The organism is Pseudomonas sp. JS425 (assembly GCF_018223845.1).
Classification (GTDB): domain Bacteria; phylum Pseudomonadota; class Gammaproteobacteria; order Pseudomonadales; family Pseudomonadaceae; genus Aquipseudomonas; species Aquipseudomonas asiatica.
On sequence record NZ_CP073661.1, the window covers coordinates 2,278,215 to 2,390,828 of the forward strand.

The following is a 112,614-nucleotide window of genomic DNA, read 5'->3' on the forward strand; positions in this document are numbered from 1 at the left end:
ATGCGCTGATGATCGAGCTGACCGACAAGTCCTGGGTGCTGTTCCGTGCCACCAACCGTAGCTGGGGCCTGGACGAACTGCCGCGCAACCTGATCATCCTCGGGCTGATGCTGGTTTCCAGCCTTGTCGTCGCGCTGCTGGCCACCCGCTACCTGGCCAAGCCGCTGGAGCGCTTTGCCGAAGGTGCGCGGCGTTTTGGCAAGGACTTCAACGCCCCGCCCATTCCGGTGGTTGGCCCGCACGACCTGCGTCAGACCATTCTTGCGTTCAATGCCACCCAGGCGCAGCTCAAGCATTTTCTCAACGACCGCACCCAGATGCTCGCGGCCATCTCCCATGACCTGCGTGCACCGCTGACCCGCATGCGCTTGCGCGCCGAGTTCATCGACGATGCCCAGCTACAGGCCAAGTTGTTCAAGGACGTCGACGAGATGCAGGCGATGGTCGATGCGGCGTTGGGGTTCTTCCGTGATGACGCGCGGCTGGAACAGACGACCGTATTCGACCTCGGCGAATTGCTGCTGACCGTGGTGGACGACTTCAAGGATGCGGGGGTCGAGGTCGGCCTCAGCGGGCCGCGTCGCTGTGTGTATACGGGGCGGCCGGTGGGTATCAAGCGGGTGCTGGTCAACTTGATCGACAATGCAGCGAAATACGGCTGCGAGCCCACGGTGGTGTTGGCGGTAAATACCAGGCAGATCGAGATTACCGTGCAGGATCGCGGGCCGGGCATCGCGCCGGAGCTGCACGAGCAGGTATTCGCGCCGTTCTACCGTATCGAAGGTTCACGCAACCGCAATACCGGTGGCGTGGGGCTGGGCCTGCCCGCAGCACGTGCCATCGTGCTGGAGCAGGGGGGCAGCATGTCCCTGGGCAACCGCCCGGGTGGCGGGCTGGAAGTCAGGATCATGCTGCCGCAGGGCTGATCAGAGCCCCAGTTCGCTGAGCCCGGGGTGATCATCCGGGCGCCGGCCCAGCGGCCAGTGGAACTTGCGCTCGGCTTCACTGATAGGGTGCTCGTTGATGCTCGAATGGCGGTTCTGCATCAACCCGTCCTCGGCAAACTCCCAGTTCTCATTGCCATAGGCGCGGTACCACTGGCCACTGTCGTCGTGGTACTCGTAGGCATAGCGCACGGCAATGCGGTTGCCGGTGAAGGCCCAAAGCTCCTTGATCAGGCGGTACTCCAGTTCATGGTTCCATTTACGCGTCAGGAACGCCTCGACCTCGGCACGACCGCGCGGGAACTCGGCGCGGTTGCGCCACACGGTGTCGATGGTATAGGCAAGCGCGACCTTGGCCGGGTCGCGGCTGTTCCAGCCATCCTCGGCCAGGCGGACCTTTTCGATGGCGCTTTCGCGGGTGAAGGGCGGCAGGGGTGGGCGGGACATCGCGATACTCCTCAGTTCGATTGGCTGGTAGGAGAGTAGTAGCCGCTGGCCGAATAGAGAATGGGTGTGCCTGGCACATCATAATTGCAGTGCGTGGAACAATGAAGACCGCCGGAGATGGGGCAAGGGGGCTCTATCAGGCTGTGTCGGCTGGTACTCCACCGGCCGGTCACCACTGGCCACGCCCAGCAGCAGGCGGTTACCACTGAGGCACTGCACGCTGTTGGCCGATTTCAGGGTCAGCAGCGGTTCGCGAATCGGCAGCACCACGGCGGCCGTGCCAAGCAGGATGTCGCGGGTTACCCCGGCCAGGTAGCCGAGGTAGGCAAACACCTCGAACACCTGGGCGGCATCGCCGAACGACGGATCGTACAGCGGCACATCGCGGACCCACAGGGCGCGGTAGCCCAGGCGATCGGCCAGTTGTGCCAGTTCTGCGTGGCGGGCCAGGTCCGGCTCGCCGAACTGGCGGCCATCGCGGCGCCGCGCCTGGTCGCCGGCGGGCGTCCAGTCGTGGTCCAGCGGCGCTTCCAGGCCGATGCTGAAGCCGCCAGCGGTCAGGCGTTCGAGGGGCGTGGTCATGGCATCAATCCCAGATTGGCGCCAGTCCGTCAGGGCTGACTTCACGGCCGTTGCGCTCGAGCTTGGCGATGCGTGCCATGTCGTCAGCGTCCAGCTTCAGGTCACGTGCGAGCAGGTTGCTGGCCAGGTTTTCCCGCTTGGTCGACGACGGGATCACCGCGTAGCCCAGCTGCAGGGCCCAGGCCAGGGCAACCTGGGCCACGGTGGCCTTGTGCTTGGCGGCGATGTCGGCCAGTACCGGGTCTTTCAGCACCTTGCCGTAGGCCAGGGTCATGTACGAGGTGACGGTGACGCCTTGTTCCTTGAGGAACGCGGTCAGCTTGCTGTTCTGCAGGTACGGGCTGAGTTCGATCTGGTTGGTGGCGATTTCGCCTTCGCCAACCACTTCGATGGCCTGGCGGGTCAGTTCGATGTTGAAGTTGGACACACCGATCTGGCGGGCCAGGCCCAGCTTCTTGGCTTCGGCCAGGGCGGCCATGTACTCGGGCAGCGCAACGCCGTTGCCTGGGGCCGGCCAGTGGATCAGCAGCAGGTCGACGTAGTCGGTACGCAGTTTTTGCAGGCTGTCGCGCAGGCTGGGGACCAGCTTGTCGGCGGCGTAGTTTTCGACCCAGATCTTGGTGGTGATGAACAGCTCGCCGCGCTTGACGCCGCTTTCGGCGATGGCCTGGCCGACGTCGGCTTCGTTCTTGTAGATCTGCGCGGTGTCGATGACGCGGTAGCCAAGTTCCAGGGCCGACTTGACCGAATCGATGACGGCTTGGCCGGTTAGGCGAAAGGTGCCGAGGCCGAAGGATGGAACGCTCATGGATCTGCTCCTGGTGAGTGAGGGGGTGAGCCGAATCGAGCCTGGTCGCTCGGGTTCGATCGCTCTTCGTGTGGGGAGCAGTGTGCGGCTTTGAGGGGGATTGATTAAGGTGGGGCGGGGCCAAGGTCATTTGACTGGGAGGCAAGAATAGGTCGCTGTGCCGTGACTGTTGCTGGGGGAATGCAGGGTAAACCTGTACCGGCCTCTTCGCGGGTTCACCCGCGAAGAGGCCGGTACAGGAAAACGAAACGGCCCGCCATATAGGCGGGCCGTCTGGCATTGCAAGGTGACGATCAGCGGCGGCGGAACAGCGGCAGCGGCTCGTCGGTGGCGGCCTGGTAGGTCACCGAGAAGTCCTTCAGGCTTTGCAGCGCGTCTTCCGGGTCCTTGTCGGCGCGGATGGCGAACGCGTCAAAGCCGCAACGGGCCATGAAGAACAGTTGGTCGCGCAGCACGTCGCCGATGGCGCGCAGTTCGCCCTTGAACTTGTAGCGGTCACGCAGCAGGCGCGCATTGGAGTAGTTGCGCCCGTCGGTGAACGCCGGGAAGTTCAGTGCGATGACCTGGAAGTGCTGCACGTCTTCGCCGATTTCTTCGGCTTCTTCGTCACTGTCCAGCCATATGCCCAGCCCACCGTCACGGGCTTTGAGCGCATGGGCATGGTCGCGCCACATCTGCAGCGGGACGATGTAGTCGTCGCAGTTGGTCAGCTCGTCAAAGGACGTTTCCTTGGGCAGCAGATGCCAGGTTTCGTCGACGATCTGGTTGTTCTTAATGATTCGCTGCATAGACGCGTTCCTTGAAGGGGTCGATGCCGATACGCTGGTAGGTGTCGATGAAACGCTCTTCCTCGGTACGTTGCTCGACGTACACGGCGATCAGCTTCTCGATCACATCGGCCATGTCATCCTGGGCAAAGGACGGGCCGAGAATCTTGCCAAGGCTCGCGCCACGCGCGGCATTGCCGCCCAGCGACACCTGGTAGAACTCCTCACCCTTCTTGTCCACGCCGAGGATGCCGATGTGGCCCACGTGGTGGTGGCCGCAGGCGTTCATGCAGCCGGAGATGTTCAGGTCGATCTCGCCGATGTCGAACAGGTAGTCCAGGTCGTCGAAGCGGCGCTGGATGGATTCGGCAATCGGGATCGACTTGGCGTTGGCCAGCGAGCAGTAGTCACCGCCCGGGCAGCAGATGATGTCGGTCAGCAGGCCGATGTTCGGGGTAGCGAAGCCGTTTTCGCGCAGCTCCAGCCACAGGGCATGCAGCTGACGCTGCTCGACGTCGGCAAGAATGATGTTCTGCTCGTGCGACGTGCGCAGGAAACCGAAGCTGTAGCGCTCTGCCAGGTCGGCCACGGCGTCGAGCTGCTTGTCGGTCACATCGCCCGGGGCAACGCCGGTGGGCTTCAGCGACAGGGTCACGGCCACGTAGCCAGGGCGCTTGTGGGCGCGGGTGTTGCGCGAGCGCCAGCGGGCGAAGCCTGGGTACTCGGCGTCCTGCGCGGCGTAGTCGACGTTGTCCAGGGCCAGGTAGGCCGGGTCGACGAAGTGGCGCGATACACGCTGCACTTCGGCTTCGGTCAGGGTGGTGCTGCCGCCGCGCAGGTGGACCATTTCGGCCTCGACCTTCTCGGCGAACACTTCCGGGGTAAGGGCCTTGACCAGGATCTTGATCCGCGCCTTGTACTTGTTGTCACGGCGACCGTAACGGTTGTACACGCGCAGGATGGCGTCAAGGTAGCTGATCAGGTCCTGCCACGGCAGGAACTCGTTGATGAACGAGCCCACCACCGGGGTACGGCCCAGGCCGCCACCGACCAGCACACGGAAGCCCAGCTCGCCAGCGGCATTGCGCACCGGCTCCAGGCCGATGTCGTGCACTTCGATGGCGGCGCGGTCTTCCTGCGAGCCGTTGATGGCAATCTTGAACTTGCGCGGCAGGTAGGCGAATTCCGGGTGGAAGGTGGTCCACTGACGGACGATTTCGCACCACGGGCGCGGATCGACGATTTCGTCTGCGGCCACACCGGCGAACTGGTCGGTGGTGGTGTTGCGCAGGCAGTTGCCGCTGGTCTGGATCGCGTGCATCTGCACGGTGGCCAGTTCGGCGAGGATGTCCGGGATGTCCTCCAGGGCCGGCCAGTTGAACTGCACGTTCTGGCGGGTGGAGATGTGGGCGTAGCCCTTGTCGTAGTCGCGGGCGATCCTGGCCAGGGTGCGGACCTGGGTGGCGTTCAGCTGGCCGTACGGCACGGCGACGCGCAGCATCGGCGCGAAACGTTGGATGTAAAGGCCGTTCTGCAGGCGCAGAGGGCGGAATTCTTCTTCGCTCAGCTCACCGGCCAGATAGCGGCGGGTCTGATCACGGAACTGCTTGACGCGGTCCTCGATGATCCGCTGATCGTACTCGTCGTATACGTACATAAAAGTCCTGTCTCAGGCATGCAGCTATTCGCGCGCACGGCCGCGCACTCCGCTTCGGAGCCGGGGAACGATAGCAGGTTGCGTTTATGCGCTAAAGTGATGTTTTTGCATATGAAAAGAACCAAATGGACTATGTGAGACTGACTGCCATTTGTGCGCTGGGCGTGGCTTGGCGTTTATAATCCGGCGTTTGCTTCGCAGGGATGTCAGCCCATGCTCAAGGCGTTGTGCCAAAGCTTGTGTCTTGCCTTGCCGCTGGCGGCAAGTGCGCAACCGGCTTCGGTGGTTTTCCTCAACCCGGGGCTGTCCACCGAGACGTTCTGGACCAGTTATACCCGCTTCATGCAGGCCGCCGCGGATGAGCTGGGCATGACCCTGCGCGTGGAGTACAGCGAACGCCGCGCCGACCTGGCGCTGACCCAGGCCAGGGCGATTCTGGGCGGACCGCAGCGGCCGGATTACCTGGTCCTGGTCAATGAGCGGTACGTGGCGCCGGAGATCATCCGGCTGTCGCGTGGCACCGGCGTCAAACTGTTCCTGGTCAACAACGGCCTGACTGCCAGCCAGGCCCGTAGCATCGAGGCCCAGCCGGGCAAGTATGCCGAGCTGCTGGGCACCTTGACGGCCAACGACGAGCAAGCGGGTTTTGAGATGTTGCACCAGATGGTCGCGCAATTGCCCCGCGACAGTGGGCCGGTGGACCTGCTGGCGTTTGCCGGGGTCAAGACCACCCCGGCCTCGCAGCTGCGCGAGGAGGGCATGCGCCGCGCCCTGGCCGACTTCCCCCAGGTGCGTCTGCGCCAGGTGGTATATGGTGGTTGGAGCCGCCAGCGCGCCTACGAGCAGGCGCAGCAACTGGTGGAGCGCTACCCGGCCACCCGCCTGGTATGGTCGGCCAACGACGAAATGGCCTTTGGTGCCATGCAGGCGTTCGAAGAGGCAGGGCGAAAGCCGGGGCGCGATGTGCTGTTCAGCGCCATCAACAGCTCGGCCGAGGCCCTGCGTGCACGTATCGACGGGCGTCTTAGCGTGCTGATGGGCGGGCATTTTACCCTCGGCGGCTGGGCCATGGTGATGCTGCACGATGATGCCCAGGGGCTGGCGGTGAACCGCGACGGCCTGCGCGAGCATCGCATCCCGGTGTTGCAGTCGATTGACCAGGCCAAGGCAACCCGTTGGCTGAAACTACTGGAACGGCCCGACTACGGTATCGATTTCCAGCATTACAGTGCCGAAGGGCGGCCGCCCGACTATAAGTACCCATTTCTGACATCACCGATCAATTATTGAAAGACCCTGCTTGAGGGAAGGGCATTGCTCGTCTTAACTGCTGGTGGTGAAGTGCATTCCCATAACCACTACAAGAGGCAATGCAATGGGAAACTCAACAAAGGTCCGCAAAGCTGACAGCAGCGTCGATGCCTGGGCGATCCTCTGCCTGATCGTTCTGGTGGTGGTCACTGCCGTGTATTGGGTCAGCCACCAGTAGACTTGTATTCAAGACCGTGATGCAGCCAGAGCGCCTGCGGGAGGGAGTCCCGCAGGCGTTTTTGCTAGCGCGCAAGGTGCAGGGCCAATTGCACCAGGCCGATCAGTATGGCAATGAACACCAGGGTGAACAGCGTCCCCAGCGCAATGAAATGGCTGGCCTTGCCGTGGGTGAAGTCGCGGGCGCGGTTCTTGCCGCTTTGCACGCCGAAGGCGGCAGCGAGGATGCTGTGCAGCATCTGCCAGAAGGTAGGGGGCTTGCCCTGGCTGGAATCGTCCATGGTGGCTCCTGAGGAAATCAGAGGCAATCAGGGACAGTGTAGGTGGCTATTGGGGCTGCTGTGCAGCCCATTGCGACACAAGGCCGCTCCTACAAAGGATTGCATTCTCCTGTAGGAGCGGCCTTGTGTCGCGATGGGCCGCAAAGCGGCCCCAAGGGTCTTAGCTGTCGTAACCCAGGTTAGGCGCCAACCAGCGCTCGCTGACGCTCACATCCTGGCCCTTGCGCGCGCTGTAGCGCTCGATCTGGTCCTTGTCGACCTTGCCCACCGCAAAGTACTGCGCCTGCGGGTGGGCAAAGTACCAGCCGCTGACCGCCGCCGCCGGGAACATCGCAAAGTGGTCGGTGAGGAACACGCCGCTCGGCCCGGTCTCACCGATGGCAGTGCCATCAAGCAGGCGGAACAGGGTTTCCTTCTCGGTGTGGTCCGGGCAGGCCGGGTAGCCGGGGGCCGGGCGAATACCGCGGTACTGCTCCTTGATCAGCGCCTCGTTGTCGAGGTGTTCGTCGCGGGCATAACCCCAGTGCTCTTTACGCACCTGCTCGTGCAGCCATTCGGCACAGGCCTCGGCCAGGCGGTCGGCCAGGGCCTTGACCATGATCGAACTGTAGTCGTCGCCCTTGTCCTGGTAGGCCTTGGCCACTTCCTCGGCACCGATGCCGGCGGTAGTGATGAAACCGCCCACGTAGTCGGTAACGCCACTGGCCTTCGGCGCGACGAAGTCGGCCAGCGACCAGTTGGGCTTGCCGTCCGGCTTGATGGTCTGCTGGCGCAGGTGGTGCAGGGTAGCCAGGGCCTGGCCGTCCTCGCCGTACACTTCGATATCGTCATCGGCTACCTGGTTGGCCGGCCAGAAGCCGAACACTGCGCGGGCGCTGATGAGTTTTTCGTCGATCAGTTTGTCGAGCATCTCGCGGGCATCTTTGTAAAGCGCCGTCGCCGCTTCGCCGACCACTTCGTCGGTGAGGATGCGCGGGAACTTGCCGGCCAGGTCCCAGGAGATGAAGAACGGGGTCCAGTCGATGTACTCGGCCAGCGTGCGCAGGTCGATGTCTTCCAGCACCTTGACGCCGGTGAAGGAGGGCACCGCTGGCTGGTAGCCAGCCCAGTCGTACTGCGGCTTGGCGGCGATAGCCTGGGCGTAGCTCAGGCGCTCGGTGCGGGCACTGCGGTTGGCGGTGCGCTCGCGTACTTCTTCGTATTCCTGGCGGGTCTTCTCGACGAAGCCGGCTTTCAGCTCCTTGGACAGCAACTGGGTGGCAACACCTACCGCGCGCGAGGCGTCGGTGACATAGACCACGGCGTCGTTGCTGTACTTGGGCTCGATCTTGACTGCGGTGTGCGCCTTGGAGGTGGTGGCGCCGCCGATCATCAGCGGCAACTGGAAGCCCTGGCGCTGCATTTCGCGGGCCACGTGGACCATCTCGTCCAGCGACGGCGTGATCAGGCCGGACAGGCCGATGATGTCGCACTTCTCGTCGCGGGCGGTTTGCAGGATCTTCTCGGCCGGCACCATCACGCCGAGGTCGACGATGTCGTAGCCGTTGCAGCCCAGCACCACGCCGACGATGTTCTTGCCGATGTCGTGCACGTCGCCTTTTACTGTGGCCATCAGGATCTTGCCCTTGGCTTCCGGCTTGTCGCCTTTCTCGGCTTCGATGAACGGAATCAGGTGCGCTACCGCCTGTTTCATCACGCGGGCCGACTTGACCACCTGGGGCAGGAACATCTTGCCCGCGCCGAACAGGTCGCCGACCACGTTCATGCCATTCATCAGCGGGCCTTCGATCACTTCGATCGGGCGGGCGCACTGCTGGCGGCATTCCTCGGTGTCTTCGACGATGAACGCGGTAATGCCCTTGACCAGCGCGTGCTCCAGGCGTTTTTCCACCGGCAGCGAGCGCCACTCTTCGTTTTCCACTTCCCTGGTTGCGCCGCCGCCCTTGTAGTCGTCGGCAATGGCCAGCAGTGCGTCGGTGCCATGCGGGGTGCGGTTGAGCACCACGTCCTCGACCTTTTCACGCAGTGCAGGCGGGATCTCGTCGTAGATCTCCAGCTGGCCGGCGTTGACGATACCCATGGTCAGGCCGTTCTGGATCGCGTGGTACAGGAACACCGAGTGGATGGCTTCCCGCACCGGGTTGTTGCCACGGAACGAGAACGACACGTTGGACACACCGCCCGAGCTCAGGGCGTGCGGCAGGTGGTCGCGGATGTAGGCGCAGGCCTCGATGAAATCGACGGCGTAGTTGTTGTGCTCTTCGATGCCGGTGGCGACGGCGAAAATGTTCGGGTCGAAGATGATGTCTTCCGGCGGGAAGCCCACTTCATTGACCAGGATGTCGTAACTGCGTTGGCAGATCTCTTTCTTGCGCGCGGCCGTGTCGGCCTGGCCGACCTCGTCAAAGGCCATCACCACCACGGCAGCGCCATAACGCTTGCACAGGCGGGCGTGGTGCTTGAACTGCTCGACGCCTTCCTTCATGGAAATGGAGTTGACGATGCCCTTGCCCTGAATGCACTTGAGGCCCGCTTCGATCACTTCCCACTTGGACGAGTCGATCATGATCGGCACGCGCGAGATGTCCGGCTCGCCGGCGATCAGGTTGAGGAAGCGGACCATGGCAGCCTGGGAATCGAGCATCCCTTCGTCCATGTTGATGTCGATCACCTGGGCGCCGGCCTCGACCTGTTGCAGGGCGACTTCCAGGGCTTCGGTGTAGTTCTCTTCACGGATCAGCCGGGCGAACTTGGCAGAGCCCGTGATGTTGGTGCGCTCGCCGACGTTGACGAACAGCGACTGGCGATCGATGGTGAACGGCTCCAGGCCCGACAGGCGGCAGGCCTTGGCGATTTCCGGAATCTCGCGCGGCTTGTACTTGGCGACGGCCTCGGCAATGGCCTGGATGTGGCCCGGCGTGGTGCCGCAGCAGCCGCCGATGATGTTGAGGAAGCCGCTGGCGGCGAATTCCTCGACCACCACGGCCATTTCGGCCGGGGTTTCGTCGTATTCACCAAAGGCGTTTGGCAGGCCGGCGTTGGGGTGGGCCGAGACATGGGTGTCGGCCTTGGTCGCCAGCTCTTCCAGGTACGGGCGCAGGTCCTTGGCGCCGAGGGCGCAGTTCAGGCCCACGGAAATCGGCTTGGCGTGGCGTACCGAGTTCCAGAACGCTTCGGTAGTCTGGCCCGACAGGGTACGGCCCGAGGCGTCGGTGATGGTGCCGGAGATCATGATCGGCAGTTCGATGCCGTCTTCCTCGAACACCTGCTGCACGGCGAAGATCGCCGCCTTGGCGTTGAGGGTGTCGAAGATGGTCTCGATCAGCAGCAGGTCGGCGCCGCCCTCGATCAGGCCGCGGGTGGCCTCGATGTAGTTCGTTACCAGCTCATCGAAAGTGACGTTGCGGTAGCCTGGGTCGTTGACGTCCGGGGAAATCGAGCAGGTGCGGCTGGTAGGGCCGAGCACGCCAGCGACGAAGCGCGGCTTGTGCGGGGTTTCCAGGGTCTTGGCATCGGCCACCTGGCGGGCGATGCGCGCGCCCTCGACGTTCAGCTCGTAGACCAGCGATTCCATGCCGTAGTCGGCCTGGGAAATCTGCGTGGCGTTGAAGGTGTTGGTTTCGAGGATATCGGCGCCGGCATCCAGGTAGGCCTTTTCGATGGCGGCGATCACATCCGGGCGGCTGAGCAGCAACAGGTCGTTGTTACCTTTGACATCGCTTGGCCAATCGGCGAAACGCGTGCCACGATAGTCGTGTTCCTCGAGCCGGTAGCTTTGGATCATAGTACCCATGCCGCCGTCGAGGATCAGGATGCGCTCCTTGAGTGCGTTCTGGAGTGCTTGGAGACGAGCGCTGCGGTCGGACATAGGAACTACCTGGTCGGGCGAATTTCAGAAGGTGCAGAATCATAACAAAGCTGCGCGGTTTTTAGGCGCATCGCCCATTTGCATGAAAATGGCTCATGTTGGGTGGGCGTCGGCAAAGCAGGGCACCCAAGGACGACCAGGCAACAAATCGTGATGGCTTTCAATACCCAGGACTTTCCGCACATGGTGCATCGTATTCTTGCCGGCGTTTTCGCCCTGCTCATCTGCAGTGTGGCGTTCGGGCAAGCCCCCCAGTCGAGCCCGGCTATTTCCTACACCCGGGACATTCAACCGATCTTCACCGAGAAATGCGTGGCCTGCCACGCCTGCAACGACGCAGCCTGCCAGCTGAAGCTGGAAAGCCCCGAAGGCGCGGTGCGCGGCGCCACCAAGGTGCCGGTGTATCAGGGCGAGCGCAGCAAGGCAGTGCCCACCACGCGGCTGTTCTACGACGCCCACAGCGAGGGCGAGTGGCGCAAGAAGGGCTTTTACTCGGTGCTCGACAACCAGGGCAGCCAGGCCGCGCTGATGGCGCGCATGCTCGAGCTGGGGCACAAGACCCCGCTCACGCCCAATGCCAAGCTGCCCGAGGAAATCGTCCTGGGCCTGAATCGCAACAACATGTGCCCGTTGCCGCAAGAGTTCGATGCCTATGCCGGCGCCCACCCCAAGGAAGGCATGCCACTGGCGGTAACCGGCCTGACCGACAAGGAATACGACACCATGCGCCGCTGGCTGGCCGCCGGTGCGCCGGTCGAGTACCAGCCGATCAAGCCAAGCGCGGCCGAAGCCAAGCAGATTGCCGACTGGGAAGAGCTGCTCAACCGCCCGGGTTCCACCGAGGCGCTGGTCGGCCGCTGGCTGTACGAGCATCTGTTCCTGGCGCACATCTACTTCGTCGGTGGCGAGCAGGGCCACTTCTTCCAATGGGTACGTTCGCGTACACCGAGCGGTCAGCCGGTCGACCTGATCGCCACGCGCCGCCCCAATGACCCGCCGGGCACCGATTTCTACTACCGGTTGATCCCGGTGCAGGGCGTGATCGTGCACAAGACGCACATCACCTACCCGATGGGGCCGCAGAAGCTCAAGCGGGTCAAGCAACTGTTCTATGCCGGCGACTGGCATGCCGCCGCACTGCCAGGCTATGGCCCGCGCCACCGGGCCAACCCGTTCGAAACCTTCGAAGCGATCCCGGCAGTGGCGCGCTACCAGTTCATGCTGGATAACGTCGAATACTTCGTGCGCACCTTCATCCGCGGCCCGGTATGCCGTGGGCAGATTGCCACCGACGTGATCCGCGACAACTTCTGGGCGTTGTTCCAGGAGCCGGCCCACGACCGCTACATCACCGATGCCAAGTACCGTGGGGAGGCCACGCCGCTGCTGGCCATGCCTGGGCAGATCGATGACGTGGGCAGCGTGCTGAGCCTGTGGCACGCCTACCGTGACAAGCGCAACGAGTACGAAAAACTGCGCCGCGAAGCCTATGCCGACATGCCGGCCCCGGGCTGGGCGACGCTATGGGCCGGTAACGACAACGCGTTGCTGAGCATTTTCCGCCACTTCGACAGCGCCTCGGTGACCAAGGGTCTGATCGGTGATGTGCCGCTGACCGTGTGGCTGTTCGACTACCCATTGTTCGAGCGCACCTATTACCAGCTGGCGGTCAACTTCGATGTGTTCGGCAACGTCTCGCACCAGTTGCAGACGCGCCTGTACTTCGACCTTATCCGCAACGGCGCCGAGGTCAACTTCCTGCGCCTGATGCCGGCCGACCAGCGCAAGGCGATCCTCGGCGACTGGTACCAGAACAGCGGCAAGGTAAAGATGTGGATGGATTATGAAGAAATCGACACCGACACCCCGAGCGGCATCCAGCTCGACCCGCGCAACCCCAAGCGCGACTTCGGCCTGAAGCTTCTGCAGCGTACCGGCAGCCTGAATGCCGCGCCCGACCCCATCAACCGCTGCCAGGGCGCGTTCTGTTCACGGCCGCAGGTCAGCGAAGAGTTCCGCAATGCCGAGCAGTCGCTCAGCCGCCTGGTGTCGCGCCCGGCTGCCGGGTTGAAGGTGATCAACCAGCTGCCCGAGGCAACCATGCTGCGCATCGAAGGGCAGGGCGGCCAGCGCCAGGTGTACAGCCTGCTGCGCAACCGCGCGCACAGCAACGTGGCGTTCCTGCTGGGCGAGGCGTACCGCTACCAGCCGGGGCTGGATACCTTGACCCTGTACCCGGGCGTGCTCAGCAGCTACCCCAACTTCATCTTCAACATCCCGACCAAGGATGTGCCCGAGTTCGTCGAGGACATGGAGTATGCGAAAGATGACCCGGCCAGGTTCGAGCGCATCGTCATGCGCTGGGGTGTGCGTCGCAGCCACCCAGAGTTCTGGCGCTACTTCCATGACCTGAACAGCTTCATCAAGGAGACCGAACCGGTCGAGGCGGGCGTGCTGGACATGAACCGCTACGAAAACCTCTGATCGGTTGGGCTGACCTTTCCGATTACCCTGCGGTCGGACTTGCTGGGTGGTCCTGATCGATTGCAAGGGGGCTGCTTTGCAGCCCTTCGCGGGTAAACCCGCTCCCACAGGTATGGCACCGCTCTCGAGGTCAGCGCTAACCCTGTGGGAGCGGGTTCACCCGCGAACGAGCGCGTAGCGCTCGCCCCTGCATTCGAGCCTGGGCCTCAATGCACCGGCAATTGCAGGGTTCTCCATGCTGTATTCGCTTCAGGCACTGCGGGCGTTCGCCGCCTGGGTGGTGGTCTGCCACCATTTCATGCAGATCTTCTTCGACTTCCAAGCCTCCGGCCCCATCGGCCAACTGCTCACCGACCGCGGCGCCGCAGGCGTCGACATCTTCTTCGTCATAAGCGGGCTGGTCATCTACCTGTCGACCCGCGACAAGGCCATCGAGCCCCGCCAGTTCCTGCTCAACCGGGCGCTGCGTATCGTTCCGGCCTACTGGTTCTACACGGCGCTGATGGCAACCCTGCTGTTGGCCTTCAGCCAATGGATGCCGCACCAGGCATTCACCTGGCACCACCTGCTGCTGTCGCTGCTGTTCATCCCGGCGGAAAACCCCGGTGGCTATGGCTTGTACCCGACCCTGAACGTGGGCTGGACGCTGAACTTCGAGATGTTCTTCTACCTGCTGTTCGGCCTGGCCTTTCTGGTGCGCCAGCGTCATCACCAGCTGCTGGTCACCGCCGCGCTGCTGCTGGCCAGCGAGATACTGGGCGGGCTGGGCGTGCTCAGCCGCTTCTACAGCAACGACATCATCTACGAATTCCTGCTAGGCATCGGCCTGGGCGTGCTGCACCGTCGCGGGCTGATTCACCAGGGCCGCTGGATGCCGTTGGCGTTGCTGGCGGTGGCAGGCCTTGCCATCTACCACCTGGACGCTTCCCGGCGCTTGCTGCACTGGGGCGTGCCGAGCGCAATGATCGTGCTGGCCTTCGTCGCCCTGGAGCCGGTGTTCCGCGGCAACCGGCTGCTCAAGGCGCTGGGCGACTGTTCGTATTCGGTGTACCTGGTCCATGTGCTGGTGCTGTACGCCGGCTGGTTCGCCAGCCAGCGCCTGCAGTTGAACCCGTACCTGGTGTTCGCCCTGTGCGTGCCGTCCATTGGACTAATGTCGTGGTTCAGCTACCAGTGGCTGGAGCGCGGCCTGTACCGGCGCATGCAGGCCTGGCTGGCGGCGCCACGGGGGCGGGCCCCTGAATATGCGCTTTCCCGAGTCAAATACTAGGACTTTGTTCGAAGGCCGGGTTGGCGTACACTTGGCCGCAAGTCTGTGAGGAACCTACATGAGCGCTATAACCATTACCGACGCCGCCCATGACTACCTGGCCGATCTGCTCTCCAAGCAGAACACGCCTGGCATCGGCATTCGCATTTTCATCACCCAGCCGGGCACCCAGTACGCCGAAACCTGCATCGCCTACTGCAAGCCGGGAGAAGAGAAGCCTGACGACACCGCCGTGGGTCTGAAGAGCTTCACCGCTTACCTGGACGCGGTCAGCGTGCCGTTCCTGGAAGACGCACTGGTCGACTATGCCACCGACCGCATGGGTGGCCAGCTGACCATCAAGGCGCCGAATGCCAAGGTGCCGATGGTCAACGAAGACAGCCCGATCAACGAGCGCATCAACTATTACCTGCAGACCGAGATCAACCCCGGCCTGGCCAGCCACGGCGGCCAGGTGAGCCTGGTGGATGTGGTCGACGACGGTATTGCCGTGCTGCAGTTCGGTGGTGGTTGCCAAGGCTGTGGCCAGGCCGACGTGACCCTGAAGGAAGGCATCGAGCGCACCCTGCTCGAGCGTATTCCCGAACTCAAGGGCGTGCGTGACGTGACTGACCACAGTCAGAAAGAGAACGCCTACTACTGAGGATGACGCGCTCCTACAGGGATCGCGTTGAACACACTCCCTTAGCAACAAAGTGTTACTGTTTCAACCCCTGCGACAACAGGCCGCAGCCCGTATTCAAAGGGCTGCAGCCGATCCTTGCCTTCGTCGGGTAGAACCCCTCGGGGTGTCGTGCCAGAATGCCCCGGTTTTTCGACCGGCCCGTCCCGAGGGCCGGCACCTTCCCTGTAAAGGATGGTTTCATGAATGATCTATATACCCGGCGCGCAGTTGTCGCCGGGATGGGCGTTCTCGGGCTTGGCCTGCTCGCAGGCTGCAGCCCGGCCCGGGGGCTCGAGTTCAAGTACGGCAAGAACATGAGCAACGAAATCCTTGGGCGCAAGTTCAGCCTCAAGGACACCCAAGGCAATGTGCGCACCCTGTCGAGTTTCTACGGCAGCATGCCGATGATCTTCTTCGGCTTCACCCAGTGCCCGGCCGTGTGCCCGACCACCCTGGCGCGCGCGGCGCAAATCCGCAAGCTGCTGCGCGGCCGCGATCGCGACCTGTTCCAGGTGGTGTTGATTACCTTGGACCCGGAACGTGACACCCCCGAAGTGCTCGATGCCTACGTGAAGGCGTTCGACCCGTCGTTCACCGCGCTGACCGGCACCCCCGAGGAAATCGCCGCGGTGGCCAAGGAATTCAAGGTGTTCTACGAGAAAGTCCCGGCCGGTGATACCTATACCGTCTCTCACTCGTCCACCAGCTACGTCTACGATACGCGTGGCACCCTGCGCCTGAGCCTGGGCCATTCCCTGACCGCCCAGGAATGCGCCGAAGACCTGGTCACTCTGATGGAGATCTGCTGAATGTCGATGCAACCGATCAAGCACGGCCTGGCTGCCCTGGTCCTGATGGGCCTGGCGCTGCCGGCCCTGGCCCAGACCACCGTAAGTGACGCCTGGGTGCGTGCGACCGTGCCGCACCAGCAGTCCACCGGTGCCTTCATGACCCTGACCGCCAGCAGCGACAGCAAGCTGGTGGGTGTGGCTTCTCCTGTGGCCAAGACTGTGCAGGTGCACGAGATGACCATGAACGGTGATGTGATGGGCATGCGTGAGGTCAAGGCGGTCGAGTTGCCGGCCGGCAAGGCGGTGACCCTCGACCCGAACAGCCTGCATGTGATGCTGATGGGCCTGAACAACCAGGTGAAGGAAGGCGAGAAAGTGCCGCTGACCCTGACCATCGAAGATGCCAAGGGGGCCAAGGAAACCCTGGACGTGCAGGCCGAAGTGCGTGCGCTAAACGCCGAGGCGGGCGGTGGGCATGATCACATGCACATGAAGCACTGATCAGGCTGAACCCTTTGGGGGCGCTTTGCGCCCCATCGCGACACAAGGCCGCTCCCACAGGAGAACGCGTATCCCCTGTGGGAGCGGCCTTGTGTCGCGATGGGCTGCCAGGCAGCCCCCGGTTCAATCAGCTGCGAAACCTGGGCAGCGGTCTGTCCAGGGTCAGCGAGGTCAGGGTCTTGCGGACCTGGGCCTCATCAGCCTCCAGAGCCTTGAGGCTTGCGCGGATCTTGCCGGCGGCGGGCACGTCGCCCTGCCGGTCGATCCAGTCGGCTATCTCCTTGCAGGCACTGCTCAGGCAGGCCTGGCGCTGGTTCATCAGCGACAGGAGGGTGGTGAGCTCTCTTTCGGACATGGCAGGATCCTCCATTCAGCCTTGTCAGTGTAGCAGAGGGTTAGCGCCGCACTGCTGCCTTTGCAGCAGGCGCAGATGCAGCGGCAAATGGCGGCTTCTGAGGCGCTGCAACAACTCGTTACTTATAAGCAATGTGTTTAAAGCCGGTGTCGTTGCGATCTGTGCGGTATGCCAGTCGTAATTTTGAAGCGATGTACTGAAGTGCTCTGTTTCGCAGGGTTGCCCATTCGGCAATGTCCCGCCTCCATGAAGTGTATTTGTAGGAATGTTCCTGGGTCTTGGTTCGAGCCACTCACAGGCTGTGGCGCTGTTACAACTTGGATGTTGAGTGTGATACTGGATTAGCCTTAGGTTTTAGTTGCCCAAGCGATGCAAGGGTAATTCCAAAAACCTGAAAGGAGTTCACACATGAAATCTGCAATCGAGCTGTTCAAGACCGATGTGACCGGTGTCACCACCAAAGGTGTGTGCATGTGGTGAGCAAGGGGGCGGCTTTGTGCCACCCCTTTATTTTCCTTGAGCAGGAGCACGCTTTATGGATGATCGTGGCTACCACACCATTTGGGATATCACGGGTGCTAGTGCAAAGTTGCTGAGCAATGATAGAAAATTGCATCGCTTTTTTCTGACCGCGTTGCAGGCGTCAGGGTTTAACATCATAAGCGATATGATTCACAAATTTTCCTCAGGGGGCGAGGGTGTCACCGGGATTTTTCTGTTATCGGAGTCTCACCTCTCTTACCATACTTATCCTGAACGCGAATACATCAGTATCGATGTATACACGTGTGGAAAAAATAATGATTTGATCAATGATCGGATTTTGGGGTTTTTTGGTGCGGACGTACAGGTCAACAAAAGAACCTTGCTGCGCGGCAGTGCAGTAGCTGACCGGCTGGGAGGGGAACATGCAGTTGCTCGATAGAGGGGTGTTGAAGTTTGATTATCAGTTTCCGCTGTACAATTTTTTCTTTCCGACGCAAGCATGCAATGTCTACCAGCCGGCCCCGTATCAATTCGCTGAGATGATGTCCGCAGCCAATCAGGCTTCGCGTTCACGCGCCTTGTACTTTCACATCCCTTTTTGTGAGGCCATTTGTTCGTTCTGCCCGTTTACCCGGGGTCTGTACAAGAGTGCCAGTGACATAGACCGCTATACACAGGCACTGATTAGCGAAATCGAGTACAAGGCGCAAGCAATGGACTTTAGGGCGGTCCCGGTCAGGGCCATATTTTTTGGCGGTGGGACACCGTCACTGCTGTCGCCGCGAAACATCCACGATATTGGCGAGGTGCTGCATCGTCATTTTGATATGTGCGATGTGCAGGAGTTTTCATTCGAGTTCAGTGTTACAAGTGTCACCGAGGAGCGCGCTCGTGCACTGGCTGCCATTGGTGTGACCCATGCGCGATTTGGCTTGCAAACGACGGATCGCGAATGGCGACAGCTGTTCAACCTTGACCCGGACATAGGCAAAATCGAACGCACGGCCGAGCTGTTGAATAGCCAATTTGAGCATGTGCTTTGTGACATCCTTTATGGCATGAACGGCAGTAACGAGCAGCAGACGCTTGCCGACATTGACAAGGCAGTGGCGATAGGAGTCAGCAATATCGACATCTATCCCATCAACAACGCTGCAACATCCGTCAAATTGCACAGGCAGATCAAATCCCGCTTTGCAGACGTAATGCCAGCCATGCGCAAGCTCAATATGAAGTTCATGCTCGATGAGCACCTGCGCCAATATGGCTATATTCCCTACAACGGTCACGGCTATGTGCGCAGGCCCAGGGCTGGCAGTGCGCTGTTTGCCGAAGATTACTCCTTCATCTATCACGAGCATGTCTACGGCTATGCCGATCATGACCTGCTGGGCTTCGGTGTGGGGGCTATCTCGTCGGTGGCGGAGCATGTCATTACCAATATTTCATCTCGCGAAAAATACACCCGAGGCATGGCGCAAGGGGAGCACTTGTGCCAAGTGAGCAGGCATGACCCGATGCTGGATGTGGTTAAGCCGCTGGTAGTTCGCCTGGCGTATCACGGTTCAGTCGACAAACGCCTGGTTGAACTGGGCCGCATGCCCGAAGCGCTGATGCGGCGGCTTGATGAATTGATACAGGCAGGCCTGGTGCTTGAGGACTCACGGTTCTATCGGCTGACGCGGCTCGGTTGGCTCTGGTACAGCAACATCATGTTCTACCTGATGCCAGCAAGTGAGCAGGACATTCTCAGGAAGCTGGTTTTCGAGCGGCTTGATGTGCCTGGGCGAGACATCACCGAGCACGAGTTGATCTATACCGCTGGCTGAGGAAAACATAAGGTATGCACGCGCTGAATCTTAACTACGGAACGCGATCGCTGGCGTTTGGCTATGGATTTTCCAAATGTGGTGAGTTTGCTTTCGAAGCCGCGTTTGCCGTGGCCATTGTGTCCCTCACCGATGCTGATCTGCTGTTGATAGGCATCGCCTATTTTTTTCGTTACTTGCCAAGCGTTGTATTTTCCCCATTGGGTGGCTGGTTGGCAGATAACGCCGAAAAAAAGAAAACACTGTTGGCAGTCGAGGTTGCCAAAGGCCTTTTTGCGCTTGCCTTCTTTGCCTTGTTCGGCCTGTTCACCCCGGTATTACCTGTATTGGTTGGTCTTGCAATGGTCATGACGGCGCTCGAGTGCCTCTATGTGCCGACATTTCGCGCGTATTTTCCGGACATTGTCGCAACGGACCAGTTGGCCTCGGTCAACAGCGGTGTCCAGGTGATCGAGGATGCTGCCTCGATTATCGGCCCGCTGGTTTTTTCGGTCTGCGTAATAGTGCTTTCTCGCGAAGCAACGTTCTTGTTTTTTGCGACATGTCTGGTGCTGTCGGCTATCTCCATCGCCACATTGGGGCCAGGTGGGCAAAGTGCCAGGCAAGCCTTCGATGGGCGTGCCATCGTCCGCGATGCTGCACGCAGTGTATGTCAGCTAAGGGGCAACAATGCACCGTTGTTTGCCGTTATTGGTTGCACCACGCTCTGCGCGATGTTTGCCACGTCGGTCATTCGCTTCATCCTTCCGGCTTCGGTGCTGGAGCATTTCGCTTCCGAGGCAGCGGTAGGTTACGTACTTTCATTGCTTGCAGCGGGTACTGTTCTGGGGGGCGTGCTCTACACACGTTTCAATCCGCGCACAACCGCACGATTGGTGTTGCGTTATTGGCTGCTATACGGCGCATTGTTTTTGGCTGCAGCAGTGGCGCTGCAGATCAACAGCTGGCTGTTTCTGTCGGTCTTGTTCCTGGTCGGCTTGATCGGTGCGTTTGTCGATATCGCTATCGTGACCAACATCCAGTGCTTGTCGAATGAGCATGAGGTGGGCAGGAATTTTTCCCTTTATTACTTCACGGCCGTCATTGGTGATGCCGTTTCAGGCCTGGTTGCCAGTTTGGTGTTTGTGCTTGCGGGGCCGGCAACCTTCATCTGGATGACGCTGATGCTGTTCATCGCGCCTGTGCACTGGAACCTGAAAGGAAATGCCGATGACCCCGACAATCGTATATAGCGTGGCGCTCGATGTTGACGCATGGGACGGTGTGCTGACTGCGCCCTTTCATACGTCAGCTAATCTCGCACTCGCTTCTGCCTTGTTCTTGACGCCGGAGGATGCGCTGCAAGCGATTGTACTTGAGGCGGTTACGCGCTGGCGTTTACCACTTTTCATTGCCTCGGAAGGTGTGAATGGCCTGGCAGACGGCGATGAGCGAAGGCTGAGCGTGCCGCTGTCGGAGCCTGACAGGGCCCGGCTAATGGCGGCTGCACTCACCTTTGAACACCAGGTACTGCCTCCCTTCACACGTGCGGTTGCGTCTTTTGTCGACATGCGTCGGCCAACCTTTGCCTGCCCAGGTCACCAGGGAGGAGCCTGTTTGCAGCAGCATCCCGCTGGAGCCCGTTTCAGGCAGTTGCTGGGGCCTGAAGTGTTCCACGTGGATGTACCCCATGCAGCGCCTGAACTGGGTGATGTATTAGGCCACGAAGGCCCGGTCCAAGAGGCCGAGCAATTGGCTGCAAGGGTTTTTGGTGCTGACGATACCTGGTTCGTGCTCAATGGCACGTCCACTGCCAACAAGGTCGTTGCCAGTGCGCTGTTGGCAGCTGGCGACCTGGTGCTGATGGATCGCAACAACCACAAGTCGGTGTTTCTCGGTGCCTTGGTCCAGTGCGGCGCTTTGCCGGTGTACCTGGATAATGTGCGAGATGAGCGGGGGCTGCTGGGTGGCTACCGAGTAGGTGCCCTGGATGAGGGCCACTTGCGCAGCCGGGTGGGGCAGATCTGTGAGCGCCGGGCGGGAGAACCCAGGCCCTTTCGTCTGGCGGTAATCCAGCAGGCGACTTGTGATGGGGTGGTGGTCGATGCTGCGGCAATATTGGCGCGAATTGGGCATCTATGTGAATACGTACTGTTCGATGGCGCCTGGGCTGGGTATGAACCTTTCGTTCCCGCACTGGCCGATTTATCGCCGCTGGGCGTGCAATTGACTGACAGCTCTCCCGGCATTGTTGTGACGCAATCGGTGCACAAGCAGATGTCAGGGCTTTCCCAGACTTCACAGATTCACAAGAAAGACCAGCATATCAGCCACCTGCGCCGTTATTGCACACGGCCAATGTTCAACGCAGCATTCATGCAGCACGCTTCGACCAGCCCGTCGTATCCCTTGTTCATGTCGCTGGAAGTGAATGCAGCCATACTCGCCGACGGTGAGGGCGAGCGCCACTGGCGGCAAGCGCTGGCCACTGCGCAGGCGTTGCGCGATCAGGTCGTACACCGTTGTCGGTTGATCCGGCCACTGATGCCGCCTGTATTGCAGACTTCGCTTGAATACCAGGCGCAGGGTGTGTTGGCCATAGAGCCTGGCTTGCACTATGTCGACCCATGCAAAGCCATCTTCACCACCCGAGGGCAGTCAGAGATTCCGGCATGCATTGTTGCCCAGTATCTGCGAGATTGCGGTTTTACTCCGGAGAAAACAGACTTCTTCACGTTTACCCTGCTGATGACACCGTCCAGCGACAGTGCCACCTTGAACAGGTTGGTGGGCGCTTTGGAGGATTTCGAAGCGCATTGGCTCAATGGCACTGCGGTGCTGCAACTGCTGCCTTCGCTACGTGCGGCTTCGGCACCCTATCAGGGCCTGTCCATCGCTGAGCTAGGGGAGCGCATCAGAGCGCTCTATCGCATACATCAGGTTGAGCTGCGGCAGAGTGAGATTTTCAGTGCCATGGGCGCTGCGCAGGAAAATTGCTCCCCTTACCAGGCCAACCAACGGTTCGTGCGTGGAGAGGCCAGCTTGCAGAGGATCTCGGAGGTTGCAGGCAGGGTTGCGGCCGAAGGCGTTATTCCCTACCCACCCGGGATCATGTGCATCACTCCCGGTGAGTGCTGGACAGCTACGTTGGTTGGCTATCTGCAAGCAGTGGAGGATTTGTCTGCGCAGTACCCCGAATTCGCGCCGCACATTCAGGGTGTGCACAGGATTGGCGATGCCGATGGTTCGGTCTTGTTCGGAGTGTTCGTGCTTGACTCAACGCTCTCAACCGCTGGGTGGCGCACTCACGCAACCGCAAGGTCAAGGACGTAAGTTCATTCACGTCGACATGGACTCCTACTTCGTCGCCGTCGAACTGCTGGATGCCCCATGGCTGCGTGGGCGGCCGGTCGCTGTCGGTGGCAAGGCGATAGACAGGGGAGTGATCAGTACATCCAACTATGTTGCCAGGCGGTTTGGTGTCAGAAGCGGAATGGCAACTGCCACTGCGCAACGTCTATGTCCGGATTTGGTGCTATTGCCTGTGCGCTTCGAGCGGTATGAGGCAGTGACTCGCAGGCTGGAGGACATTTTTCGGCGCTATACCCCAGGCGTCGAGTTTTTCTCGCTGGATGAGGCCACGCTGGATGTGACAGGGCAGATGCACTGCAACGGTTCGGCAACGCATATGGCAAGCCGCATCCGGGCTACGATCGAGCAGGAACTGCAGTTGACAGCCTCCGCGGGTGTCGCGCCTTTGAAGTATCTGGCGAAAATGGCCTCGGAAGTGAACAAACCCAATGGCCAGTTCGTCATTGCACCCGATCAGGTGCAGGCTTTTCTCGCCAATGTGGATATTCGCAAGATCCCTGGGGTGGGGCCCAGGACATGGGGCGTGTTGCAGGCTTTAGGATGTCTGAAATGTACTGATGTTACTGACGACATGATACCGGCTCTGTTGCGGCACCTTGGTGCGCACGGTTTCTATGTGTGGGAGCGTTGCCGAGGCTTGGAGGGCTATGAAGGGAAGCCCGGAGGTGTCCAGTCCTTGGGAGTCGAACATACGTTGCCCAGCGACTGTGATGACTTTGCCAGTTGTGCCAGAGAGCTGGATGGATTGCTGGCGGCCTTAACCATCCGCCTGGAAGCGCTTGGCCCTACGCCGCCCATTGTCAGGAATCTGGTCAAACTCAAGTTCTCCGATTTCTCCATTGCCAGTGCCGAGGCGCCCGCCCTGACTTTACAGCCGCAGGTCATACAGGGGCTATGTCGCATGCTTTGGGATACCAAACGGCAAGGGCGAGCGGTGCGTCTGGTAGGTGTTGCCGTCAGGATTCGAAGGAGTCTGCCGGACCCCTTGCAGCTCGAGCTGGCGTTTTGAGTCGCTTGGTTGGCACGATCGAATGAACACATGCTTGCCGATAGGCCCCCGGCGACACACCGTAAGCCTGCTTGAACTGCCGGCTCAAATGGCTCTGGTCGGCAAAGCCCAGGTCGAACGCCACGTCCGAGGCAGCCCAGCCAAGCTTGAGCATTTCCCGCGCACGGGCCAGGCGCCGCTGTTTCAACCAGGCATGTGGCGGCAGGCCGGTGGCCTGGCGGAACACCCGGGCGAAGTGGAACGGTGACAGGTTGACAGCCGCCGCCAGAGCTTCGAGCGAGGGTGGGTCGGCCAGTTGGCTTTCCAGCAGCTCACGGGCGCGGGCCACTGCCAGCGGTTCGTGGCCAGGGGCGGCAGGTTCGGCGCATTGCCCGTGCCGTTGCACCAGGGCCAGCACCGCCTGGCGCCAGGCGGTCTGCTGCTGCAGGGCACTGGCGCCGGCTTCGGACAGCTGGTGCAACTGGCTGAAGGCAAGCGCCAGAGCCGAGTCGTGGATCACGCTGTCCTTGAAGCTGGGCATGCCGTGGCGGCCCAGTTCCAGTTCGTCGAGCACCCCAGTTACCCGTTCATGTTCCGGGTAGAACCCTCGGTAGCGCCAGCCCGCTTCGTGGGCGGTGGCCCCGGTGTGCAGCTCGTCGGGGTTGATCAGCACCATGCTGCCGACCGGCGCCAGGTGCTCGCTGCCGCGATGCCAGAAGCGCTGGGCGCCCGACTCGATCACGGTGAACACATAGCCTTCATGCACATGCGGGGCGAAGCGCTGCTGGAAATAGCGCGCGTGCAGCATCTCGACGTCGCCCAGTGCCGGCGCCTGCCAGAGGTGTGTCTGTTCGCGCAGGGGCGTGCTCATGCCAGCCAGCTGCGCAAGAGGAAGAAGATCAACATGCTCACCAGCATGCTCAGCAACACGCTGCGGGTCAACAGCACCAGGGCGATGGCCACCAGCGAACCCAGCAGGTAAGGGTTGAGCAGGCTCAGGTCCAGCTGGTGCTCGGGCATGAAGATGATCGGGCCGCATATCGCGGTGAGCATGCCTGGCACGGCAAAGCCGAGGAACTGCCTGGCGTTGGAGCTCAGGCGCAAGGGCAGGCGCGGCTCCAGGAACGCATAGCGGTTGAGGAACACGATGGCGCCCATGGCAAAAATCAGGACCCAGGTCATGCGCGGGCTCCGGCGAATTTCTGGCAGACGAAACCGGCGCTCATGCCCAGCAGGCCTGCGGCCACCAAGGCGGTTTCCCAGTGCCAGTAGCTGAACAGCACCGAACAGAACAGCGACACTGCCACGCATACAAGTGTGGCCAGGTTGCGCACCAGTGGCGCGATCAGAGCGACGAAAGTGGCGACGATGGAAAAGTCCAGGCCGAGCTGGTCCAGGTGCGGAATATTCTGCCCCAGCAGGATGCCGGCCAGGGTGAACAGGTTCCAGGCGACGTAGAAGGTCAGGCCCACGCCCAGGGCGTACCAGCGGTTGAACTGCTGCTGGTCGTACTGGCTGGTCAGGGCGAAGAACTCGTCGGTGAGCAGGAAGCCCAGGCCCAGGCGCCAGCGCAGCGGCTGGCTGGACAGCACCGGGCGCATCGTCAGGCCATACAGCAGGTGCTGCGAGGTCAGCAGCAGGGTAGTCAACAGGATCGACGCCAGGTTGGCGCCGCCCTTGAGCATGCCGATCGCCACCAGTTGCGCGGCACCGGCGAAGACGATGGCCGAAAGCCCTTGCCCCTCCCAGGCGCTGAGGTTGGCCTCGATGGCCATGGAGCCAGCCAGCAGGCCCCAGGGGGCAACGGCCAGGGACAACGGGAGAATGGCGATGGCGCCGTGGAGAAAGGCTTGGCGGGCGATGTGGGGCATGGTGGCTGCAGTGCGTGTACTTGGCAGGCCAGCATGCCAGACGGGGCGGGGGATGGCTTGAACGATCTTGCTGGTCTCGACCTTGTGGGAGCGGCCTTGTGTCGCGAAAGGGCCGCAGAGCGGCCCCGGCAATATTTGCAGCGAAGCTGAAATCGTGGGGCCGCTGCGCGCCCCTTTCGCGACACAAGGCCGCTCCCACAGAGGTTCGCGACTGCTGATGGTCAGGGATGGCTGGTCAGGTGCTGCTGCGCCGTCACGCAGCCGTTGGTATCCACAGCCTTCTGCAGCAGGCTCTGGCGGTGCTGCGGGTCCAGGTCGCCGAGCAGGCGGTATACCTCGGCCTGGTAGTCGCGCTGGCGCCCCCACTGCATTTCCAGGCCTTGTGGCCGGTTGCGGTTGCAGGCCAGGTGCGTGGCCGGTTGCGGGTAGTAGGGCGCATACACGGTGGCCATGTTGGGGATGGCCTCCAGCGCAGTACGGTACTCGCTGCTGGCGTTGTAGGGAGGGCACCAGGTGGCGATGGCCGGCGCCGGTGCGGCAAAGCCCTGCCTGAGGCTGGCTTCGAGCAACGGGCAGGCGGCATCCGGGATTTGCGCGGCGGGCAGGTAGGTCATGTAGTACAGCGCCAGGCGGTACTGTGCGACCGGGTGGCCCAGCTCCACGGACTTTTTCAGCAAGGCGACCGCGGTCGGCAGGGTGTGGGCCATGGCCTGGCCCTGGCGGCTGAGCTCCGGGTCGCCGCCGACGGTCGTACGCAGCGTGCTGGCGCCGTCGTCCTGGTTGTCGGCCTGCTCCAGCAGGGGCAAGGCCTGGCGGTAGAGCAGGTCGGCATGAGGGTCGATGCGTACTTCCAGCGAGTGCGCAGCCAGTGGCATCAGGGCGATCAACAGTGGGGGCAAGCGAAGCATGCGGCTCACAGGCAAGCCCCAAGGGGTGCCAGGTACTGATGGATGGCTTCGATGTTCATGGCGGTCAAGCGTGCGCCTCGGGCAGATCGGAACGACGGCCTATTCTAGCCACCCAAAGGGCCTGGCCGGAAGACCACCCGGCAACTGTCAGACGAGCTTGATCGGTGTGACCTTGCGCTGGGCATGTTTTTCTTGGGCCAGGCCAAGCTTGGCGGTAATGACCTTGGCCAGGGCATTGTTGCCCAGATCGTTCAGATGCAGGCGATCGATGAACAGGTCGGCGCCGAACACCGGCGAGCTGCTGAGCATGCAATTCATGTCGTAGCAAGGCACCGGGTCGGCCTGGCTCTTGATGCGGCGGAAGAAGGCCGAGTGCAACTGGCTGTCGAATGCGCCGTCCAGCAGCCGGTCGAAATTCGCCGGTTGCCGCTGCAGCGCATTCAGCATTGCCTCCTCGCCAGCGGGCAGGCTATCCCGGCACCAGGGCAGCAACGGCTGCAGGATGAAGGTGAGGGTGGAATGGCTGTCTGCCAGCAGCCGGTCCCATTGGCGCAAGGTCCGGCCAATGTTGTCGGCGGCCCGGGTGAGGCGTTTTTCCGGAGGCGACAGCGACCAGGTGGCAGGTGTCACGGCCGGGGGCGTGGCCAACGCCTGACCGATGCGCCGCCACAGCGATTGCCGGCGTGGCGTTGTCGTGGGCTGCATGCCTTCGCTGAAACTGTTGAGAAAGTCCTGATAGGCCTTGGCTTGCCGCGGGTCGTTCAGGCTGGCGAGGACTTCGCAGAGGGCTTCGTGGGCCAGGGTGTTGAGGCCGCTTAGCACCACCACATGGCCAAGCTGGCCAAGGCGGTGCTGGTGGGTCAGGAACATCAGCAGCTCCTGGCTCGCATTGAGCCCGCAGCCGGCCAGGCTCAGCCAGACTTCGCCAGTAAGCATCGACAGGTGCGAGGCCACCGTGTGTTCGTCTGAGCTGGCTCCGATGCCCAGCGCGGCGGAACCGCCGACCAGCAGGTTGATACGTGATGCACCACCGCGTTCGGCTACCGAAAAACGCTTGCCGGCGCAATGGCTGTAACGCAGGCCCAGGGCATCGGTGTTGATGGTGCCGGAGCGGTAGCCGGTTTCGTGCACATGCACGGTGTGCGGGGCACGCCGGCTGCCCAGCAGCAGAAAGCGCTGGTAGTCCTGTTGCAACGGCGAAGGTGAAGGGCTCGTGTCAATCGCAGTCATGGGTTCTCCTTCTCTCGCAGCGGGCACCGTGCATCACATTCAGGCCGCCAGCTCCCTGACGTTGTACAGCAGGCCGCCGGCGGCAATCAGCAGCAGGGCGACCCCCGAGGCCAGGCTGATCAGGCGGTTGCTGCGTTGCGAGGCGATCTTGCCGATGGCGAAGATGTAAAGGCTGAGCACGGCAAAATCGATGGCCACCCACAGCAACGACAGCACCACCATGCTCTTGCCGAATGACTCGGTAATCTGGATGAACTGCGGGAAGAAGGCGATGAAGAAGATGATGTCCTTCGGGTTGGAGATGCCCACCATGAAACCTTGCAGCAGCCCGCCGCGGCCAGGCTTGGCGAGGTCGCTTGGCGCCTCGGCTGCAGGCGCCTGCAGGGCTTCCCGCAACGTGCCGACGGCGATGTAGCCGATGAACAGGCAACCCAGCAGGCTCATGGCACTGAGCCAGGCCTTGTCGATGGCGGCGCTGGTGAGAATGATCCAGGCCGCTGCGCCGATCAGCACCAGTGATGCCCAGTTGGTGCCGACAGCGGTGAACATGGCCTTGCGTGAGCCGGAGGAGGCCGCGGTGTTGACGATCAGTGCCACCACCGGGCCGGGGGTGGCGATCAGTAGCAGGACAGTAAGGGCATAGGTAGCGGTGAGTGCGGTATTCACGGTCAGGTCTCGATCAGTATGTCGGGTGTTGCCGGCTGTACGGCATGGGCGTGGAACGGGCAGCGGGACGGGTTGAGCGACCCTGCCTCCTGCAGTTGGTACTGCTTCCACTCGTAGTTGTCGGCATCGCCGAAGAAGCCAAGGGTGTCGGGCATGACGCCGTCGTTGTAGTGGTGCACGCGCTCGCGGATGCGTTCGCGGATACGATGGCCGCTTTCGGTGTTGACGTTGGCCACTTCGTCGAAGTTCGCCCGCGGGTTGATGACGAAGGTGATGTGTGGCCCCAGGTTGCGGCTTTTCATCTGCTGGTGGCCGGGGAAGTTCATGTTGATGAACAGCGGCATGCCGGCAAAGCAGAACGACCAGGCATTGTCGTCGGGGTCGGTCGGGATGCCCTGCGGCCAGGGATGCGGGTCGCGCGCGTGCACGCCACGCAACACCTTCCAGGCCAGCGCCTGTTGCTCGGCCAGGGTGTAGTCGGCGGCAGTTTCGAGAAACACCACCAGTGGGCTGCCGATACGCTGCTTGGGTGGGATAGGTGCGACGGTGCGCACGTAGTCGGCCAGGCCCATGGCGATGTCATCGGCCAGCTGCCCGGCGCGGGCGAAGAGGATGTGGCAGGTTGCGCCGTTTACCGCCTTGCGGCCGAACAGGCAGGGGAACTCGGGGTTGGCGAGGACACTGCGAAAATGTTCTACGGCTTTGTAGGTCCAATGTCGCGCGTTGCGCACATGGTCAGCGGCCAGCTCTAGCGCATCCAGGCGATAGCAAGTTCCATAACCCGTCGACATGATTTCCCCAGGCGTAAATTTGATGAACGTTCAAGTCACATGCAGGCAGGATCTTGGTTATGTTTATTATTTACCCGCATTTTCCGAGACGTCCTTGGCGTTGTAAAACGCGTGGAACTATGACCTACTATTAGTCTTACTCATGCTCGGGGCGTCGCCATGTCGGAACGGATTCAGGCTTTGCACGCGCTGCGTGCCTTCGAGGTGGCCTCTCGCTATGGCTCATTTACCCGTGCAGCGGAAGAGCTGGCCCTGACCCAGGGCGCCGTCAGCCACCACATCAAGACCCTCGAAGCCATGTTCGGCTGCGACCTGTTCGAACGCCGCGGGCCGAAGCTGGCCCTGACCGAGCACGGCCGCCTGCTGGCGCAGGAACTCAAGGTTGGCTTCAAGATCATCGAAAATGCCTGCGCCCTGCTGCGTCAGGACCGCTACGGCCTGCGCCTGAAGGCGCCGTCCACGCTCACCGTGCGCTGGCTGCTGCGGGCGCTGGATGCGTTCAAGAAGACCGAGGACAACTGCAGCGTGCAGCTGTCCAGCGTGTGGATGGACATCGACAGCGTGGACTTCTATTCCGAGCCCTACGACTGTGCGATCCTCCTGGCCAACGGGCGTTTTCCCGCCGATATCGAGAGTTTCAAGCTGTTCGATGAATGGCTGATCCCGGTGTGCCACCCGGATTACATGGCCCAGGCACAACCGGACCTTGCCGACCTGGCCCAGTGCGAATTCCTGCACCCGTCCCCTGACCGACGAGACTGGCGGCGCTGGCTGGCTCGCATGGATGCGCTGGACATCAGCATCGATCACGGGCAAGTGTTCGATACCCTCGACCAGGGCATCTCGGCCGCACAGCAAGGCCTGGGTATATCGGTGGTCGACCTGGTGCTGGCCAGCGCCGACCTGTTGGCCGGGCGCCTGGTCACGCCGTTCAAGCACGCGGTGGCCACCGGCGACGGCTATTACATGACCTGGCTCAAGGCCAGCCCCAAGGCGCGGCAGATGCACAAGCTGCGCGAGTTCCTGCTTGGCCAGGTGCCACCGCTGGCCTGCAAGGACATCAATTACCTGTACGGTTGAATACGCGTTCGAGCAAACGCCCGGCGGTGGAGCGCCTTAGGGAATTGCAAGTAACTGATTGATTTAGCAGGGTCTCTGTGGGAGCGGGCGTGCCCGCGAACACCGGCGCAGCCGGTGCCATCCATCGAGTCGCATTCTTCGCGGGCATGCCCGCTCCCACAGGGGCCGCATCGCGTTTGCCAATTGGTGTTACCTGCGCGCCAGCGCACCCAAAAGGCTGGACGTTCTCTCATATAACTGCACATAACTGATTGATTTAGCAGGGTCTCTGTGGGAGCGGGCGTGCCCGCGAACACCGGCGCAGCCGGTGCCATCCATCGAGTCGCATTCTTCGCGGGCATGCCCGCTCCCACAGTGGCCGCGTCGCGTTTGCCAATTGGTGTTACCTGCGCGCCAGCGCACCCCCATGGGTTGGACGTTCTCCTACAAAAATGCGCTGCGACGGTGCGTCAGCGGTAGAATCGCCGCAATCAGCTCAACAAACGATTCAGAGGTCGACGCGGTGGAGTTGCAGCAGGGCTTTGTCCTGACCCGACATTGGCATGACACGCCCGAAGGCACCTGCGTGGAATTCTGGCTGGCCACCGACCAGGGGCCACGGCAGCTGCGCCTGGCGCCGCAGGTATCGGTGGCATTCATCTCCCAGGCGCAGGAGGCACACGCGCGGGTGCTGCTGGCCAACGAAGCCGGTGTCGAGTTGCGGCCGCTGCAGCTGAAGGACTTTGACCAGCGCCCGGTGCTGGGCCTGTACTGCCGCCAGCACCGGCAACTGATGCAGCTGGAGCAACGCCTGCGCACGGCCGGTATCGAGGTGTTCGAAGCCGATATTCGCCCGCCCGAGCGCTACCTGATGGAGCGCTTCATCACCGCCCCGGTGCAGTTCACCGGCCAACCGGATGCCCAAGGCGTGCTCTGCGATGCCCAGCTCAAGCCCCTGCCGGGTTATCGCCCGCCGCTGCGCCTGGTGTCGCTGGACATCGAGACCAGCGAGCGGGGCGAGCTGTACAGCATTGCCCTGGAAGGCTGTGGCCAGCGCCAGGTGTACATGCTCGGGCCGGCCAACGGCACGGCTGATGGCCTGGACTTCGACCTGCACTACTGCGCCGACCGCGCCGACATCCTGGCCTGCCTCAACCAGTGGATGGCCGAGCACGACCCGGATGCAATCATCGGCTGGAACCTGATCCAGTTCGACCTGCGCCTGCTGCACGAGCACGCCAAGCTGCTGCAGGTACCGCTGGCACTGGGGCGCAATGGCGCGCCGATGACCTTGCGCAGCCATGCCGGTGGTGGCCACGTGTTCGCCGATGCCCCGGGGCGGCTGCTGATCGACGGCATCGAGGCGCTGCGCTCGGCGACCTGGAGCTTCCCGTCGTTCAGCCTCGAAAGTGTCGCCCAGACCTTGCTCGGAGAAGGCAAGGCCATCGACACGCCGTACCAGCGCATGGATGAAATCAACCGCCGCTTTGCCGAGGACAAGCCGGCGTTGGCGCGCTACAACCTCAAGGATTGCGAGCTGGTGACGCGCATCTTTGCCCACACCCGCCTGCTCGAATTCCTGCTGGAGCGGTCTTCGGTCACCGGCCTTGCGGTGGACCGCAGCGGTGGTTCGGTGGCCGCGTTCTGCCACTTGTACATCCCGCAGATGCACCGCCTGGGCTTCGTCGCCCCCAACCTCGGCAGCCGCCCCGACGAAGCCAGCCCCGGTGGCTTCGTCATGGATTCGCGCCCGGGCCTGTACGACTCGGTGTTGGTGCTGGACTACAAGAGCCTGTACCCGTCGATCATACGTACCTTCCTGATCGACCCGGTGGGGCTGGTCGAAGGCTTGCGCCTGCCCGACGATGAACACTCAGTGGAAGGCTTCCGCGGTGGGCGTTTTTCCCGTAGCGAGCATTGCCTGCCGGCCATCGTCGAGCGGGTATGGCAGGGCCGGGAAGCAGCCAAGCGCGAGGGCAATGCGCCGCTGTCGCAGGCGCTGAAGATCATCATGAATGCCTTCTACGGGGTGCTGGGTTCGAGCGGCTGCCGCTTCTTCGACCCGCGCCTGGCTTCGTCGATCACCATGCGCGGCCACCAGATCATGCGCCAGACCCGCGCGCTGATCGAGGCCAGGGGCTACGAGGTGATCTATGGCGATACCGACTCCACCTTCGTCTGGCTCAAGGGCGCCCACGGCGAGGAGGCTGCAGCGCGCATCGGCCGTGAGCTGGTGGCCGAGGTCAACCTGTGGTGGTGCGAACACCTGCGCGAGCAGATGAACCTGGAAAGTGCGCTGGAGCTGCAGTTCGAGGTGCATTACCGGCGCTTCCTGATGCCCACCATCCGCGGCACGGACGAAGGCAGCAAGAAGCGCTACGCCGGGCTGGCGCAGCGGGCCGATGGCAGCGAGCAGATGGTCTACAAGGGCCTGGAGTCGGTGCGTACCGACTGGTCGCCGCTGGCCCGGGAGTTCCAGCAGGAGCTTTATGGCCGGATATTCCGCGGGGAGCCTTACCAGGCGTATGTGCGCGATTATGTACGGCGCACCCTGGCGGGCGAGCTCAATGAGCTGATGGTGTACCGCAAGCGTTTGCGCCGGCCGCTAGCCGATTACCAGCGCAATGTGCCGCCGCACGTGCGTGCGGCCCGGCTGGCCGATGACTACAACCGCCGCCTTGGCCGCCCGTTGCAATACCAGCGCGGCGGCTGGATCAGCTATCTGATCACCCTGGCGGGCCCAGAACCCCTGGAAAACCTGCAAGCGCCGGTGGACTACGAGCATTACCTGACGCGGCAGCTGCAGCCGGTGGCCGATGCCATCCTGCCTTTCGTTGGCGACAGTTTCGAAGGGTTGACCGGCCAGCAGCTGGCGCTGTTCTGAAGAGGTGGTAGCTATCTAGCTGATCGCTTGGCAAGCCTGCGTCTAGTGTCGGGCCTTTTGATCAGCCCGAGGCGCAACATCGTGACTACACCCAGCAAGGAACAACCGCCAACTGCCGATACGCTGGCCATGGAGCAGGCCTATCAGGACAACCTCATCGTCAAGCGACTGCCCAGATGGATTCGCCGGCTGCGTATCGTATCGCCGACCGAGCAGAACATCCCGGCCAACGGTCTGTATGAATCGCAGCATGCTGCATTGCGCGAGGCGTTGAAAGACAGCCTGGCCTGTCGACAGTGGCTGGAAAAGGAGCTTGCGCGCATCCAGGGCATCGACCGTTTCGTCAAGCCGCTGCTGCAACACGCCATGCAGGAAGAATTCGGCACCAGGGAAAATGTCGATGGCCTGTATTTCAGGCGCTGGTACACCTACACCGCTCCCAGCCAGGGCACCGTGTGGGGGCGCTATCCGGTTTTGGAAAAGGACTATTTCGACGTACCGCTGATCGAGGCGGCACTGGACAACTTCACGCCGGGCGAGGGGCGGAACGAGCAGCACAAGGATAACTGCATCGTCGACAGCCTGTCGCGACGGCTCGCCTCACCAACCGCACCAGCCTTCGCACGCTTGTGCCGCCAGCTGGATCTGGGCAAGCGCTATCAACAGCACCTGGACAGCGTGCTCAAAGCGCCGAGCAGCCAGGCAAGCGGCTGGCGCAGCATGGCTTCGACACTTGCCCAGCTTTACAGCTCGGTCATGCTGATCGATGCCTGCAAGGCTAAAGGTGATGGAGTCCTGAGTGCTGCCGAACTGGACCTGGTGCTAGAGCTATGCAAGCACGGCAGACCTGGCACGTTGTACGAGTCGAAAGTGGTGGCCCGGCAACTCAAGGCGTTCGGCTGCGATTTGCAACAGATCGTGATACTCGATCTATTTCATGACAAAGTCAGCCGCAAGATCCTTGTCTACATTCCCGATGACCCCCACGGTCCCTGGACCGCAAGCCGCGACCTGGAAAGCTTCACCCGTAAGGTCTTGGGCAAGCGTCTGCGAGACAAGCGCTATCAGGATTTCTTCAAACGCTTCGTACGCCGGCGCGACAGCCAGCAGTTCTTCTCCAGGGTTGCCAAGGACCTGGTGAGCGTTGCCGATTGGGCAACCCGGGAAATGGACCAGCACATACGGGACTACCCGCTACCCTTGTTCGCCCACCTTGCCGACGAGCGCATTGCCCATATCAAGGACGATGCTGCGCTGATTGCCACGCCGGTGTCAGAACTGGATCGCAAGGCCCAGGAAGCCCATCAACAAAGGTTGGTTGCCGAGGGTTGGACACTGGCCACCGTGGCGGGCGTGTTCATCCCCGCACTCAATGCACTGCTGCTGGCGGTAATGGTCTGGGACCTGCTGGGCGAGTTGTTCCAGGCCGTGGAAGACTGGCGCGAGGGCGATACCAGCGCCGCAATGGACCATGTACTCAACGTGACCAAAGACCTGGCCGTGATCGGAGTAACCGCTGTGGTATGGCGGGAAGCGAGCCGGGCCTGGGCCGCATTGGACCAGTGGGTGCCAGCGCGGCTGGAAGACGGCAGCGAGAAGCTCTGGAATGGAGACCTGGTGCCGTTTCGCAGCGCTGCACCTCCCGCTGGGGAAGTGGCCGATGAAATGGGCATCTACCGTGCCCAGGACAGAAGCTGGATGACCATGGACGGCCACAACTATGAAATCGTCCAGCGCGCAGATGAAGAGTGGCAACTGGCACCACGAGATGGTCATGGGCCTTTGTTGCGTCACAATGACGCCGGTGCCTGGCGGCTATGGACCGAGCAACCGGCCAGCTGGACAGACAAGCACCGGATGTTCCGTCGCCTTGGTGAGCGTTTCGCTCGCCTGGATGATGAACAGATTGACCAGGCCATGGCCGTCCATGCCCTGGATGCAGACCATCTTCGGGCGCTGCATGTGTACGGCCGGCCACCTGAGGCCGAGCTGGTCGATACCGTAGAGCGCCTACTGATCGACCGCCGGCTGCAAACCCTGCTGGACGATCTGAAGCTTGGGCGGGTGCCGGAGGACGCGCCGTTGCTGGCGAAGGCCCGCGCCTTGCCTGGCGTCACCGAGCAGGGCGGGCCAGCATTGGCGGCGCAGGTCTCGGCAAAGCGGCGCCAGCTGTTTCAACAGGTGTATGACGGGCAGCAGGAGCCAGACGATGCGGCGGTGGCAACCTTGCGCAAGGCATTCCCGAGCCTGCATCGCCGAGCGGCGCGCGAGCTTGTGGGTGAGCTTTCGGCAGAAGGTGCGGAGTTTCAGGCACTGGTCAGCGGCACGGTGCCGTTTCGGCTGGTCGAAAGGGCCAGGCTGAGCGTACTGCGCATACGTGTTGCGCGTGCCTGCGAGGCGCTGTTCATCGAGACGCCCCAAACCCTGGACCAGGCCAAGGTCGCGCTAACGCTGCTGGAGACTCTGGATGTCAGGGAGGCCAGGCCGCGCTGGCGGCTGTACGATGGTGATAGCCCGCAGCCGATAATGACTACTGCTGGCGACGGGCAGAACTACAGGCTTTTGCATGACGACGGGCAGTTCGAGCTTGAAGATGCGCTAGGCATCGAGCTGCGCGGCCCCGGCGAGCTGTTCGAGACCTTGGCGGCTGCGTTTGCCCCGGCCGATCATGCTGCACTCGGTATCACTGAACCCTACGCCCCGGGTTTGAGAGCAGTGTTGGCCCGGCAAATGCCCGGGCACAGCAGGGTACTCGCTCAGGTGTTGGGCAAAAACCCTCGACAGCCATGGATGCTGGCGCCGCTGCGCCTGGAGGATGGCAGGGTCGGCTACCCGCTGGGCGGCAGCCAGGGACGCTTTGCCCGGCCTGCGTCCCGACCCCGGGCGTTCGAGGCGCGTCTGCGCGACCTTTACCCAGCGTACAGTGACGAGCAGATCGAAGCCTGGCTGACCAACTTGCATGTTTTGGGACATGATACCGACACCCAGCTCGGTGTGCTCGAAGAGCAGGCCCGCCGTTTGAGCGAGCACCTGAAAAGCTGGGAGCGGCGAGGGTTGCTGGTCGGCGAACGAACCGAGCGCAAGCGGTTTCGCAAAGCACTCATGCAATGCTGGCGGGAACGGGTACCCGGTCTAGTTGCACCTGAAGATGAACGTCCGGCTTTGGTGTGGCATTACGAACCGCGCGACCTGTGCTCATTGCCTGAATTGGGCCCACTCTTCAGCTTCCCGCATATTACCGAACTTTCCCTGCGTAGCCTGTTGCTGAAAGAAGTGCCAGAGCAATTCCTGCTTTCATTCCCCAATCTGACCTCGCTGGAACTGAGTTACAACCAATTGCGACGTCTACCAGAGAGCCTGTCGTTGCTCAATGACCTGCGCATACTCGACTTGTCCAGCAATCGCATCTCACTGGACGAACCCCAGGCTCGAGCGCTTGGGCTCTGCAGCCGGTTACGTTACCTGAACCTTTCGGACAACCGCTTGAACATGACCTTTTCTGTGGCGGGGATGAGCCAGTTGGCCGAACTGCGTCTGCGCAATGCCGGGTTGGTATTGCTGCCAGAGGGCATCACGGATTGTCAGACGTTGTACATGCTCGATGCTTCCCACAATTCCATCTCTCTGTTGCCCCCTAACTTCATCCTGTCCACGTTGTGGCGACACGGTTACGTGGCGCTGTCAGGCAATTCTGTGCTTCTGCAACAGGCTGAAGATGCGCAGGCGGCCTGGAAAATTCCGGAGGATAGTTCAGTTCCTCAAAAGTTTATGTGGATGGACCGCCTGCACCCCCTGGACCCCCTGAACCGCCTGCAAGACGATAGGCGCGAAATTCTGGGTATCCTGTGGAGCAGTATCGAGCAAATGGATGGAGTGACGAACTTCATGCGACTGCTGAAACAGCTCACGCGCTCGCGAGACTTCACCCATCCTCGATATGGGGAATTGCTGGCCTCACGCGTTCTGACCATGATGGAAAAGGTGGACAACTCTCCAGCACTGGCCAATGAAATTTTCCCCTTTGCACTGGTTGAGAACTGCCCCGACAATGCCACGGTTGTCTTCCAGCAGCTTGAAATTCGATACTATGTGTGGGAAGCCGAGCAGGCTGCCCCTTCTGGCAACAAGGAACAAGTCCTGGTGAAACTGGCGCGGCAGTTGTGGAGGCAAAGGGAACTTGACTTCATCGCTTTGCGCGAGGCTGAGGCTGCTGGTTGGGCGAGCGAGTCCATCGAGTGGGTGCTTGCCTACTCGATCCGCTTGCGCGAGAGGCTGGACCTGCTTGACAACGCGCGAAGCATGCTCCACCCCGCGATCCCGCACCTGGATGACGCTTCGGTCATGCGCGCCGCTGAGCAGGTAAGACTTAACGAGCCTGGATCGCTGCCGGTGTGGATGGCCCAGCAACCGTTCTGGAAAAATTATCTCGAGCGACGTTATGTACGCGAACTGGAAGTGCCGCAGCGTTTTTACGACCAGTTGGCGGAAGATGCTGATGCAAAGTCCTCCGAAAGGTTGCAGGCGCAGGTCAATGAGTGGACGGAACAAACCGAACTCCAACTGACCAACGAGGCTCTGCGACGGTGGGTATGACAAGGGCGCATTGGACTATGCTCAATTTACGCGTGATAGACGTATTTTGGGGGCTCGGGACAGGGAATGAGCGCACTTGGTAACCGCCGGTTACTGTTCATTCAAACATGGAGGCCTCGTGCTGGTTTACGCTCGCCCGTCGGATCTTTCGCCCTGATCTGTAGTCTTCTGGTTTATCGAGAGAATAAGGAGATACGCATGCTCGTCCGGTCACTGACCCTCGCCACCTTGCTCGCGCTCGTCGGCCCTGTGTTTGCTGCCGACAGTGACGCGCCGCTGGCCAAGGAACTGGGCAAGGCCAGGCCCTTGGTCGTCATTGCGCCCAGCAGCGCCGACCCGACCTTGCGTGGGTTGAACGAGGCCCTCAAGGACCCGGCCACCCAGGCCGCCTTCAAAGAGCGCAACCTGGTGGTGTACAGCGTTGCCAACATGATGGGCAAGCGTGAGGACAAGAACCTCGAGCAGCAGACCACCATGGCCCTGATCCGCGAGTTGAAGCTGGGTGCCAGCAAAGGCACCAAGGTGATCCTGGTGGGCAAGGACGGTGAGCGGCACATGCTCAAGGACGACGAAGAGGGAGGGGCTATCGACCCGCAAGTGATCCTCAAGGCGGTCGATGATCTGCCCGCCAGCGAAAAAGCCGTGTCGGCGCCGGAGCCTGTGGCAGCGGCGGCACCGGAACCCAAGGCCAAGGACAGCAAGCCCGCCAAGCCCGCCAAGCCCGCCAAACCTGCCGCGCCGCCCAAGCCGCTGGAGGACTGACCCTGCACGACGGCCCCGAGGCACCTTGGGGCCGTCGTGTATCCCACTGTATCTGCCCACGCTGCAGACCCATTCCCATACAAAACCGCCCCCCGCGCGATACATCCACGACATACCGCAACGGCCTAATGGCTCCACATTCCAACCACAGTGGAGCGACACCATGACTCAAGTACGAAACACCCTCGGCCTGCTCGGCGCTGCCCTGATCGGCAGCATGGCATTGAGCAGCAGCGCCTTTGCCGTCGAGCCGTTGGCCCAGGGTTACCAGCTGGCTTCGGCCAAGGTGGCCGGCGAGGGCAAGTGTGGTGAAGGCAAATGTGGTGGCAGCGCCAAGGCCACCCAGGGAGAAGGCAAATGCGGTGAGGGCAAGTGCGGCGCCAGCGCCAAGGCCGGTGCCGAAGGCAAGTGTGGCGAGGGCAAGTGTGGTGATGCCTCGTTCGCCAAGACCGACAGCAACCACGACGGCAAGGTCTCGCGCGACGAGTTCCTGGCGGTGGCCAAGGACCGTGCCGGCGACTTCGACAAGATCGACAGCAACCATGATGGCTTCATCTCCGAACAGGAGGCGGCGGATCACCTCAAGGCGATCTACCAGGCTAATGGCAAGGCCATGCCCGAAGGCTTGTTCAGCCACCTGACCGGCAAGTCCTGACCTTCTGCCCCATGAACCGCGCAACGCCCCTCCTGCTGGTCAGGCGGGGCGTTGTGCCTGTTGCGGAGACCTTTTCATGCACCCCACATCTTTGTCCCCTGTACCTTTAGAGGCAGGGCTAGGCCTGCGTCGCGGCCTGCTGCCGGAACTGCTGGCCATGGAGGCTGGCGCCGTGGACTTCCTGGAATGCGCACCGGAAAACTGGGTTGCCGTGGGCGGTGCCTACGGCAAGGGCCTGGCGCAGTTGGCCGAGCGTTTTGCCATTACCTGCCACGGGCTGTCGTTGTCGCTGGGTGGCAGCGAGCCGCTGGACCGCCATTTCCTTGGCCACACCCGCCAGTTTCTCGATCGCCACCAGGTGCGCCTGTACAGCGAGCACCTGAGCTACTGCAGTGATGACGGGCACCTGTACGACCTGATGCCCATTCCATTCACCGACGAAGCGGTGCGCCATGTGGCCGCGCGGATTCGCCAGGCCCAGGAATACCTGGAGCGGCGCATTGCCGTGGAAAACATCAGCTACTACGCCGCACCGTACCAGGCGATGAGTGAACTCGAGTTCATCCGCGCGGTACTCGATGAGGCCGACTGCGACCTGCTGCTGGACGTCAACAACGTCTTCGTCAATGCCTGCAATCACGGCTACGACGCCCGCGAGTTCCTTGCGGGCTTGCCCCAGGCGCGGGTGACCGGCATGCACGTGGCTGGCCATTACGATGAAGCGCCGGACCTCAAGGTAGACACCCATGGGGCTGCGGTGAAGGAGGATGTGTGGGCGCTGTACGCGGTCGCCTGTAAGCGTTTCGGTGTGCAACCGACGGTACTCGAGCGTGATTTCAACTACCCGCCGCTGGTCGAACTGCTCGCCGAAACGGCGCGCATCCGTACTGTGCAGCGTGCTTCTGGAGGGCATGCAGATGAATGAGACCTTGCGTGAGCAGCAGTACACCTTGGCCCGACACCTGCGTGACCCGCAGCGCCATGCACCGCCGCCGGGCGTGGAGGCCCGGCGCCTGAAGGTTTACCGCGAGCTTTTCTATGGTGCTATCGAAGGTTTGCTGGCCGGCAGTTTTCCGGTGATGCGCCAGGCGTTGGGCGAACCGCGCTGGCATGCCCGAGTGCGAGACTTCTATGCCAACTATCGCAGCCAGACACCGTTGTTCACCGAGATTGCCGAGGCGTTCGTCGACTACCTGCAGGGTGTCGAGCTGGATGCGCCCTGGCAGCTGGAGCTGGCGCACTATGAGTGGGTCGAGGCGCAGTTGTATCTGAGCGATGCGCAGGACCCGGCCCATGACCCGGCAGGCGACCTGCTGGAAGGGGAGCCACTGTTGTCGTGTGTGGCGCGGGTGTTGGCCTATCGCTGGCCGGTGGAGCGGATCGGGGCGGATTACCAGCCAGCGGTGGCGCCAGAGGCGCCGACCTTGTTACTGGTTTATCGCGATGCAGGGCTGAAGGTGCGCTTCGCGCGCCTGGCGCCGCTGGCGTACCGGTTGCTGGCGCTGGAGCAGGGCAGTGGGCGGGCGCGGTTGCAGGCGTTGGGCGGTGCTGTGGGAGAGGGGTTGGCCTTGCTGGAGGGGCTGCGCGAGCAGGGAGTCATCATCGGTACATGTTGAGTGCGGGTACGGGGGGCGCCGTGCGCCCCTATCGCGACACAAGGCCGCTCCTACAGAGGTACGCGATCCCCTGTGGGAGCGGCCTTGTGTCGCGATGGGCTGCAAGGCAGCCCCGGCAATATCACCTGCAGAACCGCCCTCTGAGCCAGTGATCCAGGCTCAACCGCCCAGCCCCGTTCAGCAGCAGTGGCAGCAACGCCACCAGGTAGATCAGCGGCAACTTGAAGTTGCCAAAGCCTTGGTCGGTAATCGCATACCCTTGGGCCAGTTCGGCCAGGCTCGACCAGTGCGCCGGCCAATGCACCGCGGCAATCGCCACCACGGTCACCACCATCAGCCCCAACGAGGCCAGCCGGGTACCTAGCCCCAACAACAGCAGTAACGGCAGGATCAGCTCCGCCCACATCGACAGCTGCCAGTTCAGCTCTGCAGGCAGCAGGTTGAAGGGGAACGGGAAGTTCGCCTGCAGGTCGGCGAACCAGTTGCTGCCATTGAATTTCTCCCAGCCGGATTCGAAAAACTCCCAGGCCAGAAACAGCCGCAACGGCAGGTCGGCGCTCCAGGTACCGAAGCGGTCGAAGGTGGTCAGGGTGCGGGTCAAGGTGGTCATGCTGGTTTCTCTCTTCAGGAAAGGGCACGGGCGTTACGGCGTTGCTGACGGGCCAGCTTGGCGGTGAGCTTGACGGCGATGGCGCTGAACATCAGGGCGAACGCCAGCGGGTACCAGCCGCCCATGGGGATGCGTTTGTAGAACGACAGGCAGAACACCGCGGCCAGTACCCACATGCCGGTACTGTGCAGGGCCTGCCAGGCACGGCCACCCAATAGGCGCATCGGGGCCTTGAACGAGGTGATGGTGAGCAGCAGCAGGAACAGGTAGCCGAGGGTGCCGGGCAGGCTGGAAGTGAACGTGCGGCCGGCCCAGAACAGCTCGGGGAATTGCTGGGCATAGCGGTAGATCAGTACGCCGTGCACGGTGTGGGAAAAGGCGAATGCCAACCCCAGATAGCGCCGTTCCTGGAGGATGCGGCGGCTGCTGGTGCCAGGCAGCAAGGTCACCAGCGACGAGGCCAGAAAGGCCAGCAGGAATAGCGCGAAGGAGCTGCGCGCAGTGGCACGGATCGCGCTGCGCAGGCCGTCCGGATCAGGTTGGCTGGCCAGGACCACGGCGGTCATTGCCAGGGTCAGGCCGGCGAGCGTGGCGAACAGCTTCCAGCCGGAGGGAAGGGTGAGGGGTTTCATCAGGGAGGCTCCCGGGTGTGGTTGTGTGACCGGGAGTGTGTCGGGGTGGGGTATCTGCAGTGTGTCGGCGGTGGTGGGGTTGTGTATCGGAGTGTACTGATACCTCAAGCGCCACCTGCTTTTTGTGGGAGCGGCCTTGCGTCGCGAAAGGGCCGCAAAGCGGCCCCGGCAATTCATGCGACGAAGCTGAAAACCTGGGGCTGCTGCGCAGCCCTATCGCGACGCAAGGCCGCTCCCACAAACTGTCATTTGAGCTCGATCTGCGCGCACAGCCCACCGCCTGCGCGGTTGCTCAGGGTCAGTCGGCCGCCCATGGCCTGGATCAGCTGGTGGGCAATCGCCAATCCCAGCCCGGTGCCGCCGGTGCTGCGGTTGCGTGAACCTTCCACGCGATAGAACGGCTTGAGCACTTCATCCAGTTCGCCGCCGGGTATGCCTGGCCCGTTGTCGAGCACGCGGATCACGGTGCTGTCGCCCTCGCGGCACACCTCCAGTTCGGCAGCACCGGCAAACTTGAGGGCATTGTCCACCAGGTTCACCAGCACCCGGCGCAGGGCATGCGGGCGGGTTTCCAGCAGGCTGCCGCTGCTGCCATGGCGCTCGACCTGGGCGCCACTGTCCTGGTAGTCGAACACCAGGCTGTCGAGAAAGGCATCGAGGTTGACCCGGCACGGGGCCTCGGTGCTGGTGTCCATGCTGCGGGCATAAGCCACGCCTTCGCGCACCAGGTGTTCCATTTCACCCAGGTCGCTCCACAGCTTGTCCTTTTCCACCCCTTCGTCCATCACTTCGACACGCAGCTTCATGCGCGTGATCGGTGTTTGCAGGTCGTGGGAAATGGCCGCCAGCAACTGCATACGTTCCTTGAGGTAGGCTGCGATGCGCGCCTGCAGGGCGTTGAAGGCCACGGCGGCGTAGCGCACCTCGCGCGGGCCGCTTTCATCCAGCTGCACGCCAGGCTTGTCCGGGTCGAGGTTGTCCACCGCACGGGCCAGGCGGGTCAGCGGGCCGATCGCCAGTCGTACCGCCAGCCAGGTGCATAGCAACAGCACGGCCAACTGGATCAGCAACACCACGGGTAGCCAACGTGCCACCGGGACCGGCGATGGGGTAACGTCGATGGTCAGCGGTGCGCCATCGGCCAGGGTCAGGTGTGCCTGGAAGTGCGCATTCGGGCCGGGGATTTCCTGGAAGGAAAGCCGATAGTCGGCACCAATGGCCTTGACGATCGAGTCGGCGGCCATGGGCGGGTCGCTGGTCGGCATGGCTTCGCCCGCCAGGCCCTGGTCCAGCCGGTAGCGGTAGGTACGCCGCTCCAGACGCGGCAGCCAGGCGGCGCGCTCGGCCGCGGGCAGGCGGTCGAGGATGGCCACCGAGGTGGCCACGTCCTGCTCCAGGGTGCTGAGCATCATCGAGCGGCTGCTGATGTAGCGCTCGTACGCTTGCAGGCCGAACGACAGGCCGTAGGCCAGCACCAGGCCGGTGAAGAAGATCAGTGCCAAGCGCGAGGCCAGGGTACGTGGCCACTTCATGATGGCGACTCGAGCAGTTGCACCGGCAGCGAGAACACGTAGCCCTCGCTGCGCACGGTCTTGATGCAGCTGGGTTCGCGGGCGTCGTCACCCAGGCGCTGGCGCAGGCGGCTGACCAGCAGGTCGATGGAGCGGTCGAAGATGTCGGCTTCGCGGCCCTGGGTCAGGTTGAGCAACTGCTCACGGCTGAGCACCCGCTGCGGGTGGTCGAGAAACACCCGCAGCAGGCGGTATTCGGCACCGCTCAGGGCTACCAGGGTGCCTTCGCTGTCGAGCAGGTGGCGCGCGGTGGTGTCCAGCCGCCACTGGCCGAAGCCGAGCAGGCGGCTGCTTTCGCTGATGGTCAGGTTGGGCGGCAGCATGCGCGTGCGGCGCAGCACGGCGTTGATGCGGGCCAACAGTTCGCGGGCCGAGAACGGCTTGGTCAGGTAGTCGTCGGCGCCCATTTCCAGGCCGATGATGCGGTCGGTTTCGTCGTTGCGGGCGGTCAGCATCAGCACCGGGGTATTGCGGTGCTTGCCGGCGCGCAGCTCGCGGCACAACAGCAGGCCGTCGTCGCCGGGCATCATGATGTCCAGGACGATCAGGTCGACGCTGTTGGCTTCGAGAAAGGCGCGCATCTGCCGGCCGTCGGCGACGATGCTGGTGCGCAGGCCGTTCTTCTTCAGGTAGTTGCCGACCAGTTCACGGATTTCGCGGTCGTCGTCGACGATCAGGATGTGATCGACGTGTTCCATGCGCTGCGTTCCTGTGCAAGAGGGGATGGGCGCAGTGTACCGAGCGCGTTCGCGCTTGCCTGCGGGGGTTTGTATTGCAGTGTATCTGGCAGGTGTACAGACACAGGAGGAAGCACATCACAGCTTCGGGCGACACATACGGGATACCTGGCCGGCGTGAAATGGCTCTCGACCTGGGAGCACAACTCCCCACCCTCAAGCGTTACACAGGAGAGATGCCATGAACTTCAATACCTTCGCCCGTGCCAGCCTGTTCGCCGTGCTCAGCTTCGGCGCCATTGCCGCCCAGGCCTCCACCATGCCGATGGACAACAGCGGGGTCATGCAGTACCGCTACGGTGACCACCTGGATGTGAAGAAAGTGCTGTCGATACAGGATGACCAGAGCGACGCCTGCGGCCTGGTGAACACCCGCATGGACTACCTCGACTCCAAGGGCCAGCAACAGAGCGTGCAGTACCGCACCTATGCCACCGGCGGTTGCCATGAGAATTGATCGCCGCTTGTTGTTGAAGGTTGGCGGCATTGCCCTGGCGCTGGCGGGCCTGGGGCTGGGCGGGCACCTGATGGCCCGCGACAGCTACGGTGCCATGCCGTCGCTGTCCGGCGCCAGCCAGTGGCTTAACTCGGCGCCGCTGGATGGCCCCGGGCTCAAGGGCAAGGTGGTGCTGGTGGACTTCTGGACCTGGGACTGCATCAACTGCCGGCGAAGCCTGCCGCATGTGAACGAATGGGCGCGGCGCTATGCCGACCAGGGCCTGGTGGTGGTCGGTGTGCACACCCCGGAGTACGACTACGAGCACGATGTAGGCACCTTGCGTGACAAGGTGGCCAGCCTGGGGATCGCTTATCCGGTGGCGGTGGATAACGACTACAAGGTGTGGAATGCCTGGGGCAACCAGTTCTGGCCGGCGCATTACTTTGTCGACCGCAAGGGGCAGGTGCGCCATGTGCACTTTGGCGAGGGGGATTATGGTGGGCAGGAGCAGGTGATACAGGCGTTGCTGGATGAAAAAGGGTGAGTTGTCTGTGCCGGCCTCTTCGCGGGCTTGCCCGCTCCCACAGGGATGTGCGTAATCAGTGAAATTTGCGCAGCACCTGTGGGAGCGGGCAAGCCCGCGAAGAAGCCGACACCTGTCTGTCAGGTGAAACTGGCAAAGTGCGCCTGCATCCGCGCCGCATCCGCTTGGCGCCCGCTGAACAGCTCGAACGCCTTCACCGCCTGGAACACGGCCATGTTGCTGCCATCCAGGGTGCGGCAGCCCAGTGCCCGGGCGGCGCGCAGCAGTTCGGTCTCCAGCGGGAAGTAGATGATCTCCGCCACCCACAGGCGAGCATGCAGCAGCTCCACCGGCAGCGGTGTGCCCGGCAGCTTGGCCATGCCCACCGGCGTGGTGTTGACCAGCCCGTCCGCCTCGGCCAGGGCCGTGGCCAGGTCGGTGCCGACAACGGCGCGCCCGGCACCGAAATGGGCATTCAGGTTGTCCACCAGGGCCTGTGCACGGGCCACGTCCACTTCGAACAGTACCAGCCGCTCGACCCCTTCACCCAGCAGGGCATGGGCCACGGCCGAACCTGCGCCACCGGCACCCATCTGCACCACCTGGCGCCGTGCCACATCCGGCAGGCCACGGCGCAAGCCTTCGGCAAAGCCCAGGCAATCGGTGTTATGACCCACCCGCTTGCCGTCCTTGAGCACCACGGTGTTCACCGCACCGATGCCGCGGGCTTCGTCCGACAGTTCGTCGAGCAGCGGCAGGATCGCCTGCTTGAACGGGTAGGTGATGTTGAGCCCGGTGAAACCGGTGTGCTGGGCGGCATCGAGCAGGCCGGGCAGGGCGCTGTCATCCAGTTGCAGCTGGTCGGCATCGATCAGCCGGTACAGGTAGCGCAGCGCCTGGGCATCACCTTCGTGTTCGTGCAGGGCAGGGGTGCGCGACAGCTGGATGCCGCGGCCGATCAGGCCGGCGAGGATGGCTTGCTGGCTCATGCGCTGCGCTCCTGCAACATTTCGGCAAAGTGGCTGATGGCCATGCGATAGCCATGGCTGCCCAGGCCGCAGATGACCCCGACGGCGATGGACGATATGAACGACAGGTGACGGAACGGTTCGCGCTTGTGCACGTTGGACAGGTGCACTTCGATAACCGGCACTTCGCCGGCCACCAGGGCATCGCGGATGGCCACCGAGGTGTGGGTCCAGGCGCCGGGGTTGATCACGATGCCGGCGCAGCGGCCACGGGCGGCATGGATCCAGTCGATCAGTTCGCCTTCGTGGTTGGTTTGGCGGAATTCGATTTCCAGGCCGAGGGAATGGGCGGTGTCGGCACAACCCTGGGCCAGGTCGGCGAGGGTTTCGTGGCCGTACTGGGCAGGCTCGCGGGTGCCCAGCATGTTCAGGTTGGGGCCGTTGAGTACGAGAATAAGGGGCTTCATGACGGGCATCGCTTTGTTGTTGTTGGATGCTTCCTAGTTTTGTACCGCCTGGTTAGTTTAGTCAATTGGACTAAACCGCTGTACCCGGAAAGTGGGCGATTATCGAACCCTCAGCAACTCAGACTGGATTACAAAATTGTAATTCTCCCGCCACCGCCCCGATAAGCGCGGCTTTCTACAGTCCCTCGGCAAATCTCGCCGACGAGGACCTGTTTCGTGCCCATCCCCCGCAAGACCGCCTTGCTCTGCCTGTTGCTGGCTGGCGCCGGCACTGCCCAGGCCAGCCAGAGCCTGAGCCTGCCCCAGGCGCTAGACGCAGCCTTTGCCCAGAACCCGGAGCTGGCCGCAGCCGGACGGGAAATCGGCATTGCCGATGGCGAACGGCGCCAGGCCGGGCTCATCCCCAACCCGGAGCTGTCCTGGGAGGTCGAGGACACTCGCCATGACACCAGCACCACCACGGTCACCCTTAGCCAACCGCTGGAGCTGGGCGGCAAGCGCGGCGCACGTGTCGCCGTGGCCGGTGCTGGCCAGGCCATTGCCCAGCTGGGCCTGGAACGCCAGCGCAACGGCCTGCGCGCCGATGTGATACAGGCCTTCCACGCGGCCCTGCGCGCACAGACCGCGCTGGATTTGGCGCAGCAATCGCAGGCGTTGACCGAGCGTGGGCTGCGAGTGGTGCAGGGGCGGGTGACCGCTGGCCAGTCATCGCCCGTTGAGGCCACCCGGGCCCAGGTGCAGTTGGCCCAGGCCCAGGCTGAAGTGCGCCGTGCGCAAACCCAGCGCAGTGTGGCCTACCAGGCCCTGGCACGGTTGACCGGCAGCCCGCTGGCAAGGTTCGAACAGTTGCAGGCAGCCAACCTGTCCCCGGGTGATGCGCCTAGCGCCGATGCCCTGCTCGACCAGGTCGAGCAAACGGCCGAATGGCGCCTGGCCGCCGCCCAGGTCGAGCGCGGCGAAGCGTCCCTGGGATCGGAAAAGGCCCTGCGTATTCCCAACCTCACCGTCAGCCTTGGCAGCCAGTACAGCCGCGAAGACCGCGAGCGGGTCAATGTGGTGGGCCTGTCGATGCCCTTGCCGCTGTTCGACCGCAACCAGGGCAACGTGCTGGCCGCAGCCCGTCGTGCCGACCAGGCGCGTGACCTGCGCAACGCCGTGGAGCTGCGCCTGCGCAGTGAAACCCGCAGTGCCGTCAGCCAGTGGACCACGGCCATGCAGGAAGTGCAGGCCTATGACCGCACCATCCTGCCTTCTGCCCAGCAGGCCGTGGACACCGCCACACGCGGTTTCGAAATGGGCAAGTTCGCTTTTCTCGATGTACTCGACGCCCAGCGCACGCTGATCGAGGCACGCGGGCTGTACCTCGAGGCGCTGGCCTCGGCGACCGACGCGCGGGCACAGGTCGAGCGGATCTATGGCGACCTCGATGGGCTGAGCAACAAATTGAACAGCAGGAGCAACAATGACTAATCCACGCAAGATAGCCCTTCTGGCTGCCGCCATTGCCGCGCTTGGCCTGGGTGGCCTGGCCTGGACCGGCAACCTCGGCAACGCATCGAGCACTGAAGCCCGGCACGACGACCACGGCGAAGACACCCATGGCCACGGCGAGGAGCAGGCCGGTGAAGATCACGAAGAAGAGGCGGGCAAGCTGCACCTGTCCATCGCCCAGATCGAAGCTGCCGGTGTGCAACTGGCCGATGCCGGCCCTCGTGAACTGGGCACCGCCATCAGCTTCCCGGGTGAAATCCGCTTCGACGAGGACCGCACTGCCCACGTCGTGCCACGCGTGCCCGGTGTGGTCGAGTCAGTGCAAGCCGAACTGGGCCAGGCGGTCAAGCGTGGTCAGGTGCTGGCGGTAATTGCCAGCCAGCAGATTTCCGACCTGCGCAGCGAACAGCAGGCTGCCCAGCGCCGCCTGGAACTGGCGCGCCTGACCTTCCAGCGCGAACAGCAACTGTGGCAGGAACGCATCAGCGCCGAGCAGGATTACCTGCAGGCCCGCCAGGCGTTGCAGGACGCGGAGATTGCCTTGGCCAACGCCCGGCAGAAGGTCGCCGCCGTGGGCCCGGCCGGCGCCGGAAACCGCTATGAACTGCGCGCGCCGTTCGATGCCGTGGTGGTGGAAAAGCATCTGACCGTGGGCGAGGTGGTCGATGAGACCAGCAATGCCTTCACCCTGTCTGACCTGAGCCGGGTCTGGGCCACCTTCGCCGTCGCCCCGCGCGACCTGGACAAGGTGACAACCGGCCGCAACGTCACGGTCAGCGCGCCGGACCTGGGCGCCCGGGTCGAGGGCAAGATCAACTACGTCGGCAGCCTGCTCGGCGAGCAGAACCGTGCTGCCACTGTCCGCGCCACGCTGGCCAACCCCAACGGCGCCTGGCGCCCAGGGCTGTTCGTCAATGTCGCGGTCAGCGTCGAACGCTTCAACGCCGCCGTGGTAGTACCGCAAAGCGCACTGCAAACCTGGGAGGAGCAGACCGTGGTGTTTGCCCGTACCGAGGAAGGTTTCGAGGCCCGCCCGGTAACGACCGGCCGCCGCGATGCCGGCCAGGTGGAAATCACCACCGGCCTTGCCGCCGGTACGCAGGTGGCCGCTGCCGGCAGCTTTGTCCTCAAGTCCGAGCTGGGCAAGGGCTCGGCCGAGCACAGCCATTGATCACGGGAACGCCTGCATGTTCGAACGCCTGATCCAATTCGCCATCGAGCAGCGCCTGGTGGTGATGCTGGCCGTGGTCCTGATGGCCGCGGTGGGTATCCACAGCTACCAGAAACTGCCGATCGACGCTGTACCGGACATCACCAACGTCCAGGTGCAGATCAATACCGCCGCGCCCGGCTATTCGCCGCTGGAGACCGAGCAGCGCATCACCTTCGCCATCGAGACCGCCATGGCCGGCCTGCCCGGGCTCAAGCAAACCCGCTCGCTGTCGCGCTCGGGCCTGTCGCAGGTCACGGTCATTTTCGACGACGGCACCGACCTGTTCTTCGCCCGCCAACTGGTCAACGAGCGCCTGCAAGTGGCGCGTGAGCAGTTGCCCGGCGGCATCGAAGCGGGCATGGGGCCGATTTCCACCGGGCTGGGTGAAATCTTCCTGTGGACGGTGGAAGCCGAGCAGGGCGCGCTGAAGGAAGACGGCACGCCCTACACCCCGTCCGACTTGCGGGTAATCCAGGACTGGATCATCAAGCCGCAGCTGCGCAACGTGCCCGGGGTCGCCGAGGTCAACAGCATCGGCGGCCATGCCAGGCAATACCTGATTGCACCGGAGCCCAAGCGCCTGGCGGCCTACAAACTCACCTTCAACGACCTGATCGCGGCGCTGGAGCGCAACAACGCCAACGTCGGCGCCGGCTACATCGAGCGCAATGGCGAGCAGTTGCTGATTCGCGCGCCAGGCCAGGTGGCCTCGGCCGAAGACATCGCCAACATCGTCATCTCCAGTGTCGATGGCACGCCAATCCGCGTCAGCCATGTTGCTCAGGTTGGCCTGGGCGAAGAGCTGCGCTCGGGCGCGGCCACCGAAAACGGCCGGGAAGTGGTGCTGGGCACGGTGTTCATGCTGATTGGCGAGAACAGCCGCACGGTGGCCCAGGCGGTCGCCGCCAAGCTGGTCGAGATCAACCGCAACCTGCCCAAGGGCGTGGTCGCGGTGACGGTGTACGACCGCACCAACCTGGTGGAAAAGGCCATCGCCACGGTGAAGAAGAACCTGGTCGAAGGCGCCATCCTGGTCATCGCCGTGTTGTTCCTGTTCCTGGGCAACATCCGCGCTGCATTGATCACCGCCATGGTCATTCCGTTGTCGATGCTGTTTACCTTCACCGGCATGTTCAGCAACAAGGTCAGCGCCAACCTGATGAGCCTGGGCGCACTGGACTTCGGCATCATCGTCGACGGCGCGGTGGTGATCGTGGAAAACGCCATCCGCCGCCTGGCCCACGCCCAGCAACGCCATGGCCGCATGCTGACCCGCACCGAGCGCTTCCATGAAGTGTTCGCTGCCGCCCGTGAGGCGCGCCGGCCGCTGATCTACGGCCAGCTGATCATCATGGTGGTGTACCTGCCGATCTTTGCCCTGACCGGGGTGGAGGGCAAGATGTTCCACCCTATGGCCTTTACCGTGGTCATCGCCCTGCTTGGTGCCATGATCCTCTCGGTTACCTTCGTGCCGGCGGCCATTGCCCTGTTCGTCACCGGCAAGGTCAAGGAAGAGGAAGGCCTGGTAATGCGCACGGCGCGTCAGCGCTATGCCCCGGTGCTGGCCTGGGTGCTGGGCCGGCGCAAGCTGGCATTTGCTGCCGCCGCTACCTTGGTGTTGTTGTCCGGGGTGATGGCCAGCCGCATGGGTAGCGAGTTCATCCCCAGCCTCAGCGAAGGCGACTTTGCCCTGCAGGCCCTGCGCGTCCCGGGCACCAGCCTGTCGCAGTCGGTCGACATGCAGCAGCGCCTGGAACAGGCGATCATCGCCCAGGTGCCGGAAGTGGAACGGGTGTTCGCCCGCACCGGCACCGCCGAGATCGCCTCCGACCCGATGCCGCCGAACATTTCCGACGCCTATGTGATGCTGCGCCCGCGTGAGCAATGGGCCGACCCGGGCAAGCCGCGTGATGAGCTGATCGCCGAGGTACAACGCGCCGCCGCCAGCGTGCCGGGCAGCAACCACGAGCTGTCGCAGCCGATCCAGCTGCGCTTCAACGAGCTGATTTCCGGTGTGCGCAGCGATGTAGCGGTGAAGCTGTTCGGTGATGACATGGACGTGCTCAACCGCACCGCAGCGCAGATCGCCAGCAGCCTGCAAGGCGTGCCGGGCGCGTCCGAGGTAAAGGTCGAGCAGACTACCGGCCTGCCGGTGCTGACCATCGATATCGACCGCGACAAGGCGGCCCGACATGGCCTTAACGTGGGTGATGTGCAGGACGCCATTGCCATTGCCGTGGGTGGTCGCACGGCCGGCACGCTGTACGAAGGTGACCGCCGTTTCGACATGGTGGTGCGCCTGTCGGAAACCCTGCGCACCGATGTCGACGGGCTGGCCAGCCTGCTGATTCCGGTGCCGGCCAGTGCTGCTGCGGGTGCCGGGCAAATCGGCTTCATTCCGCTGTCGCAGGTGGCCACGCTGAACCTGCAGCTGGGACCGAACCAGGTCAGCCGCGAGGACGGCAAGCGGGTGGTGGTGGTCAGTGCCAACGTGCGCGGGCGTGACCTGGGCTCGTTCGTCGAGGAGGCAGAACAGACGCTGATCCAGCAGGTGCAGATACCGCCGGGTTACTGGACCCGCTGGGGCGGCCAGTTCGAGCAGCTGCAGTCGGCGGCCGAGCGCCTGCAGGTGGTGGTGCCGGTGGCCTTGCTGTTGGTCATGGCGCTGTTGCTGATGATGTTCAACAACCTCAGGGATGGCCTGCTGGTGTTCACCGGCATCCCGTTCGCCCTTACCGGTGGGGTGCTGGCGCTGTGGTTGCGGGACATTCCGTTGTCCATATCCGCTGGCGTGGGGTTCATTGCCTTGTCAGGGGTGGCGGTGCTCAACGGGCTGGTGATGATCGCCTTTATCCGTAGCTTGCGGGAGGAGGGGCGCACGCTGCGGGCAGCGGTCGAGGAGGGCGCGCTGACGCGCTTGCGGCCGGTGCTGATGACGGCACTGGTGGCGTCGCTGGGGTTCATCCCGATGGCCTTGGCTACCGGGACCGGGGCCGAGGTGCAAAGGCCGCTGGCGACCGTGGTGATTGGCGGGATTCTGTCGTCCACCGCACTGACTTTGCTGGTGTTGCCGGCGTTGTATCAGTGGGCGTATCGGCGCGAAGAGGTGCAGGAGGGTTGAGACCCCGGGGCCGCTTTGCGGCCCATCGCGACACAAGGCCGCTCCTACAGGTATACGCGTTCCCCTGTAGGAGCGGCCTTGTGTCGCGATGGGCTGCAAAGCAGCCCCAAAGTATCAAACAGTACGACGAGCCCCAGCCCTCGCATCGTTGCCTCCAGCCTCATCATGCAACGAAATCCGCGAAGTCTCCGGCAACGCCAACCCTCCCACCAAGGCCACCAGCGCAATCACCACCAGGTAGAACGCAGGTGCCAGGCTGCTGCCGGTCTGCCCGATCAGCCAGGTTGCAACCAGCGGCGCGGTACCGCCAAACAGCGTATAGGCCACGTTGTAGGTAATTGCCGAAGCGGTATAGCGGGTGCGGGTAGGGAAGCTTTCCGAGAGCAATGCCGCCGTGACAACACCACTGCACAACGCCCCCACCGCCAGCAGGATCACCCCCAGCAGCGCGCCGGACATCGAGCCGGAGCTGGCCAGCCAGTACGCCGGGAACACGCACAGCATCACCCACAGGCAGGTGAAGCCGATGGTCTTGCGCCGGCCGACGCGGTCCGAGAACGCCCCGGCCAGCGGGCAGCCGACCGCGGCGAACAGCAAGGCCACGGTGGTTACCAGCAGCGATTGCGCGCGGGTCAGGTTGCCGACCAGTTGCAGGTAGGTGGCGAAGTAGGTGGTGAACATGTAGAACGACAGCGCGGTCAGCGAGATGAAGGCCCCCAGGTTGCGGATCGCCCGGCCATGGTTGCGCAGGGTTTCCTTGAGTGGCGAATGTTCATGCTCCTTGTCCTGGGCGATGGTTTCGCGGAACGCCGGGGTTTCTTCCATGCGCCAGCGCAGGTACAGGCCGACCAACCCCAGCGGCGCGGCGATCAAGAACGGGATGCGCCAGCCCCAGGCGTTCATCGCCTCGGCCGACAGGCTGGCTTCCAGGCCATAGGCGATCACTGCCGCGCAGGCAAAGGCGGAAAAGGTCGACACCGGCACGAAGCTGCCATAGAAGGCGCGCTTGTCGTTGGGCGCGTGCTCCATCAGGTAGGCGCAGGCCCCGGCATACTCGCCTCCGGCAGAAAAGCCCTGCAGGCAGCGCGCCAGGGTCAGCAGCGCGGGGGCTGCCAGGCCGATGCTGGCGTAGGTCGGCAGCAGGCCGATGAGGGTAGTGGAGCCGGCCATCAGCAGGATGGTCAGCGACAGGATGCGCTTGCGCCCCAGGCGGTCACCCAGCGCGCCGAACACGATGCCGCCCAGCGGGCGCAGGGCGAAGGCCACGGCGAACACCGCAAAGGTCTTGAGCAAGGCCACGCTGGCGTCTTCGCTGGCGAAGAACTGGCTGGCGATCAGGGTTGCGAGAAAGCCGTAGACGGCGAAGTCGAACCATTCGACGAAATTGCCGATGGCCGAGGCGGCGATTACCCGGCGCAGGGTGGCGGGGGATACCTCGTGAGGTGTGGGCATGCGAGTGCTCTCCGGTTCCATTGGCAGGCATGATGAAAGTGGCGCTGTCGTGCAGCGCCATCATTGTTGTGCTTGCCAGTAGATCGCCGGGTGCTGGAGGACGCTTTGTCGAGGGCGACCTCGGGATGCCTGATTCAACCGCGAGCTGTTCGCTTGGCACGGTCCACTGTGGGAGCGGCCTTGTGTCGCGAAAGGGCTGCGCAGCAGCCCCCCGATTGCAGCTTCGCCACTGACATCGCCGGGGCCGCTTTGCGGCCCTTTCGCGACGCAAGGCCGCTCCCACAAGAGCCAATGCAGGCCGGGATGTTCATGCAAGACAGGCCATGCGCTCAGAAACGCATGTCCAGCGCCAGTTCGAAGGTGCGCGGCGGCCCCATGTAGTACTGGCTGTTGTAGGCCTGCTTGGCATACACCTCGTCGGTCAGGTTACGTACCCGCCCGGTCAGCGTGGTGTGTTCATCCAGCCGGTAGCGGGCGAACGCGCCGAACAGGGTGTACGCCGGGGCCTTGAGGCTGTTGGCGTTGTCGGCATACACCGAGCCCACGTAGCGCGCGTCTGCCCCCAACGACCACGCCGGGGTCAGGCTGTAGTTCAGCCACAGGTTGGCGACGTTGGCCGGTACGTTCACCGGGGCGTTGCCCTTGCGCGATACCGACACGCCGTTGACCGCCTCGTTGAACTCGTCGTACTGCGCATCGACATAGGCATAGTTGGCCTCGGCCAGCAGCTTCGGCGTCACCTGCAGGCGCCCGGACAGCTCGACGCCACGCGAGGTCTGCTGCCCGGCCTGGACCGTGAGGTTGGCATCGTTGGAGTCGCGCACGGCAAAGTCCTTGCGCACGATCTGGTACAGCGCCAGCGTGGCCGCACCGCGCCCGTCGAGAAAGTCGAACTTGCTGCCCACTTCCCACTGCTCGCCCTTGGACAGGTCGAACATCCCGACGTTGGAATAGGTCGCCGCCGCCAGCGAGCCTGCCGGCAGGTCGGCAGAGGTACTGTACTGCGCATAGACGCTGGCGGACGGGGTCAGCGCATAAGTCAGGCCGATACGCCCGGAAAGCGGTTCCCAGCGGCGTTCGAAGAACGCCGGCGAGGTTGGCGTCACCGCGCCGTAGTTGGTCACCTGCATGTCCAGGTAGTCGTAGCGCAGGGCGGTCAGCAGGGCCAGGCGTTCGGTGAGTTGCAGGCGGTTTTCGGCAAACACCGCGCGGTTGGTCACCTCGTGACGGCGTTGCTTGGTCAGGCCGGCATTCACCCCGGGGATGTCGTCGAAGCTGCCGGGGGCGAAGTGCTCGGCATCGACCACGTCGCTCCAGCTGCTTGAGGTGGGGTAGAGGGTCTGGCGCATGCGCGAGTACTCCAGCCCCAGCGACCACTGGCTGGCCAGGCCGAACAGCTGGTTGTCGTGGCGCAGCTCGATGCGGTCACCCAGCAGGTTCTGGTCGTGGCGCTGCAGGTAAGGGCTGCTGCGTCGTACCTTGCCATCGCTGGTGTAGCTGTAGCGTTCGAGGTTGCGGTAGTCGCGCTGGGCGTTGTAGTGGTACAGCGTGTTCTGCACGCTGGTGCTGTCGCTGAGCTGGTAGTCGAGGATCGAGCGTAGCCAGCGTACCCGCTGCTCATAGCGGCCGTCGCCGACGTTGTAGTTTTCGAAGCGGCGGCTGTTGTCGATCTTCATCGTGCTGCGCCCGGGCAGGATCGGCGAGCCCCAGTAAGGGCTGTCTTCGCGGTCTTCCTGGTATTCCAGGGCCAGGGTGTGGGTGAGGTTGGGCGTGAGGTCGCTCAGCAACGAAAAAGCCAGGCTGTCTGTGTGCCGTTCGTTGCGGTCGATGTAGCCGTTGCCATGCCCGCGGCTGAAGTCCAGGCGCATGAAGTGGTGGGCATCGGCGGGGTTGCTGGCCAGAGCCTGGTTGATGCCGAACGCCACTTCGCTGTCGTCGAAGCTGCCATGGCGGATACGGCCGTCGATGGTCTGCTGATCGCGGCTGGCCAACTTGGTGATGTAGTTGATCGAGCCGCCGACCGCGCCGGCACCATGCAGGAACGACGACGGGCCGCCAATCAATTCGACGCGGTCGAGTACCCAGGCATCCACTGGCCGGGTGGCGCTGCTGTAGCCCAGGTTGATGCCGTTGTACAACTGGGTGACCTGGTTCTGGGTGAAGCCGCGGTAGGCGACGAAGCCGCCAAAGCCCGGGTTGGCCGAGGCGTTGACGCCGGTCATGGCGTTGATCACGTCCTGGCTGTCCTTGGCGCCGCGCTCTTCGATCAGGCGGCGGTCCGAGACGCTGACCGAGGCTGGCGTTTCCCGCGCGGTGAGGCCCAGGCGCGAGCCAGTGCGGATCGGCTCGTCCAGTTGCACGCCGCTGGCGGCGTCGCGTTCACCGTCGATGGTGGTGGCGCTCAGTTCTACCGGGGCAGCATCCGCCCAGGCAAGGTTGCAGGTGCCCATGAGGAGCACCAGGGAGGTTTTGCGAAGCATGTTGGTGTGTCTTCCACGCAAAGGTCATGGCTGACCGCGAACGCGCACAGTCAGGCGCGCCCGGCTGAGGTCAGGCGAAATGAGGTACGGCTGCGGGGAAGGTGGCAGGGGAGGCGCGGGGGTTGAGGGCGGGGCGTTGATAACGCGGCGGCGGTTGCGCCCAGCTGCGCACCACGATGGGCGAGGTGGCCACGGCTTGCGCCGGGGTGAACGACCAGCCGCTGCTGCTGAGCGGCACGGCCAGGCCGAACGAGGAGCACACCGGGCAATCGAGCTGGGCCATGTGCTGGTCGCCGCCAGCGCCTTCCAGGTCGATGGCTACGCCGTGTTCGCTGTTGATCGAGCAGAAACCGCCTTCCAGGCCGGCCAGGCGCAGGCCACCCATCTGGCCATGGTGCAGGCCACACAGAACCAGGCTGAACAGGACGCTGGCGTAGAGCGTCCAGGCGGTCAGCGTGCGGGTGTGTCGGGTGGTTTTCATGGCGGCGAATCTACCACCCGGACGAACGGTCGGGTAGTGCTTCGGCCTTGATATTTTGCGGCGCTTTGCGCCCCGGGGTTCTGTCAGGCCGCGCGCTCCAGTACATCCAGCAAATCGACGAACTCCAGCGCCAATTTGTGCCGCGGCGCCAGGTGCACCAGCGGCACTGAGGTATGGTGCGACTCACGCATCTTGATCGAATGGCTAAGGTATACCGGCAGCACCGGCATGCCCTCGCTGCGCAATTGCTCGACCAGGGTCTGGTGCAGTGCGGTGCGCCCGGCGAACTGGTTGACCACCACACCTTCCACCTGCAACGCCGGGTTGTGGTCCTGGCGCAGTTCTTCAACCTCGGCCATGACGTTGTGCAGGGCCTGGCGCGAGAAACTGTCGCAGTCGAACGGAATCAACAGCCGCTCGGCCGCTACCAGCGCGCTGAAGGTATAGAAGTTGAGCGCCGGTGGGGTGTCGATGTAGATCCGCTCGTAGTCCTCGCCCAGCTCCACCAGCAGCTTGCGCAGCTTGTTGATCTTGAACTTGCGATCCAGCTTCCCTTGCAGGTCGCTGAGGTCGGGGCTGGCGGTGACCAGGTGCAGGTTGCGGTAGCGGGTCTCGGTGATCGCCACCCGGTGCTTCTTGCCGGCAGCGGTGACCGGCGACAAGGTCTGGCGGAAGAAATCGGCGATGCCGGAAGGAATAGCGTCATTGACCAGCCCGGTCAGGTAGTAGGTGGCATTGGCCTGCGGGTCGAGGTCGACCAGCAAGGTCCGGTAGCCTTCGGCGGCACTGGCTGCGGCCAGGTTGCAGGCGATGCTGGACTTGCCGACGCCACCTTTCTGATTGAAAACCACGCGACGCATCAGACGTTCATCCATGAAGTGAAAATGTCAGGTTGGGGTCAATCCTATGACTGTAACAAGACAGTTTCATGACAATGAATGTTACAACCTGCCCATTCATTATTGTGTGTTCCGGCCCTTTCGCGGGTGAACCCGCTCCTACAGGTTATGCACCGCCCTTGAGGGCTGCGGGGTACCTGTGGGAGCGGGTTTACCCGCGAAGAGGCCGGAACAGGCAAGCAAGGGCGCTCAGGCAACAACCACCCGATTGCGCCCCTCCTGCTTGGCCCGGTAAAGCGCCCGGTCAGCCTCGCTGAACGCATCCCCCGGTTCGCTCTCGGCCTCGCCATCCCAATGCGCCACCCCCAGCGACACCGTCACCGCGCCCACCGGCTCCACCGGCGTATCCTGCACCGTTAGCCGCAGCCGCTCGGCCACCCCTGCCGCAACTTCCAGGCTAGCCCCCGGCAGCAGCATCAGGAACTCCTCGCCGCCGGTGCGGCACAGCAGGTCACCCTCGCGGCAGCAGCGGCGCATCAGCTCCGCCAACCGGCGCAACACCTGGTCACCCACCTCGTGCCCGTGGCAGTCGTTTACCCGCTTGAAATGGTCGACATCCAGCACGATGGCCGCAAACGGCCGGCCTTCGGCTTCCAGCAACGACAGGCTGAACTCCAGGCTGCGGCGGTTGCCCAGGCCGGTCAGCGGGTCGGTCTGGGCGTCGCGGTTGAGCCGACCGATGCGCTCATGCAGCAGGTTCAGCCCGAACAGCAGCGCGCGCTTCAACTCGGCCGCCTCGAAATACCAGGCCGGTACCCGATGCAGGCGTTCGGCAGTGCCGGCCCGATCCATCGAGCGGGCGCCGGCGGCCAGCTGCCACAGCGGCCGAGCGATGGTCATGGCCAGCCACCACAGCAGCATGCTGCCCACGAGAGCCAACGGCGCGGAGGTGCCGACCACGTTGAGGATCAGATGGCTCAGTGGCATCACCGTCTGGGTCAGCGGCTGCTGCGCCACCACGCCCCAACCGGCGCTGGGCACGGTGGCGTATCCGGCGAGCATTTCCACGCCGAGGCTGTTGGTCAATTGCCGGGTACCATTGCCCAGGCCCGCCAGCTGGTCGATCAGTGCATTGCCCTCAACCACCGTACCCACCCGCTGACTGTCGGGGTGGTACAGCAGACGGCGGTTGCGGTCGACCACGTACAGGTAGGAACCGTCCTTGTAGAAATGCTCGCCCAGCAGGCTGTTGAGAATGTTGTGTTCACGCAGGTACAGGCTGCCGCCGACATACCCCAGGTAGCGGCCGTTGCTGTCGTAAATGGGTTGCGACAGCGCTACCACCAGGTTGTTGGCCGCCGAAATGTAGGGCGTCGACACCAGTGGGCGGCGCGCCTGTAGCGCCTCCTGGACACCGGGAGAATGCATGTGCCTGCCGACCAGGTGCCGCAAGGGGGCGGGAGAAACCGCCAGCAGCACCCCGTTGGCATCGATCACGAACGTGGAATTGAAGGCCATGCTCTGGCTCAGGACACGCTCGGCCTCCGCCTGCAGGGCGACGGCGTCACCCAGCTGGCGGCCTTGCACGCCCGCGCTGAACGACAGCTGTTGCAAGGCGTTGCCGATAAAAGTCTCGGTAATGCTGGCCAGCTTCATCGCATACACCCGGTTGGCTTCCAGGGCGTGGTCGATCAGCAATTGGCGTTGCACCCGGTAGCTGGCGAAATAGCTGGCGCACAGCATCACCACGGCGGTAAGGGCGCAAAGCACCAGAATGAGTGTGCGTAGATCCAGGCGCAATCCGTGCTTGGTGTGTGACAATCCTGACCTCGAGTGATCAAAAACCGGCTACGAAATGTGGGCAACATTACGCGTTATGGGCGCAGTGGGGAACTGCGTTCAGGAGCCTGCGTTTTCCAGCGCGTCCAGCTCGTCTTCAACCTGTTGCATGCGCTGCTGCGCCAAGGCCTGCACCTTTGCGTCGCGGGCCGATTCGCGCATCAGGGCAGTGAGCTTCTCGCTCAGGCGTTTGCCGGCCTCGGTGTCTTCCAGGGCGTGGGCCTTCGCCGGGTCCTGGGTGGCCTCGACGATGGTGGCGAACTCGGCATCGCTGAAGTTCTTTTCGCTGTACAGGCGGAACAGGTCCTGGCGCTGGTCCTCGACCGTCAGGTGCTTGCGCAGCACGCCCTGGATGGTCGCCTGCGATAGCTGCGGGTGCGTGCGGCCGAGCAGCGCGGCCATGCGCTCGATGTTGTGCGTGTAGGCATCCTGCAGCGGCAGCTGGGCCAGGATCTGTTCTTCGCGGGAGGGTTTCTGGTCGCAGGCGGTGAGGGCTGCAGTCAGCAGCAGGGGCAACAGCAACTTCTGGAGGCGAGGCATGGTGTGGCCTGGTTGGGCAGTGAGTGCTGCCGATTATACGGCAGTTGTGGTTGCCTGATGTATTTTGGGGGCCGCTGTGCGGCCCATCGCGACACAAGGCCGCTCCCACAAGGCCGTCACAGGTTTCTGAAGGTGCATTGCACCTGTGGGAGCGGCCTTGTGTCGCGAAAGGGGCGCGCAGCGGCCCCAGGATTTTTCAGGTCACGAGAAACATCAGAACCCACCCCCCAACGGCCATTCCACCGCCAAGCGTATCTGGTCCCCATCCAGCTCCGCCTGTGCCGTATTGCCCCGATGCACGTTATGCCGCAGCGAAAACGCGGTGCCTTTGGCCTTGCCGCTCTGCACCACATACCGTGCCTCCAGGTCGCGCTCCCAATGCTTGCCCCCCTTGCCATACCCCAGGTAGGCATACCCTCCCGCAGGGTCGACATGGGTACCGTCGATATCGAACCCGCGCACGTACAACGCCGTCAGGTTCAACCCCGGCACGCCGTAGGCGCCCATGTTCAGGTCATAGCGCGCCTGCCACGACTTTTCGTTCGGCGCGTTGAAGTCCGACATCTGCACCGCGTTGGCAATGAAGATCGCCCCTCGGGTCACGTAGTCGAATGGCGTGTTGCCGTCCACCTGCTGCCAGCCCAGGCTGAAACCGTGCGGCCCATGGTCGTAACGCGAGACCAGGCTCCAGGTGGTGTTGTCGATGCGCCCGGACAGCGCCTTGCCGGTGTCGGTGGTGCGGTAAAGGTTGAGGTCGAGGGTGAGGCTGCGGCGCTCATCCAGGGCATGGCTTAGGGTGCTGCCCAGGTAATGCTGGTTCCAGCTGTCCTGGTAACGTGAGGTGTACAGGCTGCCGCTGAAGGCGGCGCCGGGGTTCCACACCACGCCGGCCAGGTCGAAGCTGTTGCCTTGGCGGCCATTGGAGTAGTTCACCACGAAGCCTTGGTCGTGGCTGGATGCATTGCGGTCGGCGTTTTCGTTGAAGTGCCCGGCCACCAGCCTGAGGTCGTCGAACTCGGTGCTGTCAAGGAAGAACCCGGTCGCTGTCTCGGGTAGCAGGCGGCTGTCGGATGAACTGAACACCGGGGTCTTGACCCGTTGCTCACCGTAGGACAGCACGGTATCGGCCATGCGCAGTTTCAATGCTGCGCCGGCACGGCTGTATTCGTTCTTCGGGTGCCCCTCGTTATCCACCCCGAGCAAGCGTGCCTTGCCCACGCGCCCGCCGCCGCTGTCGAGTTGCACGCCCAGGTAGGCGTGGGCGTCGACCCCGACACCGATCAGCCCCTGGGTGAAACCGGACCGGAAGGTGCCCATCAGGCCATAGGCCCATTCCTCGGCCTTGCCGCTACGTTCATCGCGCGGCTTGTAGGCGTTGCGCCCGGCACTGTTGCGCCCGCCATGCTTGTAGTCGCGCTGGTCGAATACGCTGCGGTTGAGCAGGCTCCAGCGGCCATCCTCGACAAAACCGTTGCTTTGCGATTGGGCGGAGTCGGCCAGCGCAGGGGGCGCGAGCAGGGCGCTGGCGAGCAGCAGGGCGACAGGGCGCGGCATAGGCAGAACTTCCTGTTCAGGGGGCGCGCAAACGCAAGATGTGCGCGCCGTCGAAGGGGTCGATGAGGTAGTGGGCATGCACGCCGAAAGTGTTCAGCAGGCGCTCGGGGGTGAGCACCTCGAGCGGTTTGCCGAGGGCGACCAGTCGGCCTTTGTCGAGCACCGCTACGTGGTCGCAGGTGAGCGCCTGATTGAGGTCGTGCAGGGCCACCAGGGTGGTCACCGGCAAGGCCTGCACCTGTTGCAACAGGCTCAGCTGGTGCTGGATATCCAGGTGGTTGGTCGGCTCGTCCAGCAGCAGCACCTGCGGCCGCTGTGCCAGGGCTCGGGCGATGTGCACCCGCTGGCGCTCGCCCCCGGACAGCGACCCCCAAAGGCGTGCGCGCAGGTGCAAAGCGTCGAGGTCGGCCAGGGCCTGCTCGACGATCGCGCGGTCTTCCCGGGAGAACGGCGCCAGCACCGACAGCCAGGGGGTGCGGCCCAGGGCAACGGCATCGAACACGCTGATCGCATCGAGGGTGTCGGCCTGCTGTTCGACCAGCGCCAAGGCCTGGGCTACACGGCGGCGGGGCAACTGTGCCAGCGGTTCGCCCAGCAACTGCACGCTGCCGTTGCCTGGCTTGCGCAGCCCGGCCAGCACCTTCAGCAGCGAGGACTTGCCGGAACCGTTGGGGCCGACGATGCCCAGGGTTTCACCGGCGACAACGCTCAGTTCGATATCGCTGAGCACGGTATTGCCGGCCAGTTGCAGCCCCAGGTTCTGGCAACTCAAGGGGGCCAGCTGTAGCGCCGTCATGACCGTCATGGGCGCCCCCGGCGGCTGACCAGGATCAGCGCGAAGACCGGTGCGCCGAGCAGAGCCGTGACTACGCCCACGGGGATCACCTGGCCAGGGATCAAGATGCGCGACAGGATGTCGGCGGCAATCAGGAACAGTGCTCCGCCCAGTGCGCTGGCGGGCAGCAGGCGGCTGTGCCCGGGGCCGAGCAGCAGGCGCAGGGCATGGGGGATCACCAGCCCGACAAAACCGATGGCGCCGACGATGGACACCATCACCGCGGTCACCAGCGCCGCGCAGCTGATCAGCAGCAACTGGGTACGCCGCACCGGGATGCCCAGCGACGCCGCCGAGTCGGCACCGAAGGTGAAGGCATCCAAGGCACGGCGATGCCACAGGCACACCAACAGCCCGAACAGTACAACTGGCACGGCCAGCCACACCGAAGGCCAACGTACGCCACTGAGGTTACCCAGCAGCCAGAACAGGATGCCGCGCGCCTGCTCGGCGGTGGCCGACATGGTGATGAGGAAGGCGGTAAGGGCGTTGAACAGTTGCGAGCCGGCGATCCCGGCAAGGATCACCTGGGCATTGTTGCTGCTGGGGCCGGCTGCCCGGGCCAGCAACAGTACCAAAGCGAACGCTGCCAGGGCACCGATGAACGCGCCGCCGGACATGCTCAGCGCCAGGCTGCCGAAGCCCAGCAGGCCCACCAGCACCGCACCGGTCGAGGCGCCGGCAGACAGCCCCAGCAGGTAAGGCTCGGCCAACGGGTTGCGCAACAGTGCCTGGAGGATCACGCCGCAGGTGGCCAGGCCGGCGCCGCAGGCCGCGGCAACCAGGGTGCGGGGCAGGCGGTAGTTCCAGACGATGCCGGCGTCGATCGGGTCGACCGGGTAGCCGGCCTGCCACAGTTGGTTGGCCAGTACCTGGCCGACCACGCCGGGCGACAGGTTGGTTTCGCCGATGGCGGTGCCGGCCAGCAGGGCCGCCAACAGGGCGGCCAGGGCAACGGCGATGCAGGGTAGCAGGCGCATCATCACTGGGCTGCTTTGCCGCTGGCGAAGGCGGCGGCCAGTGTCTGCAGGCCGCTGAACAAGCGAATGCCGGCCTGCATGGCGTCGGCGTCGAGGATGATGATGCGGTCGTGCTTCACCGCGTCCATGTTGCGCGTTACCGGGTCGCTACGCAGGAATGCCAGCTTCTTCTGGTAGTCGTCGGCGGGGTAGCGGCGGCGGTCCATGCGGGCAATGATCAGCCAGGTGGGGTTGGCCTTGGCCAGGGTTTCCCAGCCTACGGTCGGCCATTCTTCGCTGGACTCGACCACGTTGCGCACGCCAAGGGTGCGCAGCATGAAGTCGGCGACCCCCTGACGGCCCGCCACATAGGGGTCGATGTGCAGATCGGCGCTGGAGAACCAGAACAGCGCCGAGGTGGCGGACAGGTCGTTGTCGGCCAGTTGCGCCTTGGCACTGTCCAGGCGGCCTCTGAGCTCGGCATTCAGGGCCGTGCCACGGTCCTGCACGTCGAAGATTGCCGCCAGCTGGCTGACGCTCTTGTAGATAGTGTCGACCTGGAACGCCTGCAGGCGGGTGCCATCGGCACCCACCAGGTTGTCCTTGCCTTCGCAGTCCGATGGCAGCAGGTAGGTGGGGATGCCCAGTTCATCGAACTGTTCGCGGGTGGCGACCGCCCCCTGGGCACCGACCATCCATTCGAACTGCACCGTCACCAGTTGCGGGCGCTTGCCCACTACCGCCTCGAAGCTGGGCTCGTTGTCGGCCAGGCGCGGCACCTTGGCGTTCTGCACCTGATACTCGGGCAGCACATTGTTGAACCACAGCGAGGTGGCCGCCAGTTTGTCGCCCAGCCCCAGCGCGTAGAGCATCTCGGTACTGGCCTGGCCAATGGTGACCGCGCGTTGCGGCGCCTGGGCGAAGGTTTGCGGCTTGCCGCAGTTGTCGACCGTCAGCGGGTAGTGGGTGGCAGCAGCCTGGGCCAGGCCGGTGAGGCCGAGGCCGGCGAGCAGGGTGGCAAAACGGGGCAGCATGCTGGGCGATCTCCTATCGGACAGTTCGGGTGAGGAACGCACGGACAGGCATCGCCGAGCCCCCGCTGGCGGCAGGGGCAACACTGATGGCCAATCCCGGACACCCCGCCGGTTGGTGAATGTAGGCCGGCAGGTCTCCTGACTGGTGCGTCATGGCCTGGCTCCGGCCTTCCCGGGTTCGTGGCCCAGTGGCATCGATGGAGCAGGCTCGGCACCTACAGTTGCGGGGGCAGTTCCGTTTGGCCCGAATTGGCGGGCCTGGGATTCCCTATTGATTCCGTGGTGGAAACCGGCGGCCGGCATGGTAGACCATCGTGCCGCCGGGTGAAAACGCTTTTCAGAAGTACTTCAGCCAGGTGATGTCGCGCCGCCGCGCCTTCAGGCGGGCGAACCAGCGCACCGGCAGGTACAGCGAAACCGCCAGCAGCACTGCCCCCAGCCACACGGCGGCGATGCCGTCGAAGCCGAAGTAGTCGCCATGGTTGCGGCCGAACAGCGCCACGCTGGCCAGGTACAGCAGCTTCAGCACATACAGGTGCAGCAGGTAGAAGAACATCGGTGCCGCGCCGAACACCGCCAGGGCACTGATCCAGCGAGCCTGGCCGGCGCGTTCGAAGGCGCGCAGCAACAGCAGGCCACAGCCCAGGGTCAGGGCCAGGAACAGCAGCGATGGCGGGTACTTGGTGATGTTGAAGAAGCTCATCAGGGTTTGCGTGACGGTCGGGTAAACGCTCCATGGCGCCTCGCCGTAGCCGTTGACCAGGCGCAACACGACAAAGCCCAGCAGCGCGATCAGCCCGGCCAGCAGCAGGCGATGCTGGCGTTGGCCGGCCTCGCTCGCGCGGGCGAACCAAGGGCCCAGGCCGTAGCCCAGGGCGATGACCCCGATCCACGGCAGCACGGGGTAGGAGGTGCGCAGGCGCAGGCTTTCGGAGAACTCCAGCCAGCCCCGGTCATGCAGGATCGCCCATGGCACGTGCAGGGCGGATTCGACGCCGAAGTGCAGACCATCGAGCAGGTTGTGGCCGGCGATGATGATTGCGCCCACGGCGATCAGGGCGGCACGTGGCAACCACACCAGCAGCGACAGGGCGATCATGCTCACGCCGATGGCCCAGATCACTTGCAGGTAGATGACGCTGGGCGGTAGCTGGAAGGTCCAGGCGAAATTGACCAGGGTGAACTCCAGCACCACCAGGAACAGCCCGCGCTTGAACAGGAACGCCGAGACATCGCCGCGGCCCTGGTGTTTCTCGCCGTACAGCCAGGCTGAAAGGCCGGTCAGCAAGACGAACACCGGCGCGCACAGATGGGCCAGGGTGCGGCTGAAGAACAGCGTGGGCTCGGTGGTATCAATGGCCATCGGGTCACTGACCTGGCGGTGCAGAAAGAAGGTTTCACGAACGTGGTCCAGGAGCATGAACAGGATTACCAGGCCGCGCAGGGCGTCGATGCTCTGCAGGCGCTGGGTGAGCAGGGTGGGGGTGGCACTGGCGCTTGTCATGGGAGGTCGCTGATAGGAATGGATGTCAACTGAAACGTTATCTTATAACTAAAGTGTGACGGGACGGTAGATGTTTTTGTGCTACCTGTGCCGGCCTCTTCGCGGGTAAACCCGCTCCTACAGGGATATCACAGAATTCGAATACGGTGAGGTCCCTGTAGGAGCGGGTTTACCCGCGAAGAGGCCGGTGCAGGCAGTTCAGATCAGAAGCTGTAATCCACCGTCGCAAAGTACGACCGTGGCATCCCCATCAGCCACTGCTGGCCACTGAACGCCGACTGCACATACTCACGGTCGAACAGGTTGTTCAACTGCAACCCTAGCCGCACATCCGGCAACACCTGCCAGCCGATGTCGGCATCCACCACGGTGTAGCCGGGGGCGCTCTGGGTGTTGGCGGTATTGGCATAGCGCTCGTCCACATAACGCGCGCCAATGCCGGCCTTTAGCCGCTGGCCGAAGCCTTTGCTCAGCCACAGGTTGGCGGTACGCCGCGGGACATTGGCCGGGCGATTGCCCGCACGGTCCTGCGCCACGGCACCGATCATTTCGTCGAAGTCGTCGTACCTTGCGCGCACGATCGCCGCATTGGCCGACACCTGCCACTGGTGCGCCAGCGCCAGTTCCAGGGTTGCCTCCAGGCCATCGGACGTCTGCTGGCCAGCCTGCTGCTTCTCGTGGGTGACCGGGTCATCCACCAGCAGCTTCTTCTTGACGATGTGGTAGGCCGCCAATGTCCATTCGCCACGCCCTTCCCAGAAGCGCTGCTTCAGGCCCACTTCGGTCTGCCTGGCCTCGGTCAGGTCGTAGTGCATCTGGTTGGCGCTGAGGCTGATGAGGTTGTCGACCCCATCCTCGCTGGTGGAGTACTGGCCATACAGCGACAGGTCGTCGCTGACCGCAAACACCAGCCCGGCACGCCAGTTGCCGCCTTGCAGGCTGCGGTCGCTGCGGCTGTCGGTGGTCAGTTTTTCCTGGTCGATGTGGTTCTGGTCGCGGCGCACGCCGGTGACCAGCGACAGGCGATCGCTCAACTGCAGGCGGTTTTCGGCAAACAGGGCAAAGGTGTGGGTGGTGGACAGCGTTTGCGGGCGTAACGGCGAGGCGCTGTGGAACCAGCCTGGTTGCGGCTGCCACGGGTCGACGTAGTCACCGCCCACATCGTTGTAGGGCGCGTTGCTGTCGACGTTGAAGCGGACCTTGTTGTACTCGGCGCCGACCACGGTCTTGCTGGCCAGGCCAAACAGCCTGTGGTCGAGGGTGAAGGCTTGTCGGTCGCCGAACTGTTCCTGGTTGTGCTTGATCTGCAGATAGCTGCCGCGCAGCAGCTGCTGGCGCCCTGCATCCCAGCTGTACTCCTCGGCATTGCGCCAGTGACGGCGGCTCTTGATGTAGTACAGCTGATTGCTGGCGCTGAGGTGATCGTTCAACGTCCAGTCGGTATTCAGGCGGGTCCATTCATCGACGTAATGCTGCACGTCGTCCTGCACGTTGTAGTTCTTCTTGCGCAGGCTGCTGCGGTAGTGGCCGTCGATCAGCGGGGTGCCGTAGTAGTTGGCAGGCTGCGCATCGCCGCGGTCGTGAGCGAGGGTGAAGCTGAGGTCGTCGCTGGCATCGAAGCGCAGCGCGGCGCTCAGCGCCAGGCTGCGTGACGGGGTGCGGTCGACCCAACCGTTACCGGTTTGCTGGTTCAGGGCCAGGCGGTAGCTCAGGCGCTCACCGAGGCTGCCGCCGCTGTCCAGGCCGAGCTGCTGGCGGTCCCACGAACCGTAGCCCAGGCGCAGGTGGTTGCGTACCTCGCCGGCAAACGGCTTTTTCGGGATCACGTTGACCACCGCCCCGGTGGCGCCTTCGCCATACAGCACCGAAGCCGGGCCGCGAATGACATCGATGCGCTCGACCATCCACGGGTCGACCGGGAACGTCTGGGTGCCGGCACCGGTGTACAGGCGTGCGCCGTCGAACAAGGTCATCACCGAGCCGTGCCCGGTAAAACCGCGGGCGGACAACCCCGTGCCGCCGTCGCCCGGGGAGCCGATGTAGCTGATGCCCGCTGAGCGGGTCACCGCGTCCTGCACGGTGAGGTTGTTGCGCTGCTGGATCTGCTCGGCGCTGATGCTGCTGGTGCTGGCCGGTGTCTCCAGGGCGCTGAGGCCCAGGCGCGAACCAGCCTGGGTCGGTGTGGCCAGGTCGATGGCGTGGCTGTCGAGCGTGTCGGTGATGGCCGTGGAAGGCAGGGCCAGTGGTTGTCGCTCGAGGTCATCGGCCAGGGCCGGCAGGGAAACGGCCAGGCAGGCCGCCAAGGGGTGAAGCTTGAAGATACGGGACATGTCGTTCCACTACTGCAGGAATGAATGGATCCCGGTGGAAAACACGCAAAGGCGCACCGTGCACGCAGGCGCACGCACGGATACCGGCCTGCGCCCGCCCACCGCGGGTTGCCAAGTGAAGCTCCAGGCCGGTCTCCGGGCTTGCGAGGGGCATGAAACCTTCACCTTCCCATGCAAGTGCACAGTGGTATCTCGAAGGGTTCGCTCGCTTACCGTTGCGGGGGCAGCGCCGGACTAGTCGTGGGCAACACGACGCACCGGCTTCCCGTTTCACCCTGCGCGCGGCGGCGCAGGGCACCTGAAACTGGCGGGCATATGACCATTGAAACGCGGGGGCGTCAATTCTGCCGGCTACCAGTGGAACAACTCTCGTCGTGCCCCCTCGGTAATCGCCACGATCCCCGGGTGCTTGACCTTGCGCTCCACCGAAATGGCATAGAACGACTCGTGCACCGCCTCGGTCTGCCCGATCAGCTCCACGCCATATTGGCGGCACACCTCCTGGGCGATCACGCTGGGCGCGACGAAGATGCCGCTGCCCGACTGCCCGAATGCCTGCATCAAGGCACTGTCATCGAACTCGCCCACGATCCGTGGCTGCACCTGCTGCTCACCCAGCCAGCGCAGCAGGCGGCTGCGTACCACGGTTTCCTGCCCGGGGATAAGCAATGGCGCATCCTGCAGGCAGGCGGGGAAGGGGCCTTCCAGGCGGTGTGCCAGCGCCGGGGTGGCGAAGAAGCTCAACCCGCATTCGCCCAGTTTCTGGCTATAGCCCTTGATGTCCAGGTGGCTGGGCATGGGGCTGTCGGAAATCACCAGGTCCAGGCGCTGGATCGCCAGGTCGGCCAGCAGCCGTTCGAGCTTGTCTTCGCGGCAGTTGATGCGCAGCACGTCGTCCAGCTCCATGGTCGGTGCCAGCAGGCGGTAGACGATGGACTTGGGTACCACGTCCGCCACACCCACGCGGAACAGGATCTGCTCCTGCGGGCCGGCCCGCAGCATGGCCTCCAGTTCGCTTCCCAGCTGGAACATCTGCTCGGCATAGATCAGCGTCTGGCGCCCGGTTTCGGTCAGTTCCAGCTGGCGCCCCACGCGCTGGAACAACTCCAGGCCGTAGGTCTGTTCGAACAGGCTGATCTGCCCGCTGATGGTTTGCGGGGTCAGGTTCAACTGTTCGCTGGCGCGGGCGATGCTGCCGGTCTTGGCCACGGCCCAGAAGTAGTGCAACTGCCGATAGTTGAGCATCGGTATCGTTCCGGATTCGTAAAAACCGAAGTATAACCGCTGAAAATACGAATTTTCCGGATGTGTTGCGCTCTTTAGAATGCGACTCCATCAGGCGCCGTGTGCGCCGCCGGAACATGAAAAGCGAGGAACCCATGCTGCAACTAAAATCCATCGGCACGCCGCTGGTGCTGGCCTTGGCCCTGTTCACCCTGGCCGGTTGCGAGCAGGCCGAGAAATCCGCCCAGCAGATGCTCGACCAGGCCGCACAGTCGGCCAAGCAGGCCATCGACGACACCAACAAGGCCGCACAGCAGGCGTTGAGCGAGGCCATCGGCAGCGAAGGGCACAAGCCCAAGGACGCCTACAAGAAAGAAGACACCCAGGAAATCTGACCCCCAACCGCTGCTGCAGGATTTGAACAATGGAATACTTGCTGGAACTCGTCGCTAGCCCTACCGCCTGGGTTGCCCTGGCTACGCTGGTGGCCATGGAAGTCGTGCTGGGCATCGACAACCTGATCTTCATCTCCATCCTGACCAACAAGCTGCCGGTGGAGTACCGCTCCAAGGCGCGCCGTATCGGTATCAGCATGGCCCTGGTCATGCGCCTGGCCTTGCTCAGCACGGTGGCCTGGATCGTCCAGCTGACCGACCCGGTGTTCGAAGTGTTCGGCAATGCCTTCTCCTGGAAGGACGTGATCCTGATTGCCGGTGGCCTGTTCCTGCTGTGGAAGGCGACCAAGGAAATCCACGAGAACGTCGACCCGCACGGGGCCAAGGAAGAAGCCAAGGTGTCGTCGACGGTTACCCTGGGCTTTGCCGCGGCGATCTTCCAGATCCTGCTGCTGGACATCGTCTTCTCGGTCGACAGCATCATCACCGCCGTGGGCATGACCGAGCACCTGCCTATCATGATCATTGCCGTTATCACTGCCGTGATCGTCATGATGGTGGCCGCCGACCCGTTGGCCAACTTCATCAACGACAACCCGACCGTGGTGATGCTGGCCCTGGGCTTCCTGATCATGATCGGCATGACGCTGATCGCCGAAGGTTTCGGCGCCCATGTACCGAAGGGTTATGTGTACGCGGCCATGGCCTTCTCGACGGCGATCGAGATCCTCAACATCCTGGCCCGTCGGGCACGGTTGAAGCGTGAGGCGGCTGAAGGTTGATGTGAAAAAGCGGGGCGCTTGCGCCCCGTTCGCGGGTGAACCCGCTCCCACAGGTCCCCGCCGTTTCTGAAGGCAGCGGAGGACCTTGTGGGAGCGGGTTCACCCGCGAATGGGCCTCGGAAATCTCTGAATCAGTGCACCCCGGCATGCCGCCGCGACCGGCGCACAGGCTGTGGCTTGGCGGGGGCCTGCGGTGGCAGGTGGTGGTGGGAATGACGCCGCACGATACGCAGTACACCCCATAGCATGGCGGCTGCAACGCTCAGCCACATGCCAACCAGCATGAGGATTGCCATGGTCAGGCTCATCTGTGCCTCCATCTCTACGGGCCGCGCTCGGTCGCCGACGCTGGCCTTCCAGACACTGCTTTAGTCTAGTCTTTCGCCTGTGACGTTCCATTGACCAAAGGTCTATTGCTTGGTCCGATTTGCTCCTAAGCGGTGTCGGACTATACCCGCGCCGCTGTCCGACCTATGATCGGTGGCCAGAGCCGGGCGCTGCCTGCCCGGCGTTGGAGCAAGCGAGTGTCCATGCAGCAACCTTCGTTCAAGACCATCCCTCGTCGGCTGCTGGCTGCCTGCCTGGTTGCAGCCAGCCTGGCCGGTTGCGCCAGCGCACCCTCCGGCAACCTCAAGGGCCTGCCGCAGCGGGTCGAGATCAGCAGCGTGCCGTTCTACCGTGGCAACGCCAACCACAGCGGGGCCATGGCATTGGCGGCGGTGCTGTCGCAACAGGGGGCTCCGATCACGCCGGGGCTGCTGGACAAGCCGCTGAACCTGCCGCAGGGCGCCGAGGCGCTGGACACAGGCATCCCACGGGTGGCGCGCGACTACGGCATGGTGGTGTATCCGCTGGACAAGCAGCTGGACGCGCTGTTGACCCAGGTGGCGGCGGGCAACCCGGTGCTGCTGCGTTACGAGGATGGTTCGGCCTGGTGGAGCGAGCCACGCTACGCCGTGCTGATCGGCTACGACCGCTACAAGCAGCGGGTGCTGTTGCGCTCGGGCATGCACCGGCGGCAGTTGATGGCGTTCGATGATTTTGCCTCGGCGTGGGCGAAGCTTGGGAGCTGGGCGGTGCTGGTACAGCCACCTCGGCAGCTTCCAGCCCAGGTGGACCGCCAGCGCTGGTTGCAGGCTGCCGATGAACTGGCCCGGGCGGGGCAGGAGATTGCGGCGAAGCAGGCTGTGAGTAGCCTGAACAAATAGCTTTGTCTGTACCGGCCCTTTCGCGGGTAAACCCGCTCCCACAGGAAACCCGCTGCCCTCAGGTCCAGTGATGTCCCTGTGGGAGCGGGTTTACCCGCGAAGAGGCCAGCCCTGCCTACATCAGAAGCCCAGGCGATCGCGCAGGCTGTAGTACCAGGCGCCAATGGCGCTGAACGGCACGCGCAGCATCTGGCCACCCGGGAACGGGTAGTGCGGCAGGCCGGCGAAGGCGTCGAAACGCTCGGCCTGGCCACGCATGGCCTCGGCCAGCACCTTGCCCGCCAGGTGGGTGTAGGTCACGCCGTGACCCGAGCAGCCCTGGGAGTAGTAGATATTGTCGCCGATACGGCCAACCTGTGGCAGACGCGACAGGGTCAGCAGGAAGTTGCCGGTCCAGGCGTAGTCGATCTTCACGTTTTTCAGTTGCGGGAAGGCCTTGAGCATCTTCGGACGGATGATCGCCTCGATGTTGGCCGGGTCACGCGCGCCGTACACCACGCCACCACCGAAGATCAGGCGCTTGTCGCTGGTCAGGCGGTAGTAGTCGAGCAGGTAGTTGCAATCCTCGACGCAGTAGTCCTGCGGCAGCAGGGTGCGCGCCAGTTCGTCGCCCAGCGGTTCGGTGGTGATCACCTGGGTGCCGCATGGCATGGACTTGCTGGCCAGCTCCGGCACCAGGTTGCCCAGGTAGGCGTTGCCGGCGACGATGATGAACTTGGCGCGGACCTTGCCCTGCGGGGTGTGCACCACCGGGTTGGCGCCGCGCTCGATGCGTACGGCCGGGGTTTGCTCATAGATGATGCCGCCCAGCGACTCGACCGCAGCGGCTTCGCCCAGGGCCAGGTTCAGCGGGTGGATGTGGCCGCCGCTCATGTCCAGCATGCCGCCCACATAGTTGTCGCAGGCGACCACTTCGCGGATGCGCTTCTGGTCCATCAGCTCCAGCTGGTTGTGGCCGAAGCGTTCCCACAGGCGCTTTTGCGACTCCAGGTGGCCCATCTGCTTGCTGGTGAGGGCAGCGAACACGCCACCGTCCTTCAGGTCGCACTGGATGTTGTACTTGGCCACGCGCTCACGAATGATGCGCCCGCCTTCGAAGGCCATGTGGCCCAGCAGTTGGGCCTGCTTGGGGCCGACGGTGCGCTCGATGACGTCGATGTCGCGGCTGTAGCTGTTGACGATCTGGCCGCCGTTGCGGCCCGATGCGCCGAAGCCGACCTTGGCTGCTTCGACGATGCTGACCTTGAAGCCGTTCTCCAGTAGGAACAGGGCGCTGGACAGGCCGGTGTAGCCGGCGCCGATGATGCACACATCGGTTTCCACCTCACCCTGCAGCGCCGGACGTGGCGGCACCGGGTTGGCCGAGGCGGCGTAGTAGGACTGGGGGTAGGGGGTGTTAGCCATGCTGCAGGAACCTCGTGTTTTATATTTTTAACGAATGTACCGATGCTATCAATAATAATAAACACCCGCTAGTCGTCCGTTGAAAATCCTTTACTCGGTCCCCGCCAGCGCACTTTTCTATAAAGAGTTTAAGATTCAGTAAGTTAGCGCGAAAAAAAGTGTTGACAGGGTTTTTGGAATGGGTAGAATGCGCACCACACGACAGGCACATAGCTCAGTTGGTTAGAGCACCACCTTGACATGGTGGGGGTCGTTGGTTCGAGTCCAATTGTGCCTACCAAATCGAAGAAGGGGTGATCCGCAAGGGTCACCCCTTTTTTCATTGGGTTCTCGCGGCCTGGTGCTGCGCAGCAGGCCCTTATGCACGAATTCGCAAAGTTTTTGATTTTTCTGAAAAAAACGCTTTACAGGTACGCATTTGATCACTAATATGCGCACCACACGACAGGCACATAGCTCAGTTGGTTAGAGCACCACCTTGACATGGTGGGGGTCGTTGGTTCGAGTCCAATTGTGCCTACCAAATCGAAAAAGGGCGATCAGTAATGATCGCCCTTTTTGCTGTGCGCATGAAGCAGCGTGTAACGTTTGGTCGCGGTTCGGGGCATTGCCCGGCGTGCTAGAATCCGCCCCTTCGAATCTGGAGGTACACGCGTGCGCAAACTGGCTGTGGTAATGGCAGTGCTCGCCCTGGCGGGCTGTGAGAACGAGGTCGAAGGCGTGCACAAACAGGTGGCCGAACACCTGCACAACCCCAAGACCGCCAAGTTCGGCAACGTTCGGATCGACACCCAGGGCACCATTTGTGGCCAGGTCCGTGGCAAGGATGATGCCGGGCAGTACGAGGCCTACCGCAGCTACGTGGCCATCAAGCGCGATGGCCAGTACGAAATCATCGTCGACGACAGCGGCAACAACCTGCGCATCCGCGAGATGTGCGGCGGCGCCGAGCTGCAGCGCCGCGCCGAGGCCCTGGCTGGCCAGCCGGCCCCGCAAGGCTGGGATGTGGAAGTGATCCAGGGTGCAAACATGGGCGCGCTCAGCGACATGACCGCACGCCTGATCGAAAAGGGCATCCCGTCCTCGGTGGAGTACCGCGACGGCAAGCCGGTGGTGCTGATGGGGCCATTCCCCACCCGTGAGGAAGCCGAAGCGCGCAAGGCCGAGGTGATGGCCAAGCTGGGTACCGATTCGGTGGTGATTCAGCACGGCGCAGCGCGCTGAAAACTCTGTGTGAGTGGGGGCTGTAGGAGCGGCCTTGCGTCGCGACGGGCTGCGAAGCAGCCCCACAGAATCTGCTGTGATGCCGAAATCCCGGGGCTGCTTCGCAGCCCGTCGCGACGCAAGGCCGCTCCTACAGGGCGTGCGCCAGCTTCCGGATTTCGAGCAGTCACACGCGCGCTAGACATTGTCCGCACAGTTTTGGCTATGCTTGTCAGGAAGAAGCCGAACGGGGAGGGCCTCATGTCTACACTGGAGCGGGCCATTGCCGTGGCCGCCAGGGCGCATGAAGGGCAATACGACAAGGGTGGGGCCGCTTATATCCTCCACCCGCTACGCGTGATGATGCGGGTTTCCACAACCGAACAACGGATTGTCGCGGTGCTGCACGATGTGATCGAAGACACCCCGCTGACCCTGTCCGACCTGGCGCGCGAGGGTTTCGCGCTGAAAATCCTTGCCGCCTTGCTGGCGCTCAGCCGCCGTGAGGGCGAGGCCTACCAGGACTTCGTGGTGCGCCTGGGCGGTGACCCGCTGGCGCGCACCGTCAAGCTGGCCGATCTGGCCGACAACAGCGACCTTTCGCGCATCCCGTGCCCAGGCCCCACCGACCTGGCGCGGCTGGCGCGTTACCGCGAAGCCAGCGCCTACCTGCAGGCCTTGGCTTGAGGCTGAATGCAGTCAGTCTTCCTTCGGTACCGTCCAGAAAATCTGCACGCCGCCATCGTCGCGGTGGGCGAGGGTGACGTTATCGTTTTCGGCGATTTCCTCTAGCAGGGTTTCCCAATCTTCCGGGGTTTCCTGCTCCAGACGGAAGATCAACGCCGCACGGCTGCGCTGGGCAGTGGGGCTGTTGATGATTTTCTGAATGCGCATACCCAGTTGTTCATAGCTGCTTGGGGTGGCGGAGGCGGTGCTGGACACAAGTGTTTCCTTGTTTTTGCTGTATGCGCATACAGTATTTCACTGTAAGTAATTTCGCAACAGTCAGACAGCAAACGCCCCGCCTGGGCAGCGGGGCCGTTTGCATTTCAGGGGGCGGCTGGCGATCAGTACTCCCAGAAGATGCGCTGCAGCTCCTTGCTGTCCTGGGTCCTGGTCATCGCTACCATCGCCAGAATCCGCGCTTTCTGTGGGTTCAGATCATGGGCCACGACCCAGTCGTTCTTGTCATCCGGCTGCTCGGCGTTGCGCAGCACGAAGCCACCCTGGTTGACGTGCGACGAGCGAATGATCTGCACGCCGTTCTTGCGCAGCTCCTGCAGCGCCGGCACCACCCGCGACGACACCGAGCCGTTGCCGGTACCGGCATGGATCAGTGCCTTGGCGCCATTCTGCGCCAGTGCCTTGTAGGCGGTGTCGGTGACGTTGCCATAGCCATAGGCGATGTCCACCTGCGGCAGGCTGCTGATCTGCTTGATGTCGAACTCGGAGTTGACCGTGTGGCGCTTGGCCGGCAGGCGGAACCAGTACGACTTGCCTTCCACCACCATGCCCATCGGGCCCCAGGCGCTCTTGAAGGCTTCGGTCTTGATGTTCACTGCCTTGCTGACATCGCGCCCGGACTGGATTTCGTCATTCATGGTCACCAGCACGCCCTTGCCGCGCGACTGCTTGTCGCTGGCCACGGCCACGGCGTTGTAAAGGTTGAGCATGCCGTCGGCGGACATGGCGGTACCCGGGCGCATCGAACCGACGACCACGATCGGCTTGTCGGTCTTTTCCACCAGGTTGAGGAAGTAGGCGGTCTCTTCCAGGGTGTCGGTGCCGTGGGTGATGACGATACCGTCCACGTCCTTGCTTTCGGCGAGTTCGGCAACGCGTTTGCCCAACTTGAGCAGGTCGTCGTTGGAAATGCTCTCAGAGGCGATCTGCATGACCTGCTCGCCGCGTACGTTGGCCAGGTCGGCCAGCTCCGGTACGCCGGCGATCAGCTTGTCGACGCCCACCTTGGCGGCCTGGTAGGTGGCGCTGTTGGCAGCGCTGGCGCCAGCGCCGGCAATGGTGCCGCCGGTGGCGAGGATGACCACGTTGGCCAGCTTCTGCTGGGTTTCCGCCTCTTTGGCCGAAACGGTGGCTGGAATGGCCAGCAGTACGGCGAGTGCGCTGGGGGCGAAGATTTTCAGTGCGGCATTCATCGTTATTGTTCTCTCTCTTCCTAATGAGATGGTTGTTTTGTCGCACAGGGTGCAAGGCAGGTTTCGTACCAGTTGCGCGCACGGCCCTTGTGGGAGCGGCCTTGTGTCGCGAAAGGGGCGCGCAGGGGCCCCGGATTCCGGCGCAACAACACACATTGCCGGGGCCGCCTTGCGGCCCTTTCGCGTCACAAGGCCGCCCCCCACATGAAGGTGCGTTCCATTCGAGATTCCGAACAAACGCAGGAAAAGACGTTCGGCTTTTCGGAAAAAATCCGGATAAACTGCGCCAAGCTCGACTTGACCTCCGACAGCCAAACGGATTTGACAAACCCCGGTCCTGTTTCCATAGTTAGGCAACGCAAACGTTTGCGATCCGACAAAAAACACAAGATTCGGAGTCATCGTCCATGAAACTGCCGTTCCCCGGTCGTCTGCTGGCCCTCGCGGTCATTTCCTCGCTGTCCCTGGCCCTGCCATTTTCTCCCGCCCACGCCGAAGACAAGCCCAAGGTCGCCCTGGTCATGAAGTCGCTGGCCAACGAGTTCTTCCGCACCATGGAAGACGGCGCCAAGGACTACCAGAAAGCCCACGCCGATGAATTCGAGCTGATCGCCAACGGCATCAAGAACGAGACCGACACCGGCGAGCAGATCCGCATCGTCGAGCAAATGGTCAACGCGGGCGCCAAGGCCCTGGTCATTGCCCCGGCGGACTCCAAGGCGCTGGTATCGGCGGTGAAGAAGGCCATGGACCAGGGCGTTGTGGTGATCAACATCGACAACCGCCTGGACCCGGCGCTGCTCAAGAGCAAAGGCATCAGCGTACCCTTCGTGGGCCCCGACAACCGCAAGGGCGCACGCCTGGTCGGTGACTACCTGGCCAACGAGAAGCTCAAGGCCGGCGACCAGGTCGGCATCATCGAGGGCGTGCCGACCACCACCAACGCCCAGCAGCGTACCGCCGGCTTCAAGGACGCCATGGACGCCGCGCAGATCAAGATCGTTTCGGTGCAGAGCGGCAACTGGGAAATCGACAAAGGCAACGCCGTCGCCGCCTCCATGCTCAACGAATACCCCGACCTGAAAGCCCTGCTGGCCGGCAACGACAGCATGGCCCTGGGCGCGGTGTCGGCCGTGCGTGCCGCTGGCAAGACCGGCCAGGTGCAAGTGGTGGGCTACGACAACATCAACGCCATCAAGCCGATGCTCGCCGATGGCCGTGTGCTTGCCACCCTCGACCAGGCGGCCAGCCAGCAGGCGGTGTACGGCATCCAGGCGGCGCTGAAAATGGTCAAGGGCGAGAAACCCGACGTGGATGCCGACAACGTCATCCAGACCCCGGTCCAACTCATCACCAAACCCTGATCGCTGGCAGGAGAAACGGCCATGCCTGCATCGGCCAACGAAGTAGTGCTCGCCGCCAGCGGCCTGGGCAAGACCTACGCCCAGCCCGTGCTCGGCGAGGTCAGCCTGAACCTGCGTGCCGGCGAAGTGCTGGCCCTGACCGGCGAGAACGGCGCGGGCAAAAGCACCCTGTCCAAACTCATCAGTGGCCTGGAAACCCCTACCACCGGGCACATGCGCTACCGCGGTCAGGCCTACGCGCCTGGCAGCCGCAGCGAGGCTGAGCGCCTTGGCGTGCGCATGGTCATGCAGGAACTGAACCTGCTGCCCACGCTGACCGTGGCGGAAAACCTGTTCCTCGACAACCTGCCCGGCCGCTTCGGCTGGATCAGCCAAAAGCGCCTGCGCCAACTGGCCACGGCCGCCATGGCCCAGGTCGGCCTCGACGCCATCGACCCGGACACCCCGGTCGGCGAGCTGGGCATCGGCCACCAGCAGATGGTCGAGATCGCCCGCAACCTGATTGGCGACTGCCATGTGCTGATCTTCGATGAACCCACCGCCATGCTCACCGCGCGCGAAGTGGAGCTGCTGTTCACCCAGATCGAGCGCCTGCGCCAACGTGGCGTGGCCATCGTCTACATCTCCCATCGCCTGGAAGAACTGCAGCGCGTGGCCCAGCGCATCGTGGTGCTGCGCGACGGCAAGCTGGTGTGCGACGAGCCGATCCAGCGCTACAGCAGTGCCGAACTGGTCAACCTGATGGTCGGCCGCGAGCTGGGCGAGCATATCGACCTGGGCCGCCGGCAGATCGGCGCGCCGCTGCTCAAGGTCGACAGGCTCAGCCGTGCCGACAAGGTGCGTGGAGTGTCGTTCGAGGTCAGGGCAGGGGAGATCTTCGGCATTTCCGGCCTGATCGGTGCCGGCCGTACTGAGCTGTTGCGCCTGATCTACGGCGCCGACCGTGCCGACAGCGGCAGCATCGCCCTCGGCCAGCCGCCCAAGGCTGTCACCATCGACTCGCCCAAGGCTGCGGTGCAGGCCGGTATCGCGCTGATCACCGAAGACCGCAAAGGCGAGGGCCTGCTGCTGACGCAGTCGATCAGCGCGAATATCGCCCTGGGCAACCTCGGCGCGGTTTCACGGGCCGGGGTGCTCGATGGCGAAGCCGAAGCGGCATTGGCCGAACGCCAGATCCAGGCCATGCGCATTCGCAGTGCCGGCCCGCAGCAGGTGGTAGGCGAGCTGTCTGGCGGCAACCAGCAGAAGGTGGTGATCGGCCGCTGGCTGGAGCGCGACTGCCAGGTGCTGCTGTTCGACGAGCCCACCCGTGGCATCGACGTCGGCGCCAAGTTCGACATCTATGGCCTGCTGGCCGAGCTGGCGCGCCAGGGCAAGGCCCTGGTGGTGGTGTCCAGTGACCTGCGCGAGCTGATGCTGATATGCGACCGCATCGCCGTGCTGTCGGCCGGTCGCCTGATCGACACCTTCGAGCGGGACCATTGGAGCCAGGACCAGTTGCTGGCCGCGGCCTTTGCCGGTTATCAGAAACGTGACGCACTGCTGCATGAAGCAGCTCCCAGGATGGATGCATGAAAACCACCCCGTTCGACAGCCAAGGCGCCGCACCGGTGCGCCGCAGTGGCACCTATCTTGGCCTGGGTACCTACCTGGGCCTGGCCGGCGCCTTGCTGGCGATGATCGTGCTGTTCTCGTTCCTTAGCAGCCACTTCTGGTCGTACAACACCTTCAGTACCCTGGCCAACCAGATCCCCGACCTGATGGTACTGGCGGTGGGCATGACCTTCGTGCTGATCATCGGCGGCATCGACCTGTCGGTGGGCTCGGTACTGGCGCTGGCGGCGTCCACGGTCAGTGTGGCGATCCTCGGCTGGGGCTGGGGCGTGCTGCCTTCAGCCCTGCTGGGCATGGCCGTGGCCGCGATGGCCGGCAGCATCACCGGCGGCGTCACCGTGGCCTGGCGCATTCCGTCGTTCATCGTTTCGCTCGGGGTGCTGGAAATGGCCCGCGGCCTGGCCTACCAGTTCACCGACTCGCGCACCGCCTATATCGGCGATGCCTATGCCTGGTTCTCCAACCCCATCGCATTCGGCATCTCGCCGGCGTTCATCATCGCCTTGCTGGTGATCGTGCTGGCCCAGTTGGTGCTGACCCGCACGGTATTCGGCCGCTACCTGATCGGCATCGGCACCAACGAAGAGGCCGTGCGCCTGGCCGGCATCGACCCGCGCCCGTACAAGGTGCTGGTGTTCGCCCTGATGGGCTTGCTTGCCGGCCTGGCCGCGCTGTTCCAGATCTCGCGCCTGGAAGCCGCCGACCCCAATGCCGGCTCCGGCCTGGAGCTGCAGGTGATCGCCGCCGTGGTGATTGGCGGTACCAGCCTGATGGGCGGGCGCGGCTCGGTCATCAGCACCTTCTTTGGCGTGCTGATCATTTCGGTGCTGGCTGCAGGGCTGGCGCAGATCGGTGCCAGCGAACCGACCAAACGCATCATCACCGGGGCGGTGATTGTCATCGCCGTGGTGCTCGACACCTACCGTAGCCGGCGTGCAGGCCGGCGGAACTGAAAACATGGCAACCATCAAAGACGTCGCAGCACTGGCGGGCATTTCCTACACCACCGTGTCCCATGTGCTGAACAAGACCCGGCCGGTCAGCGAGCAGGTGCGGTTGAAAGTCGAAGCCGCCATCGCCGAACTCGACTACGTACCCAGCGCCGTGGCCCGCTCGCTGAAGGCGCGCAGCACGGCCACCATCGGCCTGCTGGTACCTAACAGCGTCAACCCGTACTTCGCCGAGCTGGCGCGGGGCATCGAAGACGCCTGCGAACGCAACGGCTACTGCGTGATCCTGTGCAACTCCGACGACAACCCGCAAAAGCAGCGCAGCTACCTGCGCGTGCTGCTGGAAAAACGCATCGACGGCCTGGTAGTGGCTTCGGTAGGGCAGGACAGCGACCTGCTGCAAAGCCTGGCTGGTGTGCGCACGCCCATGGTGATCGTCGACCGCGAACTGGACGGTGTCGATGCCGACCTGGTACGCATCGACCACGAGCAGGGCGCCTTCCTGGCCACCCAGCACCTGCTGGAACTTGGTCACCATGATATCGCCTACATCGGCGGCCCCGCCGAGACCGGTGTGACCCAGCTGCGCCTGAGCGGCTTCCGCCGCGCCATGGCCGAAGCCGGTGTGCCGGTGCGCAGCGACCGCGTGCTGCACTGCGACTTCACCAGCCCCGGCGGCCATGCAGCCGCAGGCCGGCTGCTGGAGGGCAAGCGGCCTACGGCGATTTTTGCCGGCAACGACATGATCGGCTTCGGTGTGCTGCGTGCCGCGGCCGAACGCAATATCAACGTGCCCGGCGAGCTGTCGGTGATCGGCTTCGACGACATCGAGCTCAGCCGTTACGTGTACCCGCCGTTGACCACGGTGGGCCAGTCGATTCGCGAGCTGGGCGAGAGCGCCGCGTCGCTGTTGCTGGCGCGTATCGGCACCCCCCGGCAGGGCGCGGCAGAGCAACGCATCGTCGCCCCGCGCATTGTGCTGCGCGAGTCCACCGGGCCGCGCCCGGACCTGTTCAACGATTACCGCTGATGCTAAGGAAATGTCATGAATGCCAAGGTTGTGGTAGTCGGTAGCCTCAACATGGACCTGGTGGCCCGCGCGCAGCGCCTGCCCCGGGCCGGCGAAACACTCCCCGGCGAAAGCTTTTTCACCGTGCCGGGCGGCAAGGGGGCCAACCAGGCAGTGGCCGTGGCGCGCCTGGGCGGCAGCGTGGCGATGATCGGCAACGTCGGCGACGATGACTATGGTCGACAACTGCACCGGGCCCTGTATGTGGAAGGCATCGACTGCCAGGGCGTCACCACCTGCCAGGGCGTGTCCAGCGGGGTGGCGCTGATCACCGTGGATGCCGCCAGCCAGAACTGCATCGTCATCATCCCCGGTGGCAACGGCCTGCTGACCCCGCAGTCGGTGCAGCGTTTCGATGCGCTGCTGCAGGCGGCTGAAGTGATCATCTGCCAGCTGGAAGTACCGGCCGACACCGTGGCCTGGACCCTGGCCAGAGGGCGCGAGCTGGGCAAGCGGGTAATCCTGAACCCGGCGCCGGCGACCGGCCCCTTGCCGGCGGACTGGTTCGCCCACATCGACTACCTGACGCCCAACGAAAGCGAGGCCGAAGCCCTGACCGGCGTGACGGTGACTGACCTGGACAGTGCCCGACGTGCCGGCGAGCGCTTGCTGCAACTGGGCGCGGGCAAAGTGATCATTACCCTGGGCGCGCAAGGGGCCTTGCTGGTCACCCCGCAGGGCCATCAGCACTTCCCTGCGCCGGTGGTACAGCCGCTGGACACCACGGCAGCCGGCGATACCTTCATCGGCGGCTTTGCCGCTGGCCTGGTGCGCGGCCTGGGGGAGGGCGAAGCCATCGCTTTCGGCCAGCGCGCCGCAGCCCTGTCGGTTACCCGCGCCGGCGCCCAGCCGTCGATTCCCTACCTGGCGGAGCTTGCGCCATGAAGAAGACCCCGCTGCTGAACGTTGCCCTCTCGCGGACCATCGCCGGCATGGGGCATGGCGACATCCTGGTGATCGGCGATGCCGGGCTGCCGGTGCCGCCGGGCGTCGAACTGATCGACCTGGCCGTCACGCCTGGCCTGCCGGACTTCGCCAGCGTGTTGCGGGTTGTGCTGAGCGAGTTGCAGGTAGAGCGCCACGTGCTGGCCGAAGAGATGCAGAAAGTGGTGCCGCCGGCGCTGGTCGAGATCGAGCGGCTGAAGGGCAAGCTGGGCAAGCGCGAATGGCTGAGCCATGAAGATTTCAAGGCATTGACACGCAGTGCCCGTGCGGTAGTGCGTACTGGCGAGTGCCAGCCCTACAGCAACATCGCGCTGATTTCTGGCGTGACTTTCTAGCTCGTCGTCCTGGCCAGTGCAGAACCCCTGTGGGAGCGGGCGTGCCCGCGAACACCGGCAACGCCGGTGCCATCCACCGCGTTGGATTCTTCGCGGGCACGCCCGCTCCTACAGGGGATTGCGGTTTGCCTGAATAGTTATGCTCTGGCAACAGGAGTGCCGCCCATGCTCAAACCCCTGCTACAAGGAATCGCTCTCATGGCCGCAGCCACCACCCTCCAGGCCGCCCCCGTCGACCTGATCATCGACACCGACCCCGGCGCCGACGACGTGGTCGCGCTGTTCCTGGCCATGGCCTCGCCCGACGAACTGAACATCCGCGCCATCACCACCGTGGCCGGCAATGTGCGCCTGGACAAGACCTCGCGCAACGCCCGCCTGGCCCGCGAATGGGCCGGCCGCGAAGACATCCCCGTCTACGCCGGCGCCGCTCGCCCGCTGGTGCGCAAGCCGATCTACGCCGCCGATGTGCACGGCGAAGAAGGCCTCACCGGCATCCAGGTCCACGAACCGAAAGCGCCGCTGGCCCAGGGCAATGCCGTGCAATACCTGGTCGACACCCTGGGCACCGCCAAGCCCCACAGCATTACCATCGCCATGCTCGGCCCACAAACCAATCTGGCCCTGGCGCTGATCCAGCGCCCGGACATCGCCAAAGGCATCAAGCAGGTGGTGGTCATGGGCGGTGCCCATTTCAACGGCGGCAATATCACCCCGGCGGCGGAATTCAACCTCTATGCCGACCCACATGCCGCCGAAGTGGTGCTGGCCAGCGGCGTGCAACTGACCTACCTGCCGCTGGACGTCACCCACAAGCTGCTGACCAGCGACGCCCGCCTCAAGCAACTGGCGGCGGTGAACAACCAGGCCAGCAAACGGGTGGTGGATATTCTCAACGCCTACATCACCCACGACATGGACCTGTACGGCATGCCCGGCGGCCCGGTGCACGATGCCAGCGTCATCGCCTACCTGCTCAAGCCCGAACTGTTCAGCGGCCGGCGTATCCACATGACCATCGACAGCCGCGAAGGCCCCAGCTTCGGCCAGACCCTTGCCGACTGGTACGGCGTGCTCAAGCAGCCAGCCAACGTGATGTGGGTGGACGAGGGCGATGCCCAGGGCCTGTTCGACCTGCTCAGCGCCCGTTTGGCGCGATTGGAATAGCCGTGTGCGGTGCGTAGCGCTCGAACACCTGGTCGAAGAAGCTGCGTGCCGCCTCGGCGCCGCGATCGCGCACCAGCAGGTCGATGGCAATCAGCAGCAACTCCTCCGGCGTGCCAGGGCTGTACGCGCTCTGGCCTTCGGCCCATTTGACCTTGATATCGGCTTCGATGCTGTGGCTGCTCATGAAAGGCTCTCGCTTGGGGCCCGGGACGAAGGGGCGAACACCTGACCCTGGTGTTCGATGGAGGCGGGGTGCGCTCCACTTCTTGCACTAAATCATGACTTTGCGTCAGTGACCTTGCGGCTTAAGCATATGGCAAACGCAGCGGGTTGTGCAAAATCCGGTCACGATTGCGTTTTCGCCTCGGCTGGCGAGTTCAGGCAGACTTGACCGGTTTTGCAACAAAAGATCAGCGGAACTGTCGGATCAGACAGTTCCCGGACCGATTTAGGAGGCTTCATGTTCCGTACCCGTGCTTACCTGGCAACCCTGGCGGTGGCTGCTGTCCTGGCTGGTTGCAGCACTGGTGGCAATTCTGCTGGTGGCGCTGCACCGGCCACGCCGGCAGGCAACGATGGCCGCTGCGAAGCCAGCGGCGCCGATTTCGCCATTGGCAAGCTTGCCAGCGCCGAGCTGCTGGAGCAGGCGCGCAAGGCCAGTGGCTCGCAGATGGCCCGCATTCTCAAGCCGCACGACGTGGTTACCCTCGAGTACCGCTCCGAGCGCTTGAACCTGAATGTGGACGAGCAGGGCAAGGTGGTTCGCGTCAACTGCGGTTGATACGCGGTCCTTGTGGGAGCGGCCTTGTGTCGCGAAAGGGCCGCAAAGCGGCCCCGGCATATAGGCTGCAGAGCTGAAACCCTGGGGCCGCTACGCGCCCCTTTCGCGACACAAGGCCGCTCCCACAAAAAAAAAAGCCGCGCCCGCATGGGCCAACCCCTTCAGCCCATGCAGCACCCATAAAAAAACCCGCCACAAGGGCGGGTTTTTTTACAGCTATCCGAATTACTCCGGACGAACCTGTGCAGCCTGCATGCCCTTCTGGCCGCGCTCGGCGACGAAGGAAACAGTCTGGCCTTCTTTCAGGCTCTTGAAGCCGTCAGATTCGATGGCCTTGAAGTGAACGAACAGGTCGTCGCCGCCGCCTGCTGGGGTGATGAAGCCGTAGCCTTTCTCATCATTGAACCATTTGACGGTGCCTTGTTGGCGATTGGACATGGGTGAATCTCCAGAACATTTAGTTTTTTCAGTGGTGCAATGCGGCCGAGGCTACGGAGCACGGAACACATCATAGTCTAATTCTGCGCATCTAGCGCCTTTTACCTTCGCAGGATGTTGATCCAGCTCAAAGAATGGCTGGTCTGCTCTTGCTTTAAGGTTTCAGCTCTTCGGTGCACAGGCCTGTTTCACGGCCATCTGGGCCTTCTGCATCAGCTTGGCGTCCACGCCATCGTTGCTGTCGAGGTCGGCAATTTCCGCGTCGGTGAAATTCTTTTTGATGGTTTGCGCGCCACAGTCGCAGTGTTTTTTCGCGGTCGCAGCGTCAACGCCTTGGCCTTGAGCCACTTGCGTGCACTGGGTCATGTAGGCAGCTTCCTTCCCGGCCGGGAAGTTGCCGGCGTTCGCAGCCATGGGCAGCAGCAGGGCCCCAGCGGCCGCCAGGGCCAGAAGAGACGGAACTCGCATAACCAGTTACTCCTTGGGTTAAGGTCTCATCAAGAGTAGGTTGCTTCCCAAAGTCTGATAGGAATTTTTCCGCGTTAGTTCACCGCTGCGGCGTAATTTCCAAATATTTCTGCCTGGCGTGCAACCCGCGTGCTAGCATGCCCGGCCTGCAGCTGACAACTTGCAGCTTGCAGCTATCTTTTTTCTTTCCAGTCACTCTGGTTCGTCCCTGGCAAGCCGAAAGGCTTCTGCCACTGTGAGGCAGGCTTCCCGTTGCGGGAAGGCAGGTCGGATCTTGTACTGGCTCATCCCAACCCACGTGACCTTTGGTAGGGGTCACCACTAGGAGAGGAGGCGCCATGCCCGTTATTACTCTTCCCGATGGCAGTCAACGTTCGTTCGATCATGCCGTATCCGTAGCCGAAGTCGCCGCTTCCATCGGCGCCGGCCTGGCCAAGGCCACCGTGGCCGGCAAGGTCGACGGCAAACTGGTCGATGCCTGCGACCTGATCAGCAACGACGCCACCCTGCAGATCATCACCCCTAAAGATGAAGAGGGACTGGAGATCATCCGTCACTCGTGCGCCCACCTGGTCGGCCACGCGGTGAAGCAGCTGTACCCGACCGCCAAGATGGTGATCGGCCCGGTCATCGATGAAGGCTTCTACTACGACATCGCCTACGAGCGCCCCTTCACCCCTGAAGACATGGCCGCCATCGAAAAGCGCATGATGGAGCTGATCGACAAGGACTACGACGTCATCAAGAAGGTGACCCCGCGCGCCGAAGTCATCGACGTGTTCAAGGCCCGTGGCGAAGACTACAAGCTGCGCCTGGTCGAAGACATGCCGGACGAGCAGGCCATGGGCCTGTACTACCACGAAGAATACGTCGACATGTGCCGCGGCCCGCACGTGCCGAACACCCGCTTCCTCAAGGCATTCAAACTGACCAAGCTGTCCGGCGCCTACTGGCGCGGTGATGCCAAGAACGAGCAGCTGCAACGCGTGTACGGCACCGCCTGGGCCGACAAGAAGCAGCTGGCTGCGTACATCCAGCGCATCGAAGAAGCCGAAAAACGCGACCACCGCAAGATCGGCAAGCAGCTCGACCTGTTCCACCTGCAGGAAGAAGCCCCGGGCATGGTGTTCTGGCACGCCAACGGCTGGACCGTGTACCAGGTACTCGAGCAGTACATGCGCCAGGTCCAGCGCGTCAACGGCTACCAGGAAATCAAGACCCCGCAGGTTGTCGACCGCATTCTCTGGGAGCGTTCCGGCCACTGGTCCAACTACGCCGAGAACATGTTCACCACTTCGTCGGAAAGCCGTGACTACGCGGTCAAGCCGATGAACTGCCCGTGCCACGTGCAGGTGTTCAACCAGGGCCTGAAGAGCTACCGCGACCTGCCGCTGCGCCTGGCCGAGTTCGGTGCCTGCCACCGTAACGAGCCGTCCGGCGCCCTGCACGGCATCATGCGCGTGCGTGGCTTCGTGCAGGACGACGCGCACATCTTCTGCACCGAAGAACAGGTAAAGAAAGAAGCCGCCGACTTCATCAAGCTGACCCTGGACGTGTACAAGGACTTCGGCTTCACCGACATCGCCATGAAGCTGTCGACCCGCCCGGCCAAGCGCGTGGGTTCCGAAGAGCTGTGGGACCGTGCCGAAGGCGCACTGGCCGACGCCTTGAACGAATCGGGCCTGGAGTGGGAATACCAGCCGGGCGAGGGCGCCTTCTACGGCCCGAAGATCGAGTTCACCCTGCGCGACTGCCTCGGCCGTAACTGGCAGTGCGGTACCCTGCAGTACGACCCGAACCTGCCAGAACGCCTGGATGCCAGCTACATCGCCGAAGATAACAGCCGAGTTCGCCCGGTCATGCTGCACCGCGCCATCCTCGGTTCGTTCGAGCGCTTCATCGGCATGCTGATCGAGCACTACGCCGGCGTGTTCCCGGCCTGGCTGGCCCCAACCCAGGCCGTGATCATGAATATCACCGACAAGCAGGCCGATTTCGCCCTCGAGGTGGAAAATACCCTGAACGGTAGCGGTTTCCGTGCCAAGTCGGACTTGAGAAATGAGAAGATCGGCTTTAAAATCCGCGAGCATACTTTGCTCAAGGTCCCGTACCTTTTGGTTATAGGGGATCGCGAAGTCGAAACGCAGACCGTCGCCGTACGCACCCGTGAAGGCAAAGACCTCGGCTCCATGCCGGTGGCTGAATTCACGCAGCTGCTCAACAGCGCTGTTGCCCAGCGCGGTCGCCTAGAATCGGAGTAATGACTATTAAGCGTGAAATGAGAAACGATAAACGAACTGCACCGAAAGCCCCGATCAACGAGAATATCTCGGCACGCGAGGTTCGGTTAATTGGCGCTGACGGCGAGCAGATTGGCATCGTCTCGATTGATGAAGCGCTTCGTATCGCTGATGAAGCGAAGCTGGATCTGGTGGAAATCTCCGCCGACGCGCAACCGCCCGTCTGCAAGGTGATGGACTACGGCAAGCACCTCTTCGAGAAGAAGAAGCAGGCCAACGAAGCCAAGAAAAACCAGAAGCAGATCCAGATCAAAGAAATCAAGTTTCGTCCAGGGACGGAAGAAGGGGATTACCAGGTAAAACTACGCAACCTGGTACGTTTCCTTACCGATGGGGACAAGGCCAAGATCTCTCTGAGATTCCGCGGCCGTGAGATGGCCCACCAGGAGCTGGGCATGGAGCTGTTGAAGCGGGTCGAAGCCGACCTCGCCGAATACGGCTCCGTTGAGCAGCATCCGAAGATGGAAGGACGCCAGCTTATGATGGTCATCGCCCCCAAAAAGAAGAAGTAATCTCCCGGGCACGGCAGGCCTGATGATTATTGTGTAATTTTATCGAATGCGGAGTTCCAACATGCCAAAAATGAAAACCAAGAGCGGTGCTGCGAAGCGCTTCCTGAAGACCGCTTCCGGCTTCAAGCACAAGCACGCTTTCAAGAGCCACATCCTGACCAAAATGTCGACCAAGCGTAAGCGTCAACTGCGCGGTGCCAGCCTGCTGCACCCGTCTGACGTGGCAAAAGTCGAGCGCATGCTGCGCGTACGTTAATTCTGGTTTAGATAGAGGAAGTTACTCATGGCTCGTGTTAAGCGTGGCGTCATCGCTCGTAAGCGTCACAAGAAAATTCTGAAACTGGCTAAAGGCTACTACGGTGCACGCTCGCGCGTATTCCGCGTTGCCAAGCAGGCTGTCATCAAGGCAGGTCAATATGCCTACCGTGACCGTCGTCAGAAGAAGCGTCAGTTCCGCGCACTGTGGATCGCTCGTATCAACGCCGGTGCCCGCACCAACGGTCTGTCCTACAGCCGTCTGATTGCTGGCCTGAAAAAGGCTTCGATCGAAATCGACCGTAAGGTTCTGGCCGATCTGGCAGTGAACGAAAAAGCGGCGTTTGCTGCGATTGTCGAGAAAGCTAAAGCCGTTCTGGCTTAAGTACCCGCGACAATCACCCGGCGGCGCTAGCGCCGTCGGGCATTGAACGTCATCGATAGGGGAAGAGCCTTCAAAGCTCTTCCCCTATTTTCGTATCTGGAGTCTGTACATGGAAAACCTGGATGCGTTGGTCTCCCAAGCCCTAGAGGCCGTGGAGCGCGCTGAAGACATCAATACCCTGGAACAGATCCGGGTGAACTATCTCGGCAAGAAAGGCGAGCTGACCCAGGTGATGAAGACCCTGGGCAACCTGCCAGCCGAAGAGCGGCCGAAAGTCGGCGCGCTGATCAACGACGCCAAAGAGCGCGTCACTGTTGTGCTCAATGCCCGCAAGGCCGCCTTCGAAGAAGCCGAGCTCAGCGCTCGCCTGGCTGCCGAATGCATTGACGTCACCCTGCCAGGCCGCGGCCAGGCCACCGGTGGCCTGCACCCGATCACCCGTACACTCGAGCGCATCGAGCAGTTCTTCACCCACATCGGCTACGGCATTGCCGAAGGCCCAGAGGTGGAAGACGACTACCACAACTTCGAAGCGCTCAACATCCCTGGCCACCACCCGGCCCGGGCGATGCACGACACCTTCTACTTCAATGCCAACATGCTGCTGCGCACCCACACCTCGCCGGTGCAGGTGCGGACCATGGAGTCCACCCAGCCGCCAATCCGCATTGTCTGCCCGGGCCGCGTATACCGCTGCGACTCGGATATCACCCACTCGCCGATGTTCCACCAGGTCGAAGGCCTGCTGATCGATCGCGATATAAACTTCGCCGACCTCAAGGGCACCATCGAAGAATTCCTGCGCGTGTTCTTCGAAAAAGAACTGGCGGTACGTTTCCGCCCATCGTTCTTCCCCTTCACCGAGCCGTCCGCCGAAGTCGACATCCAGTGCGTGATGTGTTCCGGCAAAGGCTGCCGCGTGTGCAAGCAGACCGGCTGGCTGGAAGTGATGGGCTGCGGCATGGTGCACCCGAACGTGCTGCGCATGTCCGGCATCGACCCTGAAGAGTTCCAGGGCTTCGCCTTCGGCATGGGCGCCGAGCGCCTGGCCATGCTGCGCTACGGCGTCAACGATTTGCGTCTGTTCTTCGATAACGACCTGCGGTTCCTTGCCCAATTCCGCTAGGCCCAATCGACGCACATTCTAGGAGAACAGCATGAAATTCAGTGAACAGTGGCTGCGCGGTTGGGTAAACCCGCAAGTCTCCCGTGACGAACTGGTCGCCCGCCTGTCCATGGCTGGCCTCGAAGTCGACAGCGTTACCCCCGCTGCCGGCCAGTTCAGCGGCATCGTCGTAGGCGAAATCCTCGCCACCGAACAACACCCGGACGCCGACAAGCTGCGCGTGTGCCAGGTAAGCAACGGCCAGGAAACCTTCCAGGTTGTGTGCGGCGCCCCTAACGCCCGCCCAGGTATCAAGATCCCGTTCGCCATGATCGGCGCCGAACTGCCAGGCGACTTCAAGATCAAGAAGGCCAAGCTGCGCGGCGTCGAGTCCTTCGGCATGCTGTGCTCGGCTGCCGAGCTGCAGATCAGCGAAGAGAACGACGGCCTGCTGGAACTGGCTGCCGACGCCCCGGTTGGCGAAGACATTCGCCAGTACCTGAGCCTGGACGACGCCAGCATCGAAATCGGCCTCACCCCCAACCGCGGCGACTGCCTGTCCATCGCAGGCCTGGCCCGCGACGTCAGCGCCCTGTACGACACCCCGGTCACCCGCCCGGTAGTGCCAGCCGTACCGGCTGCCCACGACGAAGTGCGCCCGGTCGAAGTCAGCGCCCCGGCTGCCTGCCCACGCTACCTGGGCCGCGTCATCCGCAACGTCGACCTGAGCAAGCCGACCCCCCTGTGGATGGTTGAACGCCTGCGCCGCAGCGACGTGCGCAGCATCGACGCCGCCGTCGACATCACCAACTACGTGATGCTCGAACTCGGCCAGCCGATGCACGCCTTCGACCTGGCAGAAATCAACGGCGGCATCCGCGTACGCATGGCCGAAGAGGGCGAGAAGCTCGTCCTGCTCGACGGCCAGGAAGTGGCCCTGCGCGCCGACACCCTGGTAATCGCCGACCACACCCGCGCCCTGGCCATTGCCGGCGTCATGGGTGGCGAGCACAGCGGTGTGAACACCGAAAAAACCCGCGACCTGTTCTTGGAAAGCGCCTTCTTCGAGCCGATCTCCGTCGCCGGTAAAGCCCGTTCCTACGGCCTGCACACCGACGCCTCGCACCGCTACGAGCGCGGCGTAGACTCGCAGCTGGCCCGCGAAGCCATGGAGCGCGCCACCCAGCTGCTGCTGGACATCGTCGGCGGCGAAGCCGGCCCGGTTGTCGAAGCCGTCAGCGAACAACACCTGCCGCAAGTGGCCCCGGTTACCCTGCGCGCCGAACGCATCACCCAGATGCTCGGCATGGAAATGGACCCAGCCCAGGTCGAGCAGTTGCTCAACGCCCTGGAACTGACCACCACCAAGATTGAAGAAGGGCAGTGGACCGTCAACGTCCCAAGCCACCGCTTCGACATCAGCCTGGAAGTGGACCTGATCGAAGAGCTGGCCCGCCTGTACGGCTACAACAACCTGCCGGTTCGCTACCCGCAAGCCCGCCTGGCCCCCCAGGGCAAGCCGGAAACCCGCGGTGACCTGCCGACCCTGCGCCGCCTGCTGGTTGCCCGCGGCTACCAGGAAGCCATCACCTACAGCTTCATCGACCCGAAACTGTTCGAACTGTTCAGCCCGGGCGTAGAGCCGCTGCTGCTGGCCAACCCCATCTCCAGCGACATGGCCGCCATGCGCGCGTCCCTGTGGCCGGGCCTGGTCAAGGCACTGCAGCACAACCTGAACCGCCAGCAAGACCGCGTGCGCCTGTTCGAAAGCGGCCTGCGCTTCGTCGGCCAGCTCGGCGACCTGAAGCAGCAGCCGATGATCGCCGGCGTTGTCACCGGCAGCCGCCTGCCAGAAGGCTGGGCCAACGGCCGCGACGGCGTCGACTTCTTCGACGTCAAGGCCGATGTGGAAGCCCTGCTGGGCTACTCCGGCGCCCTGAGCGACTTCACCTTCAGCGCCGGCAAGCACCCAGCCCTGCACCCAGGCCAGACCGCCGCCATCGAGCGTGACGGCAAACTGGTCGGCTACCTCGGCGCCATCCACCCAGAGCTGGCCAAAGCCCTGGACCTGGACCGCCCGGTGTTCCTGTTCGAGTTGGTGCTGGGCGACGTGGTCGAAGGCCGCCTGCCGAAATTCAGCGAGCTGTCCAAGTTCCCGGAAACCCGCCGCGACCTGGCTTTGATCGCAGGACGTGATGTAGCTTCTAGCTCGGTGCTTGAAGTAATTCGTGACAATGCAGGCGAATGGCTCACAGACCTCAGGCTGTTTGATGTCTACCAAGGTAAAGGCATTGATCCTGATAGAAAAAGCCTTGCCGTCGGCTTGACCTGGCAGCATCCATCGCGCACTCTTAACGACGATGAGGTGAACGCCGCACTGCAAAACATCCTCACCTCGCTCGAACAAAGGTTGAACACCACGTTAAGGAAATAACGGCATGGGTGCTCTGACGAAAGCTGAGATGGCCGAAAGGCTGTACGAGGAGCTGGGGCTTAACAAGCGTGAGGCCAAGGAGCTGGTCGAGCTGTTTTTTGAAGAAATTCGGCACGCACTTGAAGAGAACGAGCAGGTCAAGCTGTCCGGTTTCGGCAACTTCGACCTTCGCGACAAACGCCAGCGGCCGGGCCGCAACCCCAAGACAGGGGAAGAAATCCCGATCACTGCACGGCGCGTCGTCACCTTTCGTCCAGGGCAGAAGTTGAAGGCCCGGGTTGAGGCCTATGCTGGAACCAAGCCATAACGACGAACTGCCCCCCATACCGGGCAAAAGGTACTTCACCATTGGTGAAGTGAGTGAGCTTTGTGCGGTAAAACCGCACGTGCTGCGGTATTGGGAGCAGGAGTTCGATCAGCTCAATCCCGTGAAGCGGCGGGGGAACCGGCGGTATTATCAGCGGCAGGATGTGCTGATGATTCGCCAGATTCGTGCGCTGCTTTATGACCAGGGGTTCACCATTGGCGGGGCTCGGTTGAGGCTCTCCAGTGATGAGGCCAAGGATGAGTCGAGCCAGTACAAGCAGCTGATTCGGCAGATGATTGTCGAGTTGGAGGATGTGTTGGTGGTGTTGAAGAAGTGACCTGGGTTTTTTGGTGAGTGAAAATTTTTTGAGAAAAAGCTTTCATTTATCAGGAGGTTAGGGTACATTCTTCAACGTTCTCGGTAGCATTGAGAACATGCTTCAAAGCCCAGTCGGGGCGTAGCGCAGCCCGGTAGCGCACTTGCATGGGGTGCAAGGGGTCGAGTGTTCGAATCACTCCGTCCCGACCATTTTTTAAACAAAAAGCCCAGTCGGTTACGACTGGGCTTTTTGTTTTCAACCCAACTGCTATCCGCGCTACCCGAACCTAATCTGGCGTTCGGAGAGGAGCCTGCCGATCACGTTCTAGGCCGCAGTCGCGGCGGACCTGACAACCAACATGCATCTGCGATGCCAATGGGACGCTGTTGCGCTTTTTCCTCTTGCTCGAGCCTGTGGCATCAGCTAGGTCCAACCATTTCTGAAGGACTTCAGCACTATCAAGCCAGCGTAGCCGGCTACGTAAGCGCTGCAAATGGTTGCTTACCGACAAGGGCTACGACGTCGAAGCGCTACGCCGCTACTGCGACAATATCGAATGAAACCCTTAATCCCGCTGCGCTCGATGAAGCGGAAACCCAAGCCTTGCATGCCCCAACTGTTGGATCGGCTCTATTAACGGCGACTTTGGCGCAAGTTGTTAAATGGACGGCGGGACTAATCAGTTGAGAATAAATTTTAAATTCAGCTCGACAAATTAATCCTAGGCCGGCATGAGGCTTCGATCGTCACAATTACTTACATACATGATCCATGGCGTAACTATCTGACTTTTCGGGAAATGGCGTAAGAGTATCTCTAGTCAATGCATTACCGAATGCGAGGTAGAACCCAAATAAATAATGCGGCGGGGCCGCAGATTTGAGACCTAAACATTAGGGTAGCCGAGTTCATAGAGTAATCAGCGATCTCGGCAAGCCAAAGTTTATATAAAGTGGGGCCAAAGCTCCGTCGAAAAGTCCCTACTTCCGGGTGAAGTGAACCAAGAGTTAAGGCCTTCTATGTAAGGTCGTAAATAGCGTTGTTGGGAGTCTCGAATCTTATTTCCATAATCTCGTTCGTTACGAAGCGCTTTCCAGTATCCACCAGCAAAGTTAGATAGCACGAAGTCCAAGGCGAGAATAATATCCATCGGGGGGTGACCGATTCTAGGGGATGGTAAGATCAAAATTCCCCCATGATTTCCTTGCAAGATATTGAGGTTTCTACCCCCGAACTGGAAATGATATAAAGGATGGGCATCCTCGGGCTCACCGTCCCCATCTTTGAAAATATGTCGATCAAAATGCCAGCTAGCTATAAGCTTATTGTCTTCTGTGGAAATTATTATGTTTAGCTCTAACTCACTTATAAGTTCCGATAAGATTGTAGAGCACAGTCCACTAATCTTAAAGTCGACCTTGACTTTTAGGAAGTCACCGACCGTAGCTGGAATAGTCTTCCTTGGGGTCTTTATACGAAGCACTAAGTTATCAACGCTATATCCCCACGAATCTTTTCCATATGGCATGTTTCCTGCGCACATGCTGGCTGCTTGCGTCAATGCACCAATGTCATTGAAAACAATGGATAGATTCCTGTTGAGAATAGTGGCGAAAGATCTCAGCTCAGAAGACAGGTCTCTGCGAAATGAGGCGCTATTAATTTTCTTCTTCATTTTTGAGCTTTTCCTTAAGTCCTTTGTAGCGCTCCAGTTCTAAAGGGTCTAGATGCCAGGTGTCTTTATTAATTCGTGCCAATAATGCGTGAGTAGATATATAGCGGCTATCAAACCATGGGTCTTGTGTATTGCTGGCTATCTTAAAGCCGTCGCTGCTGTCAAGAGGTTTGTTGGTAGCAAAACATTTTGTCGTATAGTTGGTGCTGTAGCCAGGTTCGATTGGACTGGCCGGGACCAGGCTTAAGTTGAAGGCGTTATTCAACTCTGTTATACGTTCAGCGGCATCGAGTCGGCGAAGTGAAGTCTTTAGCTTAAGCTTCTCAAAAGCGATAGCCTCTACCCTGTGAGACCACCAGCGGTCCCATCCATTATGGAATAGTCCGGTATAGTAAGTGTCTTTAATTATGACTTTTAATTCGTCCCAGCTTTCACCAGATGCCGTTATATCGGCGCCTAGTTTTGCAGCTAAAACGTCTTCGTCGATAAGCGTGCCGTTGTTTGAGATAAGAGATACTACGATGCTTGCCGCTGTTACCGGGGAAACAGAGAAGAATGAATTAACAAGCCGGGGGTCCAATAGGTCTCTTTCATTTGGAAGCAAGTTAAGTATTTCGACTGCGCCCGAAATTTTTGTATTCCCTTTTTTTGAAAGACCTCGAAGAAATTTATAACCCTGTGCTAAAGCTACCAAAGCGCTAGAGACAAATTTGCCCTCTAGTTGGTGCATGCCGTCGTCTTTCGCATACTGCGGGAGATATGCGATTCCATCATGCTATACGAGTTACTGATATCTCCCAAGCGCTGAGGACATGGAATGACAACTCATCGGCCCTGGAACCTTTTATCGACTTCAACTAGGTAACGTTTCTGAGTCTCTTCTCAAAGAAATTGGCATGCTTCGCGTAGCACTTCATCGCCCAGCATGACCAGGCGCCGGCTGAGATCGTGCTCGACTTCGATGCGACCGATGTGCCGGTGCATGGTGATCAGGAAGGGCGCTTCTTCCATGGCTATTACGACCATTACTGCTTCCTGCCGCTCTATGTGTTCTGTGGTCGCCATCTGCTGGTGAGCTATTTGCGCCCGAGCAACATCGATGGCGCCCGACACAGTTGGGCCATCCTGGCACTGCTGGTCAAGTTCATTCGCCGCTTCTGGCCAGAGACCCGCATCGTGTTCCGCGGTGACGGCGGTTTTTGCCGACATCGCATGCTCGACTGGTGTGACCGCAAGCAGGTGGATTATGTGGTGGGTCTGGCCCGCAACACCCGCCTGCAGCGGATGGCGGCGCCGGCCATGCAAGCTGTCGCCGAGGCCTACCAAGAAACCGGGCAGAAGATGTCCGGCGTGTATCGCTTCCTCTATCAGGCCGGTAGTTGGCGTAGGCGCCGCCTGGTCGTGTCGCGCCTGGAACATGGCGAGCAGGGTGCCAATCCACGCTTCATCGTCGTGTCCCGCTTTGCCGAGGATGCTGCCCAGCAGTACTACGAAGACTACTGCGGCCGTGGCGACATGGAGAATCGGATCAAGGACCAACAGTTGGATCTGTTCGCCGACCGCACCTCCAGCCCACGCTGGTGGACCAACCAGTGGCGGCTGATGCTGTCGGCCTTTGCCTATGTGCTGTTCGAACGGCTACGCGATCATCTCCAGGGCACCGCATTGGCGCGCATGAGCATCCATAACCTGCGCTTGAAACTGCTCAAGATCGGTGCGGTGATCATTCGCAACAGCCGGCGCATCCGCGTGCTGATCAGCGAGGCCTATCCGCATCAGGAACTCTTTGCGGGGCTGGTTGCCCGCCTCAAGCCGACCTGAACAGGCGGGCGCCCCCGGCCCGGCTCAATGGGGGAAAGGGGGCAGTGCGCCCCATACGCGGGAATTGAATAAAAAACGATCAATTTTTAGCGGTGGAAGGCAGGTTGTTGATACACCGAGGCTTCACCGGCCACGCCTGCCGGCCTCATGAGAAATCCGGGCTAGCGAGCCTTGGGTTAACAATAGGTGAATTCACACACGAAACCCGACACGTACTGACAGCCTTATCTGCGGGAGTTCTTGAAGAAATCTCAAAAGCAACATATCCTCCCTCCAAGCTTATATGCGATACTTCGACAAAGCTGTAACTCAGAACTCTGGATGAACTGTTGGGGCTGATCGTCGATACAAAGGTACTTAACGAAGCTCATCTGGTATTTCCTCATCGGTTGCGCGTGGATATTCAATTCGGACGCAGGTGCTAAACCCTGTTGGTGGTTTGTTCGCGGGCACTCTGGCAGGGGATGCCTGCTTCGATGCGGAACAGCGGATGGGTCTGGTTTTCACCTTGGTAGAAGGTGGTTTTGCCGACGGTGAATTTGGTTTCTTCTGTGGTCATTGTTCAATCTCCCCGAAATCTCTAGTGCCTGGTCTGGCCTCATCGCCGGCAAGCCAGCTCCCACAAATACTGCATAGGCCTCGAGATTTGTGGGGCAGCTTAGATCCATGTGGGAGCCTTGCTTGCTGGCGATAGGGGCAGCCCAGGCGACACATAAATGAAGCCTTAGTGCAAAGTCCTAGGCTCAGTGGGCATCTGTACCTGGACCAGTGCGGACTCAAGCAAAGCTCGCAGCGTCTCCAGTTCATGCATCGAGGCCATCATCAGAATCGACGCAGGCGATTTGGGCTGCAGCAACATAGCCTGATGCACAACGGTCGCCGCGCACAGCGCGTAATCCGTGGCCTGGATCAGGGTGTCTTCGAGGGATTGGAGAGTGTGGGGTGGATCAGGAACTATTTTTAGCATCGTACTGTGTTCTCGTTGGGGCCACCGCCAGCCCGCTGTCAAACGGAAAGGTGGCAGCTGTGCATGGGTTGACAGACCGGCGAACACAGAAACCGGCGCACGCGAGCGTGCCCCATGCACAACCGCCATAAACGGGTATGCACTGTGTATCGTCGCGGCCTGTCAAAGCCGGTCGTTGATATGCAACGACGGACCGAGACTAGAACGCTGAAAAAACGACCGCAACGAAAAACACGGTTGGGGAGTATCTTTGGGAAATGGCCTACAAGGAAGGGGTTAAATCTGACTTTTTTTGCCCGTTCACCTTCACAGCATGCAACGCCGGCTGCTCTGTTAACAGTCCCGTGGCTCTCAAAAAGCTTTCCACTCACGAATCCCTGTATCCAGTTATGTCGCGATGCCAACAAACGGCCCAGCATGGACTTTCGCCACTCAAGCCCTGAAACTGACCCGCTCGCATCTGGACCAAGGCAGGTCACGGGCCAGCCCCTGACAACGGACGCCAAGTCACAGCCCATAGAATGCACCGAAGATGACTATCGAAGCTTTTACCCCTTTCCAGCGCTTTGCCGCTGACCTGCTGAAGTATCTACCGGCTGACCAGCCAGATGGCTCCCACGACCTTTCCCACATCCATCGCGTATGGGTCAACGCGCAACGGATACAGCGCGTAGAAGGCGGCGACCTGGAAGTGCTGCTTGCAGCGACTGTGCTGCATGATTGTGTCGCAGTAGAAAAGAACTCGCCCTTGCGTGGGCAGGCGTCAACGCTGTCCGCACAAAGGGCGGCGTCAATCCTCGCTGATATGGGCTGGCCCTTGCAGCGCATCGAACAGGTGGCGCATGCAGTCAAAACCCACAGCTACTCGGCTGGCTTCGAGCCGCTCACCCTTGAGGCCAGGATTCTTCAGGACAGCGATCGCCTGGACGCCATAGGTGCAGTGGGTATCGCCCGGTGTTTTTACGTTTCCGGGCGAATGGGGTCGGCGCTGTACGATTTCGAGAACCCCGCGGCGTGGGGGAGGGAGTATCAGGACAAGGCGTATGCGGTCGAGCACTTTCATACCAAGCTGCTCAAGCTTGCGTCAGGGTTTAAAACTGCTGAAGGGTCTCGGCTGGCTGCTGAGCGCCATGCTCGGCTTGAAGTGTTTCTTGCGGATTTCATGGATGAGATCGGGGCTGGCGGGGTATGGATGCAGTGACGGGGCTTGGGGCGATTGGCAGGTTGTTTTGGGCGTTAGCCAGTTGTCCTGGAACTGCATATGGCTGATCGATTTGGTAGGTGACTTTGGGCAAGGTGCCAGGCCTTGGGTTTTGGAGGCGGGTAGCTGTGGTCTCATGGCCCTGAGTATTGGTTTTGGGCGGGGAAGAATCTGGCGTGGGCATGGCACCGGCTGCGCCGGTGTTCGCGGCTGAAGCCGCTCCCACAGGGGGGAACTGCTAGGTCAGGGAGATGTGGGCAGTTTTGAGGGCGGATTTGTTCGTGGAGACCTTTTGTGTGCGGTTCTGCTTATTGATGAGTGGCTTGCAGGTTTTTTAGCGGGTTTATCGTGGATGGCACGGGCTGCGCCCGTGTTCGCGGGCGCGCTGTTCTGGTCAAGTATTTCCGGACACCGGTTACGGTGATCAAGCCGCCTGCTGCTCCATAGCTATTGGTGACAGGTAGTCGTTGTAGCTGTGGAGCCTGATTCGGTTGTATCGCATGAAGAAGCTGGTCATGTCCTGCTTGGCTTCTTCAATTTCCTTGTAGCCCTTGGGCGGCACCCATTCTGACTTGAGCGTTCCAAAGAAACGCTCTGTTGGTGCGTTGTCCCAGCATTGTCCCCTGCGACTCATGCTCTGCGTTATGCCATGCTCAAGCAGCTCGGACTGGAAGCGCTGGCTGGTGTATTGGCAGCCTTGATCCGAGTGAAACATCAAGCCTGTATGCTTGCCCCTAACCCCTACTGCCATCCTCAGTGCCTTGCTAACCAAGTTGGCGTCGTTGATCAGGGAAAACGCCCAGCCAACGATCCGACGCGCAAACAAGTCAATCACTACTGCCAGGTGATACCAGCGCTTCCCGACCATCAAACTGGTCACGTCACCGCACCAGACCTGGTTAATTGCTGTTGGCTCAAAGTTGCGTTCGAGCAGGTTCTTGGCCACAAACGCTTCAACACCTTTGGAGCGATTCCGATGAGGACGACGCTGCTTGCTTTCCAGATTTGCCTCCTCCATGAGTTTTCCGGCCAGATACCGTCCCACCTTGAGCTGCTGGGCCTTCAGGTACTCAGAGATCATTCTCGCGCCCGCGCTTCCCCTGCTTTCGACGTGCAGCTGAACTACTTTCTCTCTGAGTTCGTCACGCTTGGTATTCGGTGTTGAACGACGGCGAAGCCAGTCATAAAACGCGCTACGGGATACGCTCAGCGCACTGCAAAGAAGGCTGGTCGGATACGAGCCTGACTCTCTCAGTTCCTCAATCAGGAAAAACGATCGGGATCCGACATCAAGAGAGCCGTAGCCTTTTTTAAGATTTCAGCCTCGGTCTCCAGGCGCTTGATCTTGGCTCGCAGCTGCTGGAGCTCGCGCTGTTCGTCGCTGATCGCTTTGGTACCGGCTACTGGCTGGCCCTTGTGTCGCTCTTTACGCACCTGATCAACCCAGCGGCGCAGGGCTGTAGGGCCGACGTCCATTGAGGCGCAGACGTCGGGAATCGAGCAGTGGTCATCAAGGACCATGCTGGCAGCACGTTGCTTGAACTCGCGGGTGTAGGTCTTTCGTTCTTGCATGGAACCTCCTGATTGGGCGAATCATATCGCCCTTAAGAGGTGTCCGGGATCATTAGGCCAGTTCACGCCCGCTCCCACAGGGGGGGGCGCGCGGGGTTTGAGCGCTGTGGTGGGGCATTCAGATAATCCAGCCTTGGCGGAACGGGAGTGTCGAGCGGGGCGGGGTCTGGGGCAATGAATAGCCGGGCTGAGAGGCGAGAAGAGATGCCGCACGGCCCGGATCGTGCTCGTCTCAGAGAGGTGGCGCTATGTAGACAACCCGGTTTCGTCCATTCTGTTTGGCGTCATAAAGCCCTTTGTCAGCGCGCTCCAGCGCGTCATCCAGCGTTTCTCCTGTGGCAAACAGGGTGCACCCGATGCTCAGGGTTACGTTCAATTGACCACAGGGCAACTGCATCGGGCTGGCACCCACCTGTTCGCGAATCCGCTCAGCAATCCGGGTCAGCTCTTCGCTGTCCTTCACCTGCAAAATTGCAACAAACTCCTCACCTCCATGGCGCACCACCAGGTCATCGGGGCGCAGTGCGGCGCGCAGGCGACGGGCCGTTTCGCACAGCACCTTGTCACCGCCGCCATGGCCGTACTTGTCGTTGATGGACTTGAAGTGGTCCAGGTCGGCATAAACCGCACCCAGCTGTAAGCCGTTCACCTCGGCCAATCGCCGTTCATGCGCTTCAAACGCCGACAGCGCGCCGCGGTTCCACAGTTGTGTCAAAGGGTCGAGCAGGGCTTTGCGCTGCTCGCGATCCATTTCAAGCCGCAGATCGCGGTTCACCTGGGCCAAGGTACGCAGCTGCAGATACCCCTCGGCGAGCGTGGCCAGGTCCCTGAAGTTTGCTTGCTGAGCCTCGCTGAGCACGCGCGGGCGCGGGTCGAACATGCACAGCGTACCGATGGCTTTACCGTTGCCGGCGCGCAAGGGGTGGCCGGCGTAAAAGCGGATGTAGGGCTCGTTCAGCACGAGCGGGTTGTCGACGAATCGTTCGTCGCACAGGGCGTCGGGCACCGTCAGGGTGTCCTCGCCGAGAATGGCGTAGCCGCAGAACGAAACACTGCGCGTCGTCTCGCTTGCCTCAAGGCCTATGCGGGCCTTGAACCACTGCCGGTCCTGGTCGATCAGGCTGATCAGCACAGTGTCCACATGGGCCAGGTCCTGGGTGAGCCGCACCAGGGTATCGAGGTAATGCTCGGCTGGCGTGTCGACCAGGTTCATGTCGTCGAGCGTGCGCTGGCGCAGCGCTTCGTCAGCGGGCAAGGGGCAAGCTGGCATTGTGGGTCCTCCGTTCCTTGGTTGGCTTGGGTACCTGGCGGGTGCGCGGTCTGTATACCGTCGAAACAAGCACAGCATAGGCCATGGCGTGATGCACGGTCGGCCGACAATTTCTTGCCGGGAGTGTGATTTCTTTCGCTCGATCTTCGTCAAGGATGCTACCCCTTAGCCGTCGTCTGGGGACTGATACAGGGCCTTCCATGCAAACGCTGTTGAACGAGATTCTCGAAGAAGTACGTCCCTTGATCGGCAAGGGCAAAGTGGCTGACTACATTCCCGCGCTGGCCGATGTGCCGGCGAACCAGCTGGGCATCGCGGTCTATGGCAACGATGGCAGCTATTACTGTGCAGGCGACGCGCTGGTGCCGTTCTCGGTGCAGAGTATTTCCAAGGTGTTCAGCCTGGTGCAGGCGATTGGGCACTCGGGGGAAGCCATTTGGCAGCGGCTTGGCCATGAGCCTTCCGGCCAGCCGTTCAACTCGCTGGTGCAGCTGGAGTTCGAACGCGGTCGGCCGCGCAACCCCTTTATCAATGCGGGTGCGTTGGTGATCTGCGATATCAACCAGTCGCGCTTCGCTGCACCCACGTTGTCGATGCGCGATTTCGTGCGGCGGCTATCGGGCAATCCCCATATCGCGATCGACGCCCGCGTTGCCGACTCGGAGTATCAGTTCCGTGCGCGTAACGCGGCCATGGCTTACCTGATGCAGTCGTTCGGCAACTTCCATAACGAGGTGGAAACGGTACTGCGCAGCTATTTCAGTTACTGCGCGCTGCAAATGAACTGCCTTGATCTGGCTCGGGCGTTCTGTTTCCTGGCCAACGATGGGTTCTGCAAGCACAGTGGTGAGCAGATTCTGACCCGGCGCCAGACCCAGCAGGTGAACTCGATCATGGCCACCAGCGGGTTGTATGACGAAGCAGGGAATTTCGCCTATCGGGTAGGGTTGCCGGGCAAGAGTGGCGTGGGGGGCGGGATTGTGGCCATCGTGCCGGGGCAATTCACTGTGTGCGTGTGGTCACCGGAGTTGAATGCGGCGGGTAACTCGCTGGCCGGGATGGCGGCGCTCGAACTGCTCAGTTCGCGGATCGGCTGGTCGGTGTTCTGATCGGCGGGCCCGGTGGCTGAGGTAGGCCCGGTCGATACCTCAGCTCGTTGGGTCTTGCCCCAGTACCTTGGCCAGGGCGACGCGGGCATCTTCAAGCTGTACCAGTGACGCATGCCGCGCGCCCAGCGCGTCACCGTTCTGGATAGCGGTCAGAATCGCCTTGTGCCGGGGCAGGGCGAGTTCGTCGAAATTCGCCCGCTGGTTGGAGTAGCGCACCGACTCGCGCAGCGCCATCGACAGCATGTTGCACAGGTAGGCCAGCAGGTCATTGTGGGTGGCGTCGGCGATGCGGGCGTGGAAGTCCAGGTCCGGCTGCAGGCGCTCTTCATGGTTGCGGGCGGCTTCCATGCGCTGGTAGGCCTCGGCGATCGAATCGACGTCGTCGGCGCTGGCGTTGGTGGCGGCCAGTGCGGCGGCGGCGGGTTCGATGACCCAGCGTACGCTGCTCAGCATGTTGAAGAATTCCTGCTGTGGCGTGGCCTGCATCAGCCAGTGCAGCACGTCCGGGTCGAGCATGTGCCAGTCATGGCGCGGCCGAACCAGGGTACCCACCCGCGGGCGGGCCTCGATCAGGCCCTTGGCGGTAAGGGCGCGCATCGCCTCGCGGAACACCGGCCGGCTGATCGCGTAGGCTTCGCACAGGCTGGCCTCGGAAGGCAGCTTCTGCCCGGGTGCGAGTTGGCCGGATACGATCTGTACGCCAAGGTCCTGGACCAGGGTGGCGTGCATGCTCTTGCGCGTGGTGGGTTGGCGGTAGTTCATGTGGGGCGGGGCGGATCCTTCGGGCGGGGGCAGCATCATAGCATTAGCGCGTCGACGCGGTGCATGGCACCGGCTGCGCCGGTGTTCGCGGCTAAAGCCGCTCCTACAGGTACCGCGTGAGCCTGAAGCCTGCGCCGTCCCTGTGGGAGCGGGTTCACCCGCGAAGCAGGCGACGCGGTGGTTGGCACCGGCTACGCCGGTGTTCGAGGCTGAAGCCGCTCCTACAGGTACCGCGTGAGCCTGAAGCCTGCGCCGTCCCTGTGGGAGCGGGTTCACCCGCGAAGCAGGCGACGCGGAGGATGGCACCGGCTTTGCCGGTGTTCGCGGCCACGGCCGCTCCCACAGGTACCGCGTGAGCCTGAAGCCTGCGCCGTCCCTGTGGGAGCGGGTTCACCCGCGAAGCAGGCGACGCGGAGGATGGCACCGGCTTTGCCGGTGTTCGCGGCCACGGCCGCTCCCACAGGTACCGCGTGAGCCTGAAGCCTGCGCCGTCCCTGTGGGAGCGGGTTTGTTCTGGTCAAGTATTTCCGGACACCGGTTACGGTGATCAAGCCGCCTGCTGCTCCATAGCTATTGGTGACAGGTAGTCGTTGTAGCTGTGGAGCCTGATTCGGTTGTATCGCATGAAGAAGCTGGTCATGTCCTGCTTGGCTTCTTCAATTTCCTTGTAGCCCTTGGGCGGCACCCATTCTGACTTGAGCGTTCCAAAGAAACGCTCTGTTGGTGCGTTGTCCCAGCATTGTCCCCTGCGACTCATGCTCTGCGTTATGCCATGCTCAAGCAGCTCGGACTGGAAGCGCTGGCTGGTGTATTGGCAGCCTTGATCCGAGTGAAACATCAAGCCTGTATGCTTGCCCCTAACCCCTACTGCCATCCTCAGTGCCTTGCTAACCAAGTTGGCGTCGTTGATCAGGGAAAACGCCCAGCCAACGATCCGACGCGCAAACAAGTCAATCACTACTGCCAGGTGATACCAGCGCTTCCCGACCATCAAACTGGTCACGTCACCGCACCAGACCTGGTTAATTGCTGTTGGCTCAAAGTTGCGTTCGAGCAGGTTCTTGGCCACAAACGCTTCAACACCTTTGGAGCGATTCCGATGAGGACGACGCTGCTTGCTTTCCAGATTTGCCTCCTCCATGAGTTTTCCGGCCAGATACCGTCCCACCTTGAGCTGCTGGGCCTTCAGGTACTCAGAGATCATTCTCGCGCCCGCGCTTCCCCTGCTTTCGACGTGCAGCTGAACTACTTTCTCTCTGAGTTCGTCACGCTTGGTATTCGGTGTTGAACGACGGCGAAGCCAGTCATAAAACGCGCTACGGGATACGCTCAGCGCACTGCAAAGAAGGCTGGTCGGATACGAGCCTGACTCTCTCAGTTCCTCAATCAGGAAAAACGATCGGGATCCGACATCAAGAGAGCCGTAGCCTTTTTTAAGATTTCAGCCTCGGTCTCCAGGCGCTTGATCTTGGCTCGCAGCTGCTGGAGCTCGCGCTGTTCGTCGCTGATCGCTTTGGTACCGGCTACTGGCTGGCCCTTGTGTCGCTCTTTACGCACCTGATCAACCCAGCGGCGCAGGGCTGTAGGGCCGACGTCCATTGAGGCGCAGACGTCGGGAATCGAGCAGTGGTCATCAAGGACCATGCTGGCAGCACGTTGCTTGAACTCGCGGGTGTAGGTCTTTCGTTCTTGCATGGAACCTCCTGATTGGGCGAATCATATCGCCCTTAAGAGGTGTCCGGGATCATTAGGCCAGTTCAGTTCACCCGCGAAGCAGGCGACGCGGTGGATGGCACCGGCTTTGCCGGTGTTCGCGGCCACGGCCGCTCCCACAGGTACCGCGTGAGCCTGAAGCCTGCGCCGTCCCTGTGGGAGCGGGTTCACCCGCGAAGCAGGCGACGCAGTGGATGGCACCGGCTGCGCCGGTGTTCGCGGCCACGGCCGCTCCCACAGGTACCGCGTGAGCCTGAAGCCTGCGCCGTCCCTGTGGGAGCGGGTTCACCCGCGAAGCAGGCGACGCGGTGGATGGCACCGGCTACGCCGGTGTTCGCGGCTGAAGCCGCTCCCACAGGTGTAGCGTCAACTCGAAGCCAGCGCAGTACCTGCGGGGGCGGGCATGCCCCAATGACATCAGGCCTTAGTGCGAGTGCTTGGGCACCGCCGCCCCTCGGCAACCAACCAGGAAGTCGAAGTCACAACCCTCATCGGCCTGCATGACGTGGTCCAGGTACAGCCTGGCGTAACCACCGCTGATCAACTGCGGCGGGGCTTGCAGGTCAGCCAGGCGGCCGGCCAGTTCCTCGTCGGAAATGTCCAGGTGCAGGCGGCCTTCCTTGCAATCCAGTTCGATCCAGTCGCCTTCGCGCACGGCAGCCAACGGCCCGCCAGCTGCCGCTTCCGGCGCCACGTGCAGCACCACGGTGCCGTAGGCGGTGCCGCTCATGCGGGCATCGGAAATACGCACCATGTCGGTCACGCCCTGGGCCAGCAGCTTGGCCGGCAGGCCCATGTTGCCGACCTCGGCCATGCCCGGGTAGCCCTTGGGCCCGCAGTGCTTCATCACCAGCACGGAACTGGCATCCACATCCAGCTCGGGGTCGTTGATGCGTGCCTTGTAGTCGTCGAAGTTCTCGAACACCACGGCGCGGCCACGATGCTGCATCAGCGCCGGGGTGGCGGCCGAGGGCTTGAGCACGGCGCCCTTGGGCGCCAGGTTGCCGCGCAGGATGCAGATGCCGCCATCGGCCACCAGCGGCTTGTCGATCGGGCGGATCACCTCTTCGTCATACAGCGGTGCGGCCTGGCAGTTGTCCCACAGGCTCTTGCCGTTGGCCGTCAGCGCGGCAGGGTTGGGCAGCAGGCCGTGTTCGCCCAGGCGGCGGATGACCGCAGGCAGGCCGCCGGCGTAGTAGAACTCTTCCATCAGGAAACGGCCCGAAGGCTGCAGGTCGACCAGGGTTGGCGTACCGCGGCCGATGCGGGTCCAGTCTTCCAGCTGCAGGTCCACGCCGATGCGCCCGGCAATGGCCTTCAGGTGAATCACCGCGTTGGTCGAGCCACCGATGGCGGCGTTGACGCGGATGGCGTTCTCGAAGGCTTCGCGGGTGAGGATTTTCGACAGGCGCAGGTCTTCGCGCACCATGTCGACAATGCGCATGCCCGACAGGTGGGCCAGCACGTAACGGCGTGCATCCACCGCCGGAATGGCGGCGTTGTGCGGCAGCGAGGTGCCCAGCGCTTCGGCCATGCAGGCCATGGTCGAGGCGGTGCCCATGGTGTTGCAGGTACCTGCCGAGCGCGACATGCCGGCCTCGGCCGAGAGGAACTCATTGAGGTCGATCTGGCCGGCCTTGTAGGCCTCGTGCATCTGCCAGACGATGGTGCCGGCACCAATGTCCTTGCCTTTGTGCTTGCCGTTCAGCATCGGCCCGCCGGTAACCACGATCGCCGGCACGTCACAGCTCGCCGCGCCCATCAGCAGCGCCGGGGTGGTCTTGTCGCAGCCGGTCAGCAGCACCACGGCGTCCACCGGGTTGCCGCGGATGGCTTCCTCCACATCCATGCTCGCCAGGTTGCGGGTGAGCATGGCGGTGGGGCGCAGGTTGGACTCGCCGCTGGAGAACACCGGGAACTCCACCGGGAAGCCGCCAGCCTCCAGCACGCCCTTTTTGACGTGTTCGGCAATCTTGCGGAAGTGCGCGTTGCACGGGGTCAGCTCCGACCAGGTGTTGCAGATGCCGATGATCGGCTTGCCCTGGAATTCGTGGTCCGGAATACCCTGGTTCTTCATCCAGCTGCGGTACATGAAACCGTTCTTGTCGGCGGTGCCGAACCATTGGGCGGAGCGCAGTGGGCGTTTGCTATCAGACATGGGAACACCTAATTAGTATTACTATTTGTCGTTGTGTGATCGACTGTACTGATAAAAATGGTCTCTGTGAAGGCTTGTTGGCTCAATTAGTAATACTATAAGATCATTCACCCAGGTCAGAGGTCTGCCAAAAAGTCCCCGGCCAGGTGCTGTACCCATTACAAGAACAATTGGAGACATCGCCATGATTCAGGAGCAGCGGCTCGTCCGCCTGATCACACTGAAACTCATCCCTTTTCTGGTACTGCTTTACCTGGTGGCCTATGTCGACCGTTCCGCGGTGGGCTTCGCCAAGCTGCACATGGGCGCCGACATCGGCCTGGGTGACGCGGCCTACGGCCTTGGTGCCGGGCTCTTCTTCATTGGTTACTTCCTGTTCGAGGTGCCGAGCAACCTGTTGCTCGACCGCTTTGGCGCGCGCCGCTGGTTCGCCCGCATCCTGGTCACCTGGGGCGCAATCACCGTCGGCATGGCGTTCGTTACCGGGCCTAACGGTTTCTACGTGATGCGCTTTCTGCTGGGGGCGGCCGAGGCGGGCTTCTTCCCGGGCGTGCTGTACTACATCACCCAGTGGTACCCGGTGCGCCATCGCGGCAAGATCCTCGGCTTCTTCATCCTCTCCCAGCCGCTGGCGATGCTGATCACCGGGCCGCTCTCGGGCGCGCTGCTGGGGCTCGATGGCATCTACGGCCTGCATGGCTGGCAATGGCTGTTCATCTGCATCGGTACCCCCGCGGTGCTGCTGGCCTGGCCGACCCTGCGCCTGCTGCCAGACAGCCCGGCCAAGGTGCGCTGGCTCAGCGACGAACAGCGCAGCTGGCTGCAGGAACAGCTGGCCAATGACCTGCGCGAGTTCGGCCAGACCCGCCATGGCAATCCGTTGCATGCCCTGAAGGACAGCCGGGTGCTGTTGCTGGCGCTGTTCTACCTGCCGGTGACCCTGAGCATTTACGGCCTGGGCCTTTGGCTGCCGACGCTGATCCACCAGTTTGGCGGCAGTGACCTGGTCACCGGTTTCGTTTCGGCCGTGCCTTACCTGTTCGGCATCATCGGCCTGCTGATCGTGCCGCGCAGCTCCGACCGCCTGAACGACCGCTATGGCCATCTTGGCCTGCTGTATGCCTTGGGTGCGATCGGCCTGTTCTTCAGTGCCTGGCTTAGCGTGCCGGTCATGCAGCTGGCAGCGCTGTGCCTGGTGGCATTCGCGTTGTTCTCCTGCACCGCCATCTTCTGGACCTTGCCGGGCCGGTTCTTCTCCGGGGCCAGCGCCGCAGCCGGCATCGCCTTGATCAACTCGATCGGCAACCTCGGCGGCTACCTGGGCCCGTTCGGTATCGGCGCGCTCAAGGAACACACCGGGCAACTTTCGTCGGGGCTGTATTTCCTGGCCGTGGTGATGCTGTTCGGGCTGTTGCTCACCGGGGTTGTCTACAACCGCCTGGAGCGCCGCCAGCGCCTGGCTTCCACGCGGGCAGCCGAAGCCTCCCGCTAATTTTCGCAACCGAGAAGCGAGCACAAACATGCGATTGATCCAATTTGAAACCGCCACCGGCGAGCGCTGCGTGGGCGTGGTGGAAGGCGATTACGCCCTGCAGGTGCAGGGCGCTGGCAGCACCCGCGAGCTGGCCCTGCAAGCCATTGCCGCCGGCCGTGACCTGGCCGCTGAAGTGCAGGCTGCCGGCCTGGGCGAGCGCCACAACTACCTGGCCCTGCTGGCCGAAGGCCGCGTGTTGCCACCACTGGACCACCCGGACCCGGCGCACTGCCTGGTCACCGGCACCGGGCTGACCCACCTGGGCAGCGCCGCAACCCGCGACAAGATGCATCAGCAGCAGGCCGAAGGCGCGGTGACCGACAGCATGCGCATGTTCCAGTGGGGCCTCGATGGCGGTCGGCCCCCGGCAGGCGAGGAGGGCGCGCAGCCGGAGTGGTTCTACAAGGGCGACGGTGGCATCGTTGTGCGCCCTGGCGCCGACCTGCCGCTGCCGGCGTTCGCCGAGGATGCCGGCGAGGAGCCAGAGCTGGTCGGGCTGTACCTGATCGGTGCCGACGGCACGCCTTACCGCCTTGGCTATGCGTTGGGCAACGAGTTTTCCGACCATGTGATGGAGCGGCGCAACTACCTGTACCTGGCCCATTCCAAGCTGCGCGCCTGCAGCTTCGGCCCAGAGCTGCGCCTGGGTGCGCTGCCGGCCCACCTGGAAGGCACCAGCCGCATCCTGCGCGACGGCCAGGAGCTGTGGCGCAAGCCGTTCCTGTCGGGCGAGCAGAACATGTGCCACAGCTTCGAGAACCTGGAATTCCACCACTTCAAGTACACCCAGTTCCTGCGCCCCGGCGATATCCACGTGCATTACTTCGGCACCGCCACGCTGTCGTTCGCCGACGGCATCCAGGCGCGCCCGGGCGACACCTTCGAAGTCAGCCTCGACGCGTTCGGCCAGCCGCTGCGCAACGGCATTGCCGCCGCGCCCGGGCAGGTTCGCCCCGGGGTGGTGAAAAGCCTTTGAGCCGTCAGGCGAGCAGTGTGTCGGGTTCGCCCGCGTACCTGTGGGAGCGGCTTTAGCCGCGAAGGGCCTGGCGCGGTGCATGGCACCGGCTACGCCGGTGTTCGCGGCTGAAGCCGCTCCCACAGGGGCCCTGCTGACATGGCGGGGCATGTGCACTCCATGGCTGACATGAACCTTTGAATCTTCTTTCCTCATTACAGGAGCCAACCATGACCGGAAGCAACTTCATTGGCGGCCAGCGCAGCGCTGCCGGCAGCGTGCGCCTGCAAAGCCTCGACGCGCGCACCGGCGAAGCCTTGCCGCAGGCCTTTGCCCAAGCCACCCCGGAGGAAGTGGACGCCGCCGCCCAGGCTGCCGAAGCGGCCTTCGCCGAATACAACGCCCTGGCGCCGCAGCGCCGTGCGCAGTTCCTTGATGCCATTGCCGACCAGCTGGATGCGCTGGACGACACCTTTGTCGCCACCGTGTGCCGCGAAACCGCACTGCCGGCCGGGCGCATCCAGGGCGAACGCGCGCGCACCAGCAACCAGATGCGCCTGTTCGCCTCGGTGCTTCGTCGTGGCGACTACCTGGGGGCTCGCATCGACCGTGCCCAACCCCAGCGTCAACCGCTGCCGCGCCCCGACCTGCGCCAGTACCGCACCGGCGTCGGCCCGGTAGCCGTGTTCGGCGCCAGCAACTTCCCGCTGGCCTTCTCCACCGCTGGGGGTGATACCGCCGCGGCGCTGGCCGCCGGTTGCCCGGTGGTGGTGAAGGCGCACAGCGGCCACATGGCCACTGCCGAACGGGTGGCCGAGGCCATCGAGCGGGCAGTGGTGGCCACCGGCATGCCCGCGGGCGTGTTCAACATGATCTACGGTGCCGGTGTCGGCGAAGCGCTGGTGCGCCACCCGGCGATCCAGGCCGTGGGCTTCACCGGTTCGCTCAAGGGCGGCCGTGCGCTGTGCGAGCTGGCGGCGGCGCGGCCGCAGCCGATTCCGGTGTTCGCCGAAATGAGCAGCATCAACCCGGTGCTGGTCTTGCCTGAGGCCTTGCAGGCCAGGGGCGAGCAGGTAGCCAGGGAGCTGGCCGGTTCGGTGGTGCTGGGCTGCGGGCAGTTCTGCACCAACCCCGGGCTGGTCATCGGTATTGCCGGCGAGGCGTTCAGCAACTTCCTGGCGGCCCTTGGTGCGCAGCTGGCCGACCAGCCCGGGCAGACCATGCTCAATGCCGGTACATTGCGCAGCTATGCCCAGGGCGTGCAACGCCTGCACCAGCACCCGGGCGTGCGTCATCTGGCCGGCGCCGACCAGGCTGGCGACCAGGCCCAGGCACAGCTGTTCCAGGCCGATGTGAGCTTGCTGCTGAACGGTGACGCACTGCTTCAGGAAGAGGTCTTCGGGCCTGCCACGGTGGCCTTCGCAGTAGCCGACGAAGCCGAACTGCGCCGCGCCGTGCAAGCCCTGCATGGGCAACTAACCGCAACCCTGATTGCCGAGCCGGAAGACTTCCAGCGCTTCGCAGCGCTGGTGCCGCTGCTGCAGCGCAAGGCCGGGCGCCTGCTGGTCAATGGTTACCCGACCGGTGTCGAAGTGTGCGATGCCATGGTGCATGGCGGGCCATACCCGGCCACGTCCGATGCCCGTGGGACCTCGGTCGGCACCTTGGCCATCGACCGCTTCCTGCGGCCGGTGTGCTATCAGGACTACCCGGATGCGCTGCTGCCCGACGCCCTGAAAAACGCCAACCCGCTGGGCCTGCAACGCCTGGTCGATGGCCAGCACAGCCGCGAGGCGCTGGCCTGACGCCAAGGGCTTCGGCGTGGTACCGCTGCACCCCGCCCGGGCAGGCCCGGGCGGGTTGTCAGATATGCGGCCAGAGCGCCAGCAGCAGTCCACCAGCGATAAGCAGGGCGCCACTGTAGCGGCGCCAGGCCGCGCCCAACCGCAACACTTTCTCCGCCAGAACCAGCATCGCCAGCGCGGCCATGCCCCACAGGCTCATGGCGCCAACCACCAGCAGCACCAGCATCAGCGCCCAGCAGCAACCGATGCAGTACAGGCCATGCTGCAACCCCAGCCTCCAGGCGCCGCCAAGGCCCGGGCGTACATGGTGCTGAAGAAAGAACAGCGGGCTCTGGCAATGCTCCAGGCAAGCGGCTTTGCCCTGGCTCATCTGGTAGCCACCGGCCAGCAGAAGCAGTAGCGCACCCATGAGCGGTGGCAGGCGCAGGGTCATTGGATCGAGCCAGCCAAGCCATTCGCCAAGGGCCTGCAGCAGGGTCATCAGCAGGGCGAAGCCACACCAGAGCAGCGCATAGGCCGCGCAGAACAGCAGCAGCTTGAATGGGCCGGCGCTGTCGCGCAGCAGGCAGCGCCGGTAAAGCAGGAACACCGGCAGGGCGGCCGGCAGCATCATCGCCTGCATCATCGCCAACCACATCAGCAGGGTCAGCGCGCCCTGGCGCGACCACCAGGCGGTGGTTGGCATCTGCATCTCGCCCATCGCCGCCATGGTCGTTGCCTGCTCGACGTGCCACCAC

General features: G+C 62.7%; 102 protein-coding genes, 3 tRNA genes, 2 pseudogenes and 2 riboswitches (2 of these 109 running past the window's edge). Of the genes and pseudogenes, 54 read left to right on the forward strand and 53 right to left on the reverse strand.

Annotation, left to right across the window (positions count from 1 at the left end; genetic code table 11):
• On the forward strand, window positions 1-926 hold the 3' portion of the coding sequence (locus tag KDB76_RS10475; protein ID WP_038409248.1) for an ATP-binding protein. It extends 430 nt beyond the left edge of the window; the window shows 926 of its 1,356 coding nt (coding positions 431-1,356); its start codon lies off the left edge, out of view; it ends in the stop codon at window positions 924-926.
• Here the strand turns inward: KDB76_RS10475 and KDB76_RS10480 are convergent, their stop codons facing one another.
• From KDB76_RS10480 to KDB76_RS10500, 5 genes and pseudogenes are all read right to left on the reverse strand, one after another.
• Window positions 927-1,391, reverse strand: a complete 465-nt coding sequence (locus KDB76_RS10480) for a nuclear transport factor 2 family protein (protein WP_013971940.1) — start codon at window positions 1,389-1,391, stop codon at window positions 927-929. It lies immediately after the preceding gene.
• Window positions 1,392-1,544: 153 nt separating this feature from the next.
• A pseudogene (locus KDB76_RS10485) lies at window positions 1,545-1,973 on the reverse strand (LLM class flavin-dependent oxidoreductase); the annotation flags it as partial.
• 4 nt (window positions 1,974-1,977) lie between these two features.
• Window positions 1,978-2,781 (reverse strand): 2,5-didehydrogluconate reductase DkgB, encoded by an 804-nt coding sequence (gene dkgB, locus KDB76_RS10490; protein WP_023662335.1) that lies wholly within the window; start codon window positions 2,779-2,781, stop codon window positions 1,978-1,980.
• A gap of 293 nt (window positions 2,782-3,074) precedes the next feature.
• Complete coding sequence (locus KDB76_RS10495; RefSeq protein ID WP_013971943.1) at window positions 3,075-3,569, reverse strand: DUF934 domain-containing protein; 495 nt, start codon at window positions 3,567-3,569, stop codon at window positions 3,075-3,077.
• Entirely contained in the window at window positions 3,553-5,205 is a 1,653-nt protein-coding gene (locus KDB76_RS10500; protein ID WP_013971944.1) for a nitrite/sulfite reductase, read from the reverse strand. Before KDB76_RS10500 ends, KDB76_RS10495 begins: the two co-directional genes overlap by 17 nt.
• Window positions 5,206-5,418: 213 nt before the next feature.
• On the opposite strand from KDB76_RS10500, the gene KDB76_RS10505 reads away from it, so the two are divergent.
• Window positions 5,419-6,495, forward strand: coding sequence for an ABC transporter substrate-binding protein (locus KDB76_RS10505; RefSeq protein ID WP_024086648.1), 1,077 nt, complete (start codon window positions 5,419-5,421; stop codon window positions 6,493-6,495).
• 263 nt (window positions 6,496-6,758) lie between these two features.
• On the opposite strand, the gene KDB76_RS10510 is transcribed toward KDB76_RS10505, so the two are convergent.
• Together KDB76_RS10510 and metH are read right to left on the reverse strand one after the other, a co-directional pair.
• On the reverse strand, window positions 6,759-6,974 hold the full coding sequence (locus tag KDB76_RS10510; protein WP_024086649.1) for a DUF2970 domain-containing protein: 216 nt from the start codon (window positions 6,972-6,974) through the stop codon (window positions 6,759-6,761).
• Between the two features lie 160 nt (window positions 6,975-7,134).
• A complete protein-coding gene (metH, locus tag KDB76_RS10515; RefSeq protein WP_013971946.1) occupies window positions 7,135-10,842 on the reverse strand; it encodes a methionine synthase in 3,708 nt (1,235 codons plus the stop codon).
• Between the two features lie 183 nt (window positions 10,843-11,025).
• On the opposite strand from metH, the gene KDB76_RS10520 reads away from it, so the two are divergent.
• From KDB76_RS10520 to KDB76_RS10540, 5 genes are all read left to right on the forward strand, one after another.
• Window positions 11,026-13,326, forward strand: coding sequence for a fatty acid cis/trans isomerase (locus tag KDB76_RS10520; RefSeq protein ID WP_038410386.1), 2,301 nt, complete (start codon window positions 11,026-11,028; stop codon window positions 13,324-13,326).
• 235 nt (window positions 13,327-13,561) lie between these two features.
• Complete coding sequence (locus KDB76_RS10525; RefSeq protein ID WP_023661227.1) at window positions 13,562-14,596, forward strand: acyltransferase; 1,035 nt, start codon at window positions 13,562-13,564, stop codon at window positions 14,594-14,596.
• A gap of 58 nt (window positions 14,597-14,654) precedes the next feature.
• The gene (gene nfuA / locus KDB76_RS10530) at window positions 14,655-15,239 is read left to right on the forward strand and encodes a Fe-S biogenesis protein NfuA (protein WP_003250416.1); all 585 of its coding nucleotides are present in this window, start codon (window positions 14,655-14,657) and stop codon (window positions 15,237-15,239) included.
• A 221-nt stretch (window positions 15,240-15,460) separates the two neighbouring features.
• On the forward strand, window positions 15,461-16,069 hold the full coding sequence (locus KDB76_RS10535) for an SCO family protein (RefSeq protein ID WP_024086651.1): 609 nt from the start codon (window positions 15,461-15,463) through the stop codon (window positions 16,067-16,069).
• Window positions 16,070-16,552 carry a copper chaperone PCu(A)C gene (locus KDB76_RS10540; RefSeq protein ID WP_013971950.1) on the forward strand — a complete coding sequence of 161 codons (483 nt, stop codon included), beginning with the start codon at window positions 16,070-16,072 and terminating at the stop codon, window positions 16,550-16,552.
• A gap of 127 nt (window positions 16,553-16,679) precedes the next feature.
• Here KDB76_RS10540 and KDB76_RS10545 read toward each other — a convergent pair whose 3' ends face one another.
• Window positions 16,680-16,907, reverse strand: coding sequence for a hypothetical protein (locus KDB76_RS10545; RefSeq protein ID WP_003250422.1), 228 nt, complete (start codon window positions 16,905-16,907; stop codon window positions 16,680-16,682).
• A gap of 535 nt (window positions 16,908-17,442) precedes the next feature.
• Here KDB76_RS10545 and speD point away from each other — a divergent pair.
• The 5 genes from speD to dinB are packed head-to-tail and all read left to right on the forward strand — an operon-like array spanning window position 17,443 to window position 23,582.
• Window positions 17,443-17,832 (forward strand): adenosylmethionine decarboxylase, encoded by a 390-nt coding sequence (gene speD, locus KDB76_RS10550; protein WP_013971951.1) that lies wholly within the window; start codon window positions 17,443-17,445, stop codon window positions 17,830-17,832.
• Complete coding sequence (locus tag KDB76_RS10555; RefSeq protein WP_013971952.1) at window positions 17,816-19,222, forward strand: radical SAM protein; 1,407 nt, start codon at window positions 17,816-17,818, stop codon at window positions 19,220-19,222. The genes speD and KDB76_RS10555 overlap by 17 nt, the downstream gene beginning before the upstream one ends.
• A 14-nt stretch (window positions 19,223-19,236) precedes the next feature.
• Window positions 19,237-20,454, forward strand: a complete 1,218-nt coding sequence (locus KDB76_RS10560; RefSeq protein WP_038409251.1) for an MFS transporter — start codon at window positions 19,237-19,239, stop codon at window positions 20,452-20,454.
• Window positions 20,432-22,534, forward strand: coding sequence for an ornithine decarboxylase (locus tag KDB76_RS29725; RefSeq protein ID WP_049870805.1), 2,103 nt, complete (start codon window positions 20,432-20,434; stop codon window positions 22,532-22,534). Before KDB76_RS10560 ends, KDB76_RS29725 begins: the two co-directional genes overlap by 23 nt.
• A 16-nt stretch (window positions 22,535-22,550) precedes the next feature.
• Entirely contained in the window at window positions 22,551-23,582 is a 1,032-nt protein-coding gene (dinB, locus tag KDB76_RS10565; RefSeq protein WP_038409252.1) for a DNA polymerase IV, read from the forward strand.
• Here dinB and KDB76_RS10570 read toward each other — a convergent pair.
• The 7 genes from KDB76_RS10570 to KDB76_RS10600 form a co-directional block, all read right to left on the reverse strand.
• Window positions 23,530-24,432, reverse strand: coding sequence for an AraC family transcriptional regulator (locus tag KDB76_RS10570; RefSeq protein WP_013971956.1), 903 nt, complete (start codon window positions 24,430-24,432; stop codon window positions 23,530-23,532). The two genes, dinB and KDB76_RS10570, sit on opposite strands and share 53 nt — an antisense overlap.
• On the reverse strand, window positions 24,429-24,743 hold the full coding sequence (locus KDB76_RS10575; protein ID WP_013971957.1) for an AzlD domain-containing protein: 315 nt from the start codon (window positions 24,741-24,743) through the stop codon (window positions 24,429-24,431). Before KDB76_RS10575 ends, KDB76_RS10570 begins: the two co-directional genes overlap by 4 nt.
• Window positions 24,740-25,432 (reverse strand): AzlC family ABC transporter permease, encoded by a 693-nt coding sequence (locus tag KDB76_RS10580; RefSeq protein ID WP_013971958.1) that lies wholly within the window; start codon window positions 25,430-25,432, stop codon window positions 24,740-24,742. Before KDB76_RS10580 ends, KDB76_RS10575 begins: the two co-directional genes overlap by 4 nt.
• 221 nt (window positions 25,433-25,653) lie before the next feature.
• Window positions 25,654-26,349 (reverse strand): hypothetical protein, encoded by a 696-nt coding sequence (locus KDB76_RS10585; protein WP_013971959.1) that lies wholly within the window; start codon window positions 26,347-26,349, stop codon window positions 25,654-25,656.
• A gap of 138 nt (window positions 26,350-26,487) precedes the next feature.
• On the reverse strand, window positions 26,488-27,570 hold the full coding sequence (locus KDB76_RS10590) for a hypothetical protein (RefSeq protein ID WP_024086654.1): 1,083 nt from the start codon (window positions 27,568-27,570) through the stop codon (window positions 26,488-26,490).
• A 39-nt stretch (window positions 27,571-27,609) separates the two neighbouring features.
• Window positions 27,610-28,236, reverse strand: a complete 627-nt coding sequence (locus KDB76_RS10595; RefSeq protein ID WP_024086655.1) for a LysE family translocator — start codon at window positions 28,234-28,236, stop codon at window positions 27,610-27,612.
• A gap of 2 nt (window positions 28,237-28,238) precedes the next feature.
• On the reverse strand, window positions 28,239-29,027 hold the full coding sequence (locus tag KDB76_RS10600; protein WP_013971962.1) for a YqcI/YcgG family protein: 789 nt from the start codon (window positions 29,025-29,027) through the stop codon (window positions 28,239-28,241).
• 159 nt (window positions 29,028-29,186) lie between these two features.
• On the opposite strand from KDB76_RS10600, the gene KDB76_RS10605 reads away from it, so the two are divergent.
• The 7 genes from KDB76_RS10605 (at window position 29,187) to KDB76_RS10635 (ending at window position 40,596) form a co-directional block, all read left to right on the forward strand.
• Window positions 29,187-30,107, forward strand: coding sequence for a LysR substrate-binding domain-containing protein (locus KDB76_RS10605; RefSeq protein ID WP_024086656.1), 921 nt, complete (start codon window positions 29,187-29,189; stop codon window positions 30,105-30,107).
• Window positions 30,108-30,609: 502 nt separating this feature from the next.
• Window positions 30,610-32,970, forward strand: coding sequence for a DNA polymerase II (locus tag KDB76_RS10610; protein ID WP_024086657.1), 2,361 nt, complete (start codon window positions 30,610-30,612; stop codon window positions 32,968-32,970).
• Window positions 32,971-33,051: 81 nt separating this feature from the next.
• Window positions 33,052-37,563 (forward strand): NEL-type E3 ubiquitin ligase domain-containing protein, encoded by a 4,512-nt coding sequence (locus KDB76_RS10615; protein ID WP_024086658.1) that lies wholly within the window; start codon window positions 33,052-33,054, stop codon window positions 37,561-37,563.
• Between the two features lie 198 nt (window positions 37,564-37,761).
• Window positions 37,762-38,325: a DUF4174 domain-containing protein gene (locus tag KDB76_RS10620; RefSeq protein WP_024086659.1), complete on the forward strand. Its 564-nt coding sequence runs from the start codon at window positions 37,762-37,764 to the stop codon at window positions 38,323-38,325.
• Window positions 38,326-38,488: 163 nt separating this feature from the next.
• Complete coding sequence (locus tag KDB76_RS10625) at window positions 38,489-38,980, forward strand: hypothetical protein (protein ID WP_013971966.1); 492 nt, start codon at window positions 38,489-38,491, stop codon at window positions 38,978-38,980.
• A gap of 76 nt (window positions 38,981-39,056) precedes the next feature.
• Window positions 39,057-39,905, forward strand: coding sequence for a DUF692 domain-containing protein (locus KDB76_RS10630; protein WP_023663502.1), 849 nt, complete (start codon window positions 39,057-39,059; stop codon window positions 39,903-39,905).
• Window positions 39,898-40,596, forward strand: coding sequence for a putative DNA-binding domain-containing protein (locus tag KDB76_RS10635; protein ID WP_013971968.1), 699 nt, complete (start codon window positions 39,898-39,900; stop codon window positions 40,594-40,596). Before KDB76_RS10630 ends, KDB76_RS10635 begins: the two co-directional genes overlap by 8 nt.
• Before the next feature lie 121 nt (window positions 40,597-40,717).
• On the opposite strand, the gene KDB76_RS10640 is transcribed toward KDB76_RS10635, so the two are convergent.
• From KDB76_RS10640 to KDB76_RS10655, 4 genes are all read right to left on the reverse strand, one after another.
• Window positions 40,718-41,206, reverse strand: coding sequence for a DoxX family protein (locus KDB76_RS10640; RefSeq protein ID WP_013971969.1), 489 nt, complete (start codon window positions 41,204-41,206; stop codon window positions 40,718-40,720).
• Window positions 41,207-41,220: 14 nt separating this feature from the next.
• The gene (locus KDB76_RS10645) at window positions 41,221-41,838 is read right to left on the reverse strand and encodes a ferric reductase-like transmembrane domain-containing protein (RefSeq protein WP_013971970.1); all 618 of its coding nucleotides are present in this window, start codon (window positions 41,836-41,838) and stop codon (window positions 41,221-41,223) included.
• A 245-nt stretch (window positions 41,839-42,083) separates the two neighbouring features.
• Complete coding sequence (locus tag KDB76_RS10650) at window positions 42,084-43,370, reverse strand: HAMP domain-containing sensor histidine kinase (protein WP_024086661.1); 1,287 nt, start codon at window positions 43,368-43,370, stop codon at window positions 42,084-42,086.
• Complete coding sequence (locus KDB76_RS10655; protein ID WP_003250463.1) at window positions 43,367-44,107, reverse strand: response regulator; 741 nt, start codon at window positions 44,105-44,107, stop codon at window positions 43,367-43,369. The genes KDB76_RS10650 and KDB76_RS10655 overlap by 4 nt, the downstream gene beginning before the upstream one ends.
• 220 nt (window positions 44,108-44,327) lie before the next feature.
• Between KDB76_RS10655 and KDB76_RS10660 the strand changes: the two genes are divergently transcribed.
• Together KDB76_RS10660 and KDB76_RS10665 are read left to right on the forward strand one after the other, a co-directional pair.
• Window positions 44,328-44,603, forward strand: coding sequence for a DUF2790 domain-containing protein (locus tag KDB76_RS10660; protein ID WP_024086662.1), 276 nt, complete (start codon window positions 44,328-44,330; stop codon window positions 44,601-44,603).
• 10 nt (window positions 44,604-44,613) lie between these two features.
• Window positions 44,614-45,129 (forward strand): thioredoxin family protein, encoded by a 516-nt coding sequence (locus KDB76_RS10665; protein ID WP_038410389.1) that lies wholly within the window; start codon window positions 44,614-44,616, stop codon window positions 45,127-45,129.
• Window positions 45,130-45,248: 119 nt separating this feature from the next.
• Here the strand turns inward: KDB76_RS10665 and KDB76_RS10670 are convergent, their stop codons facing one another.
• Together KDB76_RS10670 and aroQ are read right to left on the reverse strand one after the other, a co-directional pair.
• Window positions 45,249-46,097, reverse strand: coding sequence for a shikimate dehydrogenase (locus tag KDB76_RS10670; RefSeq protein ID WP_015269766.1), 849 nt, complete (start codon window positions 46,095-46,097; stop codon window positions 45,249-45,251).
• Window positions 46,094-46,543, reverse strand: coding sequence for a type II 3-dehydroquinate dehydratase (gene aroQ / locus KDB76_RS10675; RefSeq protein WP_013971975.1), 450 nt, complete (start codon window positions 46,541-46,543; stop codon window positions 46,094-46,096). The genes KDB76_RS10670 and aroQ overlap by 4 nt, the downstream gene beginning before the upstream one ends.
• A gap of 216 nt (window positions 46,544-46,759) precedes the next feature.
• Here aroQ and KDB76_RS10680 point away from each other — a divergent pair, with 216 nt between their 5' ends.
• Genes KDB76_RS10680 through KDB76_RS10690 form a run of 3 tightly spaced genes read left to right on the forward strand, consistent with a single transcriptional unit; the run spans window position 46,760 to window position 52,368 of the window.
• A complete protein-coding gene (locus tag KDB76_RS10680) occupies window positions 46,760-48,013 on the forward strand; it encodes a TolC family protein (RefSeq protein WP_024086663.1) in 1,254 nt (417 codons plus the stop codon).
• Window positions 48,006-49,205 carry an efflux RND transporter periplasmic adaptor subunit gene (locus tag KDB76_RS10685; protein WP_024086664.1) on the forward strand — a complete coding sequence of 400 codons (1,200 nt, stop codon included), beginning with the start codon at window positions 48,006-48,008 and terminating at the stop codon, window positions 49,203-49,205. The genes KDB76_RS10680 and KDB76_RS10685 overlap by 8 nt, the downstream gene beginning before the upstream one ends.
• A gap of 16 nt (window positions 49,206-49,221) precedes the next feature.
• Window positions 49,222-52,368 (forward strand): CusA/CzcA family heavy metal efflux RND transporter, encoded by a 3,147-nt coding sequence (locus tag KDB76_RS10690; RefSeq protein ID WP_024086665.1) that lies wholly within the window; start codon window positions 49,222-49,224, stop codon window positions 52,366-52,368.
• Between the two features lie 114 nt (window positions 52,369-52,482).
• On the opposite strand, the gene KDB76_RS10695 is transcribed toward KDB76_RS10690, so the two are convergent.
• The 13 genes from KDB76_RS10695 to nhaR form a co-directional block, all read right to left on the reverse strand.
• Complete coding sequence (locus KDB76_RS10695) at window positions 52,483-53,820, reverse strand: MFS transporter (RefSeq protein ID WP_038409254.1); 1,338 nt, start codon at window positions 53,818-53,820, stop codon at window positions 52,483-52,485.
• A 329-nt stretch (window positions 53,821-54,149) separates the two neighbouring features.
• Window positions 54,150-56,300, reverse strand: a complete 2,151-nt coding sequence (locus tag KDB76_RS10700; RefSeq protein WP_024086667.1) for a TonB-dependent receptor — start codon at window positions 56,298-56,300, stop codon at window positions 54,150-54,152.
• A 70-nt stretch (window positions 56,301-56,370) separates the two neighbouring features.
• Window positions 56,371-56,781: a DUF2946 family protein gene (locus KDB76_RS10705; protein ID WP_013971980.1), complete on the reverse strand. Its 411-nt coding sequence runs from the start codon at window positions 56,779-56,781 to the stop codon at window positions 56,371-56,373.
• An 83-nt stretch (window positions 56,782-56,864) separates the two neighbouring features.
• Entirely contained in the window at window positions 56,865-57,641 is a 777-nt protein-coding gene (locus KDB76_RS10710; RefSeq protein WP_024086669.1) for a ParA family protein, read from the reverse strand.
• Window positions 57,642-57,869: 228 nt separating this feature from the next.
• Window positions 57,870-59,441 (reverse strand): sensor domain-containing diguanylate cyclase, encoded by a 1,572-nt coding sequence (locus KDB76_RS10715; protein ID WP_038409256.1) that lies wholly within the window; start codon window positions 59,439-59,441, stop codon window positions 57,870-57,872.
• Between the two features lie 78 nt (window positions 59,442-59,519).
• Window positions 59,520-59,999 carry a hypothetical protein gene (locus tag KDB76_RS10720; protein ID WP_023661090.1) on the reverse strand — a complete coding sequence of 160 codons (480 nt, stop codon included), beginning with the start codon at window positions 59,997-59,999 and terminating at the stop codon, window positions 59,520-59,522.
• 213 nt (window positions 60,000-60,212) lie between these two features.
• The gene (locus KDB76_RS10725) at window positions 60,213-61,553 is read right to left on the reverse strand and encodes an OprD family porin (RefSeq protein ID WP_024086672.1); all 1,341 of its coding nucleotides are present in this window, start codon (window positions 61,551-61,553) and stop codon (window positions 60,213-60,215) included.
• A 16-nt stretch (window positions 61,554-61,569) separates the two neighbouring features.
• Window positions 61,570-62,358 carry an ABC transporter ATP-binding protein gene (locus KDB76_RS10730; protein ID WP_038409257.1) on the reverse strand — a complete coding sequence of 263 codons (789 nt, stop codon included), beginning with the start codon at window positions 62,356-62,358 and terminating at the stop codon, window positions 61,570-61,572.
• Complete coding sequence (locus KDB76_RS10735) at window positions 62,355-63,371, reverse strand: iron ABC transporter permease (protein WP_024086674.1); 1,017 nt, start codon at window positions 63,369-63,371, stop codon at window positions 62,355-62,357. Before KDB76_RS10735 ends, KDB76_RS10730 begins: the two co-directional genes overlap by 4 nt.
• The gene (locus tag KDB76_RS10740; protein ID WP_024086675.1) at window positions 63,371-64,381 is read right to left on the reverse strand and encodes an ABC transporter substrate-binding protein; all 1,011 of its coding nucleotides are present in this window, start codon (window positions 64,379-64,381) and stop codon (window positions 63,371-63,373) included. The genes KDB76_RS10735 and KDB76_RS10740 overlap by 1 nt, the downstream gene beginning before the upstream one ends.
• A gap of 110 nt (window positions 64,382-64,491) precedes the next feature.
• A riboswitch (cobalamin riboswitch) is annotated at window positions 64,492-64,690 on the reverse strand.
• A 28-nt stretch (window positions 64,691-64,718) separates the two neighbouring features.
• Window positions 64,719-65,885, reverse strand: a complete 1,167-nt coding sequence (locus KDB76_RS10745) for a DUF1624 domain-containing protein (protein WP_023662580.1) — start codon at window positions 65,883-65,885, stop codon at window positions 64,719-64,721.
• A gap of 203 nt (window positions 65,886-66,088) precedes the next feature.
• Window positions 66,089-68,215, reverse strand: coding sequence for a TonB-dependent receptor (locus KDB76_RS10750; protein ID WP_024086676.1), 2,127 nt, complete (start codon window positions 68,213-68,215; stop codon window positions 66,089-66,091).
• A gap of 108 nt (window positions 68,216-68,323) precedes the next feature.
• Window positions 68,324-68,532, reverse strand: a riboswitch (cobalamin riboswitch).
• Between the two features lie 34 nt (window positions 68,533-68,566).
• Window positions 68,567-69,460 (reverse strand): transcriptional activator NhaR, encoded by an 894-nt coding sequence (gene nhaR / locus KDB76_RS10755; protein ID WP_024086677.1) that lies wholly within the window; start codon window positions 69,458-69,460, stop codon window positions 68,567-68,569.
• A 134-nt stretch (window positions 69,461-69,594) separates the two neighbouring features.
• Between nhaR and KDB76_RS10760 the strand changes: the two genes are divergently transcribed.
• Both KDB76_RS10760 and KDB76_RS10765 read left to right on the forward strand, forming a co-directional pair.
• On the forward strand, window positions 69,595-69,834 hold the full coding sequence (locus KDB76_RS10760; protein ID WP_013971991.1) for a hypothetical protein: 240 nt from the start codon (window positions 69,595-69,597) through the stop codon (window positions 69,832-69,834).
• Window positions 69,835-69,863: 29 nt separating this feature from the next.
• Window positions 69,864-70,616, forward strand: coding sequence for a TerC family protein (locus KDB76_RS10765; protein WP_003260907.1), 753 nt, complete (start codon window positions 69,864-69,866; stop codon window positions 70,614-70,616).
• A gap of 131 nt (window positions 70,617-70,747) precedes the next feature.
• Here KDB76_RS10765 and KDB76_RS10770 read toward each other — a convergent pair whose 3' ends face one another.
• Window positions 70,748-70,924 (reverse strand): hypothetical protein, encoded by a 177-nt coding sequence (locus KDB76_RS10770; RefSeq protein WP_015269782.1) that lies wholly within the window; start codon window positions 70,922-70,924, stop codon window positions 70,748-70,750.
• 165 nt (window positions 70,925-71,089) lie between these two features.
• Here KDB76_RS10770 and KDB76_RS10775 point away from each other — a divergent pair, with 165 nt between their 5' ends.
• Window positions 71,090-71,824, forward strand: a complete 735-nt coding sequence (locus tag KDB76_RS10775; RefSeq protein ID WP_013971993.1) for a peptidase C39 family protein — start codon at window positions 71,090-71,092, stop codon at window positions 71,822-71,824.
• Window positions 71,825-71,944: 120 nt separating this feature from the next.
• Here KDB76_RS10775 and KDB76_RS10780 read toward each other — a convergent pair whose 3' ends face one another.
• On the reverse strand, window positions 71,945-73,228 hold the full coding sequence (locus KDB76_RS10780) for an FAD-binding oxidoreductase (RefSeq protein WP_013971994.1): 1,284 nt from the start codon (window positions 73,226-73,228) through the stop codon (window positions 71,945-71,947).
• A 203-nt stretch (window positions 73,229-73,431) separates the two neighbouring features.
• Here KDB76_RS10780 and KDB76_RS10785 point away from each other — a divergent pair.
• From KDB76_RS10785 to KDB76_RS10800, 4 genes are all read left to right on the forward strand, one after another.
• Window positions 73,432-73,508, forward strand: a tRNA-Val gene (locus KDB76_RS10785).
• A 166-nt stretch (window positions 73,509-73,674) separates the two neighbouring features.
• A tRNA-Val gene (locus KDB76_RS10790) sits at window positions 73,675-73,751 on the forward strand.
• Between the two features lie 131 nt (window positions 73,752-73,882).
• Window positions 73,883-74,452 (forward strand): SPOR domain-containing protein, encoded by a 570-nt coding sequence (locus tag KDB76_RS10795; protein WP_003260952.1) that lies wholly within the window; start codon window positions 73,883-73,885, stop codon window positions 74,450-74,452.
• Window positions 74,453-74,692: 240 nt separating this feature from the next.
• Window positions 74,693-75,118: an HD domain-containing protein gene (locus tag KDB76_RS10800; protein WP_003260953.1), complete on the forward strand. Its 426-nt coding sequence runs from the start codon at window positions 74,693-74,695 to the stop codon at window positions 75,116-75,118.
• 12 nt (window positions 75,119-75,130) lie between these two features.
• Here the strand turns inward: KDB76_RS10800 and KDB76_RS10805 are convergent, their stop codons facing one another.
• Window positions 75,131-75,373 carry a DUF1654 domain-containing protein gene (locus KDB76_RS10805; protein WP_003260955.1) on the reverse strand — a complete coding sequence of 81 codons (243 nt, stop codon included), beginning with the start codon at window positions 75,371-75,373 and terminating at the stop codon, window positions 75,131-75,133.
• Between the two features lie 125 nt (window positions 75,374-75,498).
• Window positions 75,499-76,587: an asparaginase gene (locus tag KDB76_RS10810; protein ID WP_024086733.1), complete on the reverse strand. Its 1,089-nt coding sequence runs from the start codon at window positions 76,585-76,587 to the stop codon at window positions 75,499-75,501.
• 407 nt (window positions 76,588-76,994) lie between these two features.
• Between KDB76_RS10810 and KDB76_RS10815 the strand changes: the two genes are divergently transcribed.
• The 7 genes from KDB76_RS10815 to KDB76_RS10845 all read left to right on the forward strand — a co-directional run bounded on the left by KDB76_RS10815 (window position 76,995) and on the right by KDB76_RS10845 (window position 84,031).
• Window positions 76,995-77,951 carry a sugar ABC transporter substrate-binding protein gene (locus KDB76_RS10815; protein WP_024086734.1) on the forward strand — a complete coding sequence of 319 codons (957 nt, stop codon included), beginning with the start codon at window positions 76,995-76,997 and terminating at the stop codon, window positions 77,949-77,951.
• A gap of 21 nt (window positions 77,952-77,972) precedes the next feature.
• Window positions 77,973-79,526: a sugar ABC transporter ATP-binding protein gene (locus KDB76_RS10820; protein ID WP_038409258.1), complete on the forward strand. Its 1,554-nt coding sequence runs from the start codon at window positions 77,973-77,975 to the stop codon at window positions 79,524-79,526.
• The gene (locus tag KDB76_RS10825; RefSeq protein WP_013971998.1) at window positions 79,523-80,518 is read left to right on the forward strand and encodes an ABC transporter permease; all 996 of its coding nucleotides are present in this window, start codon (window positions 79,523-79,525) and stop codon (window positions 80,516-80,518) included. Before KDB76_RS10820 ends, KDB76_RS10825 begins: the two co-directional genes overlap by 4 nt.
• A gap of 4 nt (window positions 80,519-80,522) precedes the next feature.
• The gene (locus KDB76_RS10830; RefSeq protein WP_024086737.1) at window positions 80,523-81,545 is read left to right on the forward strand and encodes a LacI family DNA-binding transcriptional regulator; all 1,023 of its coding nucleotides are present in this window, start codon (window positions 80,523-80,525) and stop codon (window positions 81,543-81,545) included.
• Between the two features lie 15 nt (window positions 81,546-81,560).
• On the forward strand, window positions 81,561-82,469 hold the full coding sequence (gene rbsK, locus KDB76_RS10835; RefSeq protein ID WP_024086738.1) for a ribokinase: 909 nt from the start codon (window positions 81,561-81,563) through the stop codon (window positions 82,467-82,469).
• A complete protein-coding gene (gene rbsD / locus KDB76_RS10840) occupies window positions 82,466-82,864 on the forward strand; it encodes a D-ribose pyranase (RefSeq protein ID WP_024086739.1) in 399 nt (132 codons plus the stop codon). The genes rbsK and rbsD overlap by 4 nt, the downstream gene beginning before the upstream one ends.
• Window positions 82,865-83,029: 165 nt before the next feature.
• On the forward strand, window positions 83,030-84,031 hold the full coding sequence (locus KDB76_RS10845) for a nucleoside hydrolase (RefSeq protein WP_038409260.1): 1,002 nt from the start codon (window positions 83,030-83,032) through the stop codon (window positions 84,029-84,031).
• Here the strand turns inward: KDB76_RS10845 and KDB76_RS10850 are convergent.
• Window positions 84,003-84,215, reverse strand: coding sequence for a hypothetical protein (locus KDB76_RS10850; protein WP_003260960.1), 213 nt, complete (start codon window positions 84,213-84,215; stop codon window positions 84,003-84,005). The genes KDB76_RS10845 and KDB76_RS10850 overlap by 29 nt on opposite strands.
• Window positions 84,216-84,491: 276 nt before the next feature.
• On the opposite strand from KDB76_RS10850, the gene KDB76_RS10855 reads away from it, so the two are divergent.
• Window positions 84,492-84,812 (forward strand): I78 family peptidase inhibitor, encoded by a 321-nt coding sequence (locus KDB76_RS10855; RefSeq protein ID WP_023660761.1) that lies wholly within the window; start codon window positions 84,492-84,494, stop codon window positions 84,810-84,812.
• A 225-nt stretch (window positions 84,813-85,037) separates the two neighbouring features.
• On the opposite strand, the gene KDB76_RS10860 is transcribed toward KDB76_RS10855, so the two are convergent.
• Complete coding sequence (locus KDB76_RS10860; RefSeq protein WP_003250656.1) at window positions 85,038-85,250, reverse strand: cold-shock protein; 213 nt, start codon at window positions 85,248-85,250, stop codon at window positions 85,038-85,040.
• A gap of 162 nt (window positions 85,251-85,412) precedes the next feature.
• On the reverse strand, window positions 85,413-85,718 hold the full coding sequence (locus KDB76_RS10865) for a hypothetical protein (RefSeq protein ID WP_038409261.1): 306 nt from the start codon (window positions 85,716-85,718) through the stop codon (window positions 85,413-85,415).
• A gap of 338 nt (window positions 85,719-86,056) precedes the next feature.
• Here KDB76_RS10865 and thrS point away from each other — a divergent pair, with 338 nt between their 5' ends.
• The 9 genes from thrS to KDB76_RS10910 all read left to right on the forward strand — a co-directional run bounded on the left by thrS (window position 86,057) and on the right by KDB76_RS10910 (window position 93,544).
• Window positions 86,057-87,979 carry a threonine--tRNA ligase gene (gene thrS / locus KDB76_RS10870; RefSeq protein ID WP_013972004.1) on the forward strand — a complete coding sequence of 641 codons (1,923 nt, stop codon included), beginning with the start codon at window positions 86,057-86,059 and terminating at the stop codon, window positions 87,977-87,979.
• Window positions 87,979-88,530 carry a translation initiation factor IF-3 gene (infC, locus tag KDB76_RS10875; RefSeq protein ID WP_013972005.1) on the forward strand — a complete coding sequence of 184 codons (552 nt, stop codon included), beginning with the start codon at window positions 87,979-87,981 and terminating at the stop codon, window positions 88,528-88,530. The genes thrS and infC overlap by 1 nt, the downstream gene beginning before the upstream one ends.
• A gap of 61 nt (window positions 88,531-88,591) precedes the next feature.
• Entirely contained in the window at window positions 88,592-88,786 is a 195-nt protein-coding gene (gene rpmI / locus KDB76_RS10880) for a 50S ribosomal protein L35 (protein ID WP_003250667.1), read from the forward strand.
• A 27-nt stretch (window positions 88,787-88,813) separates the two neighbouring features.
• Window positions 88,814-89,170 (forward strand): 50S ribosomal protein L20, encoded by a 357-nt coding sequence (gene rplT, locus KDB76_RS10885; RefSeq protein WP_003250671.1) that lies wholly within the window; start codon window positions 88,814-88,816, stop codon window positions 89,168-89,170.
• 109 nt (window positions 89,171-89,279) lie between these two features.
• Window positions 89,280-90,296, forward strand: a complete 1,017-nt coding sequence (pheS, locus tag KDB76_RS10890; protein ID WP_013972006.1) for a phenylalanine--tRNA ligase subunit alpha — start codon at window positions 89,280-89,282, stop codon at window positions 90,294-90,296.
• A 31-nt stretch (window positions 90,297-90,327) separates the two neighbouring features.
• Window positions 90,328-92,709 carry a phenylalanine--tRNA ligase subunit beta gene (gene pheT, locus KDB76_RS10895; RefSeq protein WP_085721281.1) on the forward strand — a complete coding sequence of 794 codons (2,382 nt, stop codon included), beginning with the start codon at window positions 90,328-90,330 and terminating at the stop codon, window positions 92,707-92,709.
• Window positions 92,710-92,713: 4 nt separating this feature from the next.
• Window positions 92,714-93,016 carry an integration host factor subunit alpha gene (ihfA, locus tag KDB76_RS10900; RefSeq protein ID WP_003250679.1) on the forward strand — a complete coding sequence of 101 codons (303 nt, stop codon included), beginning with the start codon at window positions 92,714-92,716 and terminating at the stop codon, window positions 93,014-93,016.
• Window positions 92,997-93,353: a MerR family transcriptional regulator gene (locus tag KDB76_RS10905; RefSeq protein WP_003250681.1), complete on the forward strand. Its 357-nt coding sequence runs from the start codon at window positions 92,997-92,999 to the stop codon at window positions 93,351-93,353. Before ihfA ends, KDB76_RS10905 begins: the two co-directional genes overlap by 20 nt.
• Window positions 93,354-93,467: 114 nt before the next feature.
• Window positions 93,468-93,544 (forward strand) — tRNA-Pro (locus KDB76_RS10910).
• Window positions 93,545-94,278: 734 nt separating this feature from the next.
• Here the strand turns inward: KDB76_RS10910 and KDB76_RS10915 are convergent.
• Together KDB76_RS10915 and KDB76_RS10920 are read right to left on the reverse strand one after the other, a co-directional pair.
• Window positions 94,279-95,010 carry a hypothetical protein gene (locus tag KDB76_RS10915; RefSeq protein WP_212632266.1) on the reverse strand — a complete coding sequence of 244 codons (732 nt, stop codon included), beginning with the start codon at window positions 95,008-95,010 and terminating at the stop codon, window positions 94,279-94,281.
• Window positions 94,994-95,740, reverse strand: coding sequence for a hypothetical protein (locus KDB76_RS10920; RefSeq protein ID WP_212632267.1), 747 nt, complete (start codon window positions 95,738-95,740; stop codon window positions 94,994-94,996). The genes KDB76_RS10915 and KDB76_RS10920 overlap by 17 nt, the downstream gene beginning before the upstream one ends.
• 179 nt (window positions 95,741-95,919) lie before the next feature.
• Here KDB76_RS10920 and KDB76_RS10925 point away from each other — a divergent pair.
• Window positions 95,920-96,831: pseudogene (locus KDB76_RS10925) on the forward strand (IS1380-like element ISPa33 family transposase); the annotation flags it as partial.
• A gap of 421 nt (window positions 96,832-97,252) precedes the next feature.
• Here KDB76_RS10925 and KDB76_RS10930 read toward each other — a convergent pair.
• Both KDB76_RS10930 and KDB76_RS10935 read right to left on the reverse strand, forming a co-directional pair.
• On the reverse strand, window positions 97,253-97,390 hold the full coding sequence (locus tag KDB76_RS10930; RefSeq protein ID WP_349254017.1) for a hypothetical protein: 138 nt from the start codon (window positions 97,388-97,390) through the stop codon (window positions 97,253-97,255).
• 165 nt (window positions 97,391-97,555) lie between these two features.
• Window positions 97,556-97,798 carry a hypothetical protein gene (locus tag KDB76_RS10935; protein ID WP_063915107.1) on the reverse strand — a complete coding sequence of 81 codons (243 nt, stop codon included), beginning with the start codon at window positions 97,796-97,798 and terminating at the stop codon, window positions 97,556-97,558.
• A 532-nt stretch (window positions 97,799-98,330) separates the two neighbouring features.
• Between KDB76_RS10935 and KDB76_RS10940 the strand changes: the two genes are divergently transcribed.
• Complete coding sequence (locus tag KDB76_RS10940; protein ID WP_212632268.1) at window positions 98,331-98,999, forward strand: HD domain-containing protein; 669 nt, start codon at window positions 98,331-98,333, stop codon at window positions 98,997-98,999.
• Between the two features lie 424 nt (window positions 99,000-99,423).
• On the opposite strand, the gene KDB76_RS10945 is transcribed toward KDB76_RS10940, so the two are convergent.
• From KDB76_RS10945 to KDB76_RS10950, 3 genes are all read right to left on the reverse strand, one after another.
• Window positions 99,424-100,266: an IS3 family transposase gene (locus tag KDB76_RS10945; RefSeq protein ID WP_024086385.1), complete on the reverse strand. Its 843-nt coding sequence runs from the start codon at window positions 100,264-100,266 to the stop codon at window positions 99,424-99,426.
• Window positions 100,263-100,571, reverse strand: a complete 309-nt coding sequence (locus KDB76_RS29730; RefSeq protein WP_024086157.1) for a transposase — start codon at window positions 100,569-100,571, stop codon at window positions 100,263-100,265. Before KDB76_RS29730 ends, KDB76_RS10945 begins: the two co-directional genes overlap by 4 nt.
• Before the next feature lie 232 nt (window positions 100,572-100,803).
• Window positions 100,804-101,841, reverse strand: coding sequence for a sensor domain-containing diguanylate cyclase (locus KDB76_RS10950; protein WP_038409263.1), 1,038 nt, complete (start codon window positions 101,839-101,841; stop codon window positions 100,804-100,806).
• Window positions 101,842-102,041: 200 nt separating this feature from the next.
• Here KDB76_RS10950 and glsB point away from each other — a divergent pair, with 200 nt between their 5' ends.
• Window positions 102,042-102,950 carry a glutaminase B gene (glsB, locus tag KDB76_RS10955; RefSeq protein WP_015269909.1) on the forward strand — a complete coding sequence of 303 codons (909 nt, stop codon included), beginning with the start codon at window positions 102,042-102,044 and terminating at the stop codon, window positions 102,948-102,950.
• A 39-nt stretch (window positions 102,951-102,989) separates the two neighbouring features.
• On the opposite strand, the gene KDB76_RS10960 is transcribed toward glsB, so the two are convergent.
• From KDB76_RS10960 to KDB76_RS10970, 4 genes are all read right to left on the reverse strand, one after another.
• Entirely contained in the window at window positions 102,990-103,712 is a 723-nt protein-coding gene (locus tag KDB76_RS10960; protein WP_024086746.1) for a FadR/GntR family transcriptional regulator, read from the reverse strand.
• Window positions 103,713-104,259: 547 nt separating this feature from the next.
• On the reverse strand, window positions 104,260-105,102 hold the full coding sequence (locus KDB76_RS10965) for an IS3 family transposase (RefSeq protein WP_024086385.1): 843 nt from the start codon (window positions 105,100-105,102) through the stop codon (window positions 104,260-104,262).
• Window positions 105,099-105,407: a transposase gene (locus tag KDB76_RS29735; RefSeq protein WP_024086157.1), complete on the reverse strand. Its 309-nt coding sequence runs from the start codon at window positions 105,405-105,407 to the stop codon at window positions 105,099-105,101. Before KDB76_RS29735 ends, KDB76_RS10965 begins: the two co-directional genes overlap by 4 nt.
• A 442-nt stretch (window positions 105,408-105,849) precedes the next feature.
• Window positions 105,850-107,583 carry an IlvD/Edd family dehydratase gene (locus KDB76_RS10970; protein WP_013972013.1) on the reverse strand — a complete coding sequence of 578 codons (1,734 nt, stop codon included), beginning with the start codon at window positions 107,581-107,583 and terminating at the stop codon, window positions 105,850-105,852.
• A gap of 184 nt (window positions 107,584-107,767) precedes the next feature.
• Here KDB76_RS10970 and KDB76_RS10975 point away from each other — a divergent pair, with 184 nt between their 5' ends.
• The 3 genes from KDB76_RS10975 to KDB76_RS10985 all read left to right on the forward strand — a co-directional run bounded on the left by KDB76_RS10975 (window position 107,768) and on the right by KDB76_RS10985 (window position 111,877).
• Window positions 107,768-109,075 (forward strand): MFS transporter, encoded by a 1,308-nt coding sequence (locus KDB76_RS10975; RefSeq protein WP_024086748.1) that lies wholly within the window; start codon window positions 107,768-107,770, stop codon window positions 109,073-109,075.
• Window positions 109,076-109,103: 28 nt separating this feature from the next.
• On the forward strand, window positions 109,104-110,093 hold the full coding sequence (gene araD1, locus KDB76_RS10980) for an AraD1 family protein (RefSeq protein ID WP_038409265.1): 990 nt from the start codon (window positions 109,104-109,106) through the stop codon (window positions 110,091-110,093).
• Window positions 110,094-110,302: 209 nt separating this feature from the next.
• The gene (locus KDB76_RS10985) at window positions 110,303-111,877 is read left to right on the forward strand and encodes an aldehyde dehydrogenase (NADP(+)) (RefSeq protein ID WP_038409267.1); all 1,575 of its coding nucleotides are present in this window, start codon (window positions 110,303-110,305) and stop codon (window positions 111,875-111,877) included.
• A 58-nt stretch (window positions 111,878-111,935) separates the two neighbouring features.
• Here KDB76_RS10985 and KDB76_RS10990 read toward each other — a convergent pair whose 3' ends face one another.
• A protein-coding gene (locus tag KDB76_RS10990) for a DUF2182 domain-containing protein (RefSeq protein ID WP_038409269.1) crosses the window boundary here: on the reverse strand, window positions 111,936-112,614 show its 3' portion. 86 nt of this gene lie beyond the right edge of the window; only the last 679 of its 765 coding nucleotides appear in the window; its start codon lies off the right edge, out of view; its stop codon occupies window positions 111,936-111,938.

Bases quoted from the DNA above. Each gene is read 5' to 3' on its own strand.
- nfuA (WP_003250416.1), top strand. From the start codon at position 14,655: ATGAGCGCTATAACCATTACCGACGCCGCCCATGACTACCTGGCCGAT.
- KDB76_RS10920 (WP_212632267.1), bottom strand. From the start codon at position 95,740: ATGCACCAACTAGAGGGCAAATTTGTCTCTAGCGCTTTGGTAGCTTTA.
- KDB76_RS10520 (WP_038410386.1), top strand. From the start codon at position 11,026: ATGGTGCATCGTATTCTTGCCGGCGTTTTCGCCCTGCTCATCTGCAGT.
- KDB76_RS10605 (WP_024086656.1), top strand. From the start codon at position 29,187: ATGTCGGAACGGATTCAGGCTTTGCACGCGCTGCGTGCCTTCGAGGTG.
- KDB76_RS10830 (WP_024086737.1), top strand. From the start codon at position 80,523: ATGGCAACCATCAAAGACGTCGCAGCACTGGCGGGCATTTCCTACACC.
- KDB76_RS10780 (WP_013971994.1), bottom strand. From the start codon at position 73,228: ATGGCTAACACCCCCTACCCCCAGTCCTACTACGCCGCCTCGGCCAAC.
- KDB76_RS10935 (WP_063915107.1), bottom strand. From the start codon at position 97,798: ATGCTAAAAATAGTTCCTGATCCACCCCACACTCTCCAATCCCTCGAA.
- KDB76_RS10800 (WP_003260953.1), top strand. From the start codon at position 74,693: ATGTCTACACTGGAGCGGGCCATTGCCGTGGCCGCCAGGGCGCATGAA.
- KDB76_RS10495 (WP_013971943.1), bottom strand. From the start codon at position 3,569: ATGCAGCGAATCATTAAGAACAACCAGATCGTCGACGAAACCTGGCAT.
- KDB76_RS10865 (WP_038409261.1), bottom strand. From the start codon at position 85,718: ATGCGAGTTCCGTCTCTTCTGGCCCTGGCGGCCGCTGGGGCCCTGCTG.
- KDB76_RS10810 (WP_024086733.1), bottom strand. From the start codon at position 76,587: ATGAATGCCGCACTGAAAATCTTCGCCCCCAGCGCACTCGCCGTACTG.
- KDB76_RS10545 (WP_003250422.1), bottom strand. From the start codon at position 16,907: ATGTCCGAAAGAGAGCTCACCACCCTCCTGTCGCTGATGAACCAGCGC.
- pheS (WP_013972006.1), top strand. From the start codon at position 89,280: ATGGAAAACCTGGATGCGTTGGTCTCCCAAGCCCTAGAGGCCGTGGAG.
- KDB76_RS10640 (WP_013971969.1), bottom strand. From the start codon at position 41,206: ATGACCACCTTGACCCGCACCCTGACCACCTTCGACCGCTTCGGTACC.
- KDB76_RS10685 (WP_024086664.1), top strand. From the start codon at position 48,006: ATGACTAATCCACGCAAGATAGCCCTTCTGGCTGCCGCCATTGCCGCG.
- KDB76_RS10690 (WP_024086665.1), top strand. From the start codon at position 49,222: ATGTTCGAACGCCTGATCCAATTCGCCATCGAGCAGCGCCTGGTGGTG.
- KDB76_RS10815 (WP_024086734.1), top strand. From the start codon at position 76,995: ATGAAACTGCCGTTCCCCGGTCGTCTGCTGGCCCTCGCGGTCATTTCC.
- infC (WP_013972005.1), top strand. From the start codon at position 87,979: ATGACTATTAAGCGTGAAATGAGAAACGATAAACGAACTGCACCGAAA.
- KDB76_RS10730 (WP_038409257.1), bottom strand. From the start codon at position 62,358: ATGACGGTCATGACGGCGCTACAGCTGGCCCCCTTGAGTTGCCAGAAC.
- KDB76_RS10705 (WP_013971980.1), bottom strand. From the start codon at position 56,781: ATGAAAACCACCCGACACACCCGCACGCTGACCGCCTGGACGCTCTAC.
- KDB76_RS10600 (WP_013971962.1), bottom strand. From the start codon at position 29,027: ATGTCGACGGGTTATGGAACTTGCTATCGCCTGGATGCGCTAGAGCTG.
- KDB76_RS10855 (WP_023660761.1), top strand. From the start codon at position 84,492: ATGTTCCGTACCCGTGCTTACCTGGCAACCCTGGCGGTGGCTGCTGTC.
- KDB76_RS10915 (WP_212632266.1), bottom strand. From the start codon at position 95,010: ATGAAGAAGAAAATTAATAGCGCCTCATTTCGCAGAGACCTGTCTTCT.
- KDB76_RS10650 (WP_024086661.1), bottom strand. From the start codon at position 43,370: ATGAAGTGGCCACGTACCCTGGCCTCGCGCTTGGCACTGATCTTCTTC.
- speD (WP_013971951.1), top strand. From the start codon at position 17,443: ATGGATGATCGTGGCTACCACACCATTTGGGATATCACGGGTGCTAGT.
- KDB76_RS10720 (WP_023661090.1), bottom strand. From the start codon at position 59,999: ATGCCTCGCCTCCAGAAGTTGCTGTTGCCCCTGCTGCTGACTGCAGCC.
- KDB76_RS10940 (WP_212632268.1), top strand. From the start codon at position 98,331: ATGACTATCGAAGCTTTTACCCCTTTCCAGCGCTTTGCCGCTGACCTG.
- KDB76_RS10620 (WP_024086659.1), top strand. From the start codon at position 37,762: ATGCTCGTCCGGTCACTGACCCTCGCCACCTTGCTCGCGCTCGTCGGC.
- KDB76_RS10700 (WP_024086667.1), bottom strand. From the start codon at position 56,300: ATGCTTCGCAAAACCTCCCTGGTGCTCCTCATGGGCACCTGCAACCTT.
- KDB76_RS10860 (WP_003250656.1), bottom strand. From the start codon at position 85,250: ATGTCCAATCGCCAACAAGGCACCGTCAAATGGTTCAATGATGAGAAA.
- KDB76_RS10645 (WP_013971970.1), bottom strand. From the start codon at position 41,838: ATGAAACCCCTCACCCTTCCCTCCGGCTGGAAGCTGTTCGCCACGCTC.
- KDB76_RS10570 (WP_013971956.1), bottom strand. From the start codon at position 24,432: ATGAGCACGCCCCTGCGCGAACAGACACACCTCTGGCAGGCGCCGGCA.
- KDB76_RS10740 (WP_024086675.1), bottom strand. From the start codon at position 64,381: ATGCTGCCCCGTTTTGCCACCCTGCTCGCCGGCCTCGGCCTCACCGGC.
- KDB76_RS10670 (WP_015269766.1), bottom strand. From the start codon at position 46,097: ATGAGCCAGCAAGCCATCCTCGCCGGCCTGATCGGCCGCGGCATCCAG.
- KDB76_RS10950 (WP_038409263.1), bottom strand. From the start codon at position 101,841: ATGCCAGCTTGCCCCTTGCCCGCTGACGAAGCGCTGCGCCAGCGCACG.
- dinB (WP_038409252.1), top strand. From the start codon at position 22,551: ATGGACTCCTACTTCGTCGCCGTCGAACTGCTGGATGCCCCATGGCTG.
- KDB76_RS10525 (WP_023661227.1), top strand. From the start codon at position 13,562: ATGCTGTATTCGCTTCAGGCACTGCGGGCGTTCGCCGCCTGGGTGGTG.
- KDB76_RS10710 (WP_024086669.1), bottom strand. From the start codon at position 57,641: ATGCGTCGCGTGGTTTTCAATCAGAAAGGTGGCGTCGGCAAGTCCAGC.
- araD1 (WP_038409265.1), top strand. From the start codon at position 109,104: ATGCGATTGATCCAATTTGAAACCGCCACCGGCGAGCGCTGCGTGGGC.
- thrS (WP_013972004.1), top strand. From the start codon at position 86,057: ATGCCCGTTATTACTCTTCCCGATGGCAGTCAACGTTCGTTCGATCAT.
- glsB (WP_015269909.1), top strand. From the start codon at position 102,042: ATGCAAACGCTGTTGAACGAGATTCTCGAAGAAGTACGTCCCTTGATC.
- KDB76_RS10510 (WP_024086649.1), bottom strand. From the start codon at position 6,974: ATGGACGATTCCAGCCAGGGCAAGCCCCCTACCTTCTGGCAGATGCTG.
- KDB76_RS10850 (WP_003260960.1), bottom strand. From the start codon at position 84,215: ATGAGCAGCCACAGCATCGAAGCCGATATCAAGGTCAAATGGGCCGAA.
- metH (WP_013971946.1), bottom strand. From the start codon at position 10,842: ATGTCCGACCGCAGCGCTCGTCTCCAAGCACTCCAGAACGCACTCAAG.
- KDB76_RS29730 (WP_024086157.1), bottom strand. From the start codon at position 100,571: ATGCAAGAACGAAAGACCTACACCCGCGAGTTCAAGCAACGTGCTGCC.
- KDB76_RS10775 (WP_013971993.1), top strand. From the start codon at position 71,090: ATGATCGGTGGCCAGAGCCGGGCGCTGCCTGCCCGGCGTTGGAGCAAG.
- KDB76_RS10845 (WP_038409260.1), top strand. From the start codon at position 83,030: ATGCTCAAACCCCTGCTACAAGGAATCGCTCTCATGGCCGCAGCCACC.
- KDB76_RS10655 (WP_003250463.1), bottom strand. From the start codon at position 44,107: ATGGAACACGTCGATCACATCCTGATCGTCGACGACGACCGCGAAATC.
- KDB76_RS10625 (WP_013971966.1), top strand. From the start codon at position 38,489: ATGACTCAAGTACGAAACACCCTCGGCCTGCTCGGCGCTGCCCTGATC.
- KDB76_RS10635 (WP_013971968.1), top strand. From the start codon at position 39,898: ATGAATGAGACCTTGCGTGAGCAGCAGTACACCTTGGCCCGACACCTG.
- KDB76_RS10745 (WP_023662580.1), bottom strand. From the start codon at position 65,885: ATGACAAGCGCCAGTGCCACCCCCACCCTGCTCACCCAGCGCCTGCAG.
- KDB76_RS10820 (WP_038409258.1), top strand. From the start codon at position 77,973: ATGCCTGCATCGGCCAACGAAGTAGTGCTCGCCGCCAGCGGCCTGGGC.
- rbsK (WP_024086738.1), top strand. From the start codon at position 81,561: ATGAATGCCAAGGTTGTGGTAGTCGGTAGCCTCAACATGGACCTGGTG.
- KDB76_RS10505 (WP_024086648.1), top strand. From the start codon at position 5,419: ATGCTCAAGGCGTTGTGCCAAAGCTTGTGTCTTGCCTTGCCGCTGGCG.
- KDB76_RS10535 (WP_024086651.1), top strand. From the start codon at position 15,461: ATGAATGATCTATATACCCGGCGCGCAGTTGTCGCCGGGATGGGCGTT.
- KDB76_RS10500 (WP_013971944.1), bottom strand. From the start codon at position 5,205: ATGTACGTATACGACGAGTACGATCAGCGGATCATCGAGGACCGCGTC.
- KDB76_RS29725 (WP_049870805.1), top strand. From the start codon at position 20,432: ATGACCCCGACAATCGTATATAGCGTGGCGCTCGATGTTGACGCATGG.
- KDB76_RS10580 (WP_013971958.1), bottom strand. From the start codon at position 25,432: ATGCCCCACATCGCCCGCCAAGCCTTTCTCCACGGCGCCATCGCCATT.
- ihfA (WP_003250679.1), top strand. From the start codon at position 92,714: ATGGGTGCTCTGACGAAAGCTGAGATGGCCGAAAGGCTGTACGAGGAG.
- KDB76_RS10590 (WP_024086654.1), bottom strand. From the start codon at position 27,570: ATGACTGCGATTGACACGAGCCCTTCACCTTCGCCGTTGCAACAGGAC.
- KDB76_RS10930 (WP_349254017.1), bottom strand. From the start codon at position 97,390: ATGACCACAGAAGAAACCAAATTCACCGTCGGCAAAACCACCTTCTAC.
- KDB76_RS10760 (WP_013971991.1), top strand. From the start codon at position 69,595: ATGCTGCAACTAAAATCCATCGGCACGCCGCTGGTGCTGGCCTTGGCC.
- KDB76_RS10735 (WP_024086674.1), bottom strand. From the start codon at position 63,371: ATGATGCGCCTGCTACCCTGCATCGCCGTTGCCCTGGCCGCCCTGTTG.
- KDB76_RS10630 (WP_023663502.1), top strand. From the start codon at position 39,057: ATGCACCCCACATCTTTGTCCCCTGTACCTTTAGAGGCAGGGCTAGGC.
- KDB76_RS10750 (WP_024086676.1), bottom strand. From the start codon at position 68,215: ATGTCCCGTATCTTCAAGCTTCACCCCTTGGCGGCCTGCCTGGCCGTT.
- KDB76_RS10480 (WP_013971940.1), bottom strand. From the start codon at position 1,391: ATGTCCCGCCCACCCCTGCCGCCCTTCACCCGCGAAAGCGCCATCGAA.
- KDB76_RS10970 (WP_013972013.1), bottom strand. From the start codon at position 107,583: ATGTCTGATAGCAAACGCCCACTGCGCTCCGCCCAATGGTTCGGCACC.
- KDB76_RS10960 (WP_024086746.1), bottom strand. From the start codon at position 103,712: ATGAACTACCGCCAACCCACCACGCGCAAGAGCATGCACGCCACCCTG.
- dkgB (WP_023662335.1), bottom strand. From the start codon at position 2,781: ATGAGCGTTCCATCCTTCGGCCTCGGCACCTTTCGCCTAACCGGCCAA.
- KDB76_RS29735 (WP_024086157.1), bottom strand. From the start codon at position 105,407: ATGCAAGAACGAAAGACCTACACCCGCGAGTTCAAGCAACGTGCTGCC.
- KDB76_RS10985 (WP_038409267.1), top strand. From the start codon at position 110,303: ATGACCGGAAGCAACTTCATTGGCGGCCAGCGCAGCGCTGCCGGCAGC.
- KDB76_RS10575 (WP_013971957.1), bottom strand. From the start codon at position 24,743: ATGACCTGGGTCCTGATTTTTGCCATGGGCGCCATCGTGTTCCTCAAC.
- nhaR (WP_024086677.1), bottom strand. From the start codon at position 69,460: ATGCTCAACTATCGGCAGTTGCACTACTTCTGGGCCGTGGCCAAGACC.
- KDB76_RS10560 (WP_038409251.1), top strand. From the start codon at position 19,237: ATGCACGCGCTGAATCTTAACTACGGAACGCGATCGCTGGCGTTTGGC.
- KDB76_RS10770 (WP_015269782.1), bottom strand. From the start codon at position 70,924: ATGAGCCTGACCATGGCAATCCTCATGCTGGTTGGCATGTGGCTGAGC.
- rbsD (WP_024086739.1), top strand. From the start codon at position 82,466: ATGAAGAAGACCCCGCTGCTGAACGTTGCCCTCTCGCGGACCATCGCC.
- pheT (WP_085721281.1), top strand. From the start codon at position 90,328: ATGAAATTCAGTGAACAGTGGCTGCGCGGTTGGGTAAACCCGCAAGTC.
- rplT (WP_003250671.1), top strand. From the start codon at position 88,814: ATGGCTCGTGTTAAGCGTGGCGTCATCGCTCGTAAGCGTCACAAGAAA.
- KDB76_RS10725 (WP_024086672.1), bottom strand. From the start codon at position 61,553: ATGCCGCGCCCTGTCGCCCTGCTGCTCGCCAGCGCCCTGCTCGCGCCC.
- rpmI (WP_003250667.1), top strand. From the start codon at position 88,592: ATGCCAAAAATGAAAACCAAGAGCGGTGCTGCGAAGCGCTTCCTGAAG.
- KDB76_RS10540 (WP_013971950.1), top strand. From the start codon at position 16,070: ATGTCGATGCAACCGATCAAGCACGGCCTGGCTGCCCTGGTCCTGATG.
- KDB76_RS10825 (WP_013971998.1), top strand. From the start codon at position 79,523: ATGAAAACCACCCCGTTCGACAGCCAAGGCGCCGCACCGGTGCGCCGC.
- aroQ (WP_013971975.1), bottom strand. From the start codon at position 46,543: ATGAAGCCCCTTATTCTCGTACTCAACGGCCCCAACCTGAACATGCTG.
- KDB76_RS10555 (WP_013971952.1), top strand. From the start codon at position 17,816: ATGCAGTTGCTCGATAGAGGGGTGTTGAAGTTTGATTATCAGTTTCCG.
- KDB76_RS10660 (WP_024086662.1), top strand. From the start codon at position 44,328: ATGAACTTCAATACCTTCGCCCGTGCCAGCCTGTTCGCCGTGCTCAGC.
- KDB76_RS10975 (WP_024086748.1), top strand. From the start codon at position 107,768: ATGATTCAGGAGCAGCGGCTCGTCCGCCTGATCACACTGAAACTCATC.
- KDB76_RS10695 (WP_038409254.1), bottom strand. From the start codon at position 53,820: ATGCCCACACCTCACGAGGTATCCCCCGCCACCCTGCGCCGGGTAATC.
- KDB76_RS10905 (WP_003250681.1), top strand. From the start codon at position 92,997: ATGCTGGAACCAAGCCATAACGACGAACTGCCCCCCATACCGGGCAAA.
- KDB76_RS10765 (WP_003260907.1), top strand. From the start codon at position 69,864: ATGGAATACTTGCTGGAACTCGTCGCTAGCCCTACCGCCTGGGTTGCC.